The organism is Micromonospora sp. NPDC049240, assembly GCF_040647835.1.
GTDB lineage: Bacteria > Actinomycetota > Actinomycetes > Mycobacteriales > Micromonosporaceae > Micromonospora.
In genome coordinates this window covers 56,458-140,419 of sequence record NZ_JBEZCX010000019.1, presented here as the reverse complement: position 1 = coordinate 140,419, position 83,962 = coordinate 56,458, and the positions used below count along the sequence as shown (strand labels likewise).

The window sequence follows — 83,962 nt, the reverse complement described above, 5'->3', positions numbered from 1 at the left end:
GACGTCCTGTTCGCCATGCTCCGCGACAAGATTCCCTACCAGCCCCGCCCAGCCACGCCGATCGCCGCTTGACGAAACCCATAGGGACACCCCCCACGGAAGCGGCGGTGACCGGCCTCACCGGCCGGCCACCGCCGCTTCCGCGTTGGCTAGGCTTTCCGGCATGACGGTGGCGGTGCGGGTCATTCCGTGTCTGGACGTGGATGCCGGACGGGTGGTCAAGGGCGTCAACTTCGTCGACCTGCGCGACGCCGGCGACCCGGTGGAGCTGGCGGCGGCGTACGACCGGGCCGGGGCGGACGAGCTGACGTTCCTCGACGTCACCGCGTCGTCCAGCGACCGCGGCACGATGCTCGACGTGGTCCGGCGCACCGCCGAGTCGGTCTTCATTCCGCTCACCGTGGGCGGCGGCGTCCGGCAGGTCGCCGATGTCGACACGCTGCTGCGGGCCGGGGCGGACAAGGTCGGGGTGAACACCGCGGCCATCGCCCGCCCGGAGCTGATCGCCGAGATCGCCGACCGGTTCGGCCGCCAGGTGCTGGTGCTCTCGCTGGACGTGCGACGCGCGCCGGCCGGGGTGACGCCCAGCGGCTTCGAGGTCACCACGCACGGCGGCCGGCGCGGCACCGGCCTGGACGCGGTGGCGTGGGCCGCGCGCGGCGCCGAGCTGGGCGCCGGCGAGATCCTGCTCAACTCGATGGACGCGGACGGCACCAAGGCCGGGTTCGACCTGCCGCTCATCCAGGCGGTCCGGGACGTGGTCGAGGTGCCGGTGATCGCCAGCGGTGGCGCGGGCGCGGTGGCGCACTTTCCGCCGGCCGTCGGCGCGGGCGCCGACGCGGTGCTCGCGGCCAGTGTCTTCCACTTCGGCGAGCTGACCGTCGGCGAGGTCAAGGACGCGCTGCGCGGCGCCGGGCACCCGGTGCGCTGACCCGGCCGGGCCCACGGGTCACTGCCGCCCGGAGCGACCCTCCGGGGACCGCCGGGGCATCGGGATGGAGCGGACCACGTACTCCTGGACGGCGGCGGCGTGGTCGTCCTCGGCGAGCTGCCACTCGGACTCGCCCGGCGGGTGCCGGCGGGTCAGCACGCCCTGCACGGTGTCGACAGTGGTGCCGAGCCCGGCGCTGGGCCGGGTGCGCCAGAGCCGTTCACCGTCCGGGGTGACCCGGAACCAGCCGTCGGCGACGCTGACCAGGCCGGCGCCGACGAGCCGCCGGACCGCCCCCTCGACCTCGTGTCGTTCGGGAATGGCCTGGTTGAGGTGGTCTGCGGTGGAGAGGACGTCGGCGAGGCGTACCCCCTCGGGGCGGCGTGTGGCGGCGGCCCGGCGGTGCCGGCCGGCGCCGCTCGCGATGACCAACGCCACGAAGATCCAGGCGTCGCTCCAACGCCATCCGTTGTCCCCCATGCACGAATGATGCCCGCCCGCGACGGCGGAGAAAACACCCGGTTTTGCCGGCGCGCGTCGTCGCAGCTCAGCGCGCTCCGGGCCGGCCCGTACGATGGCGGTCGGCCCGAACGCGCTCACGCAGCGTAGGCGCGGACCGGTCGGGCCGGGATCGCGAAGATCGGGATGAACAGTTGGGCGAGCGGCCCGATGGCGAGCGCGTAGGCCACCGTGCCGAGACCGACGGTGCCGCCGAGCAGCCAGCCGAGGGCGAGCACGCTCACCTCGATGACGGTCCGGACCAGCCGGATCGACAGGCGCGGGCGGCGGGCGACCAGGCCGGTCATCAGGCCGTCGCGCGGGCCGGGGCCGAGCCCGGCGCCCAGGTAGAGGCCGGTGGCGGCGCCGTTGGCGACGATGCCGACCACGAGCAGCGCGGCGCGTACCGGCAGGCCCTCGCCCGGCGGCAGCACGGTCAGGGTGCCGTCGACGACCAGCCCGATCACCACCACGTTGCTGATCGTGCCGAGCCCGGGGCGCTGCCGCAGCGGGATCCAGAGCAGCAGCACCACGGCGCCGACGGCGATGGTGACCGTGCCGAAGGAGAGGCCGGTCTGCCGGGCCAGCCCCTGGTGGAACACGTCCCAGGGATCCAGGCCCAGCCCGGACCGGATCATCAGCGCCATGCTGAGCCCGTAGAGGACCAGGCCGGCGTAGAGCTGGGTGAGTCGCCGCATCGGCCGGTCCCGGAGATTGCCAAGCTGTGCCATGCATGCCACCCTAGGGTCCAATCGACCGAGCCGGAGAGGCCAATCGGGGAGGAGTGGCCATGACCAGCCAGGTGCGCGGTGTCCAATTGGCGCGGCTGCTCGGCCAGTGGCACGCGCTGCCCGGCCGGCGGCGCAGCCCGGACTACGTCGCGCTCGCCGCCGCTGTCCGTGGCCTGCTCGCCGATGGCCGGCTGCCCCTGGGGGTACGCCTGCCGGCCGAGCGGGAACTGGCCGAGGCGCTCCGGATCAGCCGGACCACCGTCACCGCGGCGTACCGGGAACTGCGGGAGAGCGGCCACCTGGCGAGCCGGCGCGGCGCTGGGAGCTGGACCATGCTGCCGGGCACCCACCGGGTGGCCAGCACCGGCCTCTGGACGCCGCTCGACGACCGGGACATGATCGACCTCGGGGTCGCCGCGCTCTCCGCCCCGCCGCAGCTCGTCCCCGCCGCCCGCGCGGCGGCCGAGGACCTGCCCCGCTATCTCGGCGGCGCCGGCTACCACCCCACCGGCATCATCGAGCTGCGCGAGGCGGTGGCCCGCGGCTACACCGAGCGTGGCCTCCCCACCAGCCCCGAGCAGATCATGGTCACCAGCGGCACCCAGCACGCGCTGGACCTGGTGCTCCGGCTGGCGCTGTCCCCCGGCGGCGGGGTGCTCGTGGAGTCGCCCACCTACCCCAACGCGCTCGCCGCGCTCGCCGCCCGGCGGGCCCGGATCGCCACGCACGGGCTCTCCGACGACGGCTGGGACGCCGACCTGCTGCTCGGCAGCCTCCGGCAGACCCGGCCCAAGCTGGCGTACGTGATCCCGGAGTTCCACAACCCGACCGGTCACCTGATGGCGGCCGACCTGCGCGAGCGGCTGGTCGGCGCGGCCCACGCCGCCGGCACCGACCTGGTGGTGGACGAGTCCTTCGTCGACCTGCCGCTGGACGACACCCCGCTGCCGCCGCCGGTGGCGGTCTTCGACAGGCACTCCCGGGTGATCAGCATCGGCGGGATGAGCAAGCCCTACTGGGGCGGGCTGCGGATCGGCTGGGTCCGCGCCTCCGCGCCGCAGGTGCAGCGACTGGCCGCGGCCCGGGTCGGCGTGGACATGGCCAGTCCGGTCCTCGACCAGCTCGTCGCGGTGCACCTGCTGGCCCAGGCGCCGGCCATCGTGGCGGCCCGCCGGACCCAGCTCGCCGGCCAGCGGGACGCGCTGGTCGCCGCGCTCGCCGACCGGCTGCCCGACTGGCGGTTCCGGGTGCCGCGGGGCGGCGTCACGCTCTGGGCCGAGCTGGACGGCCCGATCTCCAGCGCGTTGGCCCGGGCGGCCGAGGAGGTCGGCGTACGGCTGGCGCCCGGCCCACGGTTCGGCCTGGACGGCACGCTGGAGCGGTTCCTCCGGCTGCCGTTCACGCTGCCCGCCGCGGAGCTGGCGGAGGCGGTCGGGCGGCTCGCCGCGGTCCGCTACGACCTGGACCGGGCCGGCCGGCCGCAGTGGCGGGAGCCGAGCGTCATCGCCTGAGCGACCGTTCCCGTTCCGGTGGTTGCCGGCGGAACCGGGTCCGGCGACGGCGTCGTGCCCGCAGACTGCCCGGGTGGGGAACCGGAGCGACGCCCGCTGGTCGTGGGCGCTACGCGCAGCCGCGCCCGGCTCCCGCACCACCCGGCTGGAACTCTTCTACGACCTGGTCTTCGTCTTCGCGTTCCTCAGCGTCACCACGCTGACCGCCACCGTACTGACCCCGGTCAACCTCTACCGCTTCCTGCTGGTGCTGGCGCTGCTCTGGTGGTCGTGGACCGGCTTCGCGCGGGTGGGCAACGCCTGCCGCGCCGACCAGGGCATGCTGCCGCTTGTCGGCTTCGTGACCGTGGCGGCCACGTTCCTGCTCGTGCTCAGCGCGCCCGGCGCGTTCCAGGACCGTCCCGGCGGCCTGCCCGGCCCGCTGGTCTTCGCCGGCTGCTACTTCGTGATCCGGATGGCCCAACTCACCGTGTTCGGCCGGGTGGACCGGGCCGACCCGGTGCGTCGTCGGCGGTTCCTGCTGCGCGTCCTGGTGCCGGTCGTGGCCACCGTGCTGCTCGTGCTCGCCGGCGTCGTCCGGGCCTGGCTGCCCGACGGCCGGTTCGCGGTCGGGCTGCAACTGGCGCTCTGGACGCTCGCGGTGCTTGTCGAGTACGGGGTCGGGACCACCGTGGCCTGGCACTGGTGGGTGGTGGTCTCCGCCGGGCACTGGGCGGAACGGCACGCGCTGATGGTGCTCGTCGCGCTCGGCGAGTCGATCATCGCGCTGGGGCTCGGCCCGAAGACCGGGCTGCCGCTGACCGGTCCGGTGGCGGTGGCCGCGCTGCTCGGCATCGCGATCGTGGCGGCGCTGTGGTGGGCGTACTTCGACACGCTGGCGTTCGCGCTGGAGCAGGCGCTGCACCACGCCCGGGACCGGAACGCCCGGCTGCGGCTGAGCCGCTCGGTCTACACGTTCCTGCACCTGCCGATGGTCACCGGGACGATCCTCTACGCGCTCGGCCTCAAGGACCTGCTCGCCGAGGTCGCCGACCCGGACACCCCGCCCTGGGGGTGGCCGTTGGGCGACTTCTGGGGTGGCGTCCTCTTCGGCGGGGTGGCGCTCTACCTGCTCAGCATCGCCGGCTGCTGGTGGTTGGCGGTGCGCGAGGTGCACCGTCCGCTGCTGGTCACGGTGGCGGCGCTGGTCGTGGTCGGCCCGTTCGCGTTCCGGATCTCGGAGGTGGCCGCGCTGGGCGTGCTGGCGGTGCTCGCCGGCGCCGGCGTCACCTGGGAGACGCGCAGCGAGGACGGCCGCCGCCGCCGGGTGCGTCAGCTCGCGCTGGAGGAGCAGGTGGCCGCCGAGACCGAGCAGAGCCGGTGGCGCCGGGAACACCTGTGACCGGCGCGGGCCGCGGGGGCCGGTCCCGCGCGGGCCGTGCCCCGGGACGGTGGGGCACGGCCGGCGCGGCGCCGGGGGCACGTCACAGCTCGGCGAGCGTGCCCTCGTACATCTTGTCGATCTCGCCGGCGAAGTTGGTCTCCACGCTGCGGCGCTTGATCTTCAGCGACGGGGTGACCTCGCCGTCGGCGATGGTCAGGTCGCGGGGGAGGATCGTCACCTTCTTGATCGTCTCCCAGCGGTTGAGCTTGGCGTTCAGCTCGTCCACGTACCCCTCGACCATCGTCCGCGCCTCGGGAGAGGTGACGATCGTGGTGTAGTCGCGCCCCTCCAGCGGGGTGCCGGCGGCCCAGCCCTTGATCGCGTCCGGGTCCAGCGTGACCAGCATCGTGCAGTAGTTGCGGGCCTGCCCGATCACCACCGCCTGCGAGGTGTACGGGCAGATCGCCTTGAACATGCCCTCGATGTGCGACGGCGCGACGTACTTGCCGCCGGACGTCTTGACCAGGTCCTTCTTGCGGTCGGTGATGCGCAGGTAGCCGTCGTCGTCGAGCGTGCCGATGTCGCCGGTGCGGAAGTAGCCGTCGTCGGTGAACGCCTCGGCGGTCTCCCCGGGCAGGTTGTGGTAGCCCCGCATCACCGGCCGGCCCCGGACCAGGATCTCGCCGTCGGTGTCGATCCGGCACTCCAGGTCGCCCATGGCCCGGCCCACGCTGCCGATCTTGAGACCGTCCGGCGGGTTGACGAACGCGCCGGCGCTGGTCTCGGTGAGGCCGTACCCCTCCGAGATGGGCAGGTTGGCGGCGGCGAAGAAGGTGGCGATCTCCTTGCTCAGCGGCGCCGCGCCGGAGACCAGGACCCGCATCCGGCCACCCAGCCGGGCCTGGAGCTTGCTGAAGACCAGCTTCTCGGCGAGCGCGTACTTCATCCGCAGCCCGGTCGGGACCGGCTTGCCGGCCTGCTCCAGCGCGACCTTCTCCTTGCCGACCGCGACGCCCCAGCCGAAGATCTTCGCCTTCGCGCCGCCCGCGCCCTGCGCGGTGGTGACCGCCTTGTTGTAGACCTTCTCGAAGACCCGGGGCGCGCCGCACATCAGCGTCGGCCGGACCACGCCGAGCAGGTCGACCAGCCTGTCCACCCGCCCGTCGACGTAGGTGGGCAGCCCGACGTGGGTGGCGCCGCAGAGCAGCGTCTTGCCGAACGAGTGGGACAGCGGCAACCACAGGTACTGCAGGTCGTCGACGCGCAGCAGGCCCAGCTCGGCCTGCGCGACGCCCTCCCAGCACCACCCGCCGTGCAGCAGCTCCACGCCCTTGGGCCGGCCGGTGGTGCCCGACGTGTAGATCAGGGTGGCCAGGTGGTCCGGGCCGATGCCGGCGACCAGCTCGTCGATCAGGCCGGGCGTGGCGGCCAGCGCGGCGGTGCCGCGTTCCTCCAGCTCGGCGAGCGTGAGCTGGGGAACGGTGGCCGCCGGGTCGGCCACGCCGTCGAGGAGCACCACGTGGGTCAGCGCCGGCAGCTCCGCGCCGGCGATCTTCGCGGCCTGGGCCGGGTTCTCCGCGAACAGCACCCGCGACCCCGAGTCGGCGAGAATGTACGCCGCCTCCTCGGGCTCGGTGGTGGGGTAGACGGTGGTGGTGGCCCCGCCGGCGCACATCACGCCGAAGTCGGCGAGCACCCACTCCAGCCGCGTGTTGGCCAGGATCGCCACCGGGTCCTCGAGGCCCACACCCAGCCCGTGCAGCCCGGCCGCGATCGCCTTGGCGCGCTGCCCGACCTGCTCCCACGTCAACCAGACCGGGCCCGAGTCGTCGGGTGCGGGGTGGGCGAAGGCGTGCCGGTCGGGGGAGTCCGCCACGCGCTTGAGGAACATGTCCGGTACGGAACGGTACGGTACATCGAGAGCCATCGTGGAAGCCGCCTTCAGGGGTGGAGGGACGTGACGGGGGTCACGCCGGTCTGCGGTTACCGAAGAGTATTGCCTGCACCGGGGCAGCGGCTAGTGCGGATCGGCCGGGGTTCGGGCTCAGGCGTACCGGGTGGCGGCGCGGGACCAGTCGTAGGTGGCCCGGATCCAGTCCCGGCGGGTGGCGAGGAACGCGCGTACCCCGTCGTCGGCGGCGACGGTCAGCGCCGCGTCCCGTTCCGCGTACGCCGCCAGCGCCGCGTTGAACCGGGTCGCCGCCGCGCGCAGCGCCGCGGCCTCGTCCTGACCGGTCTCGCCGGCGATGGTGGTGACCAGGTTGTGCGCCGGCGGGGCGACGCCGCGCTCCTTGCCGTAGGAGAACAGGTCGTTGCACCAGCAGACCAGGTCGGCGGCGAGGGCGTCCAACGCGGCCAGCGCCGGATCGGCCCGCCGGGCGGGGCCGGGGCGCGCCGGGTGGGCCAGGTCGGTCACCGTGAAGCCGGGGCGTACGCCGCCGGTGTGCCGGCGCATCTGCACGTACTCGGCCACCCCGGGCACCCGCCGGTGCTCCCGGTTGGCCGCCTCCCAGAGCAGCGCCAGCAGGTATTCGCGCAACTGGCCGACCAGGCGCAGCAGCAGCGCGGGCCGCTGCACGTCGCGGGCCCGCCGGCACAGGTCGTCGAGCGCCACCGCCAGCGGGCCACCGGCCGGGACGGGCGCGGCCGGGTCGCCGTGCCGGTCCAGCACGCTCAACAGCGCCGCCACGGTGGGGGCCAGCCGGGTGGGGTCCGCGCCCAGGCCGTCGTCGTCGCAGGCGTCGTCCACCACGAACAGCCAGTTGATCAGGTCGGTGAGCAGGCGCAGGCCCGCCGGGGAGGCCTCCGGGCCGGCCCGTCCGGCCAGCTCCGCGGCGTGCGCGCCGGCCAGTCGGCGCCGCCCGGCCGGGTCACGGACCAGGCCGAGGTCGCGTACCCAGCCGGCGCTCTCCGCGGTGACCCGCTCGACGGCAGGGTGCCGCCGCGCCGGGAAGGGCGGTTCGTGCAGCGCCGAGAGCGCGAAGCCACGCATCCGAGCCCCCTGTCCGCCGCCCGCGAAGCGGGGCGGCGGGCAGGAGCGTACGGCAGAATTGATCGGCAATCATCACTGGGATGTGCGCTTTTCGTGATGGCGCGGTCACGGGATGCCTACGCTGCGTCAAAGCCCCAGCTCGGCCGCGCGCAGCCGCTCCGCCGGCCCGGCCGGGCCCTCCACCTGGACCCGGGCCACCCGCTGCCGGCCGGTGAGGAACAGCACCAGCTCGCCCGGCGCGCCGACCAGCCGCAGCCGCTCGCCGCCCCGGCCGACCCGCAGCTCGCCGTGCCCCGGCGCCTGCACCAGCACCTCGGCCGGAAACCGCCGCAGCGCCATCCGGGCCAGCAGGGCGACCCGCTTCCAGAGCACCGCCTGCTGCCCGGCCGGCAGGTCGCGCGGGTGCCAGCCGGGCCGGGCGCGGCGCACGTCCTCGTGGTGGATGAAGAACTCCATGCCGTTGGCCAGCTCGTCGGTGAGCGGATTGCTCACCGGGCTCCACACCGGCGGGCGGCGGAGCCGGGCGACCAGGTCGGCGTACGGACCGGCGGCGACCCGCAGGCGCACCGCCTCGGCGTACCCCCGCAGCGGCGGCAGCAGGATCCCGCCGGCCGCGTCCGGCCGGCGCTCCCGCACCAGCAGGTGCGCCGCCAGGTCACGGGTGGTCCACCCCTCGTTGACCGTCGGCGCGTCCGGTCCCAGTTCCAGCATCAGATCGGCGAGCGCCTCGCGCTCCGCTCGGGCGTACCGCGGCATGGCCCGATCGTAGGCCCGCCGGGCCCGATCGGCGCGCCATGGCCGACGCGGCGTTCCCGGGCCGCCGGTCGCGGCCCGCCGTCCGGCCCCGGTCGGCGCGAACGTGACGGCGGACATATCCCGGCCGGGTCGGCGTACGCGGCGACGAGCGGTAAGGATGGGGGAGAAAACTGTGGCTTACGGCGGGGGAGAGCGTGGCGAGCGGGACAAGTCGGGACGTGCTCGGCAAGGGGCTCAGGGTGCTCGGCCGGGCGATCCGGGAGCAACCACGGATCTTCGCGGTGGCGGTCAGCGGCAGTGTGCTCTTCGGCCTCCTCGTCATCGCCAGCGCGTACGTGGTCGGCGCGGTGGTCGGCGACGTGGTGGTGCCGGCGGTCGAACGCGGCGCGGTGGCCGGCGGCGCCCTCGCGCTCGCCGCGTCGGCGCTGTTCGGGATCAGCGTGCTGCGGGTGGTCGGCATCTTCGGCCGGCGGCTCGGCGCCGGTTACATGCAGTACCGGCTCCAGGCCGCCTACCGTCGCCGGGTCACCCGCCGCTACCTCGACCTGCCGCTGGCCTGGCACCACCGCAACTCCACCGGCACGCTGCTGTCCAACGCCAACTCCGACGTGGAGGCCGCCTGGTACCCGATCGCGCCGCTGCCGTTCGCGGTCGGCACGCTGGTGATGCTGGTCGGCGCCGTGGCCTCGCTGTTCGTCACCGACTGGGCGCTCGCCCTGGTCGGCCTCGCCGTCTTCCCCGCGCTGTTCGCCCTCAACGTGGTCTACTCCCGCCGGATGGCACCCCGCCAGGCTCGCGCCCAGCGGCTGCGCGCCGAGGTCAGCGGCATCGCGCACGAGAGCTTCGACGGCGCGTTGGTGGTCAAGACCATGGGCCGGGAGTCCCAGGAGACGGCCCGCTTCGCCGCCCGCGCCGGTGACCTGCGCGACGCGTTGATCTCCGTCGGCCGGCTGCGCGGCGTCTTCGACCCGATGCTGGAGACCCTGCCCAGCCTCGGCACGCTCGCCGTGCTGGTGGTCGGCGCGGTCCGGCTCCAACAGGGCGCGATCACGGTGACCGAGCTGGTCAGCGTCGCGTTCCTGTTCACCGTGCTGGCCTTCCCGGTGCGGGCGATCGGCTGGGTGCTGGCCGAGCTGCCGCGCAGCGTCGCCGGCTGGGAGCGGGTCAGCCGGGTCCTGGACGCCACCGGCGAGATGCCGTACGGCGACGTGACGCTCGACCCGGCCCGCCGGGAGCCGGCCACGCTGGGCTTCGCCGACGTCCACTTCGGGTACGAGCCGGCCGAGGCGCACCGGCCCGGCACGGAGGTGCTCGGCGAGGTGACGTTCACGGTGCCGGCCGGGAAGACGGTGGCCCTGGTCGGTCCGACCGGCTCCGGCAAGTCCACCATCGCGTCGCTGGCCGTGCGGCTGGTCGATCCGGACCGTGGCCGCGTCACGCTGGACGGCGTCGACGTGCGCGAGCTGACCGCCGCCTCGCTCGCCGCCACGGTGGCGCTGGTGGCCCAGGTGCCGTTCGTCTTCGACGACACGGTCCGGGCCAACATCACGCTCGACCGGGCCGGCGTCGGCGACGACGAGGTGTGGGCCGCGCTGCGGCTGGCCGAGGCGGACGGCTTCGTCGCCGCCCTGCCGGACGGGCTGGACACCATGGTCGGTGAGCGGGGCACCTCGCTCTCCGGCGGGCAGCGGCAACGGCTCACGCTGGCCCGGGCGCTCGCCGGCCGGCCCCGGCTGCTGGTGCTCGACGACGCCACCAGCGCCGTCGACCCGCGGGTCGAGGCGGCCATCCTGGCCGGCCTGCGGGCCCCCGGCGACGGGGGCGCGTCGATCCTGGTGGTGGCGTACCGGCGGGCCACCATCGCGCTCGCCGACGAGGTGATCTACGTGGAGCAGGGCCGGGTGGTCGCCCGCGGCACGCACCCCGAGCTGCTGGCCACCGTGCCCGGGTACGCCGACCTGGTCACCGCGTACGAGCAGGCCGAACAGGAACGCGAGCAGAACCGCACGTACGACGAGGTCACGCCGGTGCCGTCCGGTCTGGAGATGGAGGTGGACCGGTGAGCGCGAGGAGTGCAGCGAAGCGGAGCCCCGCAGTCGCGAACGGAAGGCGGGTCCGGTGACGAGCACGATCACGGCCGAGCGGTCTGAGTCGACCTGGGGGACGCTGCGGCGCGGGTTGGCGCTCTCGCCGGAGCTGAAGACCGGGCTGGCCGGCACGTTGGCGTTGGCGCTTGTCTACATGGTCGGCCGGGTGGCGGTGCCGGTGGCGGTGCAGCGCGGCATTGACCACGGCATCGTCGGCGGGCTCGACCTGGGCGTCATCTCGCTGACCGTGGCGGTCACCGTCGCCGTGCTGGTGGTCACCACCGCCTGCGGCTACCTGATGATGCGTCGGCTGTTCACGGTCAGCGAGACCGCGCTGGCCGGCGTGCGGACCCGCGCGTTCCGGCACGTGCACGACCTGTCCATGCTGCACCAGCAGTCCGAGCGGCGCGGGTCGCTGGTCTCCCGGGTCACCAGCGACGTCGACCAGATCACCCAGTTCCTCCAGTGGGGCGGCGTGATCCTCCTGGTCAACCTGGGGCAGCTGCTGGTGACCACCGCCGTGATGCTGGCGTACTCCTGGCAGTTGACGCTCGTGGTGCTCGTCGCGTTCGCGCCCGCGGTGCTGATCATCCGGCTGTTGCAGCGCCGGCTGGCCGGCGCGTACGGGCTGGTCCGGCAGCGGACCGGCACGCTGCTCGGCGCGATCGGCGAGAGCGTGGTCGGCGCGCCGGTGATCCGGGCGTACGGGATCGCCGGGCGCACCGCCCGCCGGCTGGACGCGGCGATCGACGGGCAGCGGCTGGCCCAGCAGCGGGCCATCCGGATCAGCATCCTGGGCAGCTCGGTCGGCGAGCTGGCCGCCGGCCTGGCGCTGGCCGGCGTGGTGGTGGTCGGGGTGAGCCTGGGCGTCGACCGGACGCTGTCGGTCGGCCAGCTCACCGCGTTCCTGTTCCTGGTCACGCTCTTCATCCAGCCGGTGCAGATCGCCACCGAGGTGCTCAACGAGGCGCAGAACGCGATCGCCGGCTGGCGTCGGGTGCTCGACGTGCTGGACGTCGAGCCGGACGTGGCCGACCCGGGCGAGCGGGGCCGGGAGCTGCCGTCCGGTCCGCTCGACGTCCGCTTCGCCCAGGTGACGTTCGCCTATCCGGGCGGGCCGCCGGTGCTGCACGACGTGACGCTGGACATCGCGGCGAAGAGCCGGGTGGCGGTGGTCGGCGAGACCGGCAGCGGCAAGACCACCTTCGCCAAGCTGCTCACCCGGCTGATGGACCCGACCGAGGGCGAGGTGCTGCTCTCCGGCGTCGACCTGCGTCAGGTCCGCTTCGACTCGCTGCGCGCCCGGGTGGTGATGGTGCCGCAGGACGGTTTCCTGTTCGACGCCACGGTCGGGGAGAACGTCCGGTTCGCCCGCCCGGAGCTGTCCGACGCCCGGCTCACCGCCGCCTTCACCGAGTTGGGCCTGGCCGACTGGCTGGACGGGCTGCCGGCCGGGCTGGACACCCCGGTGGGCGAGCGCGGCGAGGCGCTCAGCGTCGGCGAGCGGCAGCTCGTGGCGCTGGCCCGCGCGTACGTGGCCGACCCGGACCTGCTGGTGCTCGACGAGGCGACCAGCGCGGTCGACCCGGCCACCGAGGTGCGCCTGCAACGCACGCTGGACGCGGTGACCCGGGGGCGCACCACGCTGGCCATCGCGCACCGGCTCTCCACCGCGCAGGCGGCGGACGAGGTGATCGTGGTGGACCGGGGCCGGATCGTGCAGCGCGGCTCGCACGAGGAACTGGTCCGGGACACCGACTCGGTCTACGCCCTGCTCTACGCCTCCTGGCTGGAGCAGACCCGCTAGCCGGCGTCGGTCGGCCCGCCCGGGGCCAGCGGGCCGGTGAGGTAGCGCTGCACGGTCGGGCCGATGGTGGCGGCCAGCGTGTCCGGGGTCGCGGAGGCGACCGGTTCCAGGCGGATCACGTAGCGCATCATGGCCAGGCCGGCGACCTGGGTGGCCACCAGCGCGCCCCGCAGCGGCTCCTCGGCCGGGTCGAGGTCGAGCTGGTCGACGACCCGGCGCAGGATCTGGGTGGTGAGGAACTCGCGCAGCAGGCGAGCGGTCCACTGGTTGCTCACCGCGGAGCGGAGCAGCGCCACCGCGGCGGCGCCGGCCGGCGAGTCCCACACGCTCAGGAACGTGCGGACCAGCCGTTCGCCGACCTCGTCCCGGCCGCCGGCCAGCACCCGGGGCACCAGCTCGGCCGGGTCGACCGGGATCGCCATGGCGGCGCGGAACAGCTCCTCCTTGGCGCCGAAGTAGTGGTGCACCAGCGCCGGGTCCACGCCGGCGGCGGCGGCGACCGTCCGGATTCCGGTGGCGTCGAAGCCGCGCTCGGCGAACGCGTCCCGGGCCGCGGCGAGGATCGCCTCCCGGGTGTCCGGGTTGCCGGGCCGCCGCCCGGTGCGACGCGGTCTTCTCGGCTGCGCCGCCGGCTCGGCGTCGCGACGCGGGGTCATCCGCTGCGCCGGCGCAGCGTCGCGGCGGCCAGCACCAGCGCGACCACCGCCGCGCCGGCCACGATCGCCACGTCGCGCCACATGGTGCCGGTCGGCTCGGCGTGCGCGCCGACCTCCTGGAGCGCTTCGACCGCGTACGACAGCGGCAGCACGTCGCTGACGGCCTGGAGCCAGCCGGCCATCTGGCCGCGGGGCACGAACAGCCCGCAGAGCAGCAGTTGCGGGGCGACCACGACCGGCATGAACTGCACCGCCTGGAACTCGGTGCGGGCGAACGCGGAGCAGAACAGGCCGAGCGCCACGGCCAGCACCGCGTTCACGCCGGCGATCAGCACGACCAGCCACGGGCTGCCGGCGGTGTCCAGCCCGAACACCTGGTAGGCCACCAGCGAGGCGACGGTGGACTGGAGCACCCCGGCCAGCCCGAACGCGATGCCGTAGCCGAAGAGCAGGTCCAGCTTGCCCAGCGGCGTGGTGAGCAGCCGTTCCAGCGTGCCGGTGGTGCGCTCGCGGAGCATGGCGATGCTGGTCACCAGGAACATGATGATGAACGGGAAGAAGCCCAGCATGATCAGCGCGACCCGGTCGAAGGTGCGCGGCGCGCCGGGCGGGGTGGGCTGGTCGACGTACATGAAGTAGACCAGCGTGAGCAGCACCGCCGGCACCACGACGAGCAGCGCGACGGTGCGCCTGTCGTGCCGGAGCTGACGCAGGATCCGCCCGGTCGTGGCGGCCAGGATGCGCCCGTTCACGAGGTGGCCTCCGACTCGCCGTCGCGGATCAGGCGCAGGAACGCCTCCTCCAGGTCGTCCACGCCGGTGGCGGCGCGGACCGCGGCCGGGGTGTCGTCGGCGACCAGCCGGCCCTCGCGGATCAGCAGCAGCCGGTCGCAGCGGGCCGCCTCGTCCATCACGTGACTGGAGACCAGCAGCGTGGTGCCGGTGGCGGCCATGGCGTGGAAGCGGGCCCACAGGTCGGCCCGCAGCACCGGGTCCTGGCCGACCGTGGGCTCGTCGAGGACGACCAGCTCCGGGTCGCCGACCAGGGCACAGGCGAGCGACGCGCGGCTGCGTTGGCCGCCGGAGAGCGTGCCGACCAGTTGGTCGGCCGCCCCGGCCAGCCCGACGTCGGACACCGCGCGGTCGGCGTCGGCACGGCCCCGGCCCTGGAGCACGGCGAAGTAGCGGGCGTTCTCCCGGACCGTGAGGTCGGCGTAGACGCTCGGCGCCTGGGTCAGGTAGCCCACCCGGTGGCGCAGCTCGGCCGTGCCGGCGGGCCGACCGAGCACGTCGACCGTGCCGGCGTCGACCGTCTGCACGCCGACCACCGCGCGCATCAGCGTGGTCTTGCCGCTGCCGCTGGGCCCGAGCAGCCCGGTGACCGTGCCGCGGGGCACGGCGCAGCTGATGCCGTGCAGCACCCGCCGCCCGCCCCGGTCGACCACCAGGCCACGGACCGCCACCGCGTCGTCCATGTCCGCCTCCGACAATTCATCTACCGTTGAAATCAACGGTAGATGAATTCCATCGGCCGGGCAATGCTGTTGACTTCGAGTGGGCTCGAACTGGAAGCCTGGATCGGTGGACATCGGTATCCGGGAGAAGAGCCTCAGCGTCGGCGAGGCGGCGCAGCGGGTCGGCCTGACCACCTACACGCTGCGCTGGTACGAGCAGGAGGGGCTGGTCGCGCCGGTCGGACGGGACTCCGCCGGCCGTCGGCGCTACACCGAGGCGGACGTCAACTGGCTGTTCCTGCTCCTGCGGCTGCGCCGGACCGGAATGCCGGTGCGCGACATGCGCCGCTACGCCGAGCTGGCCCGGCAGGGCGACCGTACGCTCGGCGCGCGGCGGGCGCTGTTCGAGGCGCACCGGGCCCGGGTGCTGGCCCGGATGGCCGAGCTGACCGAGGATCTCAAGGCCCTCGACCACAAGATCGACCTGTACCGGCAGGCCGAAGAGGAACTGGGCTAAGCCACCCGCACCGGACACCCGGTCCGCCATCGGGCATTGCGCTTGAGATCGGACTTCCGGCACCATGTCGCGGTGGGTCCCGCTTCGTTGCCCGAGTCCCGATTCCTCGACGACTGGGCCACCCGCCTGCGCCGGGCCGCGAACCGACCGGTCGTCGGGATCATGCTGCGCGGCAGCCACGCCCGACGGGCCGCCACCGAGCACAGCGACGTCGACGTGGACGTGCTCGTCGCCACCGACGAGGAGCGTCCCGCCTCGACGGCCCCGGCCCGCCCCACCGGCGCGTACGCGAGCCGGGACGCCTACCTGGCCGAGTTCGACGGCCGGCTGGTGCACGTCTCGGTGGCCTCCCGGGACGTCCGCTCCTGGGTGCGCCGGCTCGGGCAGCCCGCCGACTGGGCGTTCGGGCTGCCGGTCACCGCGCCCGCCCGGCTGCTCTGGGCGGTGCCGGAGTGGCGCCGCCGGATCGACCTGCCGGTGCTCTGCCAGCCCGCCGACGAGCCGCGCCTGGAGGACCTGGTCGCCACGCTCGGCAAGGTGGCCGGGGCGCACTGGGCCGGCGACGCCCCCGGGGTCCGGCTCGCGGCGGCCGACCTGGCCCGGCTCTGCCCCTCGGTGCTCCGGCTGGCCAACCCGGCCGTCCGGGTGGTGTCCCGTCGGGCCGCGCTGACCGCCGCGCTGGACCTGCCGGTGGCCCCGCCCGGCTACCGCGCCGACATGCTGCTCTGCCTCGGGCTGCGCGCCGGTGATCCGGCCGAGGTCGGGGCCGCCGCCGGCCGCCTGGTCACCGGCATCGTCCCGCTGGTCCGCCCGTACGCCGGGGAGGTCGCCGCGGTGGCCGGCGCGGACCTGGCCGAGGCGCTCGCCGACGGTCGGGTGGACCGCTACCTCGGTCAGCTCAGCCGGACGCTGCACGCGGCGCCACCGGCGACCCGGGACACGTCGACGGTGCCGGCGCCACGTGCGGGAGAATGGTCAACCGTGCCCGCCTCTGACGCGCCCGTGACCGGCGCCTCCGCCCGCTCCGCCGCCGGCCCGGCCCGGCCCTCCCAGCTCGACCCGGCCATCGCGGCCAGGCTCCGCCGCACCCCGGACGGTCTGGTCGCCGCCGTGGTCCGCGCCCACGACTCGGGTGAGGTGCTGATGGTCGCCTGGATGGACGACGAGGCGCTGCACCGCACGCTCACCAGCGGCCGGGCCACCTACTGGTCGCGCAGCCGGGGGGAGTACTGGGTCAAGGGCGCGACCTCCGGCCACCACCAGTACGTCCGCTCGGTCGCGCTGGACTGCGACGGCGACGCGCTGCTGGTCAGCGTGGAGCAGGTGGGCGCGGCCTGTCACACCGGTCACCGCACCTGCTTCTTCACCGAGTTGCCGGTCAGCTCGCCGGGGGTGACCCCGTGACCGACGCCGCGGTCGGCCCGCCCGCCGTCCGGGGCCGGCGCGAGCTGGCGTACGCGGTGCTGCTCTGCCTGGCCGGCGCGGGCCTGGCCGCCTGGGCGGTGACCCGGAGCTGGTCGACCGACCCGACCGCCGGTGGTTCCCTCGCACCTGGGCGGTCGGGCCGCACCGGCGCGGACCTGCTGCCGTGGGTGTCGGCGCTGGCCTACGTCGGGTTGGCCGGCGGCGGCGCGGTGCTGGCCACCGGGGGGCGGCTGCGCCGGCTGCTCGGCGTGCTGCTGGCGGTCGTCGGGCTGGCCGTCGCGGTCGGTGGCGGGGTCGGTCTCGGCGAGCCCGGGGTCAGCCGGCTCTGGCCGGCCCTGGTGCTGGTGGGCGGTCTGGCGCTCGCGACCGGCGGGGCGTTCACCGCGTGGCGGGCCGGGCGGTGGCCGGCGATGGGCGCCCGGTACGAGCGGCGGGCCGGGTCGACCGGCCCCGCCGACGCGGACCGGCCGGCGGTCGAACGGGGCACCCGGGACGCGTGGGACGCGCTGGACCGGGGCGAGGACCCGACGGTCAGCTGACCGGCTGGGCCTCGCGCGTCGTCCGGCGGTCCCGGGCCGCGGCCCGGGCGGCGGCCAGCTCGGCCACCAGCCGCTCCAACTCGCGGCGTTGCGCGGCCCGGGCCCGGTCGGCGCAGACCGCCTCCCAGGCGTTGCCCCGGGCGGTACGCGTCCGGCCGTCACCGGCCACCGCGCGTTCGAGCGTGTGCACCACGCCGACGGCGAGTGAGGCGACGGTTCGGGAGACGGTGGTCAACCCGATGTTCTGGTGCGGCCCGTTGGCGCTCATGGTTCACCCCACACGAGATCGTTCGGCTTCGGTCGGCAGCGGCCTCGTCGAGTCTGCCCTGCGACGATGGTGTCCGGCTCACGTTTCGCCACCGTGAAGCGCAGGTCAACGCTCCCGCACGCGGGGCGACCTGCACAGGGGCGGAAGTCCTTGACCTTGGTCACAGCGGGCCGGACGTCGGGCTGCGAGGTCGGGCCGGGCGTGGTGAGATGGGTCATGGGCGATGGTCGATGCATGCGGTGGCGCTGCGTGACACCGCGTTCACCCGAAGTCGGCCATCATGCCACAGCCCATGTCGTGAGGTGCGCCATACCCCCCGGCACGTGTCGCCAGGTGGCGCCACCTAGCATCGGCCCATGACACCCGGAGAGGGGAGTCCGTTGGTGACTGCTGAGCATGCGCACGCGGAGGGGGACGACGCCGGAGCGGCGCCGTCCGCAGGGGTGCTCGACGAGATCCTGGCCGGGGTGCGCGAGGACGTGGCCCGGCGGCAGGAACAGCTCCCGCTGGAGCGGATCCGCGAGCTGGCCGCCGCCGCGCCGCCACCGATCGACGCGTACGCGGCGCTGCGCCGACCCGGCGTGGCCGTGATCGCGGAGGTGAAGCGCTCGTCGCCGTCCAAGGGGCGGCTGGCCGAGATCGCGAATCCGGCCGACCTGGCCAGCGACTACGCGGCCGGTGGCGCGCGGGCGATCAGCGTGCTGACCGAGGGCCGCTGGTTCGGCGGGTCGCTTGACGACCTGGCCGCGGTCCGGGCCGCGGTGAACGTGCCGGTGCTGCGCAAGGACTTCGTGGTCTCCAGCTACCAGGTGCACGAGGCCCGCGCGCACGGCGCCGACCTGGTGCTGCTGATCGTCGCCGCGTTGGAGCAGAACGCGCTGGTCGGGCTGCTGGAGCGGATCGAGTCGCTGGGCATGACCGCGCTCGTCGAGGTGCACACCGAGGAAGAGGCGGACCGGGCCCTGGAGGCCGGCGCGCAGGTGATCGGCGTCAACGCCCGCGACCTGCGTACCCTGGAGGTCGACCGGTCGGTGTTCGAGCGGATCGCGCCCGGGCTGCCGAGCCGCGTCGTCAAGATCGCCGAGTCGGGCGTGCGCGGTCCGCACGACCTGATCCGGTACGCCTCGGCCGGCGCCGACGCCGTCCTGGTTGGCGAGGGCCTGGTCACCCAGAAGAGCCCCCGCGAGGCGGTCGCCGAGCTGGTCAACGCCGGGAACCACCCGGCCACGCCCCGCCCGGTGCGCTGACCCGCGCCGGGCCCACCCGAACCGAGAGGACGCCCGCGATGAGCGCCGCACCCGCTGCCGGCCAGGTTCCCGACGCCGCCGGCCACTTCGGCCGGTTCGGCGGCCGGTTCGTCCCCGAGGCGCTGGTCGCCGCGCTCGACGAGCTGGACGCGGCGTACCGCAAGGCGATGGGGGACGAGGAGTTCCTCGCCGAGTTCGACGCGCTGCTGCGCGACTACGCCGGCACCCCCTCGATGCTGTACGAGGCCCGGCGGCTCTCCGCCCAGGTGGGGGCGCGCGTCCTGCTCAAGCGGGAGGACCTCAACCACACCGGCGCCCACAAGGTCCGCAACGTGCTCGGCCAGGCGCTGCTCACCCGGCGGATGGGCAAGCGGCGGGTGATCGCGGAGACCGGCGCCGGCCAGCACGGCGTGGCCACCGCGACCGCCGCCGCGCTGTTCGATCTCGAGTGCGTGGTCTACATGGGCGCGGTGGACACTGAGCGGCAGGCGCTCAACGTGGCCCGGATGCGGATGCTCGGCGCCACCGTGATCCCGGTGACGGCCGGCTCGCGCACGCTCAAGGACGCGATGAACGAGGCGATGCGCGACTGGGTCGCCAACGTCGAGGACACCCACTACCTGATCGGCACCGCCGCCGGGCCGCACCCGTTCCCGGAGATGGTCCGGGACTTCGTGCGCGGCATCGGCGTGGAGGCCCGCCAGCAGTGCCTGGACCTGACCGGCGCGCTGCCGGACGCGGTCGCGGCCTGTGTCGGCGGCGGCTCCAACGCGCTGGGCATCTTCCACGCCTTCGTGCCCGACGCCGGGGTGCGACTCTACGGCTTCGAGGCCGGCGGCGAGGGTGTGGAGTCCGGCCGGCACGCGGCCAGCATCACCGGCGGCTCGTCGGGCGTGCTGCACGGCACCCGCACCTACGTCCTGCAGAACGCCGACGGCCAGACCATCGAGTCGCACTCGATCTCGGCCGGTCTGGACTACCCGGGCGTCGGGCCGGAGCACGCCTGGCTGCACGACACGGGCCGGGCCACCTACCTGCCCGTCGACGACGCCGAGGCGATGGCCGCGTTCGAGCTGCTCTGCCGCACCGAGGGGATCATCCCGGCGATCGAGAGCGCGCACGCGCTGGCCGGCGCCCGCAAGATCGCCCCGGAACTCGCCGCCGAGTTGGGCCGGGAGCCGGTGATCGTGGTCAACCTCTCCGGCCGTGGCGACAAGGACGTGCACACCGCCGGCGCGTACTTCGGCATCCTCGACAAGGAGTGAGAGCGTGAGTCGCATCGGGGTCGCCTTCGACAAGGCCCGGGCCGACGGGCGGGCCGTGCTGGTCGGCTGCATGCCGGCCGGCTTCCCCACGGTCGAGGGCAGCATCGCCGCCATGACCGCCATGGTCGAGGCGGGCGTCGACGTCGTCGAGGTGGAGATCCCCTACTCCGACCCGGTGATGGACGGGCCGGTCATCCAGAAGGCCAGCGACATCGCGTTGGCCGGCGGCGTGCGCACCGCCGACGCGCTGCGCGTCATCGAGGCGGTGGCCGCGACCGGCGCGCCGGTGGTCACCATGACCTACTGGAACCCGATCGAGCAGTACGGCGTCGACGCGTTCGCCCGCGACCTGGCCGCCGCCGGCGGCACCGGGCTCATCACGCCGGACCTGATCCCCGACGAGGCGGCCGAGTGGCTGGCCGCCTCCGAGGCGCACGGCCTGGACCGGACGTTCCTGGTGTCGCCGTCCTCCACCGACGCACGCCTGCGGATGACCGCCGAGCACTGCCGCGGTTTCGTCTACGCCACCGCGATCATGGGCGTGACCGGCGCCCGCGCCCAGACCTCCGAGGCGGCGCCGGTCCTGGTCTCCCGGCTGCGCGAGGTCACCGACCTGCCGGTCGGCGTCGGGCTGGGCGTGGGCACCGGCGCGCAGGCCGCCACCGTCGCCGGGTACGCCGACGCGGTGATCGTGGGCAGCGCGCTGGTCCGCTGCGTGCTCGACGCGCCGGACGAGGCCGCCGGCCTGGCCGCGCTGCGCACGCTCAGCACCGAACTCGCCGAGGGCGTCCGCAACCCCGTTCGCTGACCCCCGTCGTCGGCCTGTCGTCGGTCCCTGCCGCAGCTCGCCGTCGGTCGATCCCGGCGGTGATTCGTGATGCGCTCGCCCCGACGCGGTCCATGCCGTCCGGCTCTCCGGCGTGGGCAGGACGGGGATGCCAGTCTTCGCCTACGAACTTGATGGCGTGGATGGGTCAGGCGCGCCGGACCACGCCGACGGTGCGTTGTGCGTTGAGTCACCTGTGCCATCAAGTTCGTAGGCACTGGAAGCACTGACGGCGGGTGCGCGTGGCGCGCCGCGCCGACGACCGGACAGGCCGGACCGGGGTGCCGCGCACACGGTCCGCACCGGTACCGTGTGCACCCGTGACCCTCGCCCCGATGACTCCCCTGGCGGCCATGCCCAGCCCCAGCACCGCCGTCTGGCAGCTCGGTCCGGTTCCGATCCGGGCGTACGCGCTCTGCATCATTGTCGGCATCGTGGTGGCCTGCGTGGTCACCGAGTACCGACTGCGGCGCCGCGGCGTCGCACCGGGCGCCGTGCTCGACATCGCCGTCTGGGCGGTGCCGGCGGGCATCATCGGCGCCCGGCTCTACCACGTGATCACCTCCCCGGAGAAATACTTCGGCGCCGACGGCCAGCCGCTCAAGGCGTTCGCCATCTGGGAGGGCGGGCTCGGCATCTGGGGCGCGGTGGCCGGCGGCGCGGTCGGTGCCTGGCTCGCCGCCCGGCAGCTCGGCATCCCGCTCTCCGTGGTCGCCGACGCGCTGGCCCCCGGCATGCCCCTGGCGCAGGCCGTGGGCCGGCTGGGCAACTGGTTCAACAACGAGCTCTACGGCGGGCGGACCAGCCTGCCGTGGGGCCTCGAGGTGCACGTGATGGACCCGGACAATCCGGGTCGCGCGCTGCGCGACGACGCCGGCAGCCCGGTCCTGCAACCCGGGCTCTACCATCCGACGTTCCTCTACGAGGCGCTCTGGAACGTTGGCGTCGCCGCGTTGGTGCTGGTGCTCGACCGCAGGCTGCGGTTGGGCCGGGGCCGGGCGTTCGCGCTCTACGTGATGGGCTACACGGCGGGCCGGTTCTGGATCGAGCTGATGCGCACCGACGAGGCCAACCACATCCTCGGCGTACGCCTCAACGTCTGGACGGCGGCGCTGGTCTTCCTCGGCGCGCTCGCCTACTTCGTCCGGGTCCGTGGCCCCCGGGAGTACCTCGTCCCGATCGGTGAGCCGACGGTACCGGCGACGCCGGCCGGCGACGTGTCCCAGGTCGACCTTGCCGCCCGCGAGCCCGCCGCGGCCACGGTGGCGCCGGAGGGCTACCGGGTGGTGACCGAAGACCAGTTCCGCGCGTACCGGGAGACCGGCGCGCTGCCCCCGACGGAGCCCACGGCGGCCGACGACGCCGACCGGGCCGACGACGCCGACCGGGCCGACGACGCCGACCGGGCCGACGACGCCGACCGGATCGACGACGCCGACCGGATCGACGCGGACGCCGGGCGGGCCGCCGACGCCGACCGGGCCGACGCGGACGCCGGGCGGGCGGACGGCGGCGGGCGACCGGCGGACCGGGACAGCTGAGCGGGGGAGTCATGCGCAGCGCGGTGGTGGTCGGCGCCGGCCTCGGCGGAATGGCGGTGGCCGGCGCGCTGGCCCGCTCCGGGTGGCAGGTCACGCTGCTGGAGCGGGCCGACCGGGTCCGACCGGAGGCGACCGCCGTGGTGCTCTGGCCGAACGGGGTACGCGCGCTGCGCGCGCTGGGCCTCGGCGCCGGGCTGGACGCGATCGCCACGCCGCTGCCCGACGGCGGGATCCGCCGCCCGGACGGGCAGTGGCTGGTGCAGCCCCGCCCCACCCCGGCCGAGCGGATGCCGGTGGTGGTGCACCGGGAGGACCTGCACGACGCGCTCATCGCCGGGTTGGGCGAGCGGGTGGAGCTGCGTACCGGCGTGACGGTGCGCAACGTGCGCGCGGTCGCCGGCGAACGGCCGGCGGTGGACGACGGCCGGCACACGTTCTCCGCCGACCTCGTGGTGGCCGCCGACGGCACGGACAGCGAGATCCGGCGGCAGCTCGCCCCGGAGACCGCCGTGGTGAGTTCCGGGTGTGCCGCCTGGCGCGCGGTCATCCCCTGGTACCGCGCCCCGCAGCTTCCCGACGACCAGCCGGTGCACGGCGAGACGCTTGGTGCCGGTTACCGGTTCGTGGCCGCCTCGCTCGGCGAGCGGGGCACCGCCGGGGCGTCGCGCCGGGGCGGCATCTACTGGGTGGCGACCGCCGCCGGCGCGCCCCGGCCCGAGCCGCCGGAGATCCAGCTCGCCCTGCTCAAGCGCTGGTTCGCGGGTTGGCCCGCGCCGATCGCCACGCTGCTGGAGGCCACCGACCCGGTCGACGTGGTGCAGCAGGAGGTCCGCGAGCTGCGGCCGTTGCCCCGGTCGTACGGTTTTCCGGTCGGCCCGGGCGGCGTGGTGCTGCTCGGTGACGCCGCGCACGCCATGCCGCCGCACCTCGGGCAGGGCGCCTGCCTGGCGTTCGAGGACGCGGCCACGCTCGCCGGGCTGCTGCGCGAGTCGCGGCTGCCGGACGCGGTGACCGCGTACGACCGGCTGCGCCGTCCCCGGGCGGCGACCATGGTCCGGCAGACCCGCCGGATGTCGGCCGTGTTGCAGACCCGGGGTCGGCTGGCGCTGCGCGCCCGGGACGCCGCGCTGGGCACGATCAGCCCGCGGCTGCGCAACACCGCCGCCGCGGCGGCCGCCGACTGGCAACCCCCGTCCTGACCGCCCCGGCGCGGGCTGCGCCAGGGCCGCCGGGGGTGCTCAGATGACCGCGGCCGGCTCGGCGATGCAGGCGGTGCCGACCCGGCGGAAGCCGACCCGCAGGTAGACCCGGGCGATGTCCTCGCTGCCCGCGCTCAGGAAGACCAGGTCGGTGCCGGCGGCGCGCAGCTCCCGGGCCAGCGTGGCGGTCACCGCGGCGCCCAGCCCGCGTCGTCGGGCGGACGGCAGGGTGGCCACCCCGGCGATCTCCGCCACGTCGCCGACCCGCATCGCCATGCCGCTGGCCAGCGGGCCCTCGGCCGGGGTGCCGGCGAGCACCGAGACGCGCCGGCCGTCGGCCACCCGGGCCGCCTCCTCGTCCAGCGCGTCGACGTCCAGCCGGGCGAGCGCGGCGTCCCGTTCGGCCGGCCCGGCGTCGCCCCGGGCGGTGCCGCCGTGGGCGAAGCCGACCGCCGCGACGGCCCGGCGCAGCGCGATGTCCGCCGCGAAGCCGGGGTCGTCGGGGTCCAGCACCCGCATCGGTACGTCGCTGAGCGTGCCCGGGTCGGGCAGCCGCTCCGCCTCCAGCAGCATGAGCGGCGCCTGCAGCACGGTCAGCCCCGCCGAGCGGGCCACCGCCAGCAGGCTCGGCTGGTGCTCGTGCACCCACTCGAACGCCTCCGGCAGGCCCAGTTCGCGCTGCCGTTCCCGGACCGCGGTCACCTCGGCGAGCGTGGCCGCCTCGGTGGCGCCCGGCCGGGGGCGGGCGTAGAACGGCCAACCGGCCCCGTCCCGGACGAACAGCACCAGGGTGTCGAACTCCTCCACCCGGGCCGCGTCCCGGGGCACCGCGTCGTAGAACCGCTCCAACCGGTCGAGCACGTCAGTACGCACGAGATCCACCGCGCGAGACTACACGTCCCAGCATCTGGAAGTGTGATCAATCTGAACTGGCCTTGCGCGGCACGCCCTAACGTAGACTCAATAAACCCCAGCGGGCCGACGTCGTCCCCTCCATGATCCATCCTGAGTGACGACAGGAGGCCCGGTGGCCTTTCCGTACCCTCTCAGCCCGCAACCGGCCCCGCCGACGACGGGGCTGTACGACCCCGCGTACGAGCATGACGCCTGCGGCGTGGCCTTCGTGGCCGACCTGCACGGGCGGCGTTCGCACCAGGTCGTCGCGAACGGCCTCGGGGCGCTCTGCCGGCTGGACCACCGGGGCGCCCGGGGCGCGGAGCACAACACCGGGGACGGCGCCGGCATCATGATCCAGGTGCCGGACGCGTTCCTGCGCGCGGCCGTCGACTTCCCGCTGCCCCCGCCCGGCCAGTACGCGACCGGCCTGGTCTTCCTGCCCGACGACGACGCCGCCGAGGCCCGCGCCCGCCGGGTGGTGGACAAGTACGCGCTGGTCGAGGGCGCCGACGTGCTCGGCTGGCGGGAGGTGCCGACCGACCCGTCCGGCCTGGGGGAGACCGCGCTCGCGGCGATGCCCCGGGTGCGGCAGCTCTTCGTCGCCGCGCACCGGCTGACCGACGCGCCCGCCGGCCCGGCCGGCTCGCCGCTGACCGGGCTCGACCTGGACCGGGTGGCGTTCTGCCTGCGCAAGCAGGTCGAGCGGGAGACCGCCGAGCGGGGTGTGCCCGCCTACTTCCCGTCGCTGTCCGGCCGCACCATGGTGTGGAAGGGCATGCTCACCCCCGACCAGCTCCCGGCGTTCTACCCGGAGCTGACCGACGAGCGCGTGGTCAGCGCCATCGCGCTTGTGCACTCGCGGTTCTCCACCAACACGTTCCCGTCCTGGCCGCTGGCGCACCCGTACCGCTTCATCGCGCACAACGGCGAGATCAACACGATCCGCGGCAACCGGAACTGGATGCAGGCAAGAGAGTCGATGCTCAGCGGCGGTTCCGCTGCCGCCGGCGGAGCCGGCGGGCACCTGTCTGGCAACATCCGCCGCGTCTTCCCGGTCTGCACCCCGGCGGCGTCCGACTCGGCCAACTTCGACGAGGTCCTGGAGCTGCTGCACCTGGCCGGGCGGAGCCTGCCGCACGCGGTGCTCATGATGATCCCGGAGGCGTGGGAGAACGACCCGGACATGCGCGCCGACAAGCGCGCGTTCTACCGCTTCCACGCCAGCCTGATGGAGCCGTGGGACGGCCCGGCCTCGGTCGCGTTCACCGACGGCGAGGTCGTCGGCGCGGTGCTGGACCGCAACGGCCTCCGTCCGGGCCGTTGGTGGCACACCAGCGACGGCCTGGTGGTGCTGGGCAGCGAGGCGGGTGTGCTCGACCTCGACCCGGCCACCGTGGTGGCGAAGGGCCGGCTCCAGCCGGGCCGGATGTTCCTGGTCGACACCGTCAACGGCCGGATCGTCTCCGACGACGAGATCAAGACCGAGCTGGCCGCCGCGCAGCCGTACCAGGAGTGGCTGCACGCCGGCCTGATCGAGCTGGACGACCTGCCCGCCCGCGAGCACACCGTCTACACCCACGACTCGGTCCGCCGCCGGCAGCAGACGTTCGGCTACACCGAGGAGGAGCTGAAGATCCTGCTCGGCCCGATGGCCCGCAGCGGCGCGGAGCCGCTCGGCTCGATGGGTACCGACACCCCGATCGCGCCGCTGTCCACCCGGCCGCGGCTGCTCTACGACTACTTCCACCAGCTCTTCGCCCAGGTCACCAACCCGCCGCTGGACGCCATCCGGGAGGAGCTGGTGACCAGCCTGGCGTCCACCATCGGGCCGGAGGGCAACCTGCTCGACCCGGGCCCGGCGAGCTGCCGGCAGATCGTGCTGCCCTACCCGGTGATCGACAACGACGAGCTGGCGAAGATCCTCTCCATCGACGAGGACGGCGACCTGCCCGGCTTCAAGGCGGTCCGGGTCTCCGGTCTCTACCGGATCCGCGACGGTGGCGCCGGCATCAAGGCCCGGCTGACCGAGATCTGCCGGCACGTCTCCGAGGCGATCGAGGACGGTGTGCGCATCCTGGTGCTCTCCGACCGGGACTCCAACGCCGACCTGGCCCCGATCCCGTCGCTGCTGCTCACCGCCGCGGTGCACCAGCACCTGGTGCGTGAGCAGACCCGCACCCAGGTGGCGCTGGTCGTCGAGTCCGGCGACTGCCGCGAGGTGCACCACGCGGCCGTGCTGATCGGGTACGGCGCGGCGGCGGTCAACCCGTACCTCGCGTTCGAGTCGGTGGAGGACATGATCTCCACGGGCATCCTGGCCGGGGTGGACCGGGTGAAGGCGGTCCGCAACTACGTCAAGGCGCTCGGCAAGGGCGTCCTGAAGATCATGTCCAAGATGGGCATCTCGACCGTGTCGTCGTACTGTGGCGCGCAGGTGTTCGAGGCGGTCGGCCTGGACACCCGCCTGGTCGACCGCTACTTCCGCGGCACGCCGAGCACCATCGGCGGCATCGGGCTGGCCGAGATCCACGCCGAGGTGGCCGCCCGGCACGCGCTCGCCTGGCCGGCGCCCGGCGTGCAGCCAACCGACCGGCTGGAGGTCGGCGGGGAGTACCAGTGGCGTCGCGAGGGCGAGCTGCACCTGTTCAACCCGGAGACGGTCTTCCTGCTCCAGCACGCCACCCGCAGCCGCCAGTACGACGTGTTCCGGCAGTACACCGCCAAGGTCGACGAGCTGGCCGCCAAGGCGGGCTCGCTGCGCGGGCTGTTCACGTTGCGCACCGGCGTCCGTCCGGCGGTGCCGCTGGACGAGGTCGAACCGGCCACCGAGATCGTCAAGCGCTTCGCCACCGGCGCCATGTCGTACGGGTCGATCTCGGCGGAGGCGCACGAGACGCTCGCGATCGCGATGAACCGCCTCGGCGGCAAGTCCAACACCGGCGAGGGCGGCGAGGACGTCGAGCGCCTGCACGACCCGGCGCGGCGTTCGGCGGTCAAGCAGATCGCCAGCGGCCGGTTCGGCGTGACGAGCGAATACCTGGTCAACGCGGACGACCTCCAGATCAAGATGGCGCAGGGCGCGAAGCCCGGCGAGGGCGGGCAGCTCCCCGGCAACAAGGTCTGGCCGTGGATCGCCCGGACCCGGCACGCCACCCCGGGCGTCGGCCTGATCTCCCCGCCGCCGCACCACGACATCTACTCCATCGAGGACCTGGCCCAGCTCGTCCACGACCTGAAGTGCGTCAACCCGGCCGCCCGGGTGCACGTCAAGCTGGTCAGCGAGGTCGGGGTGGGCACCGTGGCGGCCGGCGTGGCCAAGCTGAAGGCCGACGTCATCCTGATCTCCGGGCACGACGGCGGCACCGGCGCGTCCCCGCTCAACTCGCTCAAGCACGCCGGCACCCCGTGGGAGCTGGGCCTGGCCGAGGCGCAGCAGACGCTGCTGCTCAACAAGCTGCGCGACCGGGTCACCGTGCAGGTCGACGGCCAGCTCAAGACCGGCCGGGACGTGCTGGTCGCGGCGCTGCTCGGCGCCGAGGAGTTCGGCTTCGCCACCGCGCCGCTGATCGTCGAGGGCTGCGTGATGATGCGGGTCTGCCACCTGGACACGTGCCCGGTCGGCATCGCCACCCAGAACCCGGTGCTGCGCGAGCGGTTCACCGGCCGGCCGGAGTTCGTGGAGAACTTCTTCCTCTTCCTCGCCGAGGAGGTCCGCGGGTACCTGGCCGAGCTGGGCTTCCGCAGCATCGAGGAGGCGATCGGGCAGACCGAGCTGCTGGACGTGGTCGGCGCTATCGACCACTGGAAGGGCCACGGGCTCGACCTGAGTCGGGTCCTGCACCTGCCCGAGCTGCCCGAGGGCGCGGCCCGGCGCGGCGTCCGGCCGCAGGACCACGGCCTCGACGTGGCGCTGGACAACCGGCTCGTCGAGCTGGCCGGTCCGGCGCTGCGCGACGGCACGCCGGTCCGGGTCGAGGTCGAGGTGCGCAACGAGCACCGCAGCGTGGGCGCGATGCTCGGCGGCGAGGTGACCCGCCGGTTCGGCGGCGCCGGGTTGCCCGACGACACCGTCGAGTTCCTGCTGCGCGGCACCGCCGGCCAGTCGTTCGGCGCGTTCCTGCCGCGCGGCGTGACGCTGCGCCTGCACGGTGACGCCAACGACTACGTCGGCAAGGGCCTGTCCGGTGGGCGGATCGTGGTCCGGCCGGACGCCGCCGCGCCGTTCGTCGATCACGACGCCGAGCCCGGCCACCGCGCCGAGGACCAGATCATCGCCGGCAACACCATCCTGTACGGCGCCACCGGCGGCGAGGTGTTCCTGCGCGGTCGGGTCGGGGAGCGGTTCGCGGTGCGCAACTCCGGCGCGGTGGCCGTGGTCGAGGGCCTCGGCGACCACGGTTGCGAGTACATGACCGGCGGCACGGTGGTGGTGCTCGGGCCGACCGGGCGCAACTTCGCCGCCGGCATGTCCGGTGGCACCGCGTTCGTGCACCGGCTGGACCGGCGGCGGATCAACCCCGAGCTGGTCGACCTGTCGCCGCTGCGCGACGAGGAACGGGACCGCCTGCACGAGCTGGTCCAGCGGCACTTCGCCGAGACCGACTCGGCGGTGGCCGAGGCGCTGCTCAAGCGCTGGCCGGAGGCGGTGGAGGAGTTCACCGCCGTGGTGCCCCGGGACTACCGCCGGGTCATGGAGATCATGCGGGCCGCCGAAGCCGCCGGCCGCGACGTCGACGACGCGGTGATGAGTGCTCTCACCACACCTTCGACCGCGTCCGTGCCGCCCGCGCCGCGGGTGGTCGCCCAGGAGGTGGCCCGTGCCTGACCCGAACGGTTTCCTGCGCTACGACCGGCGGCTGCCCGCCCGCCGTCCGGTCCCGGTGCGGATCACGGACTGGCGGGAGGTCTACCCGCCGGCCGGCGAGGAGCTGATCCGCGAGCAGGCCACCCGGTGCATGGACTGCGGCATCCCGTTCTGCCACGACGGCTGCCCGCTGGGCAACCGCATCCCGGACTGGAACGACCTGGTCCGCACCGGCAACTGGGACGCCGCGGTGGAGTCGCTGCACGCCACCAACAACTTCCCCGAGTTCACCGGGCGGCTCTGCCCGGCGCCCTGCGAGGCGGCCTGCGTGCTCGGCCTGGGCGGCCAGCAGCCGGTCACCATCAAGCAGGTCGAGGTGGAGATCGCCGACGCGGCGGTGGCCCGGGGCGGGCTGCGTCCCCGGCCCGCGTCCGCGTCGACCGGCCGATCGGTGGCGGTGGTCGGCTCCGGCCCGGCCGGCCTCGCCGCCGCGCAGCAGCTCGCCCGCGCCGGCCACACGGTCACCGTGTACGAGCGCGACGACGCCGTCGGCGGCCTGCTCCGCTACGGCATCCCCGACTTCAAGCTGGAGAAGCAGCACGTCGACCGCCGGGTCGCCCAGCTCACCGCCGAGGGGGTGCGCTTCCGCACCGGCGTCGACGTCGGCGTCGACGTGACCGCCGAGCAGCTCCGCGCCGAGCACGACGCGGTGGTGCTGGCCTGCGGCGCGTTGCAGGGCCGGGACACCCTCCAGACGCCGGGGCGGGCGCTGCGCGGCGTACACCAGGCGATGTCGCACCTGGTGGCCGCGAACCGGGTGGTGGCGGCGGCCGGCGACGGGCGGCCCGCGCTCGCCACGCTGCCGGACGGCACGCCGATCGACGCGGCCGGCAAGCACGTGGTGATCATCGGCGGTGGCGACACCGCCGCCGACTGCCTCGGCGTGGCCCACCGGCAGGGCGCGGCCGGCGTCCACCAGCTCGACCTCTACCCGCAGCCGCCGACCGAACGCGACGGCGCGCGGGACCCGTGGCCGACCTGGCCGTGGCTGCTGCGTTCCTACCCGGCGCACGAGGAGGGCGGCGAGCGGGTCTTCGCGGTGGCGGTGCAGGAGTTCGTGGACGACGGCACCGGGCAGGTCCGGGCCGTGCGGATCGCCGAGGTGACCGTGGAGAAGGTCGACGGCCGGCGCATCGTCACGCCGCTGCCCGGCTCGGAGCGGGAGATCCCGGCCGACCTGGTGCTGCTGGCGATCGGCTTCGAGGGCACCGAGGAGCAGCCGCTGCTGGCCCAGTTCGGGGTGGCCCGCAACGCCCGGGGCGCGATCGACGCCCGCCCCGACTGGCAGGCCGCCGACGGTGTCTTCGTCGCCGGCGACATGCACCGGGGCGCGTCGCTGATCGTCTGGGCGATCGCCGAGGGGCGGGCCGCCGCCGCGGCCGTGCACGCGTACCTGGGCGGAGCGGGCGACCTGCCCGCCCCCGTCGACCCGGCCCGCCAGCCGCTCGCCACCCGGTAAGGAGGGGCCCCTTCCTAACGCCTGCGGTAGAGGCGGGGGACCCGCTTGACATCGGCCGGGCCCGCTCCCCAATGGGGAGCGGGCCCGGCCGGCCTGGTCAGCGGGCAAGCAGCTCGTGCGCCGACCGGATCTTCGTCCAGGAGGCCGGCTGCGCCGGCGCCGCCGAGGTGCGCGCGGTGGCGCCCAGCTCGGGTCGGCCGGCGGTGAACAGCCAGGTGGTGAACACCGCGTCCAGGTCCCGGCCGGAGATCCGCTCGGCGAGCGCCTGGAACTGCTCGATGGTGCCGTTGCCGTACTGCCGCTGGGCCGTCCAGGTGCGCAGGATCCGGAAGAACGCCGCGTCGCCGACGGCCAGCCGGATCTGGTGCAGCGCCATCGCCCCCCGGTCGTAGACCGCGTCGTCGAAGACCCGGCCGGCGCCCGGGTCGCCGGGCAGCACCTGCCAGAACTCCGAGTCGGCCGGGTAGCTGTCGTAGGTGAAGTCGAACAGCTCCTGCGCGGTGCCCTCGTCCTGCTCCTCGGACCAGAGCCACTCGGCGTACGAGGCGAAGCCCTCGTTCAGCCAGATGTTGCGCCAGGCCGCCACCGACACCGAGTCGCCGAACCACTGGTGCGCGTTCTCGTGCACCACCACGTACGGGTTGGCGCCCCGTCGCCAGAAGCCCGGCCCGTAGACCGGTCGGGTCTGCGTCTCCAGCGCGAAACCGATGCCGTCGACCGGGCCGGCCACGCCGCCCTGCGCCTCGAACGGGTACGGGCCGAACACCCCGCTCTCCCAGTCGACGATCTCGGCGGTGCGTTCGATGCTGGCCCGGGCGGCCGGCAGGCGCTCGCCCAGCGTGGTGCTGTACGCGTTCACCACCGGCTGCCCGTTCGGTGCGGTGTCGGTGACGATGTCGTACTGCCCGATGGCGAGGAACGCCTGGTAGGTGGCGCCGGGCTTGACGCTGCGCCAGCTCCACCGGGTGCGGTTGCCGGCCTCGGGCAGCGGGTCGCGCGGCTGCACGCCGTTGCTGACCACTTCGAGGCCGGTCGGCACCGAGACGGAAATGTCCCAGGTGGCCTTGTCCTTCGGGTGGTCGTTGCTCGGGTACCACCACCAGGCCGACTCGGGTTCGTTCACGGCGAGCGCGCCGTCGGCGGTGCGGGTCCAGCCGGTGTAGCCGTAGACGGTGGTCTCCGACGGGATGCCGGCGTACTTCACCACGACGGTGATCTGCTGGCCCTTGGTCAGCGGGCGGGCCGGCGTGACGACCAGCTCGTGGTCGCCGGCGCGGGCGAACCCGGCGGTCCAGCCGTTGACCCGGACCGACTCGACGGCCAGCGCGAAGTCGAGGTTGAACCGGGACAGGTCCTTGGTGGCGGTGGCCAGGATCGTGGTGGTGCCGCTGAGCCGGTCGGTGGCCGGCTCGTAACGCAGCCGGATGTCGTAGTGGTCGACGTCGTAGCCGCCGTTGCCGTAGTCGGGGAAGTAGCTGTCGCCCAGCCCGGGACCGCCCGGCGTGGGGGTGGCCGCCGAGACGTGCGGGCGGCCCCATCCGGTCGGGGCGGCCTGGCCGGGGGCGCCGGTCACGGTGGTGACGGCGGTGGTGAGGGTCAGGGCGGCGATCGCCGCCGAGAGTGCGCGTGGCACGGGTGGGACTCCCTCCGTCGGGTGTACGCACCGCCAACCTAATCGACACATGTAAACGGATCTGCCCCGAGTCGGCGGCCAGGGCTATTCAAATAGTGTCGATGTTTCGATAGCATTACCGACTAGTAACAAGCACCGTCCCCTCGACCACGCGCGCGGTCAACGGGCTCCACCACCCCTGTCCCGTGGAGGTCCCCTCATGCCCCGTCGCGTCCGTACCGTCTTCGCCGCGGTCCTGGCGGCCGTCCTCGGCGCCGTGCTGCTGCCCGGCGCCGCCCGTGCCGCCACCGTCAACTACGTCGCCCTCGGCGACTCCTACTCCTCCGGCGTCGGCGCCGGGCCGTACGACCTCTCCACCTGCCTGCGCAGCCAGAAGTCGTACGCCCCGCTCTGGGCCGCGGCGCACGCGGTCGAAAGCTTCCGCTTCCCGGCCTGCGGCGGCGCGGTCACCGCGGACGTGCTGAACAACCAGGTCGGCCAGCTCAGCACCGCCACCACACTGGTCACCATCACCATCGGCGGCAACGACGCCGGCTTCGCCGACGTGATGACCGGTTGCCGCTTCGGCAGCACGTCGAGCTGCGAGAGCGCGGTGGCCGGGGCCAAGGCGTTCGCCACCGCGACGCTGCCCGCCCGGCTGGACGCCACCTACGCGGCGATCCGGGACCGGGCCCCGAACGCCCGGCTGGTGGTGCTCGGCTACCCGCGGCTGTTCGAGACCGGCTCCTGCGGCCTGCTCGCCATGAGCAGCTACAAGCGCACCATCCTCAACCAGGCCGCCGACGTGCTCAACGGCGTCACGGCCGACCGGGCCGGCGCGGCCGGGGCCACGTTCGTCGACGCGCGGCCGTTCTTCACCGGGCACGGGGTGTGCGCCGCCGACCCGTGGATCCGCGACGTCAGCGGCGTGATCGAGGCGTACCACCCGAACGCCAACGGCTACCGCTACGGCTACCTCGCCGCCCTCACCGCCGCTATCGGCTGAGGTGTAAGGAGGGGCCCCCTGTTAACGCATTCCGCATAGCAGGGGCCCCCTCCTAACAACTCACCGGCCGCCGGGTCAGCGGCCCACCGGCGCCAGCCCGCCGACCGCCTGCGGCAGCGCGGTCGCGGGGGCGGGGGCGGGGGCGTCGGGCGTCACCTGCGGCGGCGCGACCTCCGGCGTCGGCCCGGTGTGCCGCCGGGGCCGGGCGCGGCGGCCGGAGGGCACGGCGAGCGCGGCCAGCGCGGCGGCGAGGGAGATGCCGGTGAGCAGCAGGAAGCCGGCGGTGAAGCCGGCCTCCCGGGGCAGCCCGCTCGGCTGCGGGTTGGCGGTGATCACGGTGCTGGCCAGCGCCGCGCCGATCGCGCCGCCGATGGTACGGATGTTGGCGTTCATGCCGGTCGCCGCGCCGGTCTGCGAGGCCGGCACGTTCCCCACGATCAGGTTGGCCATCGAGGCGAACGCCAGCCCGATGCCGAGCCCGACCAGCCCGCCGGCGAGGCCGACCTGCCAGCGGGTGTCGTGCGCGGCGGTGAGCATCGCGGCGGCGGCCACGTTGAACACCGCGCCGGTGCCCAGTTGCGCCTTGGCGCTGAACCGGGACTCCAGCCGTCCGGCCAGCAGGCCGGCGGCGAACATGCCGACCAGCATGGGCAGCATGAGCAGCCCGGCCTGGGTGATGCTGGCGCCGAAGCCGTAGCCGGCGCTGGTCGGAATCTGCGCGAACTGCGGCAGGAAGGCGTAGACGGCGAACATCGAGGCGCCGTAGAGCAGCGCCACCAGGTTGGTGGTCCAGACCGCCGGCAGCCGCATCATCCGCAGGTCGATCAGCGGGTTCGCGGCCCGGGCCTCGACCGCCAGCCAGACGGCCAGCAGCACCGCGGCCACGATCAGCAGACCGGTCACCCGGCCGGAGGCCCAGCCCCAGGCGGCGCCCTTGCTGACCGGCAGCAGCAGCGCCACCAGCCAGCCGGAGAGCAGGACGGCGCTGAGCCAGTTGATCCGCCCCGGGGTGCGGACCGGCGAGCGGGGCACGAACCGGTGCGCGGCCAGCGCGGTCAGGCCGACCACGACCAGCGGGATCCAGAACAGCCAGCGGTAGCCCAGCGTGGCCACGATCGGCCCGGCGAGCACGACGCCCAGGCCGCCGCCGACGGCCACCACCGCCGAGATCGACGCGACCGCCGAGCTGACCCGGGCGGCGGGGAACTCGTCGCGGATGATGCCGAACGACAGCGGGAAGACGGCGCCGCCGATGCCCTGGACCACCCGGGCGGCGATCAGCACGCCGATGTTCGGCGCGACGGCTGCCACCAGGCAGCCCAGCGCGAGCGCGGCGAGCGAGACGACGAGCATCCGCTCCTTGCCGACCATGTCGCCGACCCGGCCGAGGATCGGCGTGAAGATCGACGCGGAGAGCAGGTAGGCGGTCAGCACCCAGGTCACCGTGTTCGGCGAGGTGTGCAGGTCGTGCTGGATGGTGGGCAGCACCGGGGTGATCAGCGACTGGAGCATCGCGAAGAAGCCGGTGCCGGCCGCGAGGACGAGGAACGTCATCCGGCGCGAGCCGCGCCGGAAGGTGTCGATCATGTGGGAGAACTCCCGTTCGGTACGAGTCGGTGGCCGCTCGCGCGGTGGGCGGCGATGGCGGCGCGTCGGGCCGGGGCCCGCCGGAGTACGCTATCCGGAGGGGTGCCTCCACCCAACGTAATGGAGGGGTGCCTCCGTTTGCAAGACGGAAGGAGTGACAGGCGTCATGTCCAGCGCCGACCAGTCGACCGAGGTCTTCGCGCGCCGCCCCAAGCGGGCCGACGCCCGGCGCAACTACGACGCACTGATCGCCGCCGCCCGCGACGTGTTCGGCGAGTGCGGGGCCGGCGCGTCGCTGGAGCAGATCGCCCGCCGCGCCGGCGTCGGCATCGGCACGCTCTACCGCAACTTCCCGCAGCGGCGTGACCTGTTCGAGGCGGTCTACGTCGAGGAGGTGCGCGCGCTCAGCGCCTCCGCCGCCGACCTGGCCGACCTGGACCCGTGGGACGCCCTGGTCGGTTGGCTGCACCGGTTCGTCGCCTACGTCGGCGCGAAGCGGGCGCTGGCCGAGGAGCTGGTGCACGACTCCGACGTGTTCCGGAGCTGCCGCACCGAGATCTACGCGGCCGGTGAGCCGCTGCTGCGCCGCGCCCAGGCCGCCGGGGCGGCCCGCCCCGACGCCGACTTCGACGACGTGGTGCGCCTGATCAGCGGCCTCGCCGCGTACCAGTTCCCGGACCCGGCACAGCGCGACCGCGTGCTGGCCATCGCCCTGGACGGCCTGCGCCCGCCGACCAGGTGAGTCGCTCCCCGGAGTGCCCGCGCGTCAAGCGGGGCGCGTTCCTATGCGTGAGGCGTTAACAGGGGGCCCCTCCTTGCATCCCTGGGCGGTTGCGTGGCGAGTCGACAATGGTGAGACACTCGCCGTCACCTGGAGGTGACCATGCGCGAACCGGTGACCCGGCCGCGGCCTGCCCGCGAGCAGCTTCCGGCCGGCGGTCTGGAGCTGCTCACCCTGCTGGCCCGGCTGCTGCGCCGACCGCGTCGCGGGGACCGCCGGCTCCCGCTGCTCTGGCTGCTCCGGCCGGCCGACGACGGCGCGGTGGCCGGCCTGCTGCGCCGCTTCGCCGGCCGGGGCGCCGGGCGCCGGGTGCCGCACGCGGTGCTGGACCTGACCGACCGGCCGCCCACCGACGACGTCGCGACCGCGTTGCGCGAGCTGCACCGGCAGCTCTCGCTGGAGGCGTTCGGCGCGCCCCGGCTGCGGTTCCGGCACTATCCGCTCGCCGACTGGCTGATGCACCAGACGCTCGCGGTCGACGTGGACGCCGCGGACAGCGGCCGGGCCTCGCTGGTGCGCCGGCTGCGCGACTGGCGGGGGCGACGCGTCGGCGTCGGCGAGGACCCGCAGGTGGGCGGCGGCTCCGGGCTCGGCACCGCGCTCCAGGTGTTGCTCTGGCTGCTGCGCCGGGCGGTACCCAGCGTGGTGTTCCGGATCGCGGTCTCCGGCCGGGTGCCCCTGGTCGGCCGGCAGTACCGCTGGTTCATGCGCCAGCAGTATCTCGCGCCCCGGCAGTCGGTGACGTTCCTCGGCTTTGCCGAGCGGCTCACCGCCGGCTGGCGCGACGGCGAACACCCCGCCCAGGTGGAGAAGCTGCTGCTGCACGCGTTCCTGGAGGACCTGCGGCTGGCCTACCGGCGGCGGTTCTGGCGACCGGGGGACTGGCGGCGTACCGCCTACCCGGTGGTGCTGCTCGACGGCGTCCGCCCGGACAACGTCGGGCACACGCTGGTCCGGATCTTCGGCGAGGTCCGCAACGAGACCGGCCGCAACGACCCGCTGCTGGTGGTCGCCGTCGCCACCGACCCGCCGCCGGAACCGGCCGCGTCCCGGCCGGTGGCGCAGGCCGAGGAGGCGTACGAGGACTGGGCCGAGGTGCTGCCGGAACGTCGCCGGCTGCGGCGTACCGGCGCCTGGCTGCTGGTGCTGACGGCGGAGGAGGACGCTGCCGGCGTACCCCCGGGGGGTTGCCCCGCCGGCGCTGGTGGCGCCGGACCCGCCCTGGTGGGCGCGGCGGTTCCTGCCGGCGGCGGTGGCCCTGGTGCTGCTCGCCGGCGTGGGAATCTGGGCGCACGGGCGGTGGGCGTCGGACTGCCGGCCCTGGCCCACCGACCGGGTGAGCGTGCGCCTGGTGGGCGGCGAGTGCGTCGGCTACAGCGACACCGCCGGGCAGGTCTTCAACAGCGAGCCCGGCCAGGACCGGCTGCGTGCCGTGCAGCGGCGCATCTTCGCGCAGAACCGGGCCACCGAGGAGGTGTGGCGGCGCAGCGACCACCGCCGCCCCTACCTGACGCTGGTCTACCTGGGCAGCCTCACCGGCAACCGGACGCGTGCGGACGAGGAGTCCTACGTCTCCGAGCGGGAGGAGCTGGAGGGCATGGCCACCGCCCAGTACGCGCTGCTGAAGGAGTCGGCGGCGGCCGACGACGCGGCGCTGCTGCACATCGTGGTGGCCAACGCCGGCCGGCAGATGCGGCACGCCGACGACGCGGTACGCATGCTGGAAGGGCTGGCCCGCGACGACCCGACCGTGCTCGGCGTGGTCGGGTTGGTGGACAGCCGCGCCAGCACCGCGGCGGCGCTGCGGGAACTCAACCGGGTCGGCCTGCCGGTGCTCGCGCCCACGCTGTCCGCCGACCGGATGGACGAGAACTCCAGCCTCTACCTGGCCATGTCCGCGCCCAACCGGGAGCAGGCCCGGATGGTCGAGGCGTACGCCCGGCAGGTGCTGCGGGTGGGGGAGGCGCACGTCTACTGGACCACCGGTGAGGGCAGCTCGCTCACCGACGACCTCTACGTCGCCACGCTCGTCGACGGCCTGCGGGAACGGTTCGGCACCCGACTCACCCGGCTCGACGAGTGGCGCAGCGGCCGGCGACTGACCCAGGAGTGCGGCTACCCCGGGATGCTCTTCTTCGCCGGCCGCTGGTCGGAGTTCGACGGCTTCCTCCGGGCGCTCAAGGAGTGCGGCGCGGACCCGCCCCGGCACCTGGTCGCCGACGACTCGGTGAACCGCTACATGGCCAACCCGGGGCTGCGCGCCAGCGCGCCGGGCAACCTGCCGGTCACGTACGTGTCGAAGGCGTCGTTGGCCACGTGCACCGCGCTGCGGGCCGCGCAGGCCGCCCGCGACGACGCCCGGGGCAGCTTCCTCACCTGGATCGGCGCGGACGACCTGCTCGACCCGCCGCGCTGCCGCGCCGGGACCGGCCCGCCGGTCGGCGAGCGGGTCAGCCTCGCCTACGACGCCGCGATGATGATGGTGCGCGCGCTGGAGAGTCTCGCCGCCCGGCTGCGGCACGCCGACACCGGCCGCCGCTGGGAGCCGCGCGCGGTCAACCCGGTCGGCGTGCACGCCGAGGTGCTGCGACAGAACGCCGCCGGCGGCTACCCGGGGGTCAGCGGCCTGATCCGGTACGCGCCGGACGCCGGCGAGCCGCTCGCCAAGCGCTTGGCGCTCCTGACCGTGGCGAAGGTGCCCGACGTCGGTGCGGCCCCGCTCGAGGTCTTCCACTGCGGCGTCGCCGACGCCGGCCCCGACCCCGGCTGCCGTACCGCGGCCCCTCGAATCAGGTGAATGACTGTGCGTAACGGCTCTGGTTGGTGGACGACCTTTTCGCCTCATGTCTCAGAGTCAAAATCATGCCTCTGAGTCATATTGGTTGCGGGCGATTTCTGGCGAGGTGAACGCGTACTCTCCGGGCTGGCGATGACGGTCTTCGGTCCACGGAAGGTTGGAGCGCGGGATGACGAACGAGCGGGGCCTGTCGGCACGCGACGGTGGCGAACTTGACGGGTTCCACGTCGGGGAGCTGCCGGGCGGGATCGGCGACGCGGTGTCGGACTTCGCGTCCGAGTGGGACGACGTCAGCTTCGCCAGCCGGGTCTGGGAGCGCCAGGTCGACGACGGCTACCGCGTCGACCTGCGGGTGCACGTGCTCCGGGGCGAGCGTCTCGCCGATCTGGACGCGGTTCGCGAGTGCCTCGCCGACTACCTGGAGCGCGACCGCGCCACCTGGGAACTCGCCGGCTTCACCCACCCGGACGGGCCCGGCCTGATCGGTGCGGCAGAGGCGTTCTGGCTCGCCGGGCCCGGAGTCGCCGTGACCGTGCTGGCGGACCCGGAGGTGGTGGACGCCGCCTCGCTCCGGTCGATCGCGGTCGGCGTGGTCAGCACCGATCGGTGAACAGGTGAACACGTTCCGCGCGGTGCCTCGATCACGTGTTGGCAAGGCCTATCGTCAATGACGGGACGGGTGCAGATCGACCACCGACAGCCAGGGCGACTGCGGTTTCCGCGTCCGCTATCCGCCCTGCATCGTCGGTCCGCATCAGTTCGGGAGCGGCGGTGAGTGCAGCGGTGCCCAGCCGACGAACCGGGCGAACAGCACCTGCGGGCTCGGTGCCCCGTCCGGGTTGAGGCGGTGCAGCTCCACGGCCGCGTCGTAGAGCTGACCGCACAGGTAGACCGACAGGCCGATGCGGTCACCCGCGTACTCGGCCATCAGGGCGAGCCGCGCCTCTGCGCACGGCCACGGGTGGGCGCAGCGCTCGCAGATCCAGAGCGGACGCATGGGTGCGTGCGGACAGGTGCCGGTGCTCATGCCGGCACCCGCACCCGGGCGACAGCGCGAGCGCGGGTTGCGCCACCACTGGCTCTGGCGTCCAGCCAGCGCAGCCCGGCCGGCTGCACGAACAGCTCCCGTTTGGCGACCGCCTCGCCCCTACTGTCCAACTCGTAAGCCTCGATCCACGCTCAACCGTCGAACGTGGAGCGGCTGGCGATCTCGCGAATGACCCGCACGGTGATCGGGCGGCAGAACTGCACGCTCGCCGCGCGGTCGAGGCGCAGCAGGTCTCCCGCCCGAATCGGACGAGCGCTCACCGTGGCTCGTCGGGCCGGGTCGCGGCGGCCTTGACCAAGCGCGCGTAGACCACCTCCAGGTAGGGGTAGTCCTCGCCGCAGCCGCACAGCCGGCGGACGACCCGGCGCGGCGGGTGTGCGAAGAGGATGTCGTCGGCGTCCTCGATGTCCTGCGCCGAGGCGAAGGACTCTTCGGGGGACGTGTCGTCGGTGCGCTCGCCCATCGGGCCTCCCGTCGGGGTGCGACGTGCGGGGGACAGGTACGCACGCTCGGCCGTCCGGGGGATTGGCCGGCCGAGCGCTCTGCGCGGTGGGAACAGACCAGCTCCAAGGGTGCTGACCAGGGAGGTGGTCAGTCGGGAGCCTACGATAGCAAGCTATCGCAGTCAAGCTATCACTTGCGATCGCAAGTTGAGAGATGGTCGAATAGCGGTGCTGACCAGGGAGTGCCGCTATGCCACCAAGCCCGAAGTGGGTCGAGCTTGCCGACCACATCCGCAAGCAGATCGAGTCCGGCGAGTTGTCGCCGGGTGCCAAGCTGCCATCCACATCGCAGCTTTGTCAGATCCATTCCGTTTCGGCGATTGTCGTCCGCAACGCGATGCTGACCCTCAAGGCGGAGGGGTTGGTGGTCGGCGTACCCGGCGTCGGCGTGTACGTCGCCGAGCGCTCGAAGTCCCAGTGACCTGTTGTCGGCGTGTGGCGCAGGTTCCTGAGCGGAGAGACTGGTTAGCATCGCAGGCGTGAGCGGACCGGTTCGCCAGAGATCTTTCGCGCTGCCCATGGACGTCGCGGAGCGCTTGGAGCGGGATCCGGACGCGACCGCGTACGTCGTCGGCATCTTGCGAGCGCGCATGCGAGCTGAGGACTTCGATGCCGAGCTGGCGCGGCGTGGGCTGACCGTTTCCGACCACGGGCGCGCTCGCGCGCGTATGCAGCGCGTGCAGGTGGAGCGGGAGTGGTCCGCCGGTCGTCGGAAAGCGTTGCGCGAGCGGTCGCGCCAGGCGGCGCGGGATGCATGGCACGTCTTCGAGGAGGCACTCGATCGTCCGACTCAGAGCGTGCCGGGGTTGCGGGATTTGCTGAGCGCACCCGCAGTGCTCGATCGGCAGGCCACGCCCCCGACGAGTGAGGCGATGCTGAGTCCCCTGCGCAGGAGGCAAACCCACCCTGGGCTTACAGGTCAAGGAGAAGGCATGCCAGCCAAGCCCAAGTGGGCGCAGCTCGCGGACGATATCCGAGAGCAGATCGCGGACGATATCCGAGAGCAGATCGCGTCCGGTCAACTCACGCCAGGTGACAAGCTCCCTTCGACCGCGCAGTTCCGCGCCGAGCGTGGCGTGTCGGCGAGCGTGGTTCGTCAGGCGGTGCTGGTGCTTCAGACGCAGGGCCTCGTGGCAGGGGTCCACGGGCTCGGAGTCTTCGTCGCTGAAAGACACTGACCCCGCCGGGGCGTTACTGGGTGGCCGCAGGGAGTAGTGGCTGTGTACCCTCCCGATGCTGGAGCGGTCGCATCCGCAGCCCTGCCCCCTGGGAGTAGTCCTTGTCCCCTCAGGCGAAGTGGGCGCAGATCGCCGATGGCATCCGCGCCGAGATCCAGTCCGGTGCGCTCGTGCCGGGCGACAAACTGCCGTCGACCTCCGAGCTGTGCCGTCAGCGCGGTGTGTCGGCCATTGTGGTGCGCCAGGCGATCAACGCGCTGAAGATCGAAGGTTTTCTCGAAGGCGTGGGCGGCGTCGGCGTGTTCGTTGCCGAACGACCCGAGTCGCGGTGCGGTGCGAGATCTTGGAAGCGGAAGGCCCCTCTGGGGGCCGTTTTCTTCCAAGATCGCAAGAACCGCCAAGATCTCAAGAACGGAAGCAGCGGCTCATCCGGGCCAGCCGGCGGCACGCAGGGCGGCTCGTAACTGGTCGAGCACTGCTTCCGGGTCGTCGCGCAGGGCCCAGGAGGGGAACCGGAGGATGCGGTCGCCCTCGACCCAGAGGTCGTTCTGCCGGCGCATGTCCGCCCAGGCGTGCGCCGGGTCGAGATGCTGCCCGCCGTCCACCTCGACGTGCACCCGCCACTCGTCGAAGTAGGCGTCGAGGTAACGTCGCCGGCCTGCGGCGTCGCGCCGCACCACCTGGCGGGTCGGTTCGGGCAGGCCGGCGCGGCGCACGAGGTCGAGCAGGTTCAACTCGCCCAGCGAATGCGCGCCGCCGGCCGCGTCCGTGGCGGTGGACAGGAGGAGCCGCCGGCGGCGCACCCGTGGCATCCGGTTCAGCACCTCGTGCAGGTCGTCGCCGCCCACCAACCGCTGCTGGAACGCCGCCGCGACGATCGCGCGGGCCTGCGCATCGGTTGGTGCCCACTGGGCCGCGTCGATCACCGAACGCGCAGCCGTCGTCCGGGGCGGCTGGCCGACCCGCACCACGTCACCGTCCGGCAGATGGCTGGTCCGGTGTGCGCGCACCCCGGCCGGCAGCGGAGCACGACGGCAGGTGGCGGGCAGGAGCAGATGGATGACGCGGTCCGGGAACCCCCGAAGGCCACCCGCCTGGGCGGCGGTGATGCCGCCGAGCAGCGCGGTCGGGCCGGCGGCCAGCACCGCGATCCACCGGAGCTGAGCGGGACCGACGGGGCCGTTGTGCGCGACGAGAACAGCACGGTGAGCTTGACGCCATCGACCGGTCGTCACCCGATGCCGGATCGCCTTGCGCGTGAGGTGCGCCTGTGCCTGATTGAGGCTGAGCACATCGTCCTGGCGAAACAGCAACCAGGTCAACTCGTCCGCGTCGTCCGACGGCAGCGCCCGCCGCATCCCCGCCCAGGAATTCCCCACCACCCAAGGCTGTCGTCCCCAGGGCCCGCCGCGCGGTCCCTGTGGACAACGCCCGTAGATCTTGGAAGAAAACGGCCCCCGGAGGGGCCGATTCCTTCCAAGATCTACAACTTCAGCGGTGCGCGTTGCTCGGCCGGCCCCACGGGCCGGTGATCGCGAACACGTACCCCGGGGTCTGGATGTTGGCGAACAGGATCTTCCCGTCCGCGCTGAACGTCGGGCCGGTGAACTCGCTGTCGTTCAGCTCGTTGCGGGCCAGCGCGTACGCCTTGCCCTGCTCGGTGACGCCGACCAGGTGCGACACGCCCTCGCCGTCCTCGGCGAGGATCACCCCGCCGTACGGGGAGACGGTGATGTTGTCCGGCCCGTCGTAGTTGCCGCTGTCGGCCTCCGGGTCGGGGTTCACGCCGAAGATGGTCTTCAGTGTGACGGTCTGCCGGCGCGGGTCGTAGAACCAGACCTGGCCGTCGTGCTCGTTGACGCTGCCGTCGTCGTGGCGGGCGTAGCTGGCCACGAAGTACGCGCCGCCGTCGCCCCACCAGGCGCCCTCAAGCTTGCGACTGCGGGTCACCTCGTCGTCGGTGAACTGCTTGCGCACGGACACGGTGCGGGCGTCCCGGTCCGGCACCTGCACCCAGTCGACCTGGTAGCGGGTGCCCGGCGTGGTGGCCTCGGACAGGTCGGCCACGTGCCCGTCGCCGCGCCGGCAACGCATCGCCTCCAGGGTGCCGGCGGTGGCGCCGTCCGGCCGCTGGGCGAGCGCCCGCAGCGCGCCCTTGCCGGCCCGGAAGCCGGGCGGCGGCGTCCACCGGAAGTAGAGCCCGTTCGGGCCGCTGGCGTCCTCGGTCAGGTAGATCGAGTGGGTGTACGGGTCGACCGCCACCGCCTCGTGGGAGTAGCGGCCGAGGAACGTCAGCGCCACCGGGTCCGTGTTGGCGGACCGGTCGTGCGGGTCGACCTCGAAGACGTACCCGTGGTCCTTGAGGAACTGACCGCCGGCCCGCTGCTCGGTCTCCTCGCAGGTCAGCCACGTGCCCCACGGCGTGATGCCGCCGGCGCAGTTGTTGTGCGTGCCGGCCACGCTGACGTATTCGCGCAGCCGCCGGCCGTGCTTGTCCACCTCGATGGTGGTGGTGCCGCCGCGTGCGCCCGGGTCGTAGGTGAGGCCGGGCAGCGCCGGCACCGGGTAGGGCTCGCTGCCGCCGATCTCGTGGTTGTTGACCAGCACCGAGCCGCGCGGGCCGCGGAAGCAGCCGGTGCCGTCGGCGTCGCTCGGGGTCGGCTGCCCCGATTCCAGCAGCGTCGCGCCGGCCTGGGCGACGACGGTGTACGAGAAGCCGGGCGGCAGCGCCAGCAGGCCGGCCGGGTCCGGCACCAGGTCGCCGTAGCCGACCGCGGGCCGGCACGCGGCGCGGGCCGCCGCCGGCCCGGCGATGGCGTCCAGGTTGCCGGCCACCACGATGCCGAGGCCGCCGGCCGCGCCGCCCAGCAGCGACCGCCGGGAGAGGGGTGAGTTGGAGGTCACGTCGTCGCCTTCCTGTGCAGTCGAGGTTGCACTGGCAGGCAAGTCGGGTCGCGGGAACGGCGGGCGGCGGGACCGTCGGCGGTGGGGTGAACAGTGGACGAATCCCGGGTGCCGAGCGCCCCGTGCTCCGATGGCGGGCGTCCGTTAGGGTTCCCTCGATCGCAGACGGCGTCGGAGGGCGGACGGTGAACAGGTTCGCGGCGGCGTACCGGCAGGCGGTCGAGCGGCACCGGGCGGCGCGGCGCCACTGGGCCGCCGCCGGGCGGCTGCTGGGGGCGGCCGGGCCGGCCCCGGTCGGCAGCCCCGAGCTGGTCGCCCGACTGGCCCGCCTGGGTGGGGAGCTGGCCGCCGCGGTGCCCGGCACCGCCCGCGTCGCGACCCACCCCGTGCCGGTACGCCTCGGCGAGGCGACCACCGTCGACGGCGTGTTCCCGGTGCTGGTGCCGGTGGGGGCGGGCGCCCACCTGGCGGTCGACGTGGACGCCCGGGACCCGCGCGTCGGCGAGCTGCTGCGCGCCGTGGTGGTCCGGCTGCTCACCGCCGCCCCGGCCGGCGCGGTCCGGGTGGTCGGCATCGACCAGGCCGCGTTCGGGGCGGCGTTCCTGCCGCTGCGCCCGCTGCACGACGCCGGGGTGCTCGGCGCGGCGGCGACCACCGAGGCGGAGACTGCCGCGTTGCTGGACGCCGCGGAACGACACGCGCGTACCGCCCAACGGGCCGACCCGGAGGACCGGGAGCTGCTCGTGGTGGTCGCCGCGTCGACGCTGCCGGCCCGGGAGCTGGCCCGGCTGGCCGCGCTCACCCACGCCGGCCCGGCCGCGGCGGTCTGCGTGCTGCTGGCCGGCTACGCCTCGGCCGGTCCGGGCGCGTCCGTGCCGCCGCTGGGGGCCACCACCCAGCTCCGGGTCACCGAGCGCTACACGCTCGTCGGTGACCCGCCGGGCCGCCCGTTCAGCGTCGACGGCAGCGGGCTGGCGGCGCCGGTGGTGCTCGACAACGACCCGTCGCACGCGGTGGTGACCGCGTTGGCCCGCCGGCTCGCCGAGGCCGCCGACGACAGCTCCGCCGTCACGTTCGCCGACCTGCTCCCGGCGCGGCGGTGGACCGAGTCGGCCGGCGCCGGCCTGCGCACGGTGCTCGGCCGCGCCGGGAGGAAGCCGCTGACCGTCGCGTTCGACGACGCCACGCCGCACTGGCTGGTCGGTGGGCGTACCGGCGCCGGCAAGACGGTGCTGCTGCTCGACGTGCTCTACGGGCTGGCCGCCCGCTACTCCCCGGCCGAGCTGCGGCTGATGCTGCTCGACTTCAAGGAGGGTGTCAGCTTCACCGAGTTCGTGCCGACGCCGCGCGACCCGTCCTGGCTGCCGCACGCCCGCGCGGTCGGCATCGAGTCCGACCGGGAGTACGGCGTGGCCGTGCTCCGGGAGCTGCGCGCCGAGCTGACCCGGCGCGCCGAGCTGCTGAAGCGGCACGGCGTCAGTCGTCTCGCCGACCTGCCGCCGAACGCCCGCCCGCCCCGCGTCGTCACCGTCGTGGACGAGTTCCACGTGCTGTTCGCCGGCAACGACGCGCTGGCCCGGCAGGCCGTCGACCTGATCGAGGAGCTGGCCCGCAAGGGCCGCTCGTACGGCCTGCACCTGGTGCTGGCCAGCCAGAGCACCACCGGCATCGAGGCCCTGTACGGCCGGGCCGAGGCCATTTTCGGCCAGTTCCCGCTGCGCATCGCGTTGCCCGGTGGGGACGCTGTGCTGGACCCGCGCAACGACGCCGCGCGGGGGCTCACGGTTGGCGCCGCCGTGGTGAACACCGCCGCCGGCGCGCCCGGTGCGGACACCGAGGTGGACTTCCCGGACGCGCACGCCGCCGCGGCCGACCTCGCGGCGCTGCGCCACGAGCTGCACGCGGCCCGCCCGGAGGGCGCCCCGCCGCCGGCGGTGTTCCGCGGCCACGAGACGCCCCGGCTCACCGACGATCCGGCGTGGGCGGCGCTGACACCCGGCGCCGACCCGCCGTACGCGCTCCTCGGCCGCGTGGTGGATGTCGCCGGCAGCCCGGCCGGCTTCGCGCTCGACGCGAGCCCGGGCCGGCACCTGGCCGTGGTGGGCACCGCCGCGACCGGCGCGGAGGTGCTCCGCTCGGCTGTCCTGGCGCTGGCCCGGCAGCACGCGCCGGGCACCGCCCGGTTCCTGTTCGCGCCGTTGGCGCCGGGCACCACCGACCTCGCCGACGACCTGGCGATGACGCTGGCCGCCGCCGGTCACCCGGTCCGCCGGCTGGACGCCGACGCGCTGCGCGCGCTCCTCGCCGAGTTGGCCGGCGACGCCTCCGGGCCGGCGCGCACCTACCTGACGGTGTTCGGGATGGACGCCGCCGCCGGCACGCTGGCCGCCACCGACCCGGGCACGTTCCGCTCCGGGCACGACGACCTGCGCGCGGTGCTGCGGCACGGTCCGGCGCGCGGCGTGCACGTGCTCGGCTGGTGGCGGGGGCTGCGCCGGCTCGCCGACGACCTCGGCGGCAGCGGGCACCGCGACGACGTGACCGGGCTTGTCGCGTTGAACGTGCCGGCCGCCGACCTCGGTCTGCACCTCGGCGTGCACGACCTCGCCTACCAGCCGCGCGACGGCCGCGCCCTGCTGGTCGACCGGCACGAGCACCGGACCGCCCTGATCGTGCCGTTCGCCCCCGAGAGCGACAACCCATGAGTGGATTCGACGAGTACGCGGCCCTGATCCGGGAGCTGTCCACCCGGCAGCGGGGCGGGGAGCGGGCCATCGCCGCCGAGGCGGAGCGCCGGCGTGGCCTCCAGTCCGGAGTGGACGAGGTCGGGCGGCGGCTGGCCGCGCAGGGGGAGCGCCTGGACCGGCTCGGGCAGGCGGTCGGCGTACCGATGGGGTCGGTTCCGGACGCGGCCGGTGCCCCCGCCGGGCCGGGGAGCGTGCCGCCCGGCGACCCGGCGGCGGAGCTGGCGGCGGCCGGGCGGCTGGCCGACGAGGCGGACCGGCTCGGGCAGGAGGCGGAGGCGTTGGCGCGGCGGCCGGTGCTGCTGCCCACCTGGTCCGCGCCGGCTCGGGCGGTCGCGGTGTACGCCGGGTGCGCGCTTGCCGGCTCGGTGCTCATGCTGATCGCGCTGCTCGGCTCGCCGTTGCCGGTGTCCGGGATGGACCTGGTGGCGGCGCTGTCCTGCGCCGGCGTGCCGTTGCTGTCGTTCGTGGCCGGTCAGGTCGTGCTGGCCCGCTGGGGCCGCCCCGCGCTGCCCGACCCCGAGACCCCGGCCGGCCGGTACGTGCCGATGGGCTTCGTGATCTGCGCCCTGGTCTCCCCGTCCCTGTTCTGCCTCTACCTGATCCTCTTCCGCCTCCTCCGCTGACCCGCCCGGCCCGGCCTGGCCCGCGATCTTGCAGTTGCGGCCCGGGTGATGCGGCTTGTGCGGCTTTTGTCGGGGCGGCAAGTGCAAGATCGCGGAGGTGGGTGGGGCGGTAGGGTTGGTGGGACGGGTGGGGTGGGAAGGGGAGGAGAGGGCTTGTGAGTGCGGCGGAAGTGATTGCCAGGCTGGCGGCGGCGGCACGGAAGCTGGACGAGGCGAAGGCCCGCACGGCCGCTGCCGCGCAGGACGCGGCCGAGGCGCGGGCGCTGGTGGCCGGCGCGCTGGAAGGCGCGACGGCGGGGCCGCTGATCGGGGTGATCGACGCCTACCGGCAGGCGCTCGCCCAGGCCGCGCAGGGCGGCGAGCCGGCCCGCCAACACGTGCAGGAGACCATCGCGAAGGTCCAGGCGCTGGGGAACTGACCGGCCGGGCGGGCGTCACGGGTCGGTCAGCAGCAGCCAGTCGTCGTCGCGGCGGGTGACGGCGGTGCCGGGCGGCCAGACGTGGCTGACCGACGTCGAGGCGCGGGCCTGGTCGACCAGTGCCCGGCGGGCCAGTGTCGCGCCCTCGAAGCGGGCCCGCCCGTGGAACACGGCCCGGCCGAAGTTGGCCGCGCCCTCGAAACGGGCGCCCTCGAACCAGGCCTCCGCGCCGAACTCGGTCCAGCGGAACAACGCCATGTCGGCGAAGCGCGCCCGGTGGAAGCCGGCGTACCCGACGAACGTGGTGTGCTCCATGGACACCCCGCCGAGGAAGACCGTTTCCCGGAAGCTGGCGCTGTCGGTGAACCTGGCCCGGTCGAAGCTGATCGGCTGCCGCACCGTGGCGTCCCGGAACGAGACCGGTCCGAGGCTCGCGCCCCGGCAGGACAGCTCGCCGCCGAGGTCGGCCCGGTCGAAGCTCACCCGACCGGTGAGGCGGGCGTCGTCGAGGACGATCTCGGCGTCGCCGGTGAGGTCGTCGAGGACGACGTCGGCGAACTCGGCGGTCAGCCGCAGCCGGCCGTGGGTGACCGCGCCGGCGAAGCTGGTGGTGCCGGTGCAGACCGCGCCGGTGAGGTCGAGGTCCACGAGCGTGCACCCGGCGGCGTCGAAGTTGTCCAGCCGGGCGCCGGTCAGGTCCAGCGCGATGCCCGGCCACCAGCCGTCCTGGTCCGCGCGCAGGTGCCGGGTCAGCATCCGTTGCGCGGTGCGCCGCACCTCGGTCTCGCGCCTGTCGTCGGGCGCCGGCATCCGCAGGTACGCGCAGATCACCGCCACGGTTGTCGGGCGCTGCGCCGGGTTGTCCTGACCGAGCCGTTCCAGGGCGTGCAGGCCGCCGAGGCGGACCGCCGGGTGGTCGCTGCCGATCAGCTCGATGGCCCGGACGTACAGCTCGGTGAGCCGCCGTTCGGCGGCGTCGTGCTCGGCGGCGGCGGCCTGCCGGTCCTGGTGGCGGGCGGCGGTCTCGGCGACCACTTCGGCGTGCGCCTGCACCCGGTCGCGGTGCGTCTGGTCGCGGGCGGCGACCGCCTCCTGGTGCCGCTGGCCGCGTTCGCTGATCCACTGTCGACGGGCGGCGAACAGCAGCGCCACCCCGCCGCCGGTGCCGGCGACCACGGTGAGGCCGGTGCGGATGGCGTCGACGCGCAGCGTGGCCCGGGTGTCCGGTTGGCCGGCCCGGTCGGCCTCGGCGAGCAGCCAGTCCAGCACCAGCCAGCCGAGCAGCACGGCCAGCAACAGCCCGAGCAGCGCCGACCACCAGGGCATCACCCGCAGCGGCTTCTCCGGTGGCGGTGGTGGGGTGGACACGGCGCCCAGCATGCCATCGCGGCCCCGGTCGGTGGGGGGCGCCGGCCCTGTCCCGAATGCCGGTTCGTGCGCCAGGTGGAACAACTGGTTACCGGCGCGTAACTTTTCATTGACGTGTGTGAAATCAGACACGCATCATCGTTCCCACGATCGATCGGACCCCACCCGCCCCGCCCGGTTCCCGCCGGGTGCCCCTCCCATCGGAGGTGCAGCCCATGCTGCTCCGAACGATCCTGGCCGCCACCGTCACCGCCACCGCGCTGCTCGTCCCGGCCACCGCCGCCCACGCCGCCGCGTCACCCGCCGCGCCGAGCCCGGCCACCGAAGCCGCCGCCGCTCCAGCCAGCACGGTCACCGCCGCCGAGCGGGCCGCCGCCGCGGCGGCCGACCCGGTGATCGTGGTCGGCGGCCTGATCGGCGTCTCCATCGCGTACGAGCCGATCGCCGCCCGGCTGCGCGCCGACGGCTACCGGGTCTCCATCTACCAACTGCCGAACCTCGGCTTCGGCGACATCCGCGAGTCCGCCCGGGCCCTGTCGTCCTACGTGGACCAGGTCCGCGCCGCCACCGGCGCGAGCCGGGTGGACCTGGTCACCCACTCCGAGGGCGGGCTGGTGAGCCGCTGGTACGTGAAGTTCCTCGGCGGCGCCGCCGCGGTCGACCAGTACGTCAGCCTCGGCAGTCCGCAGTACGGCACGTACGTCGCCAACATCCTCGCCGTCGTCGGGCTGGGCAGTTGCGCCGGCATCGTGGCCTGCCAGCAGATGACCATCGGGTCGAGCTTCCTGGCCGACCTGAACGCCGGCGACGACACCCCGGGACCGGTCCGCTGGACCACGCTGCGCACCTGGCAGGACGAGCTGGTGCGTCCGGTCGACAACGCGGTGCTCGCCGATGGCGCGACGAACGTGCTGGTGCAGGCGTGGTGCCCGCTGCGGGTGGTCGGCCACCTCGGTCTGGTGCTCGACGGCACCACCTACACGGCGGTGCGGCAGGCGTTGGCCGGCGTCGCGATCCGGCCCAACTGTTTCGCGGTCTGAGCCGGCCCGGGCCCGCCCCCCGGGTGGGCCCGGCCCGACCGCGCTCACTCCCGGATCAGGTCGGCGGCCCGCCAGGCCAGCGCCGTCACCGGCGCGCTGGTCCAGCCCGCCACCATCGCCGGCAGCACCGACGCGTCCACCACCCGCAGCCCGTCGACGCCGCGTACCCGCAGCTCGGGGTCGACCACGTGAGCGTCGTCCGCGCCCATGGCGCAGGTGCCGACCGCGTGATAGCCGCAGTACCCGTGCGCCACCGCCGCCTCGACGATCTCCTCGTCGGTCCGCGTCGTCAGGCCGGGCACGGTCTCGACCTGGAGCCGCTTGGCGATCGGCCCGGTGGCGAAGAACTCCCGCATCCGGCGGAACAGGTCCACCGCCGTCCGCCGGTCCGGTTCGGTGGTCAGGTAGTTCGCCACGATCGCCGGCGGGACACGCGGATCGGCGTCGGTGACGGTGAGGCTGCCCTCGCTGTCCGGCCGGGTCACCGTGCCCAGGCACATCACGCCCGGCTCCCGCTCCAGCTCCAGCGCCCGGCCGGGGCGGGGCGGTGCGGCCGAGAACGGCGCCATCAGCAGGTGGCCGTCCGGCCGGTCCAGATCGGGCCGGGACTTCACGTGCGCCGCGACGTCGAGCACCGGCAGCGCCAGCGGCCCGCCCCGGGTGAGCAGCCAGCGCAGCGTGGCGCCGGCCTGCCCGAGCGGGCTCGCGAGCCGGGCGTTGTAGCCGCCCGGCTCGGCGAGCCGGTACTGCAACGCGATCGACCGGTGCTCCCGCAGGCCGGCGCCCACCCGGGGACGGTCGAGCAGCACCGGCACGCCCGCGGCGCGCAACGTGTCGGCCGGCCCGATGCCGGAGACCTGCAACAGCGCCGGGGTGGCCAGCGCGCCCGCGGCGAGGATCACCTCACCGGCCGCCCGGTGCTCGACCTCCCGACCCCGGTGCGCCACCCGTACGCCGACCGCCCGGCCGCCCTCGACCAGCACGCGCAGCACCACGGCGTCGACCACGACGGTCAGGTTGGGGCGGCGCCGCGCCGGGTGCAGGAACGCGTCGGCGGCGCTGACCCGACGGCCACCGTGGATGGTCGCGGTCGGGTAGCCGATCCGCTCGTCGTCGTCGGCGTCGAGATCGTCCACCCGACGCCAGCCCAGCTCGACGCCGGTCGCCACCATCTCCTCGGCGAGCGGGTCGGTACCGGTGGCGACGGAGAGCCGCACCGGCCCACCGACGCCCCGGTGCGGCGCCGGCCCCAGCGGATGGTCCTCCAGCCGCTGGAACACCTGCCGCATCGTCGACCAGCCCCAGCCCAGCGGCGCCAGCGTGTCCCAGTCCCGGGCCGCGCCGCGGCTCCAGATCATGCCGTTGACCGACGTCGAGCCGCCGATCATCCGGCCGCGCTGCCACGTCTCCCGCCGGCCCGGCCCGGTGGCCGCCGGATAGTGCCAGGCGGTACGCGGGTCGTCCATCAGCCGGGAGAACGCCTTCGGCACCCGCACGAACGGGCTACGGTCCCAGCCACCCGCCTCGACCAGCAGCACCCGGGTGCCCGGGTCCTCGGTCAGCCGGTCGGCCAGCACGCACCCGGCCGCGCCGGCGCCGACCACGACGTAATCGAATTCCACCACTGAGCGGACCCCCATCGCGAGAATCCTTCTGACAGTAGTTTCTCGATCACCGTTGGCAAGTGTCGGGTTTCAGGCCGCCTTCGCCAGCGCCTCGTACTCGTCGTCGGTCAGCTCCACCTCGGCCGCCGCGATGTTCTCCTCCAGGTGCGCCACCGACGACGTACCCGGGATCGGCAGCATCACCGGCGACCGGCGCAACAGCCACGCCAGGGCGAGCTGCGCGGGGCTGGCGCCGTGCCCGGTCGAGATCGCGTCCAGCGGACCGCCCGGCCGGGCCAGGTTGCCGGTGGCGATCGGGAACCAGGGGATGAACGCCAGGTCGTTGCGCTCGCAGTGGGTCAGCACGTCCTCGGCGCTGCGGTCGGCCAGGTTGTAGAGGTTCTGCACGGACACGACCGGGGTGATCGCCCGCGCCGCCTCGATCTGGTCCACCGTCACCTCGGAGAGCCCGATGTGCCGGATCTTGCCCTCCTGCTTGAGCAGCGCCAGCTCACCGAGCTGGTCCTCCAGCGGCACCTGCGCGTCGATCCGGTGCAGCTGGTAGAGCGGGATCGACTCCAGGCCCAGGTGGCGCAGGCTCAGCTCGCACTGCTGGCGCAGGTACTCCGGGCGCCCCACCGGCCGCCAGTCGCCCGGGCCGGACCGGGTCAGCCCGGCCTTGGTGGCGATCACCAGGTCGTCGGCGTACGGGTGCAGCGCCTCCCGGATCAGCAGCTCGCTCACGAACGGCCCGTACGAGTCGGCGGTGTCGATGAACGTGACCCCCAGCTCGTACGCGCGGCGCAGCACCCGCACCGCCTCCGCCGGGTCCTTCGGGTCGCCCCAGACGCCCGGGCCGGTGAGCTGCATCGCCCCGTAGCCGAGACGGTCGACCCGCAGGTCACCGCCGATCCGGTAGCTGCCCGACGCCTTGGCGGGCTGGTTGCTGGTGGTCATCATGGTCCTCCTGAGGTGGGTGGTCCGCCGACCCGAGGATCATTCCCCGAACCGGGCCGCCGAAGCCTGCTCAGCCGAGGTGCCGCAGCACCACCAGCGCCTGGTCGTCCTCCGAGCCGGCCAGGTCGCGCAGGAGCGCGTCGGCGATCGCCTCGACCGGCTCGTCCCGCACCGCGACCAACGACCGGTGCAGCGCCGCGATGCCCTCGTCGTACGGCTGGCCGCGCCGCTCCACCAGCCCGTCGGTGTACGCGACCAGCACGTCCCCGGGGCGGAACGCGACGGTGGTGACGGTCATCGGCCGGTCGACCATGCCCAGCGGCATCGCGTTGGCGGTCTGCACGGTGCGCGGCGGCTGCCCGGCCGGCAGCACCACCGGATGCGGGTGCCCGGCCCGGGCCACGTGCGCCACGCGGTCCGCCGGATCGACCACCACGACCAGACAGGTGCCCAGGAACCCGACGCCGAGCAACTCGGTGAGCCGGAGGAACACCTCCTCCAGCGGCACGCCCAACCGGATCAGCGTGTTCAGCACGGTGCGTAGCTGGGCCATGTCGGCGGCGGCCTCGACCTGGTGCCCGACCACGTCGCCGACCACCACGGCCAGCCGGTCGCCGTCCTGGCGGACCAGGTCGTACCAGTCGCCGCCCAGGTGCAGGCCGCTCATCGCCGGCCGGTAGCGGGTGGCGATCTCCAGGTTCTTCGGGACGGCCAGCTCCGAACTGCGCAGCCGGCCGGCCAGCCGGGTCACCAGGTTGTGCTCGGCGGCGGCCAACCGGACCCGCTCCAGCGTCTGCTCGCACAGGTCGGCGACAGTGTCCAGCAGCGCCAGGTCGCTGTCCCGCAGCGGGCGCTCCCGTCGCCAGCCGAAGCCCAGCGCGGCGATCGGGCGGCGCTCGGCGCCGAACAGCGGCAGCGCCACGGTGGTCACCATGCCGTGCCGGCCGACCGGGTCGGGCAGGCCGGGGAACCGGGTGGCGAAGTCGGCGCGGTCGCGCAGCACGATGCGTTCCCCGTGGTGCAGCGCGCGGACGATCGGGCGCGGGTCGTCGACGGTCAGGTCGCGGAACGTGGCGGCCAGCTCGCCCGGCACGTCGTCGTGGTACCAGAGCCGGACCCGGCGGCCCTCGTCCCGCATGGCCAGGCCGGGCAGCTCCGCGCCGAACGCGGTGGTGGCGGCGTCCAGGATCACCTCGATCGCCTCGGCGGTGGACCGGGTCATGCTCAACCGGGCCGCGAACCCGGCCATCGCCTGCGCCGACCCGGTCAGCTCGGCCCGTTGCAGCGCCTGACTGCACAGCGCGGCCACCGCGTCGAGGAGACTGTGCAGCGCCTCGTCGTCGGCGACCGGGTCGGCCCAGCGCACCTCCAGCACGCCGAGCGCGCCACCGTCGCCGTCCCGCAGCGGCAGGCAGACCCCGGTGGCCCGGCCGTCGCCCAGCGGCAGCGCCGCGTTGTCGCGTACCGCCCGGGCCAGCGGGACGTCGGCGTCGACCGGCAGCCGCTCGGGCGACGCGCCGGCGCCGGCCACGTCGAGCACGGTACGGCCGGGCAGGGCGATCGCCACCCGCAGCGTGGTGGCGTCCACCACGGCCGGGGCCACCGTGGTCACCACCTCGACGATGGCGTCCCGGCCCCGGGCCGAGCTGAGCGCGCCGGCCAGCCGGGCGAGCGCCTCGGCCCGCCGCAGCGCCTGCTCCGACCGGACGCGGAACAGCCGCAGCTCGGCGCGGGCGGCCGCCAGTTCGGCGCGGGCGGCGTCGAGTCCGGTGGGGTCGGCGTCCGGTTCGGCGGGGTCGGCGGAGCGCGGGGCGGCGCACTCGGTGCCGACGGTGAGGGCGCCCGCCGGCCGGCCCGACTCGTCCGTCACCGGCGTGTGGACGAAGGTGAACCAGCGGTCCGCCCCGCCGTCGTGCGCGTGCCGCACCGGCACGTCCCGGCTCTCGGCCGCGCCCTCGCCGGCGCGCACGCCGGCGAGCAGGAGAGCGAGCGCGTCCGCGTCGCCCGGCCACACCTCGTCGACCGGGCCGCCGGGCGCGGCGCCCGGACCGAGCAACCGCCGGTACGCGTCGTTGGGCAGCGGAGTGTCGCCCCACCAGAGCACGGCCGGGCCGGGAAGGTGCAGGCAGAGTGCCAGCGCGGTGCGCAGGCTCTGCGGCCACCCGGCGATCGGGCCGAGCGGGGTCCCTGTCCAGTCACGCTCCGTGATCACCCTGCCCGCGTCCCCGCCGGCGGTGTCGAGGACGTCCGGCCACCGGGCGTCGTCGGGTCCGGTGCTGCTCACCCGGGACCTCCGCTCGGGCATGGACGTCGGCAGTACCCGAAACGTACCAGCGGCCCGCCCTGGCGGCGATCGTCACGCCGTCCGGTCGGGAGCCCGTCCACGGGCGAGCGCGTCCACCGCGGCGAGATCCCCGGCCGGCGCGTCCGCCAGCGCCAGGTCGTGGAGGAACCGCACCCACACCGGCTCGATGCCCGGCGCGTCGGCGAACAGTTCCGCGGTGACGTGTCCGCTCGCGTACGCCACCGTGCGCCGGACGAGGTCCTGTACCTCGTCCGGGGTGTGCCACCGGACCTCGCGGGCCGCCGCCGGATCCGGCCGGACGGTTCCGGCGACCACCGCCCGGTAGAGGAACCAGTGGTGGCCCGTGCCCCGCGGGCCGGCCGGTCGGCGGCAGGCGTTGGGCCGCCAACCCTCCGCCACGAGGTCCAGCGTCCGGACGGTCAGGCCCACCTCCTCGGCGACCTCCTGGCGGGCCGCGTCGGCCGGGGTGCCGTGGTCGTCCACGTGACCGGCGACCGGGGCCACTCCCGCCGGCGGGGTGGCCCGGCGCAGCAGCAACAGCCGCCCGGCCGGATCGGCGATGAGCACGCCGACGCTCGTGTTGTCGCAGCGGCGCGGTGGGCCGGCGACCGGCGGCGGGTCACCCCGGTGATTCGTCATCTCTTATCCGATCTACTGTCGCAAGTCAATGCTTGCGCGCGATTCAATTCCGTATACGCTGGCACCGGCTTTATGATAATTGCATCCCGAGTGCCTCCCGCGGTGGTGACGGCACTGTTGAATTCGCACCCCTATATCCGACCCTTATCGCGTGCGTCGCGACCCCTATTTTCGTACGCGGCAACCCCTGAAGGAGTGGGAGTATGAGCGGTCCGTCGGTCGCGGAGCCCGCCGCGAAAACGGTGCCGGACGATTCCGGCACGGCCGGTCCGGAAGGTCCCCACCGTTTCCGCGACACCGCGAAGATGATGCGTTTGTCGCAGGGCAACTGGCGCGAGGCGGAGAGCGGGGGTCTGATCAACCTGCACCTCGACTGCCGGCCCGACGGCACCCTGCACGACCCGGAGACGGGCCGCTCGTTCCGCAACCTCAGCTCCTACTCCTACCTGGGGCTGAACACGCACCCCGCGGTGGTGCAGGGGGCGATCGACGCCCTGACCGCACAGGGGTGCGTCGGCCTGGGCATCACGCCCACCCGGATGCGTCCCTCGGTGCTGCGGCAGGCCCAGGACCAGCTCTCCGAGATCTGGCGGGCGCAGTGCCTGCTGGCGCTCTCGTGCAGCGTGGCGACCGCCGGACTGCTCCCGTTGGTGTCCTCGGGGCATCTCGTCGACGGCCGCCCCCGGGTCACCGTGTTCGACAAGCGCAGCCACTTCTGCATGGACTACGTGAAGCCGATCTGCGCCGACGAGGCGCCCGTGCTGGTGGCCCCGCACAACGACCTCGACTTCGTCGAGGACGCGTGCAAGAAGTACGGACGGGTGGCCTACGTCGCCGACGGCGCCTATTCCATGGGCGGCCTGGCGGATCTCGACGGCCTGTTGCAGCTCCAGGACCGGTACGGCCTCTTTCTGTGGATGGACGATTCGCACGCCATTTCCGTCATGGGTGACCGGGGAGAGGGCTACATCCGATCGGCGGTGGACCGGCTCAACGACCTGACCCTCATCACCGGATCGCTGGAGAAGGGCTTCGGGTGTTCCGGTGGCGTGGTGATGCTTCCCGACTCCGTCGACCCCGCCCTGGTCAACACGTTCGCCGGGCCGATGTGTTGGTCGCAGTCCCCGAGCGTCGCCAACATGGGCAGCGTCCTGGCCGCCGCCCGGCTGCACGCCGGCCCGGAGCTGAACGTCCTGCAGACCCGGCTGCGCGCCAACCTCGACTACTTCGACTCACGGGTGCCCAGCGAGTCCGCCGGCAGCATCCTGCCGGTGCGGGCGCTCCCGGTGGGCGACCGCGACCTGGCCGTGGACCTGTCCCGCCGGCTGCTGGCCGAGGGCTTCTACTGCGCGCCGGTCTACTTCCCGGTGACCTCCCGGGGCCGCGAGGGACTACGCGTCATGATGCGGGCCAACCTCGGCGAGGACGACCTGCGCCGCTTCGTCGACCTGCTCGTCGACTGGGTGGTGCCCCACCTGGTGGGGGCGGACGGCGCGGTGGCCGCCGGGGACCCGAGATGACCCTTGTCGAGGGCGTGCCCCGCAGCCGGTCCCGCGGGATCTGTCGCTGCCTGCTCGTCACGCCGGCCACCCGGATGGAACGGTTCCTCGGCAGCGCGGCGGGAGCCGCCGACATCAACCTGCTCGACCTGGAGGACTCCGTGCCGGCGGAGGCCAAGCACGGCGCGCGGCAGGCGGTGGCCCTGCTCGACCCGGCGGAGGTGCCGGACGGATACAGCCTGCGGGTCAACCCGGTCCGATCCCCCGAGGGCGTGCGCGACCTGCACATGGTGCTCGACGCCCGGACCGCCCCGGACATGATCGTGCTGCCGAAGGTGGAGTCGCCGCACGACGTCGAACTCGTCGACGAGGTCCTGGCCGGCGCGGGGATCGACACCGTGCTGTGGGCGATCCTGGAGACCGCGGCCGGGCTGGAGAACGCGATGGCCGTCGCCCGGTCCCGTCCCCGCCTCGTGGCGTTGACCTTCGGCGCGGCCGACTTCTGCGCCGACACCGGCACCGCCATGGAGTGGGAGCCCCTGTTGATGGCCCGGTCCCGGGTCGCGCTGGCCGCACGCTCGGCGGGGATCGAGGCGGTGGACGGGCCGACCTTCGACCTCGACGACGCCGCCGCGCTCGAGTCCGACGCCCGTCGCGCCGCCGGCCTCGGCTACACCGGCAAGGTGGCCGTGCACCCCGGCCAGGTCGACGCCATCAACGAGGTGTTCACGCCCAGCGCGGCCGACGTCCACCGGGCGGACCGGATCGTGGGGGAGTTCCGCCGTACCGGCGCGAGCATCATCACCATGGACGGCCGGATGCTCGGGCCGCCCTTCCTACGGCAGGCCGAGAGCACGCTCGCGCGGGCGGGGCGGTCGCGGTGAGGCCGCCGCGCGCCTTCACCGAGGTCTCGCCGGGGCGGTACCGCGAGTCCCGGGGCCTCTACTACGACGAGTTCGACGTCGGTGACGTCATCGAGCACCGACCCGGCCGGACCGTCACCGACGCCGACAACATCTGGATGTCGCTGCTCAGCCTCAACGCCCACCCCCTGCACATCGACGCCGCCTACGCCGAGCAGACCGAGTTCGGCCGTCCCGTCGTGTCGAGCCTGGTGACGCTCGCCATCGTCGGCGGGATGAGCACCAACGGCACCAGCGCGCGGGCGGTGGCCAACCTCGGCTGGGAGGAGATCCGCCTGACCACGCCGGTCTTCGTCGGCGACACCCTCACCGCCGAGTCCGAGGTGGTGGCCAAGCGCCTCTCCCGGTCCCGCCCCGGCGCCGGTGTCGTGACGTTCCGGACCCGCGGGCTCAAGTCCGACGGCACCCCGGTCATGACCTTCACCCGTAGCGCGCTGATCCCGTGCGCCGACGGGAGCGGCGCGGCGTGAGCGAAGAGACCGGTCTCGTCCCGCTGGTGCTCGACCGCGACGCGGTCACCGCCGCGGCCGACCTGCCCGCGCTGGTCGAGGAGCTGCGCCAGGGGTACGCCGAGGGTCGGCGCGCCGCCGCGCGTACGCCACTGCGGACCACGGTGACCACCGCGGACCCGCCGGCGATGTTCGGCGTCATGCCCTCGGTCAGTGCCCGGGACGGTCTCTTCGTCACGAAGCTGGCCGCGCTGGTGCCGGACCGGCCGGCGGGGGAGCCCGCGATCCACGCGCTCTCGGTGGTGATGTCGACCCGGACCGGGCGACCGCTGGCGGTGCTGGACGGTGCGGCCGTGACCGACCTGCGGTGCGCCGCGGTCACCGCGCTGGTGACCGACGTCTGCACCCCCTCCCGGCCGCTGCACGTCGGCCTGATCGGCAGCGGGGTGCTGGCCCGGCAGCAACTGCGGGGGACGATCGCGGTACGGCCGATCGCGTCGGTCCGGGTCGCCAGCCGCCGCGTGGAGAACGCCGAGGCGTTCGCCAGGTGGGCGGTCGGCCTGGTCGGCCCGGAGTGCCCGGTCGAGGTCGCCGAGGGGCCGGACGACGTGCTCGTCGGGCGCGACGTGATCTGCACCGCGACCGGCTCGGCCGAGCCGCTGGTCAACCGGCTGCCGGCCGGGCCGGTGCACGTCAACTGCATGGGCGCGCACGCGGCGGACCGCCGGGAGATCGCCGCCGACCTGCTGCGGGAGCACCTGGTCCTGGTGGAGGATCTCGACCTGGCCCTGGCCGAGGCGGGCCCGGCGCACCGGGACGCGATGGATCTCGGCACGCTGCTCGCCGACGTCCCGGGCGACCTGGCGTCCCGCACCACCGTCTTCAGCTCGACCGGCGACCCGTGGGCCGACCTGGTGACCGCCGGGCACGTGCTGCGCCTCGCCCGCGACCGCGTGGCGGTCGGCTGATGCGCGTCCTGGTGACCGGCGCCGGGGGCCGGCTGGGTGGGGCCTGCGTCGCGGCCCTGGCCGACGCCGGACACGACGTCCGCGCCCTGAAGCACCGGCGTCCGGTGGCGCCGGTCCCGGGCCGGCGGATCGAGGTGCGGCAGGGCACGCCGGTGGATCCGGCGACGGCGGCGGACCTCACCCGGGACGTCGACGCGGTCGTGCACTGCGCCTTCCGGTTCGCCCCGCACCCGCCGGCCGACTACCGGCGGGACAACCTGGACGCCGCGCTGCGGCTGATGGAGCACGGACGCGCGAACGGGGTCCGGACCTTCGTGCAGGTGTCCAGCGTGATGGTGTACGGGCTGGACCCGGGCGTCGGCACGGATCCGGTGCCCGAGACGCGGTCACCGGCCGACGCCGCCGAGGTGCTGGACCCGTATCCGGCGATGAAGATCGAACTGGAGCGCCGGCTGCGCGAGTCGTCGGAGCGGCTCGGCGTGAACCTGGTGGTGGTGCGCCCGGGGATCCTCTTCGACGACCGCACCCCGCCGGTCGTCCGTACCGTCGGCCGGGTCGGTCTGCTGGTCGGCGCCGGCCGCAACCACCTGCCGTTCGTCCACACGGCGGACGTCGCCGACCTGGTCCGGCGGGCGGTGGAGGACGGTCGCCCGGCGGTGTACCACGCCGCGCCGGTCCGACCGGCGCCGGCGCTGCCGTTCGCCCGCGCCTGGTGCCGCCGGCACGCGCCCGGCCTGCGGGTGCTGCCCGTGCCGAGGTCGGCCTACGCGGCGCTGGGCCTGCTGACCTGGTCCGCCGCCCGGGCCCGGGGCCGGCCCGCCCGGTGGCCCAACCTCCGCTACGGGGTCCGCCGCGCCACCCGCGACCTGCGGTACGACGTGACCCGCGCCCGCGCGCTCGGCTGGGTCGACACGCACACCCGGACCGTCCAGGAAGGAACCGACCGATGACCGGCACCTGGCCGTTGAGCGAACCGACCCCGGTCACCGACCGCCTGGACGAGGCGTTCCGGCACGTCGACTTCGCCGGCTGCCAGGTGTTCGTCCTGCTGGGGCACCCACGTTCGGACATCGGCAAGGGTCAACTGGTGGCGCGGCTGGCCGCGATCGCCCCCGGCCCGGCGACGGTGGTCAAGTTCGACGGCATCCTCAACACCAACGAGCGCGGCAACCATCCCTCGCCGAACGACGACCTGGCCACCTACCGGCGGTTCCTGCCGGGCATCGTGATGGGCTGGCCGAACCAGATCCTCGGCGGCGACGTCCTGCTCTCGTTCCTGCGCGAGTTCGGCGGCACCGACTGGGAACATCTCAGCTTCGTGCCGCACCTGAGCCGGTTCTTCCTGCTCACCCTGCACCGGGCCTGGGTCGACGCGGGTCGTCCGGACCACCTGTTCGTGGAGCTCGGTGGCACGGTCTTCGACCAGGAGCTGACCACGTACGTGCTGCCGGCGCTGTCCATGCTGGGCACGCCGACCAACGCCCGGGTGACCACCGCGCTCCTCTCCGAGCTGCCGGGCGGGTTCGTGGAGCCGAAGACGCGGTCGCTCCAGGACTGCCTGACCGGCAGCCTCCGCTTCGGCCTCCTCTACGACGTGCTCTTCCTGCGCGTGCCGGAGCGGGATCCCGGCGACGACGAGCTGGCCGCCCTGGAGGCGGCCGTCTCGGCGAAGCTGCGGCGGCACCTGGTCCACCGGCCCACGCCGCCCCGGCTGGTGGTCGTCCCGACCTTCGAGGGGCCGGCCCTGGACGGGTATCTCGACTACCTGCACCGCCGGCGACACCTCGTCGCCGACCTCGACCGGCCGGCGGCCGGCGTGACCATCACCGGCGGGTCGGGGCGCCGGTCGGAGGAGACGAGAGAGGGAACGGTCCCATGTGCGGGATAGCTGCCGCCTTCCCCGCCGACCGGGCCGCCGTGGAGGCGGCCCTGGCCGGCATGCGCCACCGCGGCCCGGACGCGACGGCGGTGCTCGACGACCCGCGGTTCACCCTCGGGGTGGTCCGGCTCGCCATCACCGACGTGGCGCACGGGGACCAGCCGCTGCGCTCGCCCGGCGGGCGGGCCTGGGTGGCGTTCAACGGCGCCGTCTACAACCATCGCCGGGTCCTCGACGAGCTGGGCGTGCGCCCGCCGTCGGGCAACGACGGCCACGTCGTCGGCGTCCTCTACGAGAAGTACGGGCTGCGCTTCGCCGACTACCTGGAGGGCATGTACGCGGTCTGCCTCTACGACGTGGAGCAGGACGTCCTGGTGGTGGCGGTGGACGGCATCGGGATCAAGCCGCTGTACGTGGCGCGCGGGGGCGGGTCCACGTTCGTCAGCAGCACCCCGGAGACCATTCCGGCCGAGCTGCGACCGTTCGCCTGCCGGGTGGCCCCGGGGACCGTGTGGTCGTCGCGCGGGGAGGTCGTCGCGATCGAGCCCCGCCCGCGCGAGGGGACGCTGCGGGACCTGGTGGTGACCGCCGTACGGGATCAGATCCCGACCGAGGTGCGGTGGGGCTGCATGCTCAGCGGCGGCCTGGACAGCTCGCTGCTGACCGCGATCGCCGCCCGGGAGGCCGGCCGGGTCAGCACCTTCACCGCCGGCATCGAGGGCAGCCCCGACCTCGACGCGGCGCGGGAGGTGGCCGAATACCTGGGCGCCGACCACCATGAGGTGATCTTCGACGAGACGGAGATCCCCGACCTGCTCGACGCCGTCGTCACGCACACGGTCAGCCCGGACGTCTTCACCGTGCTCGGCGGCGTCGGCACCTGGCTCACCGCCCGCCTCGCCCACGCCGCCGGGGTCAAGGTGCTGCTCTCCGGCGAGGGCGCGGACGAGCTGTTCGGCGGCTACGGCTTCTACGCCGACCTGCCACCGGCCATGGTCGAGCCGTGGATGCGGTTCGAGCAGCAGGACCTGGGCGCGCGGGAGTGCCTGCGGCTGGACCGCTGCGCCATGGCGCACCACGTCGAGGCGCGGGTGCCGTACCTCGACTCGGCGGTGATCGCCCACGCGCGGGCCCTGCCGCCGGCCCGCAAGATCGACCGTTCGGTGCGGCCGGTGCGGCAGAAGGTCGCGCTCCGGGAGGTCGCGGAGGAGTTCCTCCCGTCCCACCTGGCGCACCGGGTCAAGATGCCGTTCCCCGACGGCGCCGGGTACCTGCACGCCGTCGGGCGCTTCGCGGCCGGCCGGATCACCGGCGCGGACCTGGCCGAGCTGTTCGAGCAGCCGGAGGCCGCCGCCTTCCTCCAGGCCGCGCCGGAGATGCAGGGGTACGGCCTGCGCACCGCCGCCTACCTGTGGCAGCGGTGGAGTGAGCGCTTCGGAGACCTGAGCGCCGACTACCGGGGTCTGGTCCGGCGGGGACTGCTCCGGCGCACCCTTCGCCACGGCGCCTACACCCGGGCGGACTTCCTCGCGGCGCTCGGGTCGTCCGGTCCGGCGGTCGATTGAACACCTACAATTCCCGGTACGAAAGGGACGGACGGCGCGCCCAGGCCGTCGGTGACGAGAGAGGCTTGCCGTTTCATGCACGCTGCGCAGGACAGCTCGCTGATGGACCCACCGGCCGCGGCGGGTCCGGACGATCCGGCCGACGGCGGGCCGGACAACGCCTCCCTCGCGGCCGCCCGTAAGCGGTCGCTGGCGATCGAGCAGGAGTTGCGCGAGGACCCGTCCCGATTCCGGGTGCTGACCGGCGACCGGCCCACCGGCCGGCTGCACGTCGGTCACCTCTTCGGCTCGCTCGAGAACCGGGTGCGGTTGCAGGACGCGGGGGTGGAGACGTTCGTCATCATCGCCGACTACCAGGTCATCACCGACCGGGACGCGGTCGGCCCGGTGGGGGAGCGGGTCCTGTCGCTGGTCACCGACTACCTGGCGGTGGGGCTCGACCCGCGTCGCTGCACCATCTTCACCCACTCCGCCGTGCCGGCGCTCAACCAGTTGATGCTGCCGTTCCTCGCCCTGGTCACCGACGCCGAGCTGCGCCGCAACCCCACGGTGAAGGCGGAGCTCGCGGCGACGAACGGCCGGCCCATGTCCGGGCTGATGCTGACCTACCCGGTGCACCAGGCCGCCGACATCCTGTTCTGCAAGGCCAACCTGGTGCCGGTGGGCAAGGACCAGTTGCCGCACGTCGAGCAGACCCGGGTGGTGGCCCGCCGGTTCGACGAGATCTACGGCCGGGCCGACAAGCGGCACGCCGTGTTCCCCCGCCCGGACGCCCTGCTCTCCGAGGCGGTGAGCATCCTCGGCGTGGACGGGCAGAAGATGAGCAAGTCCCGGGGCAACGCGATCGAACTGGCGATGAGCGCCGACGTCACGGCCAAGCTGATCCGCCGGGCCGTCACGGACAGCGAGCGGACGATCACCTGGGAGCCGCAACGTCGTCCCGAGGTGGCCAACCTGCTGTTGCTCGCCGCGCTCAGCAGCGGCCGGTCGCCGGAGGCCATCGCCGACGAACTGGCCGGCGCCGGTGCCGCGGGGCTGAAGGCCGTGGTCACCGAGGCGGTCAACGAACGGCTCGCCCCGATCCGCAGCCGGCGCGCGGAGCTGGCCGCCGACGAGGGTTACCTGCGGTCGATCCTGGCCGAGGGCAACCGTCGGGCGAACGAGGTCGGCGACGCCACGCTGGCCGAGGTCCGCGACGCCATGGGGATGGTCTACTGAGCCCTCGGGGAGGGGACCCGGTGCACGCTTCGACCGGATCGATCGCGTTCGTCAGCATGGGCCACTACCCGTCCGGCTTCCGGGTGGGGGGCATCTCCAACGTCATGGCCGGTTGGGCACAGGCGCTCAACGGGCGCTACGACGTGCACGTCGTCGCCGTCTACGACACGGTGCCCGACGACCTCGACGAGGCGTTCGCCGCGCACGCGCACCGGTTGGCCGGGGTCCGCAAGCACGCGGTGGGCAGCCCGGCGGAGGCCGCCGAGGTGGTGGCCGGGATGGATCTCGTCTCGCTGCACCAGGAGGCGCACTGGCTGCCGTACCTCCCCCAGGCCGGCCTGATGATGCACAACCCGCCGTGCTTCACGCCCGGCCGGGTGTGGCCGCCCGCCGCCGGCCCCGAGGCGCTGCGCGCGGCCATCGCCGGTGCGCCGTCGCGGCAGGCCTGCTCGCGGTGGCTGGCCGGGCTGATCGAGGCCGAGGTCGCCGCCGGGGTGGACGTCGTCACCCCGTTCGTGGCGGCGGAGTTCGTCGGGCAGCCCCGCGTCGAGAAGGGACGGCACGTGGTGTGGGCGGGACGACTGGTGGCGAACAAGGGCCTGGCCGACGCGGCGACGGTCGCCTGTCGTCTCGGGGTGGAGCTGCGGGTCACCGACGTCACCCCCGGCGTGCTCGACCCGGAGACCGCCGGGTTCCGGGACCGGCTGCGTCGGCTGCCCGGCGTCCGACTGGTCCCGCCGCCGTCGTCCCCCGCCGAGGTGGCCGGCCTGTTCGCGGCGGCCTCGGCGGTGGTCCTGCCGTCGGTCGGCGAGCCGTTCGGCATGGTCTCCATCGAGGCGCAGGCCAGCGGCACGCGGACGGTCGTGTACGCCGACGCGGGCCTGCCGGAGACCGTCGGGCCGGCGGCCGTCGCGGTGCCCGTGGGTGACCTCGACGCGCTGACCGGAGCGGTGCGGGACGCGTTGGACGCGCCGGAGGTGCCGGCGGGCAGCCGGGCCTGGGTCGCCGAGCGGTTCAGCCTCGACCGCTCACTCCGGGCGCTGCTGCGCAGCCTCGGTGGTGGTCCCGACCCGGTCGGCGCCGGTGCCCCGGTGCCCGCCCGGACGCCCGGGACGATCGGATGAGCGGCCCGGGCGGTACGCCGCTGCGACTCGGGCTGTACGCGCTGCCGTTCGGGTACGGGCCGGCGAGCAAGGCCGTCGCCGTCGCCCAGGCGGTCCACCGGCGGCTCGGCGACGGGGTGCGCTGGACGTTCGTGTCCAGCGGCCTCGGACTGGAGCTGCTCCGGCGCACCGGGCTGCCGGCCCGGGTCGTGGACACCGGCAGCGTCCACGAGGCCGAGCAGGTCGGCGGTGAGCTGCGGCCGACCCTGGACGCGATGATCGTGGTGATGCACCGGCCGTTGGCCGCCCGCCTGGCCCCGGAGCTGCCGGTGTTCTGCGTCGACAGCCTGGCCTACATGTGGCGGCCGGACTCGTTCGCCGGTTTCCCCGGCATCCGGTCGGTGCGCCGCTACTGGGTGCAGGATCTCTTCGACTCCGTCGAGGTGATGGCCCGCACCGGGGTGCCGAACGTCCGGGCCGTCCCGCCGATCACCGACGTCGGGCCGGAGCCGGCCGACGCCGGGCCGGCGGACCGCGCCGGAGCGCCGTGGGTGGCCAGCCTCGGTGGCCTGCTCAACCCGTATCCGGGCAGCCAACACGTCTACCTCGCGCAGGTGCTGCGCCTGGTCGCCGACGCGTCGGCCGGCCCGCCGGTGGTGCTCACCAGCGCGGGCGCCATCGACCGGTTCGGTGACCTCTTCGCCGGGGTCGACGCCCGTTCGCTCAGCCACGACGCGGCGCTCGCGTTGTTCCGGCGGGCCGGCGCGGTCCTGGCACCCCCGGGGCTGACCACGATCCTGGAGCTGGCCCAGCTCGGCCGTCCGATGCTGCCGCTGCCACCGGAGAACTACTCGCAGGTGCTCAACCTGCGCCGGTTGCTGCGCCACCACGGCACGGAGCTGGGCCCCGCCTGGCGGGTGCTGGACGCCGCGTACCGCCCGATCGGTGCCGACCTCCCGGAAGGCGACGGGGTCCGGGCGGTGCACGACCTCAACGAGCGGGTGCTGCCCGATCCGGCCTTCGGCGCGGCGCTCGCCGAGGCGTGGCGGCACCCCGACCAGCGGGACCGGCCGCTCCCCGCGGCGCTGCGCGCCCCGGTCAGCGGCGCCGCGGTCATCGCGGCGGACCTGGCGGACTGCCTCCGGCGCTGACGCCGCCCACCGGCACCGGCACGGCGGGCGGCGGCGCGGGGGCGTCGGCCCGGTAGCGGCGGCGCACCCGGGCCAGCGCGATCGCCGCCAGGGCGGCCAGCGGCAGGAACACCAGCGGCCCGAGCGGGCTCACCAGCGGAGCGACCACGGTGCTGCCGAGCGCCACCGCGCCGGTGTTCGTCGCCATCGTGACCGCGGCCCCGGTCGCCTGGTCCGCGTCGCCGGCCTCGCCCATCACCAGCGAGGTCAGCGCGGCGTGCGCCAGCGGCAGCGACGCGCCGACCAGCGCCCCGCCGACGATCCAGGCCGGTACGCCCAGCGTGCTCGCGGTCGCCCAGGTGAGCAGGCCGGTGGCGAGCAGGCCGAGCCCGAGCTGGGCCAGCCGGCGGTCCGGTATCCGCCGCCGGGCGGCCACGGCCGCCGCGCCGGCGGCGGTGAGCGCCACCACCGAGACGGTCACCGAGAAGACCACGGCGGGCAGGTCGGCGGCCCGGATGAGGCGTGCGACGTAGAGCCGGGACGTGTCGCTGGCCAGCGCGTATCCGGCGGCGGCGAGCACGGCGGTGGAGCCGAACAGCCGCCAGGAGGGCCGGGCCGTCGGCGCGTCGGCCGGCCGGGGCGGCGGCGGCGGCCCGACGCCGGGCGTACGCGCCGCGGCCAGCATGATCACCGTGACGGCGAGGAAGGTGACGGCGTTGGCCACCGCCGCGACCGGCACCGGATGGGCGACGGTGGCGATCAGGAGGGCCGCCACGGGCGGCCCGGCGGTGCGGCCGAGCTGGAACTGGATGCTGTCCAGCAGCAACTGGCGGGTCCGGCTCGCGCTGCCCGGCCAGGCGCCGACCAGGGCCAGCCAGGACGGGCCGCCGAAGCCGACCGCGAACGGCGTGACCGAGCAGACGACCGCCACCAGCAGCGCGCGGCGGGTGGACAGGCCGTCGCCGGTGTCCCAGGCGGCCACGGCCACCGCCAGACAGCTCGCCGCCTCGACCGCGGACGACCACACCAGGGTACGGACGGGTCCGAGCCGGCGGGCCGCCCGTGCCCCCAGCAGCACACCGGGGATCGTGCCGAGCAGCGCGGAGATCTGCCACACGGCGAGCACCGCCGCCGGCAGGCGGTTGTCGCCCAGCGCCCAGGCGATGTTCACCCACTGGGCCGACGCCGCGGTGTTGGACAGCAGGGCGAAGCACCAGAAAACGGGGAAGGGCACCACCGGGCGAGCCTACCGGCCGGCGGGCCGGACATCGGTTCCCGTCGCTGCCGGATAGGGGTCGTGCGGGGTTGGCAATCCGGCCGCCGTGTCCGAAGCTGGCAGCGGCGCCACCGCCGGGCGCGCCCGGACGACGATGGGAACGCGGTGCACTTCGGACTCGGCTTCGACGAGGCGTACGTGCCGCACGCACGGGTCCTCATCGAGAGCATCCTGCGCGAGGGCGCGCTGGCGGCGCCCACCTTCTGGCTGGTCACCGATCACGATCTCGGGGCGGACCTGCGCGACGCGGTCCGCCGGCAGGTCGGCGACCGCGGCGAGGTGCGCTTCCGGCCGGTGGACCGGGTGGCGCACCTGCCGCTGTCCACCCGGGACAGCGCGCGACACATCTCCCAGGGCATGTACCTGCGGCTGTTCCTGCCCTGGCTGGTGCCGGTCGAGCTGGACCGGCTGGTCTACCTCGACTGCGACATGCTCTGCACGGGGTCGCTGGCCGGGCTCGCCGACGTCGCGCTCGGCGAGGCGGTGGTCGGTGCGGTGCGCGACGCGTACACCCGGCGGCTGGCCGACGGGGGCGCGCTCCCGGGGCTGCGGGGGGAGGCCACGCTGGACCCGCAGGCGCCCTACTTCAACTCCGGCATGTTGCTGATCGACCTCGCCCGGTGGCGCGACGCGGACGTCACCGGCCGCGCGCTCGACTACATCGAACGGCACGCGGACGCCGCGCGCTACCCCGACCAGGACGCGCTGAACCACGTCCTGTTCGGACGCTGGCTGCGGCTGTCGCACCGGTGGAACCACATGATGGGCTGGCGGCTGGAGCCGGTCTACGGCGGTGACCCGGCGCAGGCGTCCCTGGTGCACTGCGTCGGGCCGAAGAAGTTCTGGACCGACGAGTTCCCCGACTTCAGCGAGTTCGGCCGGCGCTACTGGAAGTACCGCGCGGAGCTGGACGGCTGAGGCGGCCCGGCTCAGGCGAGGAACGGCAGCCGCTCCGCCAGGACCGGATCCGCCGCCGGCAGGCCGCGGACGAACCGGTCCACCTCCTCCACCGCCTGGTCGCCGAGCCGGCGCAGCTCGCTGCCCTGCGCGCCGGCGACGTGCGGGGTGACGAGCACGTTCGGCAGGGCGCGCAGGGGATGGTCCAGCGGTAGCGGCTCAGGGTCGGTCACGTCCAGTACGGCGGAGAGCCGGCCCGTACGCAGGTGCCCGAGCAGCGCCTCCTGGTCCAGCAGCCCGGCCCGGGCGGTGTTGATCAGGGTGGCGCCGTCGGGCAGCAGCGACAGCCCGGCCGCGTCGATCATCCCGGCCGTCTCCGGGGTGAGCGGGGCGTGCAGGCTGACGATCGACGACTCGCGGAGCAGGTGCGCCAGCTCGACGGGCCGTACCCCGAGCCGCTCCGCGTCGTCCGGTTCCAGGAACGGGTCGTGGCAGAGCAGCCGGAAGCCGAGGTCCGACAGGCGGGCCGCCACCAGCCGGCCGACCCGGGACGCGCCGACCAGGCCCACCGTCCGGTCCGCGTTGCCCGTCGCCGGGTAGCCGGTGAGCAGGGCGCGGCGGTCCAGGCTGCGCCGGTAGCGGTCGGCGGCGGCGAGGACGTTCTTGCCGGCCAGCAGCACCATCGCCACCGTGTAGTCGGCGACCGGCACCGCGTTGGCCCGGGCCGAGGTGGTGACCCGGACGCCGCGCTCCCACACCGCCGGGTCGAGCAGTTCCTTGACCGAGCCGCCGGTGTGGACCACCGCCCGCAGGCGGGGCATGGCGGCCAGCTCCGCCACGCCGAGGCGTGGGCAGCCCCAGCCGGTCAGCAACAGCTCGGTGCGGCGCAGCGCCGCCGGGGTGGCGTCGGACCAGCCGGTCCAGGGGCCCGGGGGGAGGCTGACCAGCCGGTCCAGCCGGGCCCGGCTGGTGGGGGTGAAGAGCTGGTCGGGCAGGTCCGCGCGCATCAGCAGGGCGGCCGGGAGCATCCGCGTCCTCCTCAGTAGGCGAAGCTGACGCTGCGGGGCCGGGGCCGGGCCTTGTAGCGCGGCTGCTGCCCCTTCTTCCACAGCAGGCTGGCCAGCTCCACCGGGTGCACCGGGTCGCCGGCCGCCGCCGCCCGGTGGGCCAGTCGCTCACAGATCTCGACCGCCGCGGCCCGCAGTTCGACCTCGGCCGGGCTGCCGTGCGCCAACGGCCGGCCGGCCCGCAGCGAGTCGGCCAGCTCCGCGTCGATCTCCAGCAGCCCGTCCTCGATCAGCACGTGCGGGATGAGATTGTCCGCGAACGCGGTCAGCCGGCCGAGGTCGGCGAACCGTCGCGCGCCGCCGGGGTCGTGGCACAACGACAGGCCGTACGTCGCGAGCTGGGCCCGCTTGTGGAACGGCACGTCCAGGTCGCCGTGGCGGGAGACGTCCCGCCAGTGCGGCATCCCGGCCAGGATCGCCACCATCGCCGTCGGCGACCCGGCCGCCTCCTCCACCAGCGCCGGGTACTCCCCACCGAACCGGTCCCCGGTGTACGCGCCCAGCTCGTTCCAGGCGGTGGCGAACATGGTCATCAGGGTGAACGCCGGACCCCGCGTGGGTTGGCCGAACATCTCCGCGCAGGCCCGCCCGTCCAGCCCGGCCAGGTACGCGGGGGTCGGCACGCCGTCCCGGCGCACCCGGTCGAGCAGGAGCTGGCCGATGGTCCGGGCGCCGGACAGGCCGGGCAGCTTCACCAGGTGCGGGTGCAGGCCGGAGCCGAAGTTGACGGCGTCGCGGACGATCACGAAGCCGATCCGGGTCCGTTCGTCCGGCAGCCGGGCCAGCCCGGACTCCACCGGCGGCTGGCGGCGCAGCTCGTCGAGGTAGCGGCCGTCGACCGGGCGCGACGACGGCCGGGCGTGGGTGGCCCGGGCCGCCACCGAGGCGGCGGCGACGCGCAGCGCGGCCGGGTGGTCGACGGTGTGGTCCGGCGACGCGGTCCGGTCGGTGGTCTGGTCGGTCATCCACTCTCCTCAGAGCTTCGCGGGACCCAGGGACTCCAGCGCGGCGAGGTGCGACTCCGCCACCCGGGCCCAGTCGTACGTGGCGCGTAGCCGTCCGCTCGCGGCGCGGGCCCGGTCGAGGCGGGCGTCGTCCAGCGAGTCCAGGCAGCGGGTCAGGTCCTCCCGGGTGCGGCCGTACGGGATGGCGGACCCGCCGAGCATCTCGGTGAGGAAGGGCCACGGCGACACCAGCGCCGGCAGCCCCCGCCCGATCGCGTCGGCCACGGTCCCGGTGGCCAGCATCTCGCCGTCGCGGAACGGCAGCACCAGCACGTCGATCGCGGCGAGCCGCCGGTTGTACTCGCGGCGGGGCACCAGATCGTAGGGCACCACCCGGATCCGGGGGTCCGGTGACCGGGGCAGCTCCGGGGTGCCGGAGAGGACCAGCAGTTCGATGTCGTCGCGGGCGGACGCGGCCACCGCGTCGATGACCAGCGCGGTGTCCTTCTCCGGGCGGGGCGCCCCGATCACGCCCAGCCGCAGCGCGCCCGGCCGCAGGCCGTACTCCCGCTCGGTGCGGGCCCGGTCGTCGGCGCGGATGTCGGTCATCAGGTCGCCGAAGTGCCCGTGCGGAACGACCCAGTGGCGGGCGTCGTCCGGGTAGGGCAGCACGTCGCGCGCCCGGTCCCGGCCGCGCGCGCTGTGGTGCACCACGCCGTCGGCGGCCGCCGCCCAGGCCTGGTAGACCGGCCGCCACCGCGGCTGCCGGTCGTGCGGCGTGAGGTTGTGCTGGGTGAGCAGGAGCCGTACCCCGCTGTCCCGGATCGCGTCGATCAGGGCGAGGTGCCCGGCCAGCTCCGCCGGGAGCAGCCGCTCCGGCCAGTGCAGGTGGAACACGTCGACGTCGGCCAGGATCTCCCGGTGCCGGTCGAGCTGCCCGCGGCCCAGCGCCACCTCGTGCACCCGGTCCCGCAGCGGACCGTAGAGCAGGGCGTCGTAGTGGTGGCCGTACGCCGAGCTGGCCACCCGCAGCTTGGGCGTCACCGACCAGGAGAACGCCATCCGGGTGGCCGGCGCCACCTCCACCTGGTGCACGACCGGCAACTCGCCGAAGTAGCTGCGGTAGGCCGACACGCCCGCCACCTCGACGGTGGTGACCACGTCCGCCGGGCCGACGCCGAACTCGACCCGCAGCGGCCGGGCCGCCGCCTCCGTCACCTGGAGCGCGACCGCCTCCGGCGGCTGGTCGAAGCGCAGCTCCTCGTGCACGTGCAGGGTCCGGCCGCGCACCTCGTACCGGGCTCGACGCGTCGCGGGCACCGGCGGGAGGTCGGCGGGTGTCTGCCGCCGTCCGGGCTCCTGCCAGCGGTGGTGGACCACCTCCAGGCCGCCCGGCCGGTGGACCACCCGGTCGGGCCGGCCGGCGGGCACGACCGTACGCCCGTCCCGCACCGCCACCGGCACGCCGGTGGCGAGGGCGCTGTCCACCGGCACCTCGAACAGCCCGGGCCACTGCGGGGCGGGCAGGTAGTCCGAGACGGTGGACCCGACCAGCGGCAGCACGAAGGCGGTCTGCGCCGAGCGGTACGACCAGACGCCGGCGTGGCGGGCGCGGTCGAAGAAGAAGACCGCGTCGCGCGGCCGGCGGGGCGTCGGGCCCGGCATCGGGACGGAGTCCAGCGAGTTCGCCGCGTCCAGCAGCTTGCCGAGGCAGTCGAGGGTCATCTGGAGCCGCCGTGCGGGACCCCGGTACGCGTAGGTCGACCGGTACCGGTGGGCCTGGATCAACCCCTGGTCGAACCAGGGGCGGAGCGCGTCGAACGCGTCGCGGGCCCGGGCCGCCCACTCGTCGCGGCCGGTCGGGGACAGCTCGGGACGGCGCGCGACCAGCCCGGCCAGTTCGACGGTGAGGCAGCGGGCCAGCGCCCCGGCGGAGCGGCCCCAGGCGACGGCGCTCCCGCTGTCGGTCACCACGAGATCCACCAGGGCGAGCGCGTCGCGGGCGCCCGCCGCCCAGGCCGGGCCGATCCGGGCGGCCAGCGGCTCGGCGACCGGATACAGGGCCGGGCCGTAGATGTCGAACCGGCCGGAGCCGTCGGTGGAGTCGTCCAACTGCCGACCCGGCGTCTCCTCGATCAGGTCGCGGGTGCGGCGGACCAGGTCGTCCAGCGCCGCGGCGTCCACCGGCAGCCCGAGCTCCGCCCGGGCGTGCTCGCACCGGGCCAGCACCGCCGCGTAGTTGCGCGGCGTCCGGGCGTCCAGCCAGCTCTCGTGCGGACCGGTGTCCACGGCGGCCCGCAGGTGCTCCCGCCGCTCCGGCGGCAGCCGGGGGAGCAGCGCGTTGTCCGTCCACGGGCCGAACCGGCGCAGCGTCTCCGCCACCCGGTAGGAGGCGAACGTGTGGGTCCGCTCGCCGTCGACCGCGCCGAGCACGGCCAGCAACGCGTCGTCGATCGGCGTGCCGGCGAGCCGGGTCACCCCGCCGGCGTGCAGCAGCCCGAGGACGTGGGCGAGGTCGGCGTGCACGTCCGCCTGCACCGGGAACCCGGCGAGGACGCGGGGCACCCGGAAGCGCGGCGTGTAGCGCGTCACGAACTCGGTGAGCGTACGGGTCGCGAACCCGCGGAGGGCCTGCCCCAGCGAGGACGGCTCCGGGTCGACGTCGGCGTCGCCCGGCGGGCCGGCCAACCACGGTGAGGCGGCCGCGGCCGAGCCCCGGGCGATGTGCACGCGGAAAGATATCAATGCCCTGAAGGCGCTGGCAACGGCGGGACGAACGCCCTGTTCCGGCGGTGACCCGGGGCAGTTGCGGCGAGCGACCCCGCGGTGACGCGGCCCCGTGCGAGGCTGGACGCGACGGCGGTCAGGAGGTGCGCATGGGCCCCACGCCCCGGCTCGACTTCGCGTTGGACACCTACGAGTGCATCGTGCTCTACCCCGGACCCTCCGGTCGGGCGCTGCCGGAGGAGACCGTGCAGCGGTTGCAGTCCGAGCACCTCCGGCACATGCAGGCGTTGCAGCGGCGCGGCATCGTGCTGATCGACGGCTCGGTGGACGGGCCGGCCCGGGAACCCGACCCGCCGATCGGCTTCGGCCTGGCCCGGACCGGCTCGGTGGACGACGTACGCAGCGTCATGGAGGCCGACCCGGCGGTGCAGGCCGGGCTCTACCGGGTGGAGGTGCTGACCTTCCTCTGCCCGGCCGGCTCGCTGGAGTTCCCGCTGGTCAAGGCGGAGAGCTGAGGGACTGACCGCAGCGGTCGGCGGGACCGCCTTCGGGCTGCGTGCCGACCACCTGCCGGTCGAGATCATCGCGGCCCGGACGCCGGGCGGGGACCCGGCGCCGCACCGGGCGTGGGCCGAGCGCACCGCGGCGGCGCGGGCGCGGCACGCGCTGCCCGGCGGCCACCCGAACCTGCTCGCGCCGGAGGAGACCGACCGGGTCCGGCTCGCCTACGGGCCGGTCCGGGACCGGCTGCGCCGGGCCAATCACCGGTACGACCCGCACGAGGTGTTCTCCGCCGTGCCCACGCCGCCGGCCGGCCGGCCCGGACCCCGCGTCGGGCGGTGACGACGGGCGGTACGATTTCCGCCGCGCGGTCGCCGATGCCCGCCACACGACGTTCCGGTGCGGTACGCCTACCGCCCGCCCGCGCGTTTGTTCGCGCATCGTTGGACAACTGTTCCGCAAGTCCGCAAGGGGTCGGCTGGTGAGCCGACCCGGAGGAGAGACTAGCCTGATGGGCGTGACACGCCGCGCGAAGATTGTCTGCACTCTGGGCCCCGCCACCTCGTCCCCGGAGCGCATCCGGGGGCTCGTCGAGGCCGGCATGAACGTGGCGAGGCTCAACTTCAGCCACGGCAGTCACGCCGACCACGAGTCGGTCTGCCGGCTGGTCCGGGAGGCGGCCGAGGCCGCCGGGCAGCCGGTCGCCGTGCTCGCCGACCTCCAGGGCCCCAAGATCCGGCTCGGGCGCTTCGCCGACGGGCCGCACGAGTGGCGCACCGGTGACTCCGTGGTGATCACCGGCGACGACATCGTCGGCACCAAGGAGCGGGTCTCCTGCACCTACCGCAAGCTGCCGCAGGAGGTGAAGGCGGGCGACCGGCTGCTGATCGACGACGGCCGGGTCGCGGTCGAGGTCAGCGACGTCACCGGCAACGACATCCGCTGCCTGGTCACCGAGGGCGGTCCGGTCTCCAACAACAAGGGCGTCTCGCTGCCGAACGTGGCGGTCAGCGTCCCGGCCCTGTCCGACAAGGACGCCGAGGACCTGCGCTTCGCCCTCGGCCTCGGCGTCGACCTGGTGGCGCTCTCCTTCGTCCGCTCGCCGGACGACATCAAGCTCGTCCACTCGATCATGGACGAGGAGGGTGTCCGTCGCCCGGTGCTCGCCAAGGTCGAGAAGCCGGAGGCGGTCGACCACCTGGAGGCGATCGTGCTCGCCTTCGACGGCGTCATGGTCGCCCGTGGCGACCTCGGCGTGGAGCTGCCGCTGGATCAGGTCCCGCTGGTGCAGAAGCGCGCCGTGCAGCTCTGCCGGGAGAACGCCAAGCCGGTCATCGTGGCCACCCAGATGCTCGACTCGATGATCGAGAACTCCCGCCCGACCCGCGCCGAGGCCTCCGACGTGGCCAACGCCGTGCTCGACGGCGCGGACGCGGTGATGCTCTCCGGCGAGACCAGCGTCGGCAAGTACCCGGTGCTCACCGTCAGCACCATGGCGAAGATCGTCACCACCACCGAGGCCGGCTCCATCGCCGTGCCCCGGCTCCAGCACGACCCGCGTACGCACGGCGGCGCGCTCACCGTCGCCGCGTCGTCGATCGCCCGCGCCATCGGCGCCAAGGCCATGGTGGCGTTCTCGCAGACCGGCGACACCGTCAAGCGGCTCAGCCGGCTGCACTGCGACCTGCCGCTGCTGGCGTTCACGCCGGTGCCGGAGGTGCGCAACCAGCTCGCGCTCTGCTGGGGCGTGGAGACGTTCCTGATGCCGTTCGTGCAGCACACCGACGACATGTTCCGCCAGGTCGACCAGGCGCTGCTCGGCCTGAACCGGGCCAACCCGGGCGACTACGTGGTGATCGTGGCCGGCAGCCCGCCCGGCACCCCCGGCTCCACCAACACGCTGCGCGTGCACCAGCTCGGCTCGCTCGTCGACGCCGCGGCGGCCCGGGCCCTCCAGTGAGTGACGCTCCGGTGGCGACCGGGCAGGCCGCCGTCGACCAGCTCCTGGAGGTGCTGGACCTCGCGCAGACCGGCGAGATGGCCTTCCGCGGGATGAGCCCGCAGGTGGGCCCGCAGCGGGTCTACGGAGGCCAGGTCGCCGGTCAGGCGCTGGTGGCGGCCGGCCGCACGGTCGGCCCGGAGCGGGCCGTGCACTCCCTGCACGGTTACTTCGTGCGGCCCGGCGACCCGGCCGAGCCGATCGACTACCAGGTGGAGAACGTCCGCGACGGCCGGTCCTTCTCGGTGCGCCGTTCGGTGGCGCTCCAGCACGACAAGCCGATCTTCTTCATGTCGGCGTCGTTCCAACGGCAGGAGGAGGGGCTGGACCACCACGCCCCGCTCCCACCCGACGTGCCCGGCCCGGACGACGTGCCCACCATGACCGACCGGCTGTCCCGCTACCCGGAACGGCTCGGCATCTGGGGGCAGATCCCGCGCCCGATCGACGTCCGGTACGTCGGCGAGCCCGGCTGGGTACGCCCCGGCGACCGCCCGGCCGAGCCGCACCAGCGGGTCTGGATGCGCATCGACGGCAAGCTGCCGGACGATCCGCTGCTGCACGCCTGCGCGCTGACGTACGCCTCGGACCTGACGCTGCTCGACTCGGTGCTGTCGGTGCACGGCGAGGTGTGGGGGCCGGGCGGGGTGGTGGGCGCGAGCCTCGACCACGCGCTCTGGTTCCACCGGTCGTTCCGCGCCGACGAGTGGTTCCTCTACGACTGCTGGAGCCCGTCCGCCTCGGGCGCCCGGGGCCTGGCCACCGGCCGGATGTTCACCACCGACGGCCGGCACATCGCCAGCGCCGTGCAGGAGGGGCTGCTGCGCCGGGTGGGTGGCTGACCCGGCAACCGTGACCGTTCGGCCGAGGGTCGGGAGACCGGGCGGCTGAACAGGCGACTAACCTTGCCGGCATGCGTCTCTCCGCCCGGGTCGACTATGCCCTCCGTGCGGCTGCCGAGCTGGCCTCGGTCGCCGAGGGCACGGTCGCCGAGGGCACGGCCGCCGGGCGGAGCCGGCCGGTGACCGCCGAGCAGATCGCCCGCTCGCAGGACATCCCGCCGAAGTTCCTGGAGAGCATCCTGCTCCAGCTCCGCCGGGGCGGCATCGTGCACGCCCAGCGAGGCCCCGAGGGGGGCTACTGGCTGGCCCGTCCGGCCGGGGAGATCTCCCTGGCCGAGGTGATCCGGGTGATCGACGGGCCGCTGGCGCACGTCCGCGGCCACCGCCCGGAGCAGCTCGGCTACCAGGGCGCGGCCCGCGCGTTGCAGGACGTGTGGATCGCGCTGCGGGCCAGCGAGCGGGAGATCCTGGAGCTGGTCACGATCGCCGACGTGGCCACCGGCACGTTGCCCGCCCGGGTCAACGAGCTGGCCGCCGACCCGCGCGCCTGGAGCTGACGGCCGTCCGGCGTGTCCCACCAACCGGATGGGGGACTTGACCCGGGGTGCCTCCGTGCCGCATTGTCGACCAAGTTGATAGGAGATACCGAAAAGTCAGGGGGCGCTCGTGCGCAAGCTGCTGGTACTCGCCCTCGTCGGGCTCCTCGCGCAACTGGTCGACGGCGCGCTCGGCATGGCGTACGGGCTGACGTCCTCGACGCTGCTGCTCTTCGCCGGTGTCGCGCCGGCCGCGGCCTCCGCCTCGGTGCACCTGGCCGAGATCGGCACCACGCTTGCCGCCGGCGTGTCGCACTGGCGCTTCGGCAACGTCGACTGGAAGGTGGTCGGCCGGATCGCGCTGCCCGGTGCGATCGGCGCGTTCGCCGGCGCCACGTTCCTGAGCTCCATCTCCACCGAGTCGGCCGCCCCGTGGATGGCCGCCATCCTGTTCACCCTCGGCGCGTACCTGCTGATCCGCTTCTCCCGGCCGCTGCGTGCCAACCGCGCCGCCGGCCGGCTGCGTAGCCGATTCCTGGCCCCGCTCGGGCTGGTCGCCGGCTTCGTCGACGCCACCGGCGGTGGCGGTTGGGGTCCGGTCGCCACCCCGGCGCTGCTGGTCTCCGGCCGGATGGAGCCCCGCAAGGTCATCGGCTCGGTGGACACCTCCGAGTTCGTGGTGGCGGGCGCGGCCAGCGTCGGCTTCCTGATCGGCCTCGGCTCGGAGGGCTTCCTGCTGCCCACCGTCGCCGCGCTGCTGATCGGCGGCCTGATCGCCGCGCCGATCGCGGCCTGGCTGGTCCGCATCGTGCCCGCCCAGGTGCTCGGCGCCGTGATCGGCGGCGTGATCGTGCTGACCAACGCCCGCACCCTGCTGCGTGCCGGCGAGCTGGGCGGCCCGGTGCCGGCCCTGGTCTACGCCGTGCTCGGCGCCGGCTGGCTGGTCGCCATCGTGCTGGCGGTACGCGCGCTGCGTCGCGCCCGCCGGGCCCGGGCCACGGTCGAGGCGGCGCTCGCCGTGGCGCCGGCTCCGTCGGTCGCGGTGGCTGACGCCTCGGCTCCGCCGGTCGAGGCGGGGGAGCCCCGGCCGCTCGCCGCCGCCGTCGAGGGTTGAGCCTCCCACGTCGGGGGTTGAGCCTCCCGGGTCGAGGGTTGAGCCGCCGGCGGCGCTGACGAGCGGCATCCCGGCCGGCGCGCCGCGTTCGTCGGCGTGTCGCCGGCCCTTGGTGGATGCACTCGCGCGCGATATACCGCTCCGTCATATTTATGCCTCAGTGGTATATCGCCGTCCCGCGAATTGTGGTACTGAGACGTCACTCTCCGTGTTCAGAGCGGCGGGCGAGGTTCCGCCGGGGCGCGGCGTGCTTGTGGGGGTGCGCGGTGGTGGCTACGCTTGCGGAGCGCGGAGCCTAATCATCAACGTCGATGCGTCGACGTTCCCGTCGCGTCAGCGCACGTGCACACTCCCGCCGGTCCGGGCAGGCCGGCGTCGCCGCGTGCCCGACCTTCGCGAAAGGCAACCCCCGTGCACCACACCACCTCACGCCGGCTCGCCCTGCTCGCCGCGGTCTCGGCGGCCACGCTGGCGGCCGGCGTGCTCACCACCGTCACCGCCTCGGCGGCGGCCGCCGCCTGCCGGGTCGACTACCGGATCACCAACCAGTGGGGCGGCGGCTTCGGCGCCGACGTCACCGTGACCAACCTCGGCGACCCGGTCGACGGCTGGACACTCGGCTGGAGCTTCGCCGCCGGTCAGCAGGTCGCCCAGGCGTGGAACGCCACGGTCAGCCAGTCCGGCGTCCAGGTCACCGCCCGCGACGCCGGCTACAACGCCGCCATCGGCACCGGTGGCACCGCGAACTTCGGATTCAACGCCTCCTGGAACAACGCCAGCAACCCGGCCCCCACCACGTTCACCCTGAACGGCACCACGTGCACCGGCGCGCCCCCGACCGCGACGCCGACGACGTCCGGCCCGACCACGCCGCCCCCGACCACGCCGCCCCCGACCACCCCGCCGCCCACCACCCCGCCGCCCACCACTCCGCCGGCCGGCGCGAAGCAGATGGAGAAACTCGACCGAGGGCTGGTCAGCGTCCGCTCCGGCAGCGGGAACCTGGTCTCCTGGCGGCTGCTCGGCACCGAGACCTCGGGCGTGTCGTTCAACCTCTACCGCGGCGCCACCAAGGTCAACGCGAGCCCGATCACCGGCGCCACCAGCTACCTGGACGGCGGCGCGGCGGCCGGGTCCGCGTACACCGTGCGGGCCGTGGTGAACGGCGCCGAGCAGGCGGCGTCCGCCCCGGCGCTCCAGTTCGCCAACGGCTACCTGGACGTGCCGATCCAGGCCCCGCCCGGCGGCACCACGCCGAGCGGCGAGGCGTACAGCTACTCGGCCAACGACGCCAGCGTGGGCGACCTCGACGGCGACGGCCGCTACGAGTTCGTGCTCAAGTGGGACCCGTCGAACGCCAAGGACAACTCGCAGTCCGGCTACACCGGCAACGTCTACGTGGACGCCTACACCCTGACCGGCGCCCGGCTGTGGCGGATCGACCTGGGCCGCAACATCCGCGCCGGCGCCCACTACACCCAGTTCCAGGTGTACGACTACGACGGCGACGGGGACGCCGAGGTGGCCATGAAGACCGCCGACGGCTCGCGCTCCGGCACCGGCCAGGTGATCGGCTCGTCCTCGGCCGACCACCGCAACTCCAGCGGCTACGTGCTCGCCGGCCCGGAGTACCTGACCATGTTCGACGGGCGCACCGGCGCGGCGCTGTCCACCGTCGACTACGACCCGCCGCGCGGCACGGTCTCCTCCTGGGGCGACTCGTACGGCAACCGGGTCGACCGGTTCCTCGCCGGCACCGCCTACCTGGACGGGCAGCGCCCGTCGCTGATCATGGCGCGCGGCTACTACACCCGCGCGGTGATCGCCGCCTGGGACTTCCGCGACGGCACGTTGCGCAAGCGGTGGACGTTCGACTCCAACGTCTCCGGCAACGGCGCCGCCGCCGGTCAGGGCAACCACCAGCTCTCGGTGGCCGACGTGGACAACGACGGCCGTCAGGAGATCGTGTACGGGGCCGCCACCATCGACGACAACGGCCGGCTGCTCTACTCGACCGGCAACGGGCACGGCGACGCGCTGCACGTCGGCGACCTCGACCCGTCCCGCGCCGGCCTGGAGGTCTTCAAGGTCGACGAGGACGGCAGCAAGCCCAGTTCGTGGATGTCCGACGCGCGTACCGGTCAGCTCCTCTGGCAGACCGCGCCGAACGGCGACAACGGTCGCGGCGTCTCCGACGACATCTGGGCCGGCAGCCCCGGCGCCGAGTCCTGGTCCTCGGCGGTCGACGGCCTGCTCAACACGCGCGGGCAGAACGTCGGCCGCAAGCCGTCCTCGGCCAACTTCCTGATCTGGTGGGACGGCGACCCGGTCCGCGAGCTGCTCGACGGCACCAAGATCGACAAGTACGGCACCGGTGGCGAGACGCGACTGCTCACCGGCAGCAACGTCGCGTCCAACAACGGCACCAAGTCCACCCCGGCGCTCTCCGCCGACCTCCTCGGCGACTGGCGCGAGGAAGTGGTCTGGCGCACCGCCGACAGCTCGGCGCTGCGCATCTACAGCACGCCGGTCACCACCGGCCTGCGCCTGCCGACGCTGATGCACGACCCGCAGTACCGGGTCGCCGTCGCCTGGCAGAACACCGCCTACAACCAGCCGCCGCACCCGGGCTTCCACCTCGGGGACGGCATGAGCACGCCGGCCGCGCCGAACATCTACCTGCGCTGAAACGGCAGGCACCGGGTCGCCGGCCGCGGAATCCGCTCAGCCGGCGACCCGGTGCACCACACCGCAGCATTCCCGACCCGTCCCGACCGGGAATGCCGTACCACCACCGGGGACAAAGCTATGCGTCCCACGCGACGCTGCGGTGACGTGGCTATGAAGAGCGTGTTTCAGCCTTCGCGGCGCAGGCCACCGGCCACCTTCTCGGCGATCAACTCGAACGAGCGGACCCGGTCGTCCACGTCGTAGACCATCGCGGTCAGCATCAGCTCGTCCGCGCCGGTGCGCTCCAGCAGCGTCCCGAGCTGCCGGGCCACCGTCCCCGGCGAACCGGTCGCCTGACCGTCGCGACGCTGCGCCACGAACTCCCGCTCCAGCGCGGAGTACGGATAGGCCGCCGCCTCCTCCGGCGTGACCAGCGGCTCCGGCCGCCCCGACCGCAGCTTCAGGAACGACAGCCCGGCCGGCCCGGCCAGCCACTCCGCCCGCTCGTCGGTCTCCGCGCAGACCGCGTTGACCGCCACCATCGCGTACGGCCGGTCCAGCCACTGCGACGGCCGGAAGTGCTGCCGGTAGAGCTGCAACGCCGGGACGGTGTTCTGCGCGCTGAAGTGGTGCGCGAACGAGAACGGCAACCCGAGCAGGCCGGCGAGCTGGGCGCTGAAGCCGCTCGACCCGAGCAGCCACACCTGCGGCGACTGCCCGCGCCCCGGCGTCGCGGTGATCGGACCCGGCTCGGCGCCACTGAAGTAGTTCATCAGGTCGGCCAGCTCGCGCGGGAAGTGCTCGGCGGACAGGCCCTCCATGGTGCGGCGCAACGCCAGCGCGGTCCCCTGGTCGGTGCCGGGCGCCCGCCCGATGCCCAGGTCGATCCGGCCCGGGTGCAGCGCGTCGAGCGTGCCGAACTGCTCGGCCACCACCAGCGGCGCGTGGTTGGGCAGCATCACCCCGCCCGAGCCCAACCGGATCGTGCTGGTGTGCGCGGCCAGGTGCGCGAGCAGCACCGCCGGCGCCGAACTGGCGATCGCCGGCATGTTGTGGTGCTCGGCCACCCAGAACCGGCGGTAGCCCAGCTCCTCGGTGCGGCGGGCCAGCTCGGTGGTGTGCCGCAGCGCCTCACCGGCGTTGCCGGCCGCGGCCACCGGGGCAAGGTCAAGAACAGACATCGGTACGTCGATCACGCGATGGTGCAACCGGCGACGTGCCGGAATTGTTCCGCCGAGTGGGTCAGCCCATACCCCGCGCCTGCTCGAAGATCAGACTGGTCTGGGTGTGCTGCACCGCCGGATCGACCGCCAGATGGTCGAGCACGAAGTCCCGCAACGCGTCCCCGGACGCCGCCCGCACGTGCAGCACGTAGTCCTCCGCGCCGGCCACGTGGAACACCGACACCACCCCGGGCAGCCGCACCGACCGGGCCCGGAACGCGTCCACCGCGGCCCGTTCGTGCGCGGTCAACCGCACCGACACCAACGCCTGCAACGGCAGGCCCACCGCCGCCGGGTCCACCTCGGCGTGGAACCCGCGGATCGCCCCGCACTCCCGCAGCGCGCGGGTACGCGTCAGGCACGTCGACGGCGCCACCCCCACCCGCTCGGCGAGCGCGTTGTTCGGCAGCCGCCCGTCCGCGGTCAGCTCGGTGAGGATCGCGCGGTCGACGTCGTCGAGGGCGGAGAACGGCCGTACATCGTTCGGTGCGAGAGGCATGCCGACATCCTCCACCGAACAAGCTCCGGGCGGAAGCGAGATCATCAGAATCTTCTTCGCTCCCCTTGCCCTGACCCGTCGTCATGTTCGACGCTTCCCGGCATGACCGCCGTGGACACCGCAGCCGTGCACGCCGGGCGTGACGACCTCGCCGGGCTCGGCGTCCACGTCCCGCCCATCGACCTCTCCACCACCAACCCGCTGCCCTCGGTCGCCGGCGGCGGCGACGACTACGAGACGCTCGCCACCGGCAACCCGCTCCCGGCCGGCGGCAGCGCCGTCTACCAGCGGCTCTGGAACCCCACCGTGGCCCGCTTCGAGACCGCGCTCGCCCACCTCGAGGGCACCGCCGAGGCGGTCGCCTTCGCCAGCGGCATGGCCGCGCTCACCGCCACCCTGCTCGCCGCCACCCGCGACGGCAAGCGCCACGTCGTCGCCGTCCGCCCGCTCTACGGCGGCACCGACCACGTCCTCGCCAGCGGCCTGCTCGGCACCGAGGTCACCTGGGCCCGCGCCGACGACGTCGCCGCCGCGATCCGCCCCGACACCGCGCTCGTCGTGGTGGAGACCCCGGCCAACCCGACGCTCGACCTCGTCGACATCGCCGCGCTCGCCACCGCCGCCGGCCACGTCCCGCTGCTCGTCGACAACACCGTGGCCACGCCCGTCCTCCAGCAGCCCACCCGGCACGGCGCCGCGCTCGTCCTGCACAGCGCCACCAAGAGCATCGGCGGCCACGGCGACGTCCTCGCCGGCGTCGTCGCCTGCGCGCCCGACTGGGCCGCCCGGCTGCGCCAGGTGCGCGCCGTCACCGGCGCCGTCCTGCACCCGCTCGGCGCGTACCTGCTGCACCGCGGCCTCCAGACCCTCCCGCTGCGGGTCCGCGCCCAGCAGGCCGGCGCCGAGAAACTCGCCGCCTGGCTCGCCGGTCACCCCGCCGTCGAACGGGTCCACCACCCGTCCCGGCACGACCCGGCCGGGCT

The 83,962-nt window shown here is 74.3% G+C and carries 72 protein-coding genes and 2 pseudogenes (1 of these 74 cut by a window edge); 45 read left to right on the top strand and 29 right to left on the bottom strand.

Going from position 1 to position 83,962, the window contains the following annotated elements:
• Positions 1 to 163 precede the first annotated feature (163 nt).
• Positions 164 to 931, top strand: coding sequence for an imidazole glycerol phosphate synthase subunit HisF (gene hisF / locus AB0B02_RS26175; RefSeq protein WP_107157581.1), 768 nt, complete (start codon positions 164 to 166; stop codon positions 929 to 931).
• Positions 932 to 949: 18 nt separating this feature from the next.
• Here hisF and AB0B02_RS26170 read toward each other — a convergent pair whose 3' ends face one another.
• Positions 950 to 1,411, bottom strand: a complete 462-nt coding sequence (locus tag AB0B02_RS26170; RefSeq protein WP_281936548.1) for a hypothetical protein — start codon at positions 1,409 to 1,411, stop codon at positions 950 to 952.
• Between the two features lie 116 nt (positions 1,412 to 1,527).
• The gene (locus AB0B02_RS26165) at positions 1,528 to 2,160 is read right to left on the bottom strand and encodes a hypothetical protein (RefSeq protein ID WP_281936547.1); all 633 of its coding nucleotides are present in this window, start codon (positions 2,158 to 2,160) and stop codon (positions 1,528 to 1,530) included.
• Positions 2,161 to 2,219: 59 nt separating this feature from the next.
• On the opposite strand from AB0B02_RS26165, the gene AB0B02_RS26160 reads away from it, so the two are divergent.
• A complete protein-coding gene (locus tag AB0B02_RS26160) occupies positions 2,220 to 3,671 on the top strand; it encodes a PLP-dependent aminotransferase family protein (RefSeq protein WP_357304485.1) in 1,452 nt (483 codons plus the stop codon).
• A 73-nt stretch (positions 3,672 to 3,744) separates the two neighbouring features.
• The gene (locus AB0B02_RS26155) at positions 3,745 to 5,052 is read left to right on the top strand and encodes a low temperature requirement protein A (RefSeq protein ID WP_357304482.1); all 1,308 of its coding nucleotides are present in this window, start codon (positions 3,745 to 3,747) and stop codon (positions 5,050 to 5,052) included.
• A gap of 82 nt (positions 5,053 to 5,134) precedes the next feature.
• Here the strand turns inward: AB0B02_RS26155 and AB0B02_RS26150 are convergent, their stop codons facing one another.
• The 3 genes from AB0B02_RS26150 to AB0B02_RS26140 form a co-directional block, all read right to left on the bottom strand.
• Positions 5,135 to 6,961, bottom strand: a complete 1,827-nt coding sequence (locus AB0B02_RS26150) for a long-chain fatty acid--CoA ligase (protein ID WP_357304477.1) — start codon at positions 6,959 to 6,961, stop codon at positions 5,135 to 5,137.
• Positions 6,962 to 7,078: 117 nt separating this feature from the next.
• Positions 7,079 to 8,026, bottom strand: a complete 948-nt coding sequence (locus tag AB0B02_RS26145) for a terpene synthase (protein WP_357304474.1) — start codon at positions 8,024 to 8,026, stop codon at positions 7,079 to 7,081.
• 126 nt (positions 8,027 to 8,152) lie between these two features.
• Positions 8,153 to 8,782 carry a TIGR03085 family metal-binding protein gene (locus tag AB0B02_RS26140; protein WP_357304470.1) on the bottom strand — a complete coding sequence of 210 codons (630 nt, stop codon included), beginning with the start codon at positions 8,780 to 8,782 and terminating at the stop codon, positions 8,153 to 8,155.
• Between the two features lie 194 nt (positions 8,783 to 8,976).
• Here AB0B02_RS26140 and AB0B02_RS26135 point away from each other — a divergent pair, with 194 nt between their 5' ends.
• Together AB0B02_RS26135 and AB0B02_RS26130 are read left to right on the top strand one after the other, a co-directional pair.
• Complete coding sequence (locus AB0B02_RS26135) at positions 8,977 to 10,845, top strand: ABC transporter ATP-binding protein (protein ID WP_281936534.1); 1,869 nt, start codon at positions 8,977 to 8,979, stop codon at positions 10,843 to 10,845.
• Between the two features lie 55 nt (positions 10,846 to 10,900).
• On the top strand, positions 10,901 to 12,676 hold the full coding sequence (locus AB0B02_RS26130) for an ABC transporter ATP-binding protein (RefSeq protein ID WP_281936532.1): 1,776 nt from the start codon (positions 10,901 to 10,903) through the stop codon (positions 12,674 to 12,676).
• Here the strand turns inward: AB0B02_RS26130 and AB0B02_RS26125 are convergent.
• Genes AB0B02_RS26125 through AB0B02_RS26115 form a run of 3 tightly spaced genes read right to left on the bottom strand, consistent with a single transcriptional unit; the run spans position 12,673 to position 14,806 of the window.
• Complete coding sequence (locus AB0B02_RS26125; protein WP_357304466.1) at positions 12,673 to 13,332, bottom strand: TetR family transcriptional regulator; 660 nt, start codon at positions 13,330 to 13,332, stop codon at positions 12,673 to 12,675. The two genes, AB0B02_RS26130 and AB0B02_RS26125, sit on opposite strands and share 4 nt — an antisense overlap.
• Positions 13,329 to 14,084 (bottom strand): ABC transporter permease, encoded by a 756-nt coding sequence (locus tag AB0B02_RS26120; protein WP_107157573.1) that lies wholly within the window; start codon positions 14,082 to 14,084, stop codon positions 13,329 to 13,331. The genes AB0B02_RS26125 and AB0B02_RS26120 overlap by 4 nt, the downstream gene beginning before the upstream one ends.
• A complete protein-coding gene (locus tag AB0B02_RS26115) occupies positions 14,081 to 14,806 on the bottom strand; it encodes an ABC transporter ATP-binding protein (RefSeq protein WP_281936526.1) in 726 nt (241 codons plus the stop codon). Before AB0B02_RS26115 ends, AB0B02_RS26120 begins: the two co-directional genes overlap by 4 nt.
• Before the next feature lie 106 nt (positions 14,807 to 14,912).
• Between AB0B02_RS26115 and AB0B02_RS26110 the strand changes: the two genes are divergently transcribed.
• From AB0B02_RS26110 to AB0B02_RS26095, 4 genes and pseudogenes are all read left to right on the top strand, one after another.
• Positions 14,913 to 15,302 (top strand): MerR family transcriptional regulator, encoded by a 390-nt coding sequence (locus AB0B02_RS26110; protein WP_281936523.1) that lies wholly within the window; start codon positions 14,913 to 14,915, stop codon positions 15,300 to 15,302.
• A 162-nt stretch (positions 15,303 to 15,464) separates the two neighbouring features.
• Positions 15,465 to 16,103 (top strand): annotated as a pseudogene (locus AB0B02_RS26105) (phosphoribosyl-AMP cyclohydrolase); the annotation flags it as partial.
• Positions 16,104 to 16,283: 180 nt separating this feature from the next.
• Positions 16,284 to 16,706 carry a phosphoribosyl-AMP cyclohydrolase gene (gene hisI, locus AB0B02_RS26100; RefSeq protein ID WP_281938494.1) on the top strand — a complete coding sequence of 141 codons (423 nt, stop codon included), beginning with the start codon at positions 16,284 to 16,286 and terminating at the stop codon, positions 16,704 to 16,706.
• Entirely contained in the window at positions 16,703 to 17,266 is a 564-nt protein-coding gene (locus tag AB0B02_RS26095) for a Trp biosynthesis-associated membrane protein (RefSeq protein WP_357304462.1), read from the top strand. The genes hisI and AB0B02_RS26095 overlap by 4 nt, the downstream gene beginning before the upstream one ends.
• Here the strand turns inward: AB0B02_RS26095 and AB0B02_RS26090 are convergent.
• Positions 17,259 to 17,534: a hypothetical protein gene (locus AB0B02_RS26090; RefSeq protein WP_357304459.1), complete on the bottom strand. Its 276-nt coding sequence runs from the start codon at positions 17,532 to 17,534 to the stop codon at positions 17,259 to 17,261. The genes AB0B02_RS26095 and AB0B02_RS26090 overlap by 8 nt on opposite strands.
• 443 nt (positions 17,535 to 17,977) lie before the next feature.
• Between AB0B02_RS26090 and trpC the strand changes: the two genes are divergently transcribed.
• From trpC to AB0B02_RS26065, 5 genes are all read left to right on the top strand, one after another.
• Positions 17,978 to 18,781 carry an indole-3-glycerol phosphate synthase TrpC gene (gene trpC / locus AB0B02_RS26085; protein ID WP_281938492.1) on the top strand — a complete coding sequence of 268 codons (804 nt, stop codon included), beginning with the start codon at positions 17,978 to 17,980 and terminating at the stop codon, positions 18,779 to 18,781.
• 38 nt (positions 18,782 to 18,819) lie between these two features.
• Positions 18,820 to 20,046, top strand: a complete 1,227-nt coding sequence (trpB, locus tag AB0B02_RS26080; protein ID WP_281936517.1) for a tryptophan synthase subunit beta — start codon at positions 18,820 to 18,822, stop codon at positions 20,044 to 20,046.
• Between the two features lie 4 nt (positions 20,047 to 20,050).
• Positions 20,051 to 20,854 (top strand): tryptophan synthase subunit alpha, encoded by an 804-nt coding sequence (trpA, locus tag AB0B02_RS26075; protein WP_357304456.1) that lies wholly within the window; start codon positions 20,051 to 20,053, stop codon positions 20,852 to 20,854.
• 338 nt (positions 20,855 to 21,192) lie between these two features.
• Positions 21,193 to 22,413, top strand: a complete 1,221-nt coding sequence (lgt, locus tag AB0B02_RS26070) for a prolipoprotein diacylglyceryl transferase (RefSeq protein ID WP_357304453.1) — start codon at positions 21,193 to 21,195, stop codon at positions 22,411 to 22,413.
• A gap of 11 nt (positions 22,414 to 22,424) precedes the next feature.
• Positions 22,425 to 23,612, top strand: coding sequence for an NAD(P)/FAD-dependent oxidoreductase (locus AB0B02_RS26065; RefSeq protein WP_281936511.1), 1,188 nt, complete (start codon positions 22,425 to 22,427; stop codon positions 23,610 to 23,612).
• Between the two features lie 39 nt (positions 23,613 to 23,651).
• On the opposite strand, the gene AB0B02_RS26060 is transcribed toward AB0B02_RS26065, so the two are convergent.
• A complete protein-coding gene (locus tag AB0B02_RS26060) occupies positions 23,652 to 24,494 on the bottom strand; it encodes a GNAT family N-acetyltransferase (protein WP_281936509.1) in 843 nt (280 codons plus the stop codon).
• A gap of 145 nt (positions 24,495 to 24,639) precedes the next feature.
• Here AB0B02_RS26060 and gltB point away from each other — a divergent pair, with 145 nt between their 5' ends.
• Both gltB and AB0B02_RS26050 read left to right on the top strand, forming a co-directional pair.
• Positions 24,640 to 29,334: a glutamate synthase large subunit gene (gene gltB / locus AB0B02_RS26055; RefSeq protein ID WP_281936507.1), complete on the top strand. Its 4,695-nt coding sequence runs from the start codon at positions 24,640 to 24,642 to the stop codon at positions 29,332 to 29,334.
• The gene (locus AB0B02_RS26050; RefSeq protein WP_281936505.1) at positions 29,327 to 30,832 is read left to right on the top strand and encodes a glutamate synthase subunit beta; all 1,506 of its coding nucleotides are present in this window, start codon (positions 29,327 to 29,329) and stop codon (positions 30,830 to 30,832) included. The genes gltB and AB0B02_RS26050 overlap by 8 nt, the downstream gene beginning before the upstream one ends.
• A 97-nt stretch (positions 30,833 to 30,929) precedes the next feature.
• Here AB0B02_RS26050 and AB0B02_RS26045 read toward each other — a convergent pair whose 3' ends face one another.
• Entirely contained in the window at positions 30,930 to 32,465 is a 1,536-nt protein-coding gene (locus AB0B02_RS26045) for a M1 family metallopeptidase (protein ID WP_357304447.1), read from the bottom strand.
• Between the two features lie 199 nt (positions 32,466 to 32,664).
• Between AB0B02_RS26045 and AB0B02_RS26040 the strand changes: the two genes are divergently transcribed.
• Complete coding sequence (locus AB0B02_RS26040) at positions 32,665 to 33,450, top strand: SGNH/GDSL hydrolase family protein (RefSeq protein WP_281936502.1); 786 nt, start codon at positions 32,665 to 32,667, stop codon at positions 33,448 to 33,450.
• Positions 33,451 to 33,525: 75 nt separating this feature from the next.
• Here the strand turns inward: AB0B02_RS26040 and AB0B02_RS26035 are convergent, their stop codons facing one another.
• Positions 33,526 to 35,037, bottom strand: coding sequence for an MFS transporter (locus AB0B02_RS26035; protein ID WP_357304444.1), 1,512 nt, complete (start codon positions 35,035 to 35,037; stop codon positions 33,526 to 33,528).
• A 166-nt stretch (positions 35,038 to 35,203) separates the two neighbouring features.
• Between AB0B02_RS26035 and AB0B02_RS26030 the strand changes: the two genes are divergently transcribed.
• Entirely contained in the window at positions 35,204 to 35,779 is a 576-nt protein-coding gene (locus tag AB0B02_RS26030) for a TetR/AcrR family transcriptional regulator (protein ID WP_281936500.1), read from the top strand.
• 24 nt (positions 35,780 to 35,803) lie between these two features.
• Here the strand turns inward: AB0B02_RS26030 and AB0B02_RS26025 are convergent, their stop codons facing one another.
• Positions 35,804 to 36,643 (bottom strand): hypothetical protein, encoded by an 840-nt coding sequence (locus tag AB0B02_RS26025; RefSeq protein WP_357304439.1) that lies wholly within the window; start codon positions 36,641 to 36,643, stop codon positions 35,804 to 35,806.
• A gap of 379 nt (positions 36,644 to 37,022) precedes the next feature.
• Between AB0B02_RS26025 and AB0B02_RS26020 the strand changes: the two genes are divergently transcribed.
• Together AB0B02_RS26020 and AB0B02_RS26015 are read left to right on the top strand one after the other, a co-directional pair.
• Positions 37,023 to 38,615, top strand: coding sequence for a hypothetical protein (locus AB0B02_RS26020; RefSeq protein WP_357304436.1), 1,593 nt, complete (start codon positions 37,023 to 37,025; stop codon positions 38,613 to 38,615).
• Between the two features lie 169 nt (positions 38,616 to 38,784).
• Positions 38,785 to 39,225, top strand: a complete 441-nt coding sequence (locus tag AB0B02_RS26015; protein WP_357304433.1) for a hypothetical protein — start codon at positions 38,785 to 38,787, stop codon at positions 39,223 to 39,225.
• A gap of 144 nt (positions 39,226 to 39,369) precedes the next feature.
• Here AB0B02_RS26015 and AB0B02_RS26010 read toward each other — a convergent pair whose 3' ends face one another.
• The 3 genes from AB0B02_RS26010 to AB0B02_RS26000 form a co-directional block, all read right to left on the bottom strand.
• Positions 39,370 to 39,642, bottom strand: coding sequence for a hypothetical protein (locus AB0B02_RS26010; RefSeq protein WP_357304430.1), 273 nt, complete (start codon positions 39,640 to 39,642; stop codon positions 39,370 to 39,372).
• Positions 39,643 to 39,794: 152 nt separating this feature from the next.
• Entirely contained in the window at positions 39,795 to 39,923 is a 129-nt protein-coding gene (locus AB0B02_RS26005; protein WP_357304427.1) for a hypothetical protein, read from the bottom strand.
• Entirely contained in the window at positions 39,920 to 40,126 is a 207-nt protein-coding gene (locus AB0B02_RS26000; protein WP_357304424.1) for a hypothetical protein, read from the bottom strand. The genes AB0B02_RS26005 and AB0B02_RS26000 overlap by 4 nt, the downstream gene beginning before the upstream one ends.
• Positions 40,127 to 40,356: 230 nt before the next feature.
• Here AB0B02_RS26000 and AB0B02_RS25995 point away from each other — a divergent pair, with 230 nt between their 5' ends.
• The 3 genes and pseudogenes from AB0B02_RS25995 to AB0B02_RS25985 all read left to right on the top strand — a co-directional run.
• Positions 40,357 to 40,587: a winged helix-turn-helix domain-containing protein gene (locus AB0B02_RS25995; protein WP_357304421.1), complete on the top strand. Its 231-nt coding sequence runs from the start codon at positions 40,357 to 40,359 to the stop codon at positions 40,585 to 40,587.
• Between the two features lie 511 nt (positions 40,588 to 41,098).
• Positions 41,099 to 41,344 (top strand): winged helix-turn-helix domain-containing protein, encoded by a 246-nt coding sequence (locus AB0B02_RS25990; protein ID WP_357304492.1) that lies wholly within the window; start codon positions 41,099 to 41,101, stop codon positions 41,342 to 41,344.
• 101 nt (positions 41,345 to 41,445) lie between these two features.
• Positions 41,446 to 41,658 (top strand): annotated as a pseudogene (locus tag AB0B02_RS25985) (GntR family transcriptional regulator); the annotation flags it as partial.
• A gap of 111 nt (positions 41,659 to 41,769) precedes the next feature.
• Here the strand turns inward: AB0B02_RS25985 and AB0B02_RS25980 are convergent.
• A complete protein-coding gene (locus AB0B02_RS25980; RefSeq protein ID WP_357304418.1) occupies positions 41,770 to 42,723 on the bottom strand; it encodes a DUF559 domain-containing protein in 954 nt (317 codons plus the stop codon).
• 112 nt (positions 42,724 to 42,835) lie between these two features.
• Positions 42,836 to 44,248 carry an alkaline phosphatase PhoX gene (locus AB0B02_RS25975; RefSeq protein WP_357304415.1) on the bottom strand — a complete coding sequence of 471 codons (1,413 nt, stop codon included), beginning with the start codon at positions 44,246 to 44,248 and terminating at the stop codon, positions 42,836 to 42,838.
• A 185-nt stretch (positions 44,249 to 44,433) separates the two neighbouring features.
• On the opposite strand from AB0B02_RS25975, the gene AB0B02_RS25970 reads away from it, so the two are divergent.
• The 3 genes from AB0B02_RS25970 to AB0B02_RS25960 all read left to right on the top strand — a co-directional run bounded on the left by AB0B02_RS25970 (position 44,434) and on the right by AB0B02_RS25960 (position 48,037).
• Positions 44,434 to 46,953 (top strand): FtsK/SpoIIIE domain-containing protein, encoded by a 2,520-nt coding sequence (locus tag AB0B02_RS25970; protein WP_357304412.1) that lies wholly within the window; start codon positions 44,434 to 44,436, stop codon positions 46,951 to 46,953.
• Complete coding sequence (locus tag AB0B02_RS25965; RefSeq protein ID WP_357304409.1) at positions 46,950 to 47,618, top strand: hypothetical protein; 669 nt, start codon at positions 46,950 to 46,952, stop codon at positions 47,616 to 47,618. Before AB0B02_RS25970 ends, AB0B02_RS25965 begins: the two co-directional genes overlap by 4 nt.
• Positions 47,619 to 47,788: 170 nt before the next feature.
• Positions 47,789 to 48,037, top strand: a complete 249-nt coding sequence (locus tag AB0B02_RS25960; protein WP_357304406.1) for a DUF6244 family protein — start codon at positions 47,789 to 47,791, stop codon at positions 48,035 to 48,037.
• A gap of 15 nt (positions 48,038 to 48,052) precedes the next feature.
• On the opposite strand, the gene AB0B02_RS25955 is transcribed toward AB0B02_RS25960, so the two are convergent.
• Positions 48,053 to 49,405: a pentapeptide repeat-containing protein gene (locus tag AB0B02_RS25955; protein ID WP_357304403.1), complete on the bottom strand. Its 1,353-nt coding sequence runs from the start codon at positions 49,403 to 49,405 to the stop codon at positions 48,053 to 48,055.
• Positions 49,406 to 49,620: 215 nt separating this feature from the next.
• Here AB0B02_RS25955 and AB0B02_RS25950 point away from each other — a divergent pair, with 215 nt between their 5' ends.
• Positions 49,621 to 50,445, top strand: a complete 825-nt coding sequence (locus AB0B02_RS25950) for an alpha/beta fold hydrolase (protein WP_357304400.1) — start codon at positions 49,621 to 49,623, stop codon at positions 50,443 to 50,445.
• A 44-nt stretch (positions 50,446 to 50,489) separates the two neighbouring features.
• Here AB0B02_RS25950 and AB0B02_RS25945 read toward each other — a convergent pair whose 3' ends face one another.
• From AB0B02_RS25945 to AB0B02_RS25930, 4 genes are all read right to left on the bottom strand, one after another.
• Complete coding sequence (locus tag AB0B02_RS25945) at positions 50,490 to 52,085, bottom strand: GMC family oxidoreductase N-terminal domain-containing protein (RefSeq protein ID WP_357304396.1); 1,596 nt, start codon at positions 52,083 to 52,085, stop codon at positions 50,490 to 50,492.
• Between the two features lie 54 nt (positions 52,086 to 52,139).
• A complete protein-coding gene (locus tag AB0B02_RS25940) occupies positions 52,140 to 53,006 on the bottom strand; it encodes an aldo/keto reductase (protein WP_281936483.1) in 867 nt (288 codons plus the stop codon).
• Positions 53,007 to 53,076: 70 nt separating this feature from the next.
• Positions 53,077 to 55,290 (bottom strand): SpoIIE family protein phosphatase, encoded by a 2,214-nt coding sequence (locus AB0B02_RS25935; protein ID WP_357304393.1) that lies wholly within the window; start codon positions 55,288 to 55,290, stop codon positions 53,077 to 53,079.
• 72 nt (positions 55,291 to 55,362) lie between these two features.
• Positions 55,363 to 55,950: an NUDIX hydrolase gene (locus AB0B02_RS25930; protein WP_357304389.1), complete on the bottom strand. Its 588-nt coding sequence runs from the start codon at positions 55,948 to 55,950 to the stop codon at positions 55,363 to 55,365.
• A gap of 203 nt (positions 55,951 to 56,153) precedes the next feature.
• Here AB0B02_RS25930 and AB0B02_RS25925 point away from each other — a divergent pair, with 203 nt between their 5' ends.
• The 10 genes from AB0B02_RS25925 to AB0B02_RS25880 all read left to right on the top strand — a co-directional run bounded on the left by AB0B02_RS25925 (position 56,154) and on the right by AB0B02_RS25880 (position 66,705).
• The gene (locus tag AB0B02_RS25925) at positions 56,154 to 57,470 is read left to right on the top strand and encodes an aminotransferase class I/II-fold pyridoxal phosphate-dependent enzyme (protein WP_357304386.1); all 1,317 of its coding nucleotides are present in this window, start codon (positions 56,154 to 56,156) and stop codon (positions 57,468 to 57,470) included.
• Positions 57,467 to 58,333, top strand: a complete 867-nt coding sequence (locus AB0B02_RS25920) for a CoA ester lyase (protein WP_357304383.1) — start codon at positions 57,467 to 57,469, stop codon at positions 58,331 to 58,333. Before AB0B02_RS25925 ends, AB0B02_RS25920 begins: the two co-directional genes overlap by 4 nt.
• Positions 58,330 to 58,842: a MaoC family dehydratase gene (locus tag AB0B02_RS25915; RefSeq protein ID WP_281936474.1), complete on the top strand. Its 513-nt coding sequence runs from the start codon at positions 58,330 to 58,332 to the stop codon at positions 58,840 to 58,842. Before AB0B02_RS25920 ends, AB0B02_RS25915 begins: the two co-directional genes overlap by 4 nt.
• Positions 58,839 to 59,789: a hypothetical protein gene (locus tag AB0B02_RS25910; protein WP_357304378.1), complete on the top strand. Its 951-nt coding sequence runs from the start codon at positions 58,839 to 58,841 to the stop codon at positions 59,787 to 59,789. Before AB0B02_RS25915 ends, AB0B02_RS25910 begins: the two co-directional genes overlap by 4 nt.
• A complete protein-coding gene (locus AB0B02_RS25905; RefSeq protein WP_281936470.1) occupies positions 59,789 to 60,739 on the top strand; it encodes an NAD(P)-dependent oxidoreductase in 951 nt (316 codons plus the stop codon). Before AB0B02_RS25910 ends, AB0B02_RS25905 begins: the two co-directional genes overlap by 1 nt.
• Positions 60,736 to 61,677, top strand: a complete 942-nt coding sequence (locus AB0B02_RS25900; protein ID WP_357304374.1) for a hypothetical protein — start codon at positions 60,736 to 60,738, stop codon at positions 61,675 to 61,677. Before AB0B02_RS25905 ends, AB0B02_RS25900 begins: the two co-directional genes overlap by 4 nt.
• A complete protein-coding gene (locus tag AB0B02_RS25895; protein ID WP_357304371.1) occupies positions 61,665 to 63,233 on the top strand; it encodes an asparagine synthase-related protein in 1,569 nt (522 codons plus the stop codon). Before AB0B02_RS25900 ends, AB0B02_RS25895 begins: the two co-directional genes overlap by 13 nt.
• A 102-nt stretch (positions 63,234 to 63,335) precedes the next feature.
• Positions 63,336 to 64,451: a tryptophan--tRNA ligase gene (gene trpS, locus AB0B02_RS25890; protein WP_308447830.1), complete on the top strand. Its 1,116-nt coding sequence runs from the start codon at positions 63,336 to 63,338 to the stop codon at positions 64,449 to 64,451.
• A 20-nt stretch (positions 64,452 to 64,471) separates the two neighbouring features.
• On the top strand, positions 64,472 to 65,575 hold the full coding sequence (locus tag AB0B02_RS25885; protein WP_357304368.1) for a glycosyltransferase family 4 protein: 1,104 nt from the start codon (positions 64,472 to 64,474) through the stop codon (positions 65,573 to 65,575).
• On the top strand, positions 65,572 to 66,705 hold the full coding sequence (locus AB0B02_RS25880) for a hypothetical protein (RefSeq protein WP_281936461.1): 1,134 nt from the start codon (positions 65,572 to 65,574) through the stop codon (positions 66,703 to 66,705). The genes AB0B02_RS25885 and AB0B02_RS25880 overlap by 4 nt, the downstream gene beginning before the upstream one ends.
• Here the strand turns inward: AB0B02_RS25880 and AB0B02_RS25875 are convergent.
• The gene (locus AB0B02_RS25875) at positions 66,668 to 67,918 is read right to left on the bottom strand and encodes an MFS transporter (protein ID WP_357304365.1); all 1,251 of its coding nucleotides are present in this window, start codon (positions 67,916 to 67,918) and stop codon (positions 66,668 to 66,670) included. The genes AB0B02_RS25880 and AB0B02_RS25875 overlap by 38 nt on opposite strands.
• Positions 67,919 to 68,065: 147 nt before the next feature.
• Here AB0B02_RS25875 and AB0B02_RS25870 point away from each other — a divergent pair, with 147 nt between their 5' ends.
• Positions 68,066 to 68,878: a glycosyltransferase family 8 protein gene (locus AB0B02_RS25870; RefSeq protein WP_357304362.1), complete on the top strand. Its 813-nt coding sequence runs from the start codon at positions 68,066 to 68,068 to the stop codon at positions 68,876 to 68,878.
• 11 nt (positions 68,879 to 68,889) lie between these two features.
• On the opposite strand, the gene AB0B02_RS25865 is transcribed toward AB0B02_RS25870, so the two are convergent.
• From AB0B02_RS25865 to AB0B02_RS25855, 3 genes are read right to left on the bottom strand one after another with little or no spacing between them, the layout of a single operon-like run.
• Complete coding sequence (locus tag AB0B02_RS25865) at positions 68,890 to 69,885, bottom strand: hydroxyacid dehydrogenase (RefSeq protein ID WP_357304359.1); 996 nt, start codon at positions 69,883 to 69,885, stop codon at positions 68,890 to 68,892.
• An 11-nt stretch (positions 69,886 to 69,896) separates the two neighbouring features.
• Positions 69,897 to 70,889 carry a queuosine salvage family protein gene (locus tag AB0B02_RS25860; protein WP_357304356.1) on the bottom strand — a complete coding sequence of 331 codons (993 nt, stop codon included), beginning with the start codon at positions 70,887 to 70,889 and terminating at the stop codon, positions 69,897 to 69,899.
• 9 nt (positions 70,890 to 70,898) lie between these two features.
• A complete protein-coding gene (locus AB0B02_RS25855) occupies positions 70,899 to 73,598 on the bottom strand; it encodes a hypothetical protein (protein WP_357304353.1) in 2,700 nt (899 codons plus the stop codon).
• A 146-nt stretch (positions 73,599 to 73,744) separates the two neighbouring features.
• Between AB0B02_RS25855 and AB0B02_RS25850 the strand changes: the two genes are divergently transcribed.
• The 6 genes from AB0B02_RS25850 to AB0B02_RS25825 all read left to right on the top strand — a co-directional run bounded on the left by AB0B02_RS25850 (position 73,745) and on the right by AB0B02_RS25825 (position 81,275).
• Complete coding sequence (locus tag AB0B02_RS25850) at positions 73,745 to 74,110, top strand: YciI family protein (protein WP_281936453.1); 366 nt, start codon at positions 73,745 to 73,747, stop codon at positions 74,108 to 74,110.
• 497 nt (positions 74,111 to 74,607) lie between these two features.
• A complete protein-coding gene (gene pyk / locus AB0B02_RS25845) occupies positions 74,608 to 76,056 on the top strand; it encodes a pyruvate kinase (RefSeq protein ID WP_357304348.1) in 1,449 nt (482 codons plus the stop codon).
• A complete protein-coding gene (locus AB0B02_RS25840) occupies positions 76,053 to 76,937 on the top strand; it encodes an acyl-CoA thioesterase II (protein WP_281936448.1) in 885 nt (294 codons plus the stop codon). Before pyk ends, AB0B02_RS25840 begins: the two co-directional genes overlap by 4 nt.
• A 71-nt stretch (positions 76,938 to 77,008) precedes the next feature.
• Entirely contained in the window at positions 77,009 to 77,494 is a 486-nt protein-coding gene (locus tag AB0B02_RS25835; protein WP_281936446.1) for an Rrf2 family transcriptional regulator, read from the top strand.
• Between the two features lie 109 nt (positions 77,495 to 77,603).
• Complete coding sequence (locus AB0B02_RS25830) at positions 77,604 to 78,587, top strand: sulfite exporter TauE/SafE family protein (RefSeq protein WP_357304343.1); 984 nt, start codon at positions 77,604 to 77,606, stop codon at positions 78,585 to 78,587.
• Positions 78,588 to 78,998: 411 nt separating this feature from the next.
• Positions 78,999 to 81,275 (top strand): cellulose binding domain-containing protein, encoded by a 2,277-nt coding sequence (locus AB0B02_RS25825; protein WP_357304340.1) that lies wholly within the window; start codon positions 78,999 to 79,001, stop codon positions 81,273 to 81,275.
• 167 nt (positions 81,276 to 81,442) lie between these two features.
• Here the strand turns inward: AB0B02_RS25825 and AB0B02_RS25820 are convergent, their stop codons facing one another.
• Complete coding sequence (locus tag AB0B02_RS25820; protein ID WP_357304337.1) at positions 81,443 to 82,438, bottom strand: LLM class flavin-dependent oxidoreductase; 996 nt, start codon at positions 82,436 to 82,438, stop codon at positions 81,443 to 81,445.
• Positions 82,439 to 82,499: 61 nt separating this feature from the next.
• Positions 82,500 to 82,979: an Lrp/AsnC family transcriptional regulator gene (locus AB0B02_RS25815; protein ID WP_281936438.1), complete on the bottom strand. Its 480-nt coding sequence runs from the start codon at positions 82,977 to 82,979 to the stop codon at positions 82,500 to 82,502.
• Positions 82,980 to 83,081: 102 nt separating this feature from the next.
• Between AB0B02_RS25815 and AB0B02_RS25810 the strand changes: the two genes are divergently transcribed.
• Positions 83,082 to 83,962, top strand: partial view of a PLP-dependent aspartate aminotransferase family protein gene (locus AB0B02_RS25810; RefSeq protein WP_357304333.1) — the 5' portion only. It continues 277 nt past the right edge of the window; the window shows 881 of its 1,158 coding nt (coding positions 1-881); the start codon lies at positions 83,082 to 83,084; its stop codon lies off the right edge, out of view.

What these genes read in the sequence shown, in the direction of transcription:
- hisF (WP_107157581.1), top strand. Translation starts at nt 164, where the DNA reads ATGACGGTGGCGGTGCGGGTCATTCCGTGTCTGGACGTGGATGCCGGA.
- AB0B02_RS26170 (WP_281936548.1), bottom strand. Translation starts at nt 1,411, where the DNA reads ATGGGGGACAACGGATGGCGTTGGAGCGACGCCTGGATCTTCGTGGCG.
- AB0B02_RS26165 (WP_281936547.1), bottom strand. Translation starts at nt 2,160, where the DNA reads ATGGCACAGCTTGGCAATCTCCGGGACCGGCCGATGCGGCGACTCACC.
- AB0B02_RS26160 (WP_357304485.1), top strand. Translation starts at nt 2,220, where the DNA reads ATGACCAGCCAGGTGCGCGGTGTCCAATTGGCGCGGCTGCTCGGCCAG.
- AB0B02_RS26150 (WP_357304477.1), bottom strand. Translation starts at nt 6,961, where the DNA reads ATGGCTCTCGATGTACCGTACCGTTCCGTACCGGACATGTTCCTCAAG.
- AB0B02_RS26145 (WP_357304474.1), bottom strand. Translation starts at nt 8,026, where the DNA reads ATGCGTGGCTTCGCGCTCTCGGCGCTGCACGAACCGCCCTTCCCGGCG.
- AB0B02_RS26140 (WP_357304470.1), bottom strand. Translation starts at nt 8,782, where the DNA reads ATGCCGCGGTACGCCCGAGCGGAGCGCGAGGCGCTCGCCGATCTGATG.
- AB0B02_RS26125 (WP_357304466.1), bottom strand. Translation starts at nt 13,332, where the DNA reads ATGACCCCGCGTCGCGACGCCGAGCCGGCGGCGCAGCCGAGAAGACCG.
- AB0B02_RS26115 (WP_281936526.1), bottom strand. Translation starts at nt 14,806, where the DNA reads ATGGACGACGCGGTGGCGGTCCGTGGCCTGGTGGTCGACCGGGGCGGG.
- AB0B02_RS26090 (WP_357304459.1), bottom strand. Translation starts at nt 17,534, where the DNA reads ATGAGCGCCAACGGGCCGCACCAGAACATCGGGTTGACCACCGTCTCC.
- trpB (WP_281936517.1), top strand. Translation starts at nt 18,820, where the DNA reads ATGAGCGCCGCACCCGCTGCCGGCCAGGTTCCCGACGCCGCCGGCCAC.
- AB0B02_RS26065 (WP_281936511.1), top strand. Translation starts at nt 22,425, where the DNA reads ATGCGCAGCGCGGTGGTGGTCGGCGCCGGCCTCGGCGGAATGGCGGTG.
- AB0B02_RS26040 (WP_281936502.1), top strand. Translation starts at nt 32,665, where the DNA reads ATGCCCCGTCGCGTCCGTACCGTCTTCGCCGCGGTCCTGGCGGCCGTC.
- AB0B02_RS26035 (WP_357304444.1), bottom strand. Translation starts at nt 35,037, where the DNA reads ATGATCGACACCTTCCGGCGCGGCTCGCGCCGGATGACGTTCCTCGTC.
- AB0B02_RS26030 (WP_281936500.1), top strand. Translation starts at nt 35,204, where the DNA reads ATGTCCAGCGCCGACCAGTCGACCGAGGTCTTCGCGCGCCGCCCCAAG.
- AB0B02_RS26015 (WP_357304433.1), top strand. Translation starts at nt 38,785, where the DNA reads ATGACGAACGAGCGGGGCCTGTCGGCACGCGACGGTGGCGAACTTGAC.
- AB0B02_RS26010 (WP_357304430.1), bottom strand. Translation starts at nt 39,642, where the DNA reads ATGAGCACCGGCACCTGTCCGCACGCACCCATGCGTCCGCTCTGGATC.
- AB0B02_RS26000 (WP_357304424.1), bottom strand. Translation starts at nt 40,126, where the DNA reads ATGGGCGAGCGCACCGACGACACGTCCCCCGAAGAGTCCTTCGCCTCG.
- AB0B02_RS25995 (WP_357304421.1), top strand. Translation starts at nt 40,357, where the DNA reads ATGCCACCAAGCCCGAAGTGGGTCGAGCTTGCCGACCACATCCGCAAG.
- AB0B02_RS25990 (WP_357304492.1), top strand. Translation starts at nt 41,099, where the DNA reads ATGCCAGCCAAGCCCAAGTGGGCGCAGCTCGCGGACGATATCCGAGAG.
- AB0B02_RS25965 (WP_357304409.1), top strand. Translation starts at nt 46,950, where the DNA reads ATGAGTGGATTCGACGAGTACGCGGCCCTGATCCGGGAGCTGTCCACC.
- AB0B02_RS25950 (WP_357304400.1), top strand. Translation starts at nt 49,621, where the DNA reads ATGCTGCTCCGAACGATCCTGGCCGCCACCGTCACCGCCACCGCGCTG.
- AB0B02_RS25945 (WP_357304396.1), bottom strand. Translation starts at nt 52,085, where the DNA reads ATGGGGGTCCGCTCAGTGGTGGAATTCGATTACGTCGTGGTCGGCGCC.
- AB0B02_RS25940 (WP_281936483.1), bottom strand. Translation starts at nt 53,006, where the DNA reads ATGACCACCAGCAACCAGCCCGCCAAGGCGTCGGGCAGCTACCGGATC.
- AB0B02_RS25930 (WP_357304389.1), bottom strand. Translation starts at nt 55,950, where the DNA reads ATGACGAATCACCGGGGTGACCCGCCGCCGGTCGCCGGCCCACCGCGC.
- AB0B02_RS25925 (WP_357304386.1), top strand. Translation starts at nt 56,154, where the DNA reads ATGAGCGGTCCGTCGGTCGCGGAGCCCGCCGCGAAAACGGTGCCGGAC.
- AB0B02_RS25920 (WP_357304383.1), top strand. Translation starts at nt 57,467, where the DNA reads ATGACCCTTGTCGAGGGCGTGCCCCGCAGCCGGTCCCGCGGGATCTGT.
- AB0B02_RS25905 (WP_281936470.1), top strand. Translation starts at nt 59,789, where the DNA reads ATGCGCGTCCTGGTGACCGGCGCCGGGGGCCGGCTGGGTGGGGCCTGC.
- AB0B02_RS25900 (WP_357304374.1), top strand. Translation starts at nt 60,736, where the DNA reads ATGACCGGCACCTGGCCGTTGAGCGAACCGACCCCGGTCACCGACCGC.
- AB0B02_RS25895 (WP_357304371.1), top strand. Translation starts at nt 61,665, where the DNA reads ATGTGCGGGATAGCTGCCGCCTTCCCCGCCGACCGGGCCGCCGTGGAG.
- trpS (WP_308447830.1), top strand. Translation starts at nt 63,336, where the DNA reads ATGGACCCACCGGCCGCGGCGGGTCCGGACGATCCGGCCGACGGCGGG.
- AB0B02_RS25880 (WP_281936461.1), top strand. Translation starts at nt 65,572, where the DNA reads ATGAGCGGCCCGGGCGGTACGCCGCTGCGACTCGGGCTGTACGCGCTG.
- AB0B02_RS25865 (WP_357304359.1), bottom strand. Translation starts at nt 69,885, where the DNA reads ATGCTCCCGGCCGCCCTGCTGATGCGCGCGGACCTGCCCGACCAGCTC.
- AB0B02_RS25860 (WP_357304356.1), bottom strand. Translation starts at nt 70,889, where the DNA reads ATGACCGACCAGACCACCGACCGGACCGCGTCGCCGGACCACACCGTC.
- AB0B02_RS25850 (WP_281936453.1), top strand. Translation starts at nt 73,745, where the DNA reads ATGGGCCCCACGCCCCGGCTCGACTTCGCGTTGGACACCTACGAGTGC.
- pyk (WP_357304348.1), top strand. Translation starts at nt 74,608, where the DNA reads ATGGGCGTGACACGCCGCGCGAAGATTGTCTGCACTCTGGGCCCCGCC.
- AB0B02_RS25835 (WP_281936446.1), top strand. Translation starts at nt 77,009, where the DNA reads ATGCGTCTCTCCGCCCGGGTCGACTATGCCCTCCGTGCGGCTGCCGAG.
- AB0B02_RS25820 (WP_357304337.1), bottom strand. Translation starts at nt 82,438, where the DNA reads ATGTCTGTTCTTGACCTTGCCCCGGTGGCCGCGGCCGGCAACGCCGGT.
- AB0B02_RS25815 (WP_281936438.1), bottom strand. Translation starts at nt 82,979, where the DNA reads ATGCCTCTCGCACCGAACGATGTACGGCCGTTCTCCGCCCTCGACGAC.